Source organism: Streptomyces sp. NPDC024555, from assembly GCF_055559335.1.
This window is the reverse complement of sequence record NZ_JBVHKV010000002.1, coordinates 57,672-171,163: the sequence shown is the minus strand read 5'-3', so window position 1 is coordinate 171,163 and position 113,492 is coordinate 57,672. Positions and strand designations below refer to the sequence as shown.

General features: G+C 72.1%; 104 protein-coding genes, 5 tRNA genes and 1 pseudogene (2 of these 110 cut by a window edge). 80 read left to right on the top strand and 30 right to left on the bottom strand.

Annotation, left to right across the window (positions count from 1 at the left end):
- On the bottom strand, window positions 1-1,115 hold part of the coding region annotated (locus ACZ4FH_RS03435) for a nitrate- and nitrite sensing domain-containing protein (RefSeq protein ID WP_467301914.1) (this coding region is incomplete at its 3' end). The annotated region extends 1,856 nt beyond the left edge of the window; 1,115 of 2,971 annotated nt are visible.
- Window positions 1,116-1,696: 581 nt separating this feature from the next.
- Here ACZ4FH_RS03435 and ACZ4FH_RS03430 point away from each other — a divergent pair.
- The 9 genes from ACZ4FH_RS03430 to ACZ4FH_RS03390 all read left to right on the top strand — a co-directional run bounded on the left by ACZ4FH_RS03430 (window position 1,697) and on the right by ACZ4FH_RS03390 (window position 5,604).
- A complete protein-coding gene (locus ACZ4FH_RS03430) occupies window positions 1,697-1,885 on the top strand; it encodes a hypothetical protein (RefSeq protein ID WP_467301912.1) in 189 nt (62 codons plus the stop codon).
- A gap of 99 nt (window positions 1,886-1,984) precedes the next feature.
- Window positions 1,985-2,761: a fumarylacetoacetate hydrolase family protein gene (locus tag ACZ4FH_RS03425; RefSeq protein WP_467301911.1), complete on the top strand. Its 777-nt coding sequence runs from the start codon at window positions 1,985-1,987 to the stop codon at window positions 2,759-2,761.
- The gene (gene gltX / locus ACZ4FH_RS03420) at window positions 2,754-4,226 is read left to right on the top strand and encodes a glutamate--tRNA ligase (RefSeq protein ID WP_467301909.1); all 1,473 of its coding nucleotides are present in this window, start codon (window positions 2,754-2,756) and stop codon (window positions 4,224-4,226) included. Before ACZ4FH_RS03425 ends, gltX begins: the two co-directional genes overlap by 8 nt.
- A gap of 88 nt (window positions 4,227-4,314) precedes the next feature.
- The gene (locus ACZ4FH_RS03415) at window positions 4,315-5,037 is read left to right on the top strand and encodes an HAD family hydrolase (RefSeq protein WP_467301908.1); all 723 of its coding nucleotides are present in this window, start codon (window positions 4,315-4,317) and stop codon (window positions 5,035-5,037) included.
- Window positions 5,038-5,122: 85 nt separating this feature from the next.
- Window positions 5,123-5,194, top strand: a tRNA-Gln gene (locus tag ACZ4FH_RS03410).
- 27 nt (window positions 5,195-5,221) lie between these two features.
- Window positions 5,222-5,294: transfer RNA gene (locus ACZ4FH_RS03405), tRNA-Glu, on the top strand.
- A gap of 60 nt (window positions 5,295-5,354) precedes the next feature.
- Window positions 5,355-5,427 (top strand) — tRNA-Glu (locus tag ACZ4FH_RS03400).
- Window positions 5,428-5,439: 12 nt separating this feature from the next.
- Window positions 5,440-5,511, top strand: a tRNA-Gln gene (locus ACZ4FH_RS03395).
- A gap of 20 nt (window positions 5,512-5,531) precedes the next feature.
- Window positions 5,532-5,604, top strand: a tRNA-Glu gene (locus ACZ4FH_RS03390).
- Window positions 5,605-5,709: 105 nt separating this feature from the next.
- Here ACZ4FH_RS03390 and ACZ4FH_RS03385 read toward each other — a convergent pair.
- Window positions 5,710-6,351 (bottom strand): MerR family transcriptional regulator, encoded by a 642-nt coding sequence (locus tag ACZ4FH_RS03385; protein ID WP_467301907.1) that lies wholly within the window; start codon window positions 6,349-6,351, stop codon window positions 5,710-5,712.
- Window positions 6,352-6,438: 87 nt separating this feature from the next.
- On the opposite strand from ACZ4FH_RS03385, the gene ACZ4FH_RS03380 reads away from it, so the two are divergent.
- Window positions 6,439-6,936, top strand: coding sequence for a DUF4188 domain-containing protein (locus ACZ4FH_RS03380; protein ID WP_385115129.1), 498 nt, complete (start codon window positions 6,439-6,441; stop codon window positions 6,934-6,936).
- 81 nt (window positions 6,937-7,017) lie between these two features.
- On the opposite strand, the gene ndgR is transcribed toward ACZ4FH_RS03380, so the two are convergent.
- Complete coding sequence (gene ndgR / locus ACZ4FH_RS03375; RefSeq protein WP_026237628.1) at window positions 7,018-7,734, bottom strand: IclR family transcriptional regulator NdgR; 717 nt, start codon at window positions 7,732-7,734, stop codon at window positions 7,018-7,020.
- Window positions 7,735-7,908: 174 nt separating this feature from the next.
- On the opposite strand from ndgR, the gene leuC reads away from it, so the two are divergent.
- From leuC to ACZ4FH_RS03355, 4 genes are all read left to right on the top strand, one after another.
- Window positions 7,909-9,333 carry a 3-isopropylmalate dehydratase large subunit gene (gene leuC / locus ACZ4FH_RS03370; protein ID WP_467301905.1) on the top strand — a complete coding sequence of 475 codons (1,425 nt, stop codon included), beginning with the start codon at window positions 7,909-7,911 and terminating at the stop codon, window positions 9,331-9,333.
- A 5-nt stretch (window positions 9,334-9,338) separates the two neighbouring features.
- The gene (leuD, locus tag ACZ4FH_RS03365; protein ID WP_467301903.1) at window positions 9,339-9,932 is read left to right on the top strand and encodes a 3-isopropylmalate dehydratase small subunit; all 594 of its coding nucleotides are present in this window, start codon (window positions 9,339-9,341) and stop codon (window positions 9,930-9,932) included.
- A 104-nt stretch (window positions 9,933-10,036) separates the two neighbouring features.
- Complete coding sequence (locus tag ACZ4FH_RS03360; RefSeq protein ID WP_383644338.1) at window positions 10,037-10,264, top strand: SCO5555 family protein; 228 nt, start codon at window positions 10,037-10,039, stop codon at window positions 10,262-10,264.
- Between the two features lie 142 nt (window positions 10,265-10,406).
- Window positions 10,407-11,081 (top strand): HU family DNA-binding protein, encoded by a 675-nt coding sequence (locus ACZ4FH_RS03355; RefSeq protein WP_467301901.1) that lies wholly within the window; start codon window positions 10,407-10,409, stop codon window positions 11,079-11,081.
- A gap of 108 nt (window positions 11,082-11,189) precedes the next feature.
- Here the strand turns inward: ACZ4FH_RS03355 and ACZ4FH_RS03350 are convergent, their stop codons facing one another.
- Both ACZ4FH_RS03350 and cofC read right to left on the bottom strand, forming a co-directional pair.
- The gene (locus tag ACZ4FH_RS03350) at window positions 11,190-11,393 is read right to left on the bottom strand and encodes a hypothetical protein (RefSeq protein WP_383644332.1); all 204 of its coding nucleotides are present in this window, start codon (window positions 11,391-11,393) and stop codon (window positions 11,190-11,192) included.
- A 35-nt stretch (window positions 11,394-11,428) separates the two neighbouring features.
- Complete coding sequence (cofC, locus tag ACZ4FH_RS03345) at window positions 11,429-12,115, bottom strand: 2-phospho-L-lactate guanylyltransferase (protein WP_467301899.1); 687 nt, start codon at window positions 12,113-12,115, stop codon at window positions 11,429-11,431.
- Window positions 12,116-12,275: 160 nt separating this feature from the next.
- Between cofC and ACZ4FH_RS03340 the strand changes: the two genes are divergently transcribed.
- The 3 genes from ACZ4FH_RS03340 to ACZ4FH_RS03330 all read left to right on the top strand — a co-directional run bounded on the left by ACZ4FH_RS03340 (window position 12,276) and on the right by ACZ4FH_RS03330 (window position 15,262).
- Complete coding sequence (locus ACZ4FH_RS03340) at window positions 12,276-13,028, top strand: lysophospholipid acyltransferase family protein (protein WP_467301897.1); 753 nt, start codon at window positions 12,276-12,278, stop codon at window positions 13,026-13,028.
- On the top strand, window positions 13,025-14,035 hold the full coding sequence (locus tag ACZ4FH_RS03335; protein ID WP_385115136.1) for an NAD(P)H-dependent glycerol-3-phosphate dehydrogenase: 1,011 nt from the start codon (window positions 13,025-13,027) through the stop codon (window positions 14,033-14,035). Before ACZ4FH_RS03340 ends, ACZ4FH_RS03335 begins: the two co-directional genes overlap by 4 nt.
- Window positions 14,036-14,104: 69 nt before the next feature.
- A complete protein-coding gene (locus ACZ4FH_RS03330; RefSeq protein ID WP_467301895.1) occupies window positions 14,105-15,262 on the top strand; it encodes a D-alanine--D-alanine ligase family protein in 1,158 nt (385 codons plus the stop codon).
- A gap of 48 nt (window positions 15,263-15,310) precedes the next feature.
- Here the strand turns inward: ACZ4FH_RS03330 and ACZ4FH_RS03325 are convergent, their stop codons facing one another.
- Window positions 15,311-15,796 (bottom strand): DUF3515 domain-containing protein, encoded by a 486-nt coding sequence (locus tag ACZ4FH_RS03325; RefSeq protein WP_467301894.1) that lies wholly within the window; start codon window positions 15,794-15,796, stop codon window positions 15,311-15,313.
- A gap of 20 nt (window positions 15,797-15,816) precedes the next feature.
- Window positions 15,817-16,050 carry an Lrp/AsnC family transcriptional regulator gene (locus tag ACZ4FH_RS03320; RefSeq protein ID WP_383644314.1) on the bottom strand — a complete coding sequence of 78 codons (234 nt, stop codon included), beginning with the start codon at window positions 16,048-16,050 and terminating at the stop codon, window positions 15,817-15,819.
- A gap of 327 nt (window positions 16,051-16,377) precedes the next feature.
- On the opposite strand from ACZ4FH_RS03320, the gene ACZ4FH_RS03315 reads away from it, so the two are divergent.
- The gene (locus tag ACZ4FH_RS03315; RefSeq protein ID WP_467301893.1) at window positions 16,378-17,349 is read left to right on the top strand and encodes a thiamine-phosphate kinase; all 972 of its coding nucleotides are present in this window, start codon (window positions 16,378-16,380) and stop codon (window positions 17,347-17,349) included.
- Window positions 17,350-17,359: 10 nt separating this feature from the next.
- Complete coding sequence (gene thiD / locus ACZ4FH_RS03310) at window positions 17,360-18,169, top strand: bifunctional hydroxymethylpyrimidine kinase/phosphomethylpyrimidine kinase (RefSeq protein ID WP_467301892.1); 810 nt, start codon at window positions 17,360-17,362, stop codon at window positions 18,167-18,169.
- Between the two features lie 95 nt (window positions 18,170-18,264).
- Here thiD and rpmB read toward each other — a convergent pair whose 3' ends face one another.
- Window positions 18,265-18,450 (bottom strand): 50S ribosomal protein L28, encoded by a 186-nt coding sequence (gene rpmB / locus ACZ4FH_RS03305; protein WP_003965989.1) that lies wholly within the window; start codon window positions 18,448-18,450, stop codon window positions 18,265-18,267.
- Window positions 18,451-18,707: 257 nt separating this feature from the next.
- Between rpmB and ACZ4FH_RS03300 the strand changes: the two genes are divergently transcribed.
- Window positions 18,708-20,330, top strand: coding sequence for a DAK2 domain-containing protein (locus ACZ4FH_RS03300; RefSeq protein WP_467301891.1), 1,623 nt, complete (start codon window positions 18,708-18,710; stop codon window positions 20,328-20,330).
- A gap of 136 nt (window positions 20,331-20,466) precedes the next feature.
- Here ACZ4FH_RS03300 and ACZ4FH_RS03295 read toward each other — a convergent pair whose 3' ends face one another.
- Window positions 20,467-23,394 carry a tetratricopeptide repeat protein gene (locus ACZ4FH_RS03295; RefSeq protein WP_467301890.1) on the bottom strand — a complete coding sequence of 976 codons (2,928 nt, stop codon included), beginning with the start codon at window positions 23,392-23,394 and terminating at the stop codon, window positions 20,467-20,469.
- Window positions 23,391-25,265, bottom strand: a complete 1,875-nt coding sequence (locus ACZ4FH_RS03290) for an HSP90 family protein (protein WP_467301888.1) — start codon at window positions 25,263-25,265, stop codon at window positions 23,391-23,393. The genes ACZ4FH_RS03295 and ACZ4FH_RS03290 overlap by 4 nt, the downstream gene beginning before the upstream one ends.
- 174 nt (window positions 25,266-25,439) lie before the next feature.
- Here ACZ4FH_RS03290 and recG point away from each other — a divergent pair, with 174 nt between their 5' ends.
- From recG to mutM, 8 genes are all read left to right on the top strand, one after another.
- Complete coding sequence (recG, locus tag ACZ4FH_RS03285) at window positions 25,440-27,677, top strand: ATP-dependent DNA helicase RecG (RefSeq protein WP_467301887.1); 2,238 nt, start codon at window positions 25,440-25,442, stop codon at window positions 27,675-27,677.
- A 173-nt stretch (window positions 27,678-27,850) separates the two neighbouring features.
- Window positions 27,851-28,435 (top strand): 16S rRNA (guanine(966)-N(2))-methyltransferase RsmD, encoded by a 585-nt coding sequence (rsmD, locus tag ACZ4FH_RS03280; protein ID WP_383644293.1) that lies wholly within the window; start codon window positions 27,851-27,853, stop codon window positions 28,433-28,435.
- Between the two features lie 26 nt (window positions 28,436-28,461).
- Window positions 28,462-28,941, top strand: coding sequence for a pantetheine-phosphate adenylyltransferase (coaD, locus tag ACZ4FH_RS03275; protein WP_467302415.1), 480 nt, complete (start codon window positions 28,462-28,464; stop codon window positions 28,939-28,941).
- Window positions 28,942-29,039: 98 nt separating this feature from the next.
- Window positions 29,040-30,194, top strand: a complete 1,155-nt coding sequence (locus ACZ4FH_RS03270) for an ATP synthase subunit B family protein (RefSeq protein WP_467301885.1) — start codon at window positions 29,040-29,042, stop codon at window positions 30,192-30,194.
- A gap of 217 nt (window positions 30,195-30,411) precedes the next feature.
- Window positions 30,412-31,020, top strand: a complete 609-nt coding sequence (locus tag ACZ4FH_RS03265; RefSeq protein ID WP_383644594.1) for a YceD family protein — start codon at window positions 30,412-30,414, stop codon at window positions 31,018-31,020.
- Between the two features lie 2 nt (window positions 31,021-31,022).
- Window positions 31,023-31,196 (top strand): 50S ribosomal protein L32, encoded by a 174-nt coding sequence (rpmF, locus tag ACZ4FH_RS03260; protein ID WP_003965982.1) that lies wholly within the window; start codon window positions 31,023-31,025, stop codon window positions 31,194-31,196.
- Window positions 31,197-31,215: 19 nt separating this feature from the next.
- Window positions 31,216-32,037, top strand: a complete 822-nt coding sequence (gene rnc / locus ACZ4FH_RS03255) for a ribonuclease III (RefSeq protein ID WP_383644287.1) — start codon at window positions 31,216-31,218, stop codon at window positions 32,035-32,037.
- A gap of 86 nt (window positions 32,038-32,123) precedes the next feature.
- Window positions 32,124-32,990 carry a bifunctional DNA-formamidopyrimidine glycosylase/DNA-(apurinic or apyrimidinic site) lyase gene (gene mutM / locus ACZ4FH_RS03250; RefSeq protein ID WP_467301883.1) on the top strand — a complete coding sequence of 289 codons (867 nt, stop codon included), beginning with the start codon at window positions 32,124-32,126 and terminating at the stop codon, window positions 32,988-32,990.
- Here mutM and ACZ4FH_RS03245 read toward each other — a convergent pair.
- Both ACZ4FH_RS03245 and ACZ4FH_RS03240 read right to left on the bottom strand, forming a co-directional pair.
- Complete coding sequence (locus ACZ4FH_RS03245) at window positions 32,987-33,409, bottom strand: winged helix-turn-helix transcriptional regulator (protein ID WP_467301881.1); 423 nt, start codon at window positions 33,407-33,409, stop codon at window positions 32,987-32,989. The two genes, mutM and ACZ4FH_RS03245, sit on opposite strands and share 4 nt — an antisense overlap.
- 127 nt (window positions 33,410-33,536) lie before the next feature.
- Window positions 33,537-34,529: a CAP domain-containing protein gene (locus ACZ4FH_RS03240; RefSeq protein ID WP_467301879.1), complete on the bottom strand. Its 993-nt coding sequence runs from the start codon at window positions 34,527-34,529 to the stop codon at window positions 33,537-33,539.
- Between the two features lie 144 nt (window positions 34,530-34,673).
- Here ACZ4FH_RS03240 and ACZ4FH_RS03235 point away from each other — a divergent pair, with 144 nt between their 5' ends.
- From ACZ4FH_RS03235 to ACZ4FH_RS03220, 4 genes are all read left to right on the top strand, one after another.
- Window positions 34,674-34,955 carry an acylphosphatase gene (locus ACZ4FH_RS03235; RefSeq protein ID WP_026242487.1) on the top strand — a complete coding sequence of 94 codons (282 nt, stop codon included), beginning with the start codon at window positions 34,674-34,676 and terminating at the stop codon, window positions 34,953-34,955.
- Window positions 34,956-35,395: 440 nt separating this feature from the next.
- Window positions 35,396-35,608 carry a hypothetical protein gene (locus ACZ4FH_RS03230; RefSeq protein WP_383644275.1) on the top strand — a complete coding sequence of 71 codons (213 nt, stop codon included), beginning with the start codon at window positions 35,396-35,398 and terminating at the stop codon, window positions 35,606-35,608.
- A gap of 368 nt (window positions 35,609-35,976) precedes the next feature.
- On the top strand, window positions 35,977-39,828 hold the full coding sequence (locus ACZ4FH_RS03225; RefSeq protein WP_467301877.1) for an AAA family ATPase: 3,852 nt from the start codon (window positions 35,977-35,979) through the stop codon (window positions 39,826-39,828).
- 102 nt (window positions 39,829-39,930) lie between these two features.
- On the top strand, window positions 39,931-41,349 hold the full coding sequence (locus ACZ4FH_RS03220) for a sugar porter family MFS transporter (protein WP_467301875.1): 1,419 nt from the start codon (window positions 39,931-39,933) through the stop codon (window positions 41,347-41,349).
- Window positions 41,350-41,364: 15 nt separating this feature from the next.
- Here ACZ4FH_RS03220 and ACZ4FH_RS03215 read toward each other — a convergent pair whose 3' ends face one another.
- Window positions 41,365-42,330, bottom strand: coding sequence for an LLM class flavin-dependent oxidoreductase (locus ACZ4FH_RS03215; protein ID WP_467301873.1), 966 nt, complete (start codon window positions 42,328-42,330; stop codon window positions 41,365-41,367).
- Between the two features lie 50 nt (window positions 42,331-42,380).
- A complete protein-coding gene (locus ACZ4FH_RS03210) occupies window positions 42,381-43,772 on the bottom strand; it encodes a purine-cytosine permease family protein (protein WP_467301872.1) in 1,392 nt (463 codons plus the stop codon).
- Window positions 43,773-43,911: 139 nt separating this feature from the next.
- Here ACZ4FH_RS03210 and ftsY point away from each other — a divergent pair, with 139 nt between their 5' ends.
- On the top strand, window positions 43,912-45,114 hold the full coding sequence (gene ftsY, locus ACZ4FH_RS03205; RefSeq protein ID WP_467301870.1) for a signal recognition particle-docking protein FtsY: 1,203 nt from the start codon (window positions 43,912-43,914) through the stop codon (window positions 45,112-45,114).
- A gap of 100 nt (window positions 45,115-45,214) precedes the next feature.
- Here ftsY and ACZ4FH_RS03200 read toward each other — a convergent pair whose 3' ends face one another.
- Window positions 45,215-45,874: a bifunctional DNA primase/polymerase gene (locus tag ACZ4FH_RS03200; RefSeq protein WP_467301869.1), complete on the bottom strand. Its 660-nt coding sequence runs from the start codon at window positions 45,872-45,874 to the stop codon at window positions 45,215-45,217.
- 420 nt (window positions 45,875-46,294) lie between these two features.
- Between ACZ4FH_RS03200 and nsdA the strand changes: the two genes are divergently transcribed.
- The 6 genes from nsdA (at window position 46,295) to ftsH (ending at window position 56,073) form a co-directional block, all read left to right on the top strand.
- Window positions 46,295-47,770, top strand: a complete 1,476-nt coding sequence (gene nsdA, locus ACZ4FH_RS03195; protein ID WP_467301868.1) for a transcriptional repressor NsdA — start codon at window positions 46,295-46,297, stop codon at window positions 47,768-47,770.
- 369 nt (window positions 47,771-48,139) lie between these two features.
- On the top strand, window positions 48,140-49,489 hold the full coding sequence (locus ACZ4FH_RS03190) for an ammonium transporter (protein WP_467301866.1): 1,350 nt from the start codon (window positions 48,140-48,142) through the stop codon (window positions 49,487-49,489).
- Complete coding sequence (locus ACZ4FH_RS03185) at window positions 49,486-49,824, top strand: P-II family nitrogen regulator (RefSeq protein ID WP_383644249.1); 339 nt, start codon at window positions 49,486-49,488, stop codon at window positions 49,822-49,824. Before ACZ4FH_RS03190 ends, ACZ4FH_RS03185 begins: the two co-directional genes overlap by 4 nt.
- 31 nt (window positions 49,825-49,855) lie before the next feature.
- Entirely contained in the window at window positions 49,856-52,309 is a 2,454-nt protein-coding gene (locus tag ACZ4FH_RS03180) for a [protein-PII] uridylyltransferase (protein WP_467301865.1), read from the top strand.
- Window positions 52,310-52,431: 122 nt separating this feature from the next.
- Complete coding sequence (gene ffh, locus ACZ4FH_RS03175) at window positions 52,432-53,982, top strand: signal recognition particle protein (RefSeq protein WP_467301864.1); 1,551 nt, start codon at window positions 52,432-52,434, stop codon at window positions 53,980-53,982.
- Window positions 53,983-54,156: 174 nt separating this feature from the next.
- Window positions 54,157-56,073: an ATP-dependent zinc metalloprotease FtsH gene (gene ftsH / locus ACZ4FH_RS03170; RefSeq protein ID WP_467301862.1), complete on the top strand. Its 1,917-nt coding sequence runs from the start codon at window positions 54,157-54,159 to the stop codon at window positions 56,071-56,073.
- A gap of 13 nt (window positions 56,074-56,086) precedes the next feature.
- On the opposite strand, the gene ACZ4FH_RS03165 is transcribed toward ftsH, so the two are convergent.
- Window positions 56,087-56,926: a class I SAM-dependent methyltransferase gene (locus ACZ4FH_RS03165; RefSeq protein ID WP_467301860.1), complete on the bottom strand. Its 840-nt coding sequence runs from the start codon at window positions 56,924-56,926 to the stop codon at window positions 56,087-56,089.
- A gap of 633 nt (window positions 56,927-57,559) precedes the next feature.
- Between ACZ4FH_RS03165 and ACZ4FH_RS03160 the strand changes: the two genes are divergently transcribed.
- From ACZ4FH_RS03160 to ACZ4FH_RS03080, 17 genes are all read left to right on the top strand, one after another.
- The gene (locus ACZ4FH_RS03160) at window positions 57,560-58,153 is read left to right on the top strand and encodes a hypothetical protein (RefSeq protein WP_097867061.1); all 594 of its coding nucleotides are present in this window, start codon (window positions 57,560-57,562) and stop codon (window positions 58,151-58,153) included.
- A 157-nt stretch (window positions 58,154-58,310) separates the two neighbouring features.
- Window positions 58,311-58,745 carry a 30S ribosomal protein S16 gene (gene rpsP / locus ACZ4FH_RS03155; RefSeq protein ID WP_383644233.1) on the top strand — a complete coding sequence of 145 codons (435 nt, stop codon included), beginning with the start codon at window positions 58,311-58,313 and terminating at the stop codon, window positions 58,743-58,745.
- A 2-nt stretch (window positions 58,746-58,747) separates the two neighbouring features.
- Complete coding sequence (locus ACZ4FH_RS03150) at window positions 58,748-58,987, top strand: RNA-binding protein (RefSeq protein WP_005311361.1); 240 nt, start codon at window positions 58,748-58,750, stop codon at window positions 58,985-58,987.
- A 78-nt stretch (window positions 58,988-59,065) separates the two neighbouring features.
- Window positions 59,066-59,650 (top strand): ribosome maturation factor RimM, encoded by a 585-nt coding sequence (gene rimM, locus ACZ4FH_RS03145; protein ID WP_467301859.1) that lies wholly within the window; start codon window positions 59,066-59,068, stop codon window positions 59,648-59,650.
- On the top strand, window positions 59,650-60,471 hold the full coding sequence (gene trmD / locus ACZ4FH_RS03140) for a tRNA (guanosine(37)-N1)-methyltransferase TrmD (RefSeq protein WP_467301858.1): 822 nt from the start codon (window positions 59,650-59,652) through the stop codon (window positions 60,469-60,471). The genes rimM and trmD overlap by 1 nt, the downstream gene beginning before the upstream one ends.
- A 128-nt stretch (window positions 60,472-60,599) precedes the next feature.
- A complete protein-coding gene (rplS, locus tag ACZ4FH_RS03135; protein WP_383644224.1) occupies window positions 60,600-60,950 on the top strand; it encodes a 50S ribosomal protein L19 in 351 nt (116 codons plus the stop codon).
- Window positions 60,951-60,995: 45 nt separating this feature from the next.
- Window positions 60,996-61,766 carry a signal peptidase I gene (gene lepB / locus ACZ4FH_RS03130; RefSeq protein WP_467301857.1) on the top strand — a complete coding sequence of 257 codons (771 nt, stop codon included), beginning with the start codon at window positions 60,996-60,998 and terminating at the stop codon, window positions 61,764-61,766.
- Window positions 61,759-62,850, top strand: coding sequence for a signal peptidase I (gene lepB / locus ACZ4FH_RS03125; RefSeq protein ID WP_467301855.1), 1,092 nt, complete (start codon window positions 61,759-61,761; stop codon window positions 62,848-62,850). The genes lepB (ACZ4FH_RS03130) and lepB (ACZ4FH_RS03125) overlap by 8 nt, the downstream gene beginning before the upstream one ends.
- Complete coding sequence (lepB, locus tag ACZ4FH_RS03120) at window positions 62,738-63,646, top strand: signal peptidase I (protein WP_383644591.1); 909 nt, start codon at window positions 62,738-62,740, stop codon at window positions 63,644-63,646. Before lepB (ACZ4FH_RS03125) ends, lepB (ACZ4FH_RS03120) begins: the two co-directional genes overlap by 113 nt.
- 49 nt (window positions 63,647-63,695) lie before the next feature.
- A complete protein-coding gene (lepB, locus tag ACZ4FH_RS03115) occupies window positions 63,696-64,460 on the top strand; it encodes a signal peptidase I (protein ID WP_467301853.1) in 765 nt (254 codons plus the stop codon).
- On the top strand, window positions 64,450-64,938 hold the full coding sequence (locus ACZ4FH_RS03110; protein WP_467301852.1) for an NUDIX hydrolase: 489 nt from the start codon (window positions 64,450-64,452) through the stop codon (window positions 64,936-64,938). The genes lepB (ACZ4FH_RS03115) and ACZ4FH_RS03110 overlap by 11 nt, the downstream gene beginning before the upstream one ends.
- 66 nt (window positions 64,939-65,004) lie before the next feature.
- Window positions 65,005-65,313, top strand: a complete 309-nt coding sequence (locus ACZ4FH_RS03105) for a DUF2469 domain-containing protein (RefSeq protein ID WP_003965949.1) — start codon at window positions 65,005-65,007, stop codon at window positions 65,311-65,313.
- Between the two features lie 84 nt (window positions 65,314-65,397).
- Window positions 65,398-65,757: a YraN family protein gene (locus tag ACZ4FH_RS03100; RefSeq protein ID WP_467301851.1), complete on the top strand. Its 360-nt coding sequence runs from the start codon at window positions 65,398-65,400 to the stop codon at window positions 65,755-65,757.
- Window positions 65,757-67,379, top strand: coding sequence for a YifB family Mg chelatase-like AAA ATPase (locus ACZ4FH_RS03095; protein ID WP_467301849.1), 1,623 nt, complete (start codon window positions 65,757-65,759; stop codon window positions 67,377-67,379). The genes ACZ4FH_RS03100 and ACZ4FH_RS03095 overlap by 1 nt, the downstream gene beginning before the upstream one ends.
- The gene (gene dprA / locus ACZ4FH_RS03090; protein WP_467301848.1) at window positions 67,376-68,662 is read left to right on the top strand and encodes a DNA-processing protein DprA; all 1,287 of its coding nucleotides are present in this window, start codon (window positions 67,376-67,378) and stop codon (window positions 68,660-68,662) included. Before ACZ4FH_RS03095 ends, dprA begins: the two co-directional genes overlap by 4 nt.
- A gap of 290 nt (window positions 68,663-68,952) precedes the next feature.
- The gene (gene whiG, locus ACZ4FH_RS03085; protein WP_383644201.1) at window positions 68,953-69,789 is read left to right on the top strand and encodes an RNA polymerase sigma factor WhiG; all 837 of its coding nucleotides are present in this window, start codon (window positions 68,953-68,955) and stop codon (window positions 69,787-69,789) included.
- 119 nt (window positions 69,790-69,908) lie between these two features.
- Entirely contained in the window at window positions 69,909-70,484 is a 576-nt protein-coding gene (locus ACZ4FH_RS03080; RefSeq protein ID WP_467302413.1) for a TetR/AcrR family transcriptional regulator, read from the top strand.
- 158 nt (window positions 70,485-70,642) lie between these two features.
- Here the strand turns inward: ACZ4FH_RS03080 and ACZ4FH_RS03075 are convergent.
- Window positions 70,643-71,125, bottom strand: a pseudogene (locus ACZ4FH_RS03075) (peptidoglycan DD-metalloendopeptidase family protein); the annotation flags it as partial.
- Window positions 71,126-71,401: 276 nt separating this feature from the next.
- Here ACZ4FH_RS03075 and rpsB point away from each other — a divergent pair.
- The 9 genes from rpsB to ACZ4FH_RS03030 all read left to right on the top strand — a co-directional run bounded on the left by rpsB (window position 71,402) and on the right by ACZ4FH_RS03030 (window position 81,326).
- Window positions 71,402-72,295, top strand: coding sequence for a 30S ribosomal protein S2 (rpsB, locus tag ACZ4FH_RS03070; protein ID WP_467301846.1), 894 nt, complete (start codon window positions 71,402-71,404; stop codon window positions 72,293-72,295).
- A 99-nt stretch (window positions 72,296-72,394) separates the two neighbouring features.
- Window positions 72,395-73,231 (top strand): translation elongation factor Ts, encoded by an 837-nt coding sequence (tsf, locus tag ACZ4FH_RS03065; RefSeq protein WP_383644195.1) that lies wholly within the window; start codon window positions 72,395-72,397, stop codon window positions 73,229-73,231.
- Window positions 73,232-73,389: 158 nt separating this feature from the next.
- Entirely contained in the window at window positions 73,390-74,166 is a 777-nt protein-coding gene (pyrH, locus tag ACZ4FH_RS03060; RefSeq protein ID WP_467301844.1) for a UMP kinase, read from the top strand.
- A 172-nt stretch (window positions 74,167-74,338) separates the two neighbouring features.
- Window positions 74,339-74,896 (top strand): ribosome recycling factor, encoded by a 558-nt coding sequence (gene frr / locus ACZ4FH_RS03055; protein WP_383644188.1) that lies wholly within the window; start codon window positions 74,339-74,341, stop codon window positions 74,894-74,896.
- A complete protein-coding gene (locus tag ACZ4FH_RS03050) occupies window positions 74,896-75,981 on the top strand; it encodes a phosphatidate cytidylyltransferase (protein ID WP_467301842.1) in 1,086 nt (361 codons plus the stop codon). The genes frr and ACZ4FH_RS03050 overlap by 1 nt, the downstream gene beginning before the upstream one ends.
- Window positions 75,982-76,150: 169 nt before the next feature.
- Window positions 76,151-77,257, top strand: coding sequence for a dual-specificity RNA methyltransferase RlmN (gene rlmN, locus ACZ4FH_RS03045; protein ID WP_467301840.1), 1,107 nt, complete (start codon window positions 76,151-76,153; stop codon window positions 77,255-77,257).
- A gap of 240 nt (window positions 77,258-77,497) precedes the next feature.
- Complete coding sequence (locus ACZ4FH_RS03040) at window positions 77,498-78,598, top strand: thiamine ABC transporter substrate-binding protein (protein ID WP_467301839.1); 1,101 nt, start codon at window positions 77,498-77,500, stop codon at window positions 78,596-78,598.
- Window positions 78,599-78,684: 86 nt separating this feature from the next.
- Window positions 78,685-80,298 carry an ABC transporter permease gene (locus tag ACZ4FH_RS03035; protein WP_467301838.1) on the top strand — a complete coding sequence of 538 codons (1,614 nt, stop codon included), beginning with the start codon at window positions 78,685-78,687 and terminating at the stop codon, window positions 80,296-80,298.
- Window positions 80,299-80,300: 2 nt separating this feature from the next.
- Window positions 80,301-81,326 carry an ABC transporter ATP-binding protein gene (locus tag ACZ4FH_RS03030; protein WP_467301837.1) on the top strand — a complete coding sequence of 342 codons (1,026 nt, stop codon included), beginning with the start codon at window positions 80,301-80,303 and terminating at the stop codon, window positions 81,324-81,326.
- Between the two features lie 15 nt (window positions 81,327-81,341).
- Here the strand turns inward: ACZ4FH_RS03030 and ACZ4FH_RS03025 are convergent, their stop codons facing one another.
- The 4 genes from ACZ4FH_RS03025 to ACZ4FH_RS03010 form a co-directional block, all read right to left on the bottom strand.
- Window positions 81,342-82,523, bottom strand: coding sequence for a hypothetical protein (locus tag ACZ4FH_RS03025; protein ID WP_467301835.1), 1,182 nt, complete (start codon window positions 82,521-82,523; stop codon window positions 81,342-81,344).
- Window positions 82,505-83,242: an ABC transporter ATP-binding protein gene (locus tag ACZ4FH_RS03020; RefSeq protein WP_383644167.1), complete on the bottom strand. Its 738-nt coding sequence runs from the start codon at window positions 83,240-83,242 to the stop codon at window positions 82,505-82,507. The genes ACZ4FH_RS03025 and ACZ4FH_RS03020 overlap by 19 nt, the downstream gene beginning before the upstream one ends.
- Window positions 83,243-83,508: 266 nt before the next feature.
- Window positions 83,509-84,888, bottom strand: a complete 1,380-nt coding sequence (locus ACZ4FH_RS03015; protein WP_383644164.1) for an aspartate aminotransferase family protein — start codon at window positions 84,886-84,888, stop codon at window positions 83,509-83,511.
- Entirely contained in the window at window positions 84,873-85,364 is a 492-nt protein-coding gene (locus tag ACZ4FH_RS03010; protein WP_467301833.1) for an Lrp/AsnC family transcriptional regulator, read from the bottom strand. Before ACZ4FH_RS03010 ends, ACZ4FH_RS03015 begins: the two co-directional genes overlap by 16 nt.
- A gap of 178 nt (window positions 85,365-85,542) precedes the next feature.
- On the opposite strand from ACZ4FH_RS03010, the gene ACZ4FH_RS03005 reads away from it, so the two are divergent.
- The 3 genes from ACZ4FH_RS03005 to ACZ4FH_RS02995 all read left to right on the top strand — a co-directional run bounded on the left by ACZ4FH_RS03005 (window position 85,543) and on the right by ACZ4FH_RS02995 (window position 88,960).
- Window positions 85,543-86,982, top strand: a complete 1,440-nt coding sequence (locus ACZ4FH_RS03005; RefSeq protein WP_467301832.1) for a gamma-aminobutyraldehyde dehydrogenase — start codon at window positions 85,543-85,545, stop codon at window positions 86,980-86,982.
- Between the two features lie 215 nt (window positions 86,983-87,197).
- Window positions 87,198-88,361 carry an ABC transporter substrate-binding protein gene (locus ACZ4FH_RS03000; RefSeq protein WP_467302412.1) on the top strand — a complete coding sequence of 388 codons (1,164 nt, stop codon included), beginning with the start codon at window positions 87,198-87,200 and terminating at the stop codon, window positions 88,359-88,361.
- A gap of 53 nt (window positions 88,362-88,414) precedes the next feature.
- Window positions 88,415-88,960 (top strand): hypothetical protein, encoded by a 546-nt coding sequence (locus ACZ4FH_RS02995; protein ID WP_467301831.1) that lies wholly within the window; start codon window positions 88,415-88,417, stop codon window positions 88,958-88,960.
- Between the two features lies 1 nt (window position 88,961).
- Here ACZ4FH_RS02995 and ACZ4FH_RS02990 read toward each other — a convergent pair whose 3' ends face one another.
- From ACZ4FH_RS02990 to ACZ4FH_RS02965, 6 genes are all read right to left on the bottom strand, one after another.
- The gene (locus tag ACZ4FH_RS02990) at window positions 88,962-90,164 is read right to left on the bottom strand and encodes a serine hydrolase domain-containing protein (protein WP_467301830.1); all 1,203 of its coding nucleotides are present in this window, start codon (window positions 90,162-90,164) and stop codon (window positions 88,962-88,964) included.
- A gap of 90 nt (window positions 90,165-90,254) precedes the next feature.
- Complete coding sequence (locus tag ACZ4FH_RS02985; protein ID WP_467301828.1) at window positions 90,255-90,986, bottom strand: response regulator; 732 nt, start codon at window positions 90,984-90,986, stop codon at window positions 90,255-90,257.
- Window positions 90,983-92,185: a sensor histidine kinase gene (locus ACZ4FH_RS02980; RefSeq protein WP_467301827.1), complete on the bottom strand. Its 1,203-nt coding sequence runs from the start codon at window positions 92,183-92,185 to the stop codon at window positions 90,983-90,985. The genes ACZ4FH_RS02985 and ACZ4FH_RS02980 overlap by 4 nt, the downstream gene beginning before the upstream one ends.
- Complete coding sequence (locus ACZ4FH_RS02975) at window positions 92,185-93,078, bottom strand: SAM-dependent methyltransferase (RefSeq protein ID WP_467302411.1); 894 nt, start codon at window positions 93,076-93,078, stop codon at window positions 92,185-92,187. Before ACZ4FH_RS02975 ends, ACZ4FH_RS02980 begins: the two co-directional genes overlap by 1 nt.
- A 34-nt stretch (window positions 93,079-93,112) precedes the next feature.
- Window positions 93,113-93,817: a glycerophosphodiester phosphodiesterase gene (locus ACZ4FH_RS02970; protein WP_467301826.1), complete on the bottom strand. Its 705-nt coding sequence runs from the start codon at window positions 93,815-93,817 to the stop codon at window positions 93,113-93,115.
- 27 nt (window positions 93,818-93,844) lie between these two features.
- Window positions 93,845-94,879, bottom strand: coding sequence for an adenosine deaminase (locus ACZ4FH_RS02965; RefSeq protein WP_467301825.1), 1,035 nt, complete (start codon window positions 94,877-94,879; stop codon window positions 93,845-93,847).
- Between the two features lie 123 nt (window positions 94,880-95,002).
- Here ACZ4FH_RS02965 and ACZ4FH_RS02960 point away from each other — a divergent pair, with 123 nt between their 5' ends.
- Window positions 95,003-95,821: a DUF4190 domain-containing protein gene (locus tag ACZ4FH_RS02960; RefSeq protein ID WP_467301823.1), complete on the top strand. Its 819-nt coding sequence runs from the start codon at window positions 95,003-95,005 to the stop codon at window positions 95,819-95,821.
- A gap of 56 nt (window positions 95,822-95,877) precedes the next feature.
- On the opposite strand, the gene ACZ4FH_RS02955 is transcribed toward ACZ4FH_RS02960, so the two are convergent.
- Window positions 95,878-96,480 (bottom strand): NADAR family protein, encoded by a 603-nt coding sequence (locus ACZ4FH_RS02955; RefSeq protein ID WP_467301822.1) that lies wholly within the window; start codon window positions 96,478-96,480, stop codon window positions 95,878-95,880.
- A 189-nt stretch (window positions 96,481-96,669) separates the two neighbouring features.
- On the opposite strand from ACZ4FH_RS02955, the gene ACZ4FH_RS02950 reads away from it, so the two are divergent.
- The 8 genes from ACZ4FH_RS02950 to ACZ4FH_RS02915 all read left to right on the top strand — a co-directional run bounded on the left by ACZ4FH_RS02950 (window position 96,670) and on the right by ACZ4FH_RS02915 (window position 106,336).
- Window positions 96,670-98,184, top strand: a complete 1,515-nt coding sequence (locus tag ACZ4FH_RS02950; RefSeq protein WP_467301821.1) for a gamma-aminobutyraldehyde dehydrogenase — start codon at window positions 96,670-96,672, stop codon at window positions 98,182-98,184.
- Between the two features lie 41 nt (window positions 98,185-98,225).
- Entirely contained in the window at window positions 98,226-99,473 is a 1,248-nt protein-coding gene (locus ACZ4FH_RS02945; RefSeq protein WP_383644132.1) for an ABC transporter substrate-binding protein, read from the top strand.
- A gap of 49 nt (window positions 99,474-99,522) precedes the next feature.
- Entirely contained in the window at window positions 99,523-100,671 is a 1,149-nt protein-coding gene (locus tag ACZ4FH_RS02940; RefSeq protein ID WP_467301819.1) for an ABC transporter ATP-binding protein, read from the top strand.
- The gene (locus tag ACZ4FH_RS02935; protein ID WP_467301818.1) at window positions 100,668-101,594 is read left to right on the top strand and encodes an ABC transporter permease; all 927 of its coding nucleotides are present in this window, start codon (window positions 100,668-100,670) and stop codon (window positions 101,592-101,594) included. Before ACZ4FH_RS02940 ends, ACZ4FH_RS02935 begins: the two co-directional genes overlap by 4 nt.
- Complete coding sequence (locus ACZ4FH_RS02930) at window positions 101,594-102,394, top strand: ABC transporter permease (RefSeq protein WP_383644123.1); 801 nt, start codon at window positions 101,594-101,596, stop codon at window positions 102,392-102,394. Before ACZ4FH_RS02935 ends, ACZ4FH_RS02930 begins: the two co-directional genes overlap by 1 nt.
- 22 nt (window positions 102,395-102,416) lie before the next feature.
- Complete coding sequence (locus ACZ4FH_RS02925; RefSeq protein ID WP_467301815.1) at window positions 102,417-103,832, top strand: NAD(P)/FAD-dependent oxidoreductase; 1,416 nt, start codon at window positions 102,417-102,419, stop codon at window positions 103,830-103,832.
- Window positions 103,833-103,969: 137 nt separating this feature from the next.
- Entirely contained in the window at window positions 103,970-104,425 is a 456-nt protein-coding gene (locus ACZ4FH_RS02920) for a hypothetical protein (protein ID WP_467301813.1), read from the top strand.
- 78 nt (window positions 104,426-104,503) lie between these two features.
- Window positions 104,504-106,336: a chitinase gene (locus ACZ4FH_RS02915; RefSeq protein ID WP_467301812.1), complete on the top strand. Its 1,833-nt coding sequence runs from the start codon at window positions 104,504-104,506 to the stop codon at window positions 106,334-106,336.
- A 27-nt stretch (window positions 106,337-106,363) separates the two neighbouring features.
- On the opposite strand, the gene ACZ4FH_RS02910 is transcribed toward ACZ4FH_RS02915, so the two are convergent.
- Both ACZ4FH_RS02910 and gabT read right to left on the bottom strand, forming a co-directional pair.
- Window positions 106,364-106,918 (bottom strand): phosphatase PAP2 family protein, encoded by a 555-nt coding sequence (locus ACZ4FH_RS02910; RefSeq protein WP_467301811.1) that lies wholly within the window; start codon window positions 106,916-106,918, stop codon window positions 106,364-106,366.
- A gap of 384 nt (window positions 106,919-107,302) precedes the next feature.
- Complete coding sequence (gene gabT, locus ACZ4FH_RS02905) at window positions 107,303-108,643, bottom strand: 4-aminobutyrate--2-oxoglutarate transaminase (protein ID WP_467301809.1); 1,341 nt, start codon at window positions 108,641-108,643, stop codon at window positions 107,303-107,305.
- 245 nt (window positions 108,644-108,888) lie between these two features.
- On the opposite strand from gabT, the gene ACZ4FH_RS02900 reads away from it, so the two are divergent.
- The 3 genes from ACZ4FH_RS02900 to ACZ4FH_RS02890 all read left to right on the top strand — a co-directional run.
- Window positions 108,889-111,324 (top strand): type IV secretory system conjugative DNA transfer family protein, encoded by a 2,436-nt coding sequence (locus tag ACZ4FH_RS02900; protein ID WP_467301808.1) that lies wholly within the window; start codon window positions 108,889-108,891, stop codon window positions 111,322-111,324.
- A gap of 109 nt (window positions 111,325-111,433) precedes the next feature.
- Window positions 111,434-113,002, top strand: coding sequence for a PucR family transcriptional regulator (locus ACZ4FH_RS02895; RefSeq protein ID WP_467301806.1), 1,569 nt, complete (start codon window positions 111,434-111,436; stop codon window positions 113,000-113,002).
- A 142-nt stretch (window positions 113,003-113,144) separates the two neighbouring features.
- Window positions 113,145-113,492: the start of an aldehyde dehydrogenase family protein gene (locus ACZ4FH_RS02890; RefSeq protein ID WP_467301805.1), read on the top strand. Its footprint extends 1,098 nt past the window's final position; only the first 348 of its 1,446 coding nucleotides appear in the window; the start codon lies at window positions 113,145-113,147; the stop codon falls past the right edge of the window.

Below are 113,492 nucleotides of genomic sequence, written 5' to 3'. Positions count from 1 at the left end.
ATGGCCTGGATCTTGGTGGAGTCCTGGTCGTACCAGTCCATGTACGAACGGCGGGCGCCGGGGCTGCCCATGCCGTTCGCGTTGTCGAGCACCTTCTTGGCGTAGGTGTCGGCGGCCTTGATCTCGGGCTGGCCCTCGTCGAGCGTGGAGGTCAGCTCCTCGGCGCTCTTGCCCGTGGTGGTGTAGATCGCCTCGAAGGAGCGGCGGGCCGCGTCCTCCTTGCGCTGGGCGGCGAGACCGAACTGCTGGTCGTTCCGGTTGAGATGGGGTTCCTTGGCGTTGCTGTTCGGCAGCGCCGCGGCGATGATCGCGCGCTGGATCGACGCGTACTCCTTGGCGGAGGAGAAGGCCGCCAGGGCACGCGTGCGCTTGATCATCTCGGGGCTGCTGGTCGCCTGCGCCATGTCCTGCGAGAGGCTCAGCAGCGAGGTGATCAGCTGGCTGTAGGCGTCGACGGTCTGGAGACTCGGACTGCCCTCGGCGTACGCCTGCTTGCGGATGTCGCGGATGCCGCCGAGCTGCGAGGCGATCTGCTGGACGCTGGAGTGGATGCTCTCCAGGGCCTCGTCACCGGAGGTGTCACCGATGTCGTTGGTCGCGGTGAAGAAGGCCTTCTTCGCCCGGTCCGTCTTCTTGCGGGGCTCCGTGACCTTGAAGTCGTCCGCGGCGACGCCGTTGGACAGCGGGCCCGCCGACCGGTCGCGCTCCTCCTGGAGCGCCTGGGCCAGCGAGGTCGCCTGCTTCGTCATCTTCGTCAGCAGCTGCATGTGCTCCAGCTGCTGGATGTCGTTCATGGAGTCGTTGATGCGCAGACCACCCAGGGTGGTCGCGGCGACCACGGGGAGGGCCAGCAGGGAGACCAGGCGCGTGGAGATGCGCCAGTTGCGGAGCGCTACGCGCGACCCCGTGTTGACCGGGCCGCGCGGCTTGAGCGCGGAGGCGGGGTCGGACTCGCCGCCCGCCGTCGCGCCGGGCCGGCGGTCGCGGTCGCTGCTCTCACCGGCCGCGGCCGGTCCGGGGTTCTGGGCGTGCTGGGGCGAGGAACCGCGGTCGGTCCCGCCGCGCGGCTCCTGTTCCGCCGCAGCGCTGCCATCCCTCTTGAAACGTCCCTGCACTAGCGTCGCAACCTCTGGACCAGGCGTTCCTCCGTCGGGGGACGGAAAGAACGGTGTCGGCGTCGTGGGGCGTCTTACCGCCCCATGGTGGTCTTTGAGTGGCCGGCGCTCTTCCCCTTCCCGCCGCCACTCGGCGCTGCGTTGCGCCCCCTGCGCGCCGGCTTGAAACCCGCGGCGGTGCGTGGAATTCCAGCACAGTGCCGGATCTCCAACAAGGCCCCGGTATCGGGCCGTGACCTGCGTGACGGTTTGTGATGACAGGGTAACAAGCCGTGGAACGCGATCATCGGCATAACGGACTATTGCGGGTGAATCAGGTAGGGGTGGGGGGTGTCCCAGTCGAGATGATCAGGGGCGGAATGGTCGATTCAGGTGTGCAATGTCGGGTTTCTCCGACCGTAAAGGCCGCCCGAATTGACGCGAATGTCTGTCACTTCGTGAGCAAACTCACATGATGATCGCCGTCTCTTCCTGGCCTTTGGAGGGAATCGGATGTTTAGCCTGGCGCTTTACAGGGTTGGCAGAACCGACAACCGGCGCCCCCGCACGGGGTGCCCCTACCGACAGGGTCCGGACCGCAGATGAAGACGACGATGACGTTCCGCAACACCGCCAACCCCCGGCGCACGACGCTGGCGCACCTCAAGGACGCCGAGGCGCTGAGCACGGCGGAGCAGCGGGAGCACACCGTCGAACTGCCCTCGCAGACCGCCAACCCGCGCCGCACGATCCTGATGACCGCCCCCGCGGCCCCCGTCCCCGCCGAATAGCCCGGAGGCCCCCGCGGCATCGCACGGCGTCCCCCCTCACCGCGTTAGCCTGGAGCGTCAGTCTTCAGCCAGCCAGCAAGTGAGGGGCGACAGCAACCCGTGCGCATCGCCAGGTTCTCCATCGACGGCAATGTCGCCTTCGGCGCCGTCGAGGGCGACGGACCCGATGGTCTCGTCCTCGACATCATCAAGGGCATCCCGTACGCCGACTTCGAGCTCTCCGGGACCAAGGTCCCGCTGAACAAGGTCCGGCTGCTGCCGCCCGTGCTCCCCAACAAGGTCGTGGCCATCGGCCGCAACTACGCGGAGCACGCCGCCGAGCTCGGCCACGAGGTCCCCGACGTCCCCGTCGCCTTCCTCAAGCCCACCACCGCGGTGATCGGCTCCGGCGACGCCATCGAGTACCCCTCCTTCTCCCAGGACGTGCACTACGAGGGCGAGCTGGCCGTGGTCATCGGCCGGATGTGCCGCGAGGTGCCCCGGGAACGCGTGAAGGACGTCGTCCTCGGCTACACCTGCGCCAACGACGTCACCGCCCGCGACGCGCAGCAGCGCGAGAAGCAGTGGGCCCGCGCCAAGGGCTTCGACACCTCCTGCCCCCTGGGCCCCTGGGTGGAGACCGACCTCGACCCCGGCGACCTCGCGATCCAGACGACCGTCAACGGCGAGCAACGCCAGCTCGGCCGGACGAGCGACATGGTCCGGAGCATCGAGGACCTGGTCGTCCACATCACGGAGGCCATGACCCTGCTCCCGGGCGACGTGATCCTCACCGGCACACCCGCGGGGGTCGGACCCCTCCACGTCGGCGACGAGGTCGCCGTCACCATCGAAGGCATCGGCACTCTCACCAACAAGGTGATCAAGCGTGGCTAACGCACCTGTACGCGTCCGTTTCTGTCCCTCCCCGACGGGCAACCCCCACGTCGGCCTGGTCCGGACGGCCCTCTTCAACTGGGCCTTCGCCCGGCACCACCAGGGCACCCTGGTCTTCCGCATCGAGGACACCGACGCGGCACGCGACTCCGAGGAGTCGTACGAGCAGCTCCTGGAGGCCATGCGCTGGCTCGGTCTGGACTGGGACGAGGGCCCCGAGGTCGGCGGCCCGCACGCCCCGTACCGGCAGTCGCAGCGCATGGACATCTACCGGGACGTCGCCGAGAAGCTGCTCGCCGCCGGTCACGCGTACCCCTGCTACTGCACCACCGAGGAGCTGGACACCCGCCGCGACGCCGCCCGCGCCGCCGGGAAGCCGTCGGGCTACGACGGCCACTGCCGCGACCTCACCGCCGAGCAGAAGGCCGCGTACGAGGCCGAGGGCCGCACCTCGATCGTGCGCTTCCGGATGCCCGACGAGGCCATCACCTTCACCGACCTGGTCCGCGGCGACATCACCGTCCAGCCGGAGAACGTGCCGGACTACGGCATCGTCCGCGCCAACGGCGCCCCGCTGTACACGCTGGTCAACCCGGTCGACGACGCCCTGATGGAGATCACCCACGTCCTGCGCGGCGAGGACCTGCTCTCCTCCACCCCGCGCCAGATCGCCCTCTACCGGGCGCTCATCGAGCTGGGTGTCGCCAAGGACACCCCGGCCTTCGGCCACCTGCCGTACGTCATGGGCGAGGGCAACAAGAAGCTCTCCAAGCGCGACCCGCAGGCCTCGCTCAACCTCTACCGCGAGCGCGGCTTCCTGCCCGAGGGGCTGCTGAACTACCTCTCGCTGCTGGGCTGGTCGATCGCCGAGGACCGCGACATCTTCGACATCGACGAGATGGTCGCCGCCTTCGACATCACGGACGTCAACGCCAACCCGGCCCGCTTCGACCTCAAGAAGTGCGAGCACGTCAACGCCGAGCACATCCGCCGGCTCGACGTGAAGGCGTTCACCGAGGCCTGCGGCCCGTGGCTGCACGCCCCGTTCGCCCCCTGGGCCCCGGAGGCCTTCGACGCGGACGTGTTCGCCGCGATCGCCCCGCACGCCCAGACCCGCGTCACCGTGCTCTCCGAGATCACGGCCAATGTGGACTTCCTCTTCCTGGACGAGCCGGCCGTGGACGAGGCCTCCTGGGCCAAGGCGATGAAGGAGGGCTCCGACGCCCTGCTCACCACCGCCCGCGCCAAGCTGGCCGAGGCCGAGTGGAACGCGGACGCGCTGAAGAACGCCGTCCTCACCGCCGGCGAGGAGCACGGCCTGAAGCTCGGCAAGGCCCAGGCCCCGGTCCGGGTGGCCGTCACCGGCCGCACGGTCGGTCTGCCGCTCTTCGAGTCCCTGGAGATCCTGGGCCGCGAGCGGACCCTGGCCCGGGTGGACGCGGCCCTGGCCGAACTGGCCGCGTAAGGCACGGCACCGTACGACGCACGGGCCCGGCGACCGCACCACGCGGCCGCCGGGCCCGTCCGCGTGTCCACGGGCATAGAGTCGGACCATGCCGACGATCAGAGCCGTTCTCTGGGACGTGGACGACACCCTCTTCGACTACACGTCCGCCGCCACCACGGGGATGCGGAACCATCTCGCGGCGGAGGGGCTGCCCGTGCGGTACGGGACGGCCGAGGAGGCCGTCGAGGACTGGCACCGGCTCACCCGGCGCCACTGGGCGCGGTTCGCGGACGGGGAGGCCACCTTCGAGGGCCAGCGCCGCGACCGGGCCAGGGAGTTCCTGGACCGCCCGTTGGACGACGAGGCCGCCGACGCCTGGTTCGGGCGCCACGTGGCCCATTTCGAGGCCGCCTGGGCCCTGTTCCCCGACGTGGTGCCCGCGCTCGACGCCCTGGCCGCCGGCCACCGGCACGCCGTGCTGTCCAACTCCGCGCTCCACCACCAGCACCGCAAGCTGGAGGTGCTCGGGGTGCGCGACCGCTTCGAGACCGTCCTGTGCGCCGCGGAACTGGGCGTCTCCAAGCCCGACGCCGCCGCCTTCCACACCGCCTGCGAGGCCCTGGAACTCGATCCCGGCGAGGTGGTGTACGTCGGGGACGAGCCGGACATCGACGCCGCCGGCGCGGTCGCCGCGGGGCTCGCGGGCGTCTGGCTGGACCGGCGCGGGCGCGGCGGGCGGCCCGAGTTGGCACGGATCACCGGGCTCGCGCAGCTCCCCGGCCTGCTGGCGGGCGATACCCGTTTTGGAGCGCCGGACACCTTCGGGTAATGTTCTTTCTGCGCCGCCCGAGCGGGCCGAAAGATCCGGCCGGGAAGCGCAGACAGAAAAGAAACCCCCAGGGGTTGATTTTCAGTGGGCTATGGTGTAATTGGCAACACTACGGTTTCTGGTACCGTCATTCTAGGTTCGAGTCCTGGTAGCCCAGCGCAGTACAAGCAAGTTGCAGGAACAAGCCCCCGTTGTGTAGCGGCCTAGCACGCTGCCCTCTCACGGCAGTAGCGCCGGTTCGAATCCGGTCGGGGGTACAGATCCTTCCCGCGGGAACATCTGGGTCGCACCCACGTTCTCGATGCAGGATCGCTAGGGCCCCCGTTGTGTAGCGGCCTAGCACGCTGCCCTCTCACGGCAGTAGCGCCGGTTCGAATCCGGTCGGGGGTACTTGTAACACCATGGGCTATGGTGTAATTGGCAACACTACGGTTTCTGGTACCGTCATTCTAGGTTCGAGTCCTGGTAGCCCAGCGCAACACCGCAGTATCCAAGCCCCCGTTGTGTAGCGGCCTAGCACGCTGCCCTCTCACGGCAGTAGCGCCGGTTCAAATCCGGTCGGGGGTACAACAGAGAAGAACGCGAAGGCCCTTCACCTCGGTGAGGGGCCTTTCGCCTGTCCGGCCCGGCGAGGGGCGACCCGGAGACCGGGCGGCCGCCGGGAGGCGGGGATCACAGACCGTAGCGCCGGGCCGACTCCTCCTCCTGGGCCAGCCGGCGCAGCGCCGTGAGGACCGGTTCGTACAGCACGGCCGCGGCGACCGCCATCTCCACCTGTTCCGTCTCCGTGGGATGGCTCTCCATCAGGTCCAGATCGCGCACCGCCGCCGCGTGCATCAGCCGGGCGTACTCCGCGAGCTGGTCCTCGGGGCACGGATAGCCGAGCCGGAGCAGGGTGGCCAGCGAGGCCACCAGGGAGCGGTGCGAGGGGGAGAGGGCGCCGATCTCCCGCGCGGTCGACCAGCCCAGGGCCTCCAGGAGCCGGTCCACCTCCGCGGCGGCCGCCGCCGTCTCCGGGGCCTCCTCGTCCGCGTCGGGGCCGTGCGGCAGCGCCCAGAGGGCCGCGCCGAGCCGCATGGTGCGGCCCAGGGAGGCGTCGTCGGCGTGGTGCAGCACCTCCCGGGCCGTGGCCACCGGGAGCCGGCCCACCTGGAGGAGCGCCCGGATCAGCCGCAGCCGGCGCACATGGCTCTCGTCGTACTCGGCCTGGGTCGCGCTCACCCGCCGCCCCGCGGGCAACAGCCCCTCCCGCAGGTAGTACTTGATCGTCGCGGTGCTCACACCGCTGCGCCCGCTCAGTTCCGAGAGCCGCATTCCGTTCCCTCCCTTGCGCCGCCCCGGGGGCGGTGCCACGATCCAATCATTGGATAGCGCAACTCTCCAACGAGCCAAGGGGATCACATGTTCGCGAAACCGATACCGGGACGGACGACCGCGGCGGCCGAGGGGGACGTGGTCGTCCTCCTCATCGGGATGCGCATCAACCACTTCCGGGGCGTGCACCACTGGCTGCCGGTGCTGTTCGCCATGCCGCGCATGCTGCGGGAGTTGAGCCGGGACCGGAGCCGGGGGCTGCTCGGCTACCAGCTGCTGACCGGCTCCCCGAGGACGTACTACGTCGTCCAGTACTGGGAGTCCAAGGAGAAGCTGTACGCGTACGCGACGGCGCCGGACATGCTGCACCGCAAGGCGTGGGCGATGATCAACCGCAAGGAGAAGAAGTCCCGGCAGCACGTGGGACTGTGGCACGAGACCTACATCGTGCCCGAGGGCGGCTACGAGTCCATCTACGCGGATATGCCGGCGTATGGACTGGCCGCGGCGACCGGCTCGCTGCCGATCGAGGGGCGGGGCCGCCGGGCGGCGGACCGTCTCGCGCACCGCTCGCCGGCACGGTGAGGCACGGCGGGGTTCTGTGCGAGGAGGGGGCCGCCACGACGCTGGGGCGGCCTCTGGAGGAGAAGGGGCGGGCGCGCGGGCTCAGCCGGAGCGGCGCAGCGCCTCGCTGAGCCGGGCGGCCGAGTCGATGACGGCCTGGGCGTGCATCCGGCCCGGGTGGCGGGTGAGCCGCTCGATCGGCCCGGAGACCGACACCGCCGCGACCACCCGGTTCGACGGACCGCGCACGGGGGCGGAGACCGAGGCGACGCCCGGTTCGCGCTCACCGATCGACTGGGCCCAGCCCCGGCGGCGCACACCGGAGAGCGCCGTCGCCGTGAAGCGGGCGCCCTGGAGACCGCGGTGCAGGCGCTCCGGCTCCTCCCAGGCCATCAGGATCTGGGCCGAGGAGCCGGCCTTCATCGTGAGCGTGGAGCCGACCGGGACGGTGTCCCGCAGTCCGGACAGCCGTTCCGCCGCTGCCACGCAGATCCGCATGTCGCCCTGCCGGCGGTAGAGCTGGGCGCTCTCGCCGGTGATGTCGCGCAGGTGGGTGAGCACCGGTCCGGCCGTGGCCAGGAGCCGGTCCTCGCCCGCCGCCGCCGCGAGTTCCGACAGGCGGGGGCCGAGAATGAATCTCCCCTGCATGTCTCTCGCCACCATGCGGTGATGTTCGAGTGCCACGGCCAGCCGGTGGGCCGTGGGTCGTGCGAGCCCGGTCGCCGCGACCAGCCCGGCGAGGGTGGCCGGTCCGGACTCCAGGGCGCTCAATACCAGAGCCGCCTTGTCGAGAACGCCGACGCCGCTAGAGTTGTCCATACGACGATACTCGCGTCTCACTCTGTGAAACGCAAGTTCAATTTTCCCGGGAAGTTGCGAACCTGTACCGGCGGCCCCACAACGGCCCGTAGCCACCGCCCCGCACGGGGGTCCGGACGGGGGCGCACCGAATCTCTAGTTGGGCCGGCGAAGACGCCGGCCGGAGGGAAAGCGATGGGTAGGACACTCGCGGAGAAGGTTTGGGACGACCACGTCGTCCGGCGCGCCGAGGGCGAGCCCGACCTCCTCTTCATCGATCTGCACCTGCTGCACGAGGTGACCAGTCCGCAGGCCTTCGACGGTCTGCGGCAGGCCGGACGCCCGGTGCGGCGCCTCGACCTCACCATCGCCACCGAGGACCACAACACCCCGACCCTCGACATCGACAAGCCGATCGCCGACCCGGTCTCCCGCGCCCAGCTGGAGACGCTGCGCAAGAACTGCGCGGAGTTCGGCGTCCGGCTGCACCCGCTGGGCGACGTCGAGCAGGGTGTGGTCCACGTGGTCGGCCCGCAGCTGGGTCTGACCCAGCCCGGCACCACGGTGGTCTGCGGCGACTCCCACACGTCCACGCACGGCGCCTTCGGCGCCCTGGCGTTCGGCATCGGCACCAGCCAGGTCGAGCACGTGCTGGCGACCCAGACGCTGCCGCTGGCCCGCCCGAAGACGATGGCCATCACCGTCGACGGCGAACTGCCCGAGGGCGTCACCGCCAAGGACCTGATCCTCGCGATCATCGCCCGGATCGGCACCGGCGGCGGCCAGGGCTACATCCTGGAGTACCGCGGCTCCGCCATCGAGAAACTCTCGATGGAGGCCCGGATGACCATCTGCAACATGTCGATCGAGGCCGGTGCGCGGGCGGGCATGATCGCCCCCGACGCGACCACCTTCGACTACCTGCGCGGCCGTGACCACGCGCCGCAGGGCGCGGACTGGGACGAGGCCGTCGCGTACTGGAAGACGCTGCGCACGGACGAGGACGCGGTCTTCGACGCCGAGGTCGTCATCGACGCCGCCGCGCTCTCGCCGTTCGTCACCTGGGGCACCAACCCGGGCCAGGGCGCGCCGCTGTCGGCCGTCGTCCCCGACCCGGCTTCGTACGAGGACGCCTCGGAGCGCACCGCCGCCGAAAAGGCCCTGGAGTACATGGGGTTGACCGCCGGACAGCCGCTGCGCGAGATCGGTGTCGACACCGTCTTCGTAGGCTCCTGCACCAACGGCCGCATCGAGGACCTGCGCAACGCGGCCGCGGTGCTGGACGGCCGCAAGGTCGCCGACGGCGTGCGGATGCTGGTCGTCCCGGGCTCGGTCCGGGTCGCCCTCCAGGCCGTCGAGGAGGGCCTGGACAAGGTCTTCACCGCCGCCGGCGCCGAATGGCGGCACGCGGGCTGCTCGATGTGTCTCGGCATGAACCCCGACCAGCTGGCCCCCGGCGAGCGCTCCGCCTCCACCTCGAACCGCAACTTCGAGGGCCGGCAGGGCAAGGGCGGCCGGACGCACCTGGTCTCCCCGCAGGTCGCCGCCGCCACCGCCGTGCTGGGCCATCTGGCCTCGCCGGCCGACCTGTCCGACGCCCGTACGCCCGCCGGAGTCTGAGAATCATGGAAGCTTTCACCACGCACACCGGCCGGGCCGTCCCGCTGCGCCGCAGCAACGTGGACACCGACCAGATCATCCCCGCCCACTGGCTGAAGAAGGTCACCCGGGACGGCTTCGAGGACGGGCTCTTCGAGGCCTGGCGCAAGGACGAGACCTTCGTCCTCAACCGCCCGGAGCGCCAGGGCGCCACGGTCCTGGTGGCCGGCCCCGACTTCGGCACCGGCTCGTCCCGCGAGCACGCCGTCTGGGCGCTCCAGAACTACGGCTTCAAGGCCGTCATCTCCTCCCGGTTCGCCGACATCTTCCGCGGGAACTCGCTGAAGAACGGCCTGTTGACCGTGGTCCTGGAGCAGTCGGTCGTCGACGCGATCTGGGAGCTCACCGAGGCCGACCCGACCGCCGAGGTCACCGTCGACCTGGAGCAGCGCCAGGTCGTCGCCGGTGACATCACCGCCGCCTTCGAGCTGGACGAGAACTCCCGCTGGCGGCTGCTGAACGGTCTCGACGACATCAGCCTCACCCTGCAGAACGAAGCGGACATCGCGGCCTACGAGGCGGCCAGGCCGGCCCACAAGCCCCGTACAATTTCCGCCTGAGCAGCGCGTTTCCAGGACTGCGCCCCCTGCCTTCTGGTAGGGGGCGCAGTCGCTTGTTGAGACCCCGTCGGGCGACAACTCGCCCCAGATGGCACAATCGGTGCATGGAACGCGACAGCCAACTCAAGCTTTACGGCCACGTCGCCGACCAATTGAAGGAAGCGCACTCCCGAGTGCGTGCACTGCAAGTCCCGGAGGGCGTACGGATGGCGCTGAACCGGAAGCTGCTGGTCGTCACGGCCGCGGCGAAGCACGATCTCCCGGATGCGGCAAGGCGTCTGGACCGTTTGATGAAGGACCTCGACGAGGGCCGATTCCCCGAAGGTGGCTGACTCTGCGGAACTGCGCAGCGGTCGACTTCGTTGCGGCACTAGGGTGATTAGCCCGTTTCGTGTTTGATTTGCGGTATATATCTGCCTAACGTGCGAAAAAGCCGGAAAGTTTCGTTCCGGCAATGTCTCCGAAGGGGAAGACGTGAACAAGGCCCAGCTCGTAGAAGCGATTGCCGACAAGCTCGGCGGCCGTCAGCAGGCCGCGGACGCCGTGGACGCGGTGCTCGACGCCATCGTCCGTGCCGTCGTCGCAGGTGACCGCGTTTCGGTCACCGGCTTCGGCTCGTTCGAGAAGGTCGACCGCCCCGCCCGCTACGCCCGCAACCCGCAGACGGGTGAGCGCGTGCGGGTCAAGAAGACCTCGGTGCCCCGCTTCCGCGCGGGACAGGGCTTCAAGGACCTGGTGAGCGGCTCCAAGAAGCTCCCCAAGAACGATGTCGCCGTGAAGAAGGCCCCCAAGGGCAGCCTCTCGGGCGGTTCTTCCACCCGGACGACGGCCAAGGCCGCCGCCAAGAAGGCCACGGCGAAGAAGGCCACCGCCAAGAAGGCCACGGCGAAGAAGGCCGTGACCGCGGTGAAGAAGACCACCGCGGCAGCCAAGAAGACCACCGCGAAGAAGACCTCCGCGGCGGCGAAGAAGACCACCGCGGCCGCGAAGAAGGCGGCCCCCGCGGCGGCGAAGAAGGCCACGGCGACCAAGAAGGCCACCGCCGCCAAGACCGCGCCCGCCAAGAAGGCCACGGCCAAGAAGGCTCCCGCGAAGAAGACCACGGCGCGCAAGACCACGGCCAAGAAGGCCACCGCACGCAAGAAGTGAGACCGGGCCGCACCGGGCCCTCACACGCGCCGGGCCGGGCTCCCCTCGGGGGAGCCCGGCCCGCGGGCTGTCCGGGGACCCGTCGCGGGCCCGTGACACCGCCAGGGGTCAGAAGGTCTGGAGCGTCACCAGGGTGATCCGCAGGGCCGCCCCCGCGCCCTCGCCCTCGATCCGCACCCGCTGCCCCGGACGCAGCAGCCGCAGCCCGCCCGCGTCGAAGGCCGCGGCGTCGAAGTCCACCGGGGTGCCGTCGTCGAGCAGCACACTGCCGGTACGGGTCTCGGGATCGTACGTGTACGAGGTCGCCTGCATGGACGGAAGCCTAGAGCCTTTCGTACGGGACGGTCCTAAGGACGGTCCGCCGCCGGCACCCCGGCGGCCCAGCGCCCCGCCGTGTACGGGCCGACCCCCAGGGCCAGCGCCGCCCGGAGGTCCGCGCCGGTGTCCACGTCCCGGCGCACCGAATCGATGCCCGCCAGCGTGATCTCCACAGCCCCCGACGCCAGATGCCGGGCCCGCGACGGACCGCCGAAAGCGGGCCGCAATTCCACTCCCGGGCCCGCCGACAGAAATGTCGTCCCGATTCCCTCCGCATCGGTCACAAAAGCGCGCGGAAAAGCGGCGGCGAATTCGATGACACGGGACAATTCCGCCGGACGCAGCGCGGGCAGGTCCGCGTTCAGCGCGGCGACCGCGGCCCGGGGCCTGCCGGTCCGCACCACGCGCTCACCGTGCGCGAGAGCGGCGTTGAGCCCCGCCGCCGGGACATCGGGCACGATCCGCGCCCCGAGGGCCGCCAGCGCGGCGGCGGCCGCCGCGTCGTCCGTGACGACCACCACATCGGCCACCGCCGGGCAGGACAGCGCGGCGGACACCGTGTCGCGGGCGAACGCCAGGGCCAGCCGGGGCCGCAGCAGCGGGCCCGAGGCGGGCGTCAGCCTGCTCTTGGCCCGCGCCAAGGGCTTCAGCGGGACGACCAGTGACCAGGGGCCGGTCGGGTCGGTGTTCGTGGCGGTCTCCCCGTCGGTGCGCATGGCCGCCTATTCTCGCCTGCCGGTGCGACAACCCGGAGGGTCGGTCCCGAAGGCGAGGCGTACGGTGTTCTCGACAGAGCAGGGGCCTGGGGCGAGACTTGACCCTCGGTAGTCAGGCAGCAGTCCGCTCCACAGTCAGGCCATAGAGGAAGGTGTCCGAGTGTCCCGCCGCAGAATCGGCTTCTGGTACCGCCTGGCGGCGGTCATCGCGAAACCGCCGCTGGTGATTCTGTTCAAGCGCGACTGGCGGGGAATGGAACACATTCCGGCCGACGGCGGATTCATCACCGCGGTCAATCACAACTCCTACCTGGACCCGCTGTCGTACGGGCATTTCCAGTACAACACCGGCCGGGTGCCCCGGCTCCTCGCCAAGGCGGGCCTGTTCAAGGCCCCCTTCGTCGGCATGATGCTGCGCGGCACCGGCCAGATCCCGGTGTACCGCGAGACGACGAACGCGATGGACGCCTTCCGGGCCGCCGTCGACGCCATCGAACGCGGGGAGTGCGTCGCCTTCTACCCCGAGGGCACCCTCACCCGCGACCCCGACATGTGGCCGATGGCCGGCAAGACCGGCGCCGCCCGCGTCGCGTTGACGACCCGCGCACCGGTGATCCCGGTCGCGCAGTGGGGCGCCAACCTCGCGATGCCGCCGTACGCCAAGGAGAAGAAGGTCCGGCTCTTCCCCCGCAAGACCCTCCGGGTCCAGGCGGGCCCGCCCGTCGACCTCTCCCGGTTCTACGATCGGGAGGCCACGCCGGAGGTGCTCCGCGAGGTGACCGAGGTCATCATGCGGGCGATCACCGCGCAACTGGAGCAGGTGCGCGGCGAGAAGGCCCCCGCCGAGCCGTACGACCACCGCAGGGCCCGCGCCGAGCAGCGGCGCAGGGCCGAAGGAGAGGGAACCACGTGACGCACCCCGTCAAGGCCGCCGTCTTCGGAACCGGCTCCTGGGGTACGGCCTTCGGCATGGTCCTCGCGGACGCGGGCTGCGAGGTCACCCTCTGGGGACGCCGGGCCGAGATCGCCGACGCCGTCAACACCACCCGCACCAACCCCGACTACCTCCCCGGCATCCAGCTGCCCGAGTCGGTCCGGGCCACCACGGACGCCGCCGAGGCGCTGCGCGGCGCCGACTTCGCGGTCCTCGTCGTGCCCTCCCAGACGCTGCGCGCCAACCTCGCGGCCTGGACGCCGTACCTGGAGCCGCAGACGGTCCTGGTCTCCCTGATGAAGGGCGTCGAACTCGGCACCGCCGAGCGGATGAGCGAGGTCGTCCAGGAGGTCACGGGGGTCGGCCCGGAGCGGGTCGCCGTCGTCACCGGCCCCAACCTCGCCAAGGAGATCGCCGAACGCCGCCCCGCGGCCGCCGTCGTCGCCAGCACGGACGAGGCCGTGGCCCGCCGCCTCCAGGCCGCCTGCCACACCTCGTACTTCCGCCCCTACACCAGCACCGACGTGGTCGGCTGCGAACTCGGCGGCGCCGTCAAGAACGTCATCGGGCTGGCCGTCGGCATCGCCAACGGCATGGGGCTCGGCGACAACGCCAAGGGCTCGCTCATCACCCGCGGCCTCGCCGAGACCATCCGGCTGGGCGTCGCCATGGGCGCCGACCCGCTGACCTTCTCCGGCCTCGCCGGCCTCGGCGACCTGGTGGCGACCTGCTCCTCGCCGCTCTCGCGCAACAACACCTTCGGCACCAACCTCGGCCGGGGCATGACGCTCCAGGAGGCCATCGCGGCCACCAAGCAGACCGCCGAGGGCGTCAAGTCCTGCGAGTCGGTCCTCGACCTGGCCCGGCGCCACAACGTCGACATGCCCATCACCGAGACGGTCGTCGGCATCGTCCACGAGGGCAAGTCGCCGCTGGTCGCGGTCAAGGAGCTGATGTCGCGCACCGCCAAGGCCGAACGGCACTGACCCCGTTCGGCCCCGGGCGGCCCCGGCCACGCTGACGCCACCGGTACCAGCAGGTACGCTCAACGCGATATGAGCAGCGAGAACCTCCCCCAGAGCACGGAGCACCAGCTCCGCAAGCCGCGTGTGGCCGTCGTGTTCGGCGGCCGCAGCTCCGAGCACGGCATTTCGGTGGTCACGGCCGGCGCGGTCCTGAACGCGATCGACCGGACGAAGTACGACGTCCTGCCGATCGGCATCACGACGGACGGCCGCTGGGCGCTCACCGCCGACGCACCCGAACGCATGGCCATCACCGAGCGGCGGATGCCGGACGTGACCGAACTGGCCGAGTCCGAGGACGGCGGCGTCGTGCTCTCCGTCGACCCCGGCAGCCGCGAAGTGGTCTACACGGAGCCCGGATCGGTCCCCAAGGCGCTCGGCGAGGTCGACGTCGTCTTCCCCGTCCTGCACGGCCCGTACGGGGAGGACGGCACGCTCCAGGGCCTGCTGGAGCTCTCCGGGGTGCCGTACGTCGGCGCCGGGGTGCTCGCCTCGGCGGTCGGCCAGGACAAGGAGTACATGAAGCGGGTCTTCACCTCCTTCGGACTCCCCGTCGGCCCCTACGTCGTCGTACGCCCCCGGGAGTGGGACAACGACCGGCAGGCCGCCCGCAAGCGCATCGTGGACTTCGCCGGCGAGCACGGCTGGCCGCTCTTCGTGAAGCCCGCCCGCGCCGGCTCCTCCATCGGCATCACCAAGGTCGACGACCTCGCCGGGCTCGACGAGGCGATCGAGGAGGCCCGCCGCCACGACCCCAAGTTCCTCGTCGAGTCGCTGCTGCGCGGCCGCGAGATCGAGTGCGGGGTGCTGGAGTTCGAGGACGGCCCGCGCGCCAGCGTGCCCGCCGAGATCCCCCCGGTCACCGCGCACGACTTCTACGACTTCGAGGCGAAGTACATCGACGCCGCCTCCGGGATCGTGCCCGCCCCGCTCACCCCCGAACAGACCGCCGAGGTCCAGCGGCTCGCCGTCGAGGCCTTCGAGGCGGCCTCCTGCGAGGGCCTGGTCCGCGCCGACTTCTTCCTCACCGAGGACGGCGGCTTCGTCATCAACGAGATCAACACCCTGCCGGGCTTCACCCCGATCTCCATGTACCCGCGCATGTGGCAGGAGAGCGGCGTCAGCTACCAGCAGCTGGTGGACCGCCTCATCCAGGCGGCGCTGGACCGGCCGACCGGCCTGCGCTGACCCGCGGGACACCCCTGTACGGCGTGCGCCCCGCGAACGGGCGCACGCCTACAGGCTGGGCGGGACGGTCTTCCTGACCGCGGAGGCGAACGCCGCCAGGGGCGTCGCGTCGTGCGCGTACGCCTCGGAGAGCGTGACCTCCACGTACGCCTTGCGCAGCGTCGTGGTGAACCGGGGGCCGGCGTCCTCACGCTGCTCCAGCATCCAGTTGACGCCGTCCGCCTCCGCGGCCTTCGCCTGGGGGTCGTCCATCTTCTCGGGGCGCGGGACACCGCAGCGCAGTACGATCGCCCCGTCCCCCCACCCGGCCGTCAGATCGGAACGGGGCGAGGGGTCCTCGCGCTCCAGCCCCGCGACGGAACGCGGCAGCTCCTTGTGCAGGGCACGGCAGTAGGCTGCGGCTTCCGAGGACGGAGTGGGCACCGTGACCGACGCCGACGGGTCCGAGGAACAGCCCGCCGCGGCCAGCAGGACCAGGGCGGCGGACGGACCGAGGAGCACGGGGTGGGGGAGCCGGCGGCGGGTAGACGTCACCGGCCCAGCGTAGACGGGGGCTACAGGTGAACGACCGGGCAGGTCAGGGTTCGGGTGATGCCGTCCACTTGCTGGACCTTGGCGACCACCATGCGTCCGAGTTCATCGACCGTGTCGGCCTGGGCACGCACGATCACGTCGTAGGGGCCGGTGACGTCCTCTGCCTGGATCACTCCCGGAATCCTGGAGATGGTCTCGGCGACGGTCGACGCCTTGCCCACCTCGGTCTGAATAAGGATGTACGCCTGTACCACGGAACCTCCAGGGCGGCCACGAGGATCATGTGGGGGAAAGGGACGCCACGTTATCGCGTCGTCGCGCGCCGCGGGGAGACCTGGGGGCCGGAAGACGTCCACAGCGTGGCGTACGGAACGCACAGGTTGACGTATTCCTTGACGGTACCGACCGCGGCCGGGGCCCGCGACCGCGCGTCCGGCGACGCGGACGGGGGCCGGACCATGCCCGTGACCAGCAAGACCGGCCGTACGCGCCGGCGACCGCGCTCCACGACCGGGCGGGCACCCGGACCGCTGGAGCAGGCCGGACGCCCGTCCGGCCCCATCGATGAGAGGTGAGACTCGGTGAAGGGAACCGTGGGCGAGTTGGGGGAGTTCGGCCTCATCAGGGAGCTGACGTCCCGGCTGACCACCACTCCGGCGGTACGGCTGGGGCCCGGCGACGACGCCGCGGTCGTGACCGCCCCCGACCGCAGGGTCGTGGCCAGCACGGACATCCTGCTGGAGGGACGGCACTTCCGGCGCGACTGGTCGACGGCGTACGACGTCGGCCGCAAGGCCGCCGCGCAGAACCTCGCCGACATCGCCGCCATGGGGGCCGTGCCCACCGCGCTGCTCCTCGGCCTGGTCACCCCGGCCGAACTCCCGGTCACCTGGGCCGGCGAGCTGATGGACGGCATCCGTGACGAGTGCCAGGTCGCCGGGGCCGCCGTGGTCGGCGGCGACGTGGTGCGCGGCGACACCATCACCGTGGCGATCACCGCGCTCGGCGATCTGCGCAACCACGAACCGGTCACCCGGGCCGGCGCCCAGCCCGGCGACGTCGTCGCCGTCACCGGCTGGCTCGGCTGGTCCGCCGCCGGATACGCCGTGCTCTCCCGAGGCTTCCGCTCGCCCCGCGCCTTCGTCGAGGCCCACCGCCGCCCCGAACCGCCCTACCACGCGGGCCCCGCGGCGGCCGGCCTCGGCGCCACCGCGATGACCGACGTCAGCGACGGGCTCGTCGCCGACCTGGGACACATCGCCGAGGCCAGCAAGGTCCGCATCGACCTGCGCTCCGGCTCCATCGACATCCCCTCGCAGATGTCCGACATCGGCCAGGCCGTCGGCGTCGACCCGCTCCAGTGGGTGCTCACCGGGGGAGAGGACCACGCGATCGTCGCCACGTTCCCGCCGGACGTGAAGCTGCCGGCCCGCTGGAAGGTGATCGGCGAGGTCGTCAACCCCTCGGCGCTGCCGCAGGTGACGGTCGACGGGGCGCCCTGGACCAGCACCAGCGGCTGGGACCACTTCGGCGGCATCGAGGACGCCCAGTAGATTGCGGCCCATGCCGATACCTTCCACAGCGCCTCCCCGTGTGCTCACCGTCGCCGGATCCGATTCCGGCGGCGGTGCGGGCATCCAGGCCGATCTGAAGACCATGCTGGCCTTCGGCGTCCACGGGACGAGCGTGCTGACCGCCGTCACCGCGCAGAACTCACGGGGCGTCCAGGGCGCCTGGGAGCTGCCCGCGGACGCCGTGCGCGCCCAGTACCGCAGCGTCATGGACGACATCGGGGCCGACGCCGTCAAGACCGGCATGCTCGCCTCGGCGGAGCTGGTCGAGACCGTCGCCGCGCTGCTCGCCGGGACCGGCGCCCCGGCCGTCGTCGACCCCGTCGGCGTCTCCAAGCACGGGGATCCGCTGCTCGCCGCCGAGGCGCTGGACTCGGTGCGTACGAAACTGCTGCCGGTCGCCACCGTCGCCACCCCGAACCTCGACGAAGTGGCCCAGCTCACCGGGATCACCGTCACCGACGAGGCCGGAATGCGCCGGGCCGCGGCCGCCCTGCTGGAGCACGGGCCGCGCTGGGTGGTGATCAAGGGCGGGCATCTGCCGGGCGACCCCGTCGACCTGCTCACCGACGGCACCGAGGAGCACTGGCTGCGCGCCCCCCGCCACGACAACCGCCACACCCACGGAACGGGCTGCACGCTCGCCTCCGCCATCGCCTGCGGACTGGCCACCGGCCAGGACGTGCCCACGGCCGTACGGGCCGCCAAGGCCTATGTCACCGGGGCGATCGCCGCGGGCTTCCCGCTCGGCTCCGGGATCGGCCCCGTCGACCACGCCTGGCGGCTGCGCGACCCCCGCTGAGCGGCCGGGCCCGGATCCGCGCACAGCAAAAAGCCGGTCCACCGAGATGGACCGGCTTTTTGGGCAACCGGTAGGGCTGCGCTACGACGGGAACGTCAGCGCGCGACCTTGCCGGCCTTGATGCACGAGGTGCAGACGTTGAGCCGCTTCGGCGTCCGCCCGACCACGGCACGCACGCGCTGGATGTTGGGATTCCAGCGACGGGACGTACGGCGGTGCGAGTGCGAAATGCTGTTGCCGAAGCTCGGCCCCTTGCCGCAAACGTCGCAGTTGGCAGCCACGGGTCACTCCAAAACTTCAGATGCACTTACAGTGAATTCCGGCACGCCGGATTCATTGGATGAAGTGGCGGTACCGGGGGAATGTCCCGACTTACGTCGGGCAACCGAAGCAGCATACAACGGCTGCGTCGGAGATACGAAACTACCATGGGTTCGGCGGCCGCCCGCCCCGCCCCTGGAGCCGGGCCGGACGCCGGCCGGGACTACTCTGCGGTGCAGCCCGCCGCCCCGGTACGCGTTTCGAGGAGGACCATCAGGTGTCGCAGACCGCGGACGACCTGGACGCCGACGCGGTGCGCACCTGGTGCTCACGGGCGCTGGACGCGCTGGGCCGGGAACGCGAGGCCATCGACGCGATCAACGTCTATCCCGTCGCCGACGGCGACACCGGCACCAACCTCTATCTGACCGTGGAATCCGCGGCGGCCGCCGTCGAGGCCGTCTTCGCCGCCCACGAGACCGGACCGCTGGCCCCCTCCACCGCCGACGTGGTGCGCGCCATGGCCCACGGGGCGCTGATCGGCGCCCGGGGCAACTCCGGCACGATCCTGGCGCAGCTGCTGCGCGGCATGGCCGGGGTGCTCGCCGACGGGACCGGACCCGGCCCGCTGCGCCTGGCCCTGGCCCGCGCCGCCGTCTCGGCCCGCGAGGCCGTCGCCCACCCCGTCGAGGGCACCGTCCTCACCGTGGCCACCGCGGCCGCGGAGGCCGCCGCGCGGACCCCGGACGACGCCACGGCCGCCGCGGTGGCCACCGCCGCCCACGCGGGCGCCCGCACGGCCCTGGACGCCACCCCCGGCCAGCTCGCGGTCCTCGGCAGGGCCGGGGTCGTGGACGCGGGCGGACGCGGACTCGTCGCGGTGCTCGGAGCCCTGGTCGAGGCGGTCACCGGACAGCCCCCGGAGCCGGTGGCCCCGACGGCGCCCGTCCCCGTCCCGGTCCTGGACTGCCCCTCGGCCGACGGACCGCAGGACGGCCCGGCCTTCGAGGTCATCTACCTGCTGGAGGCCGAGGACGCCGCCGTGGAGCGGCTGCGCACCCGGCTCGACGCCCTCGGGGACTCCCTCGTCGTCGTCGGCGGCGACGGACTGTGGAACGTCCATGTCCACGTCGACGACGCGGGCGCGGCGGTGGAGGCCGGTGTGGAAGCCGGCCGGCCGCACCGCATCCGGATCACCCACTTCGCCGCCGACCGCGGCCACGCCCGCCCCGAACCCGCCCAGCGCGCCGTCGTCGTGGTCGTCCCCGGCGACGGGCTCGCCGGCCTCTGCGCGGAGGCCGGGGCCACCACCGTGCTCGCCCGGCCCGGCGAACCCCTCGCCAGCGGCGAACTCGCCGACGCCATCCGCCGCGCGCACGCCCGCGAGGTGGTGCTGCTGCCCAACGACGGGGAACTGCGCCACACCGCGGCCGCCGCCGCCGAACAGGCCAGGGCCGCCGGCATCCGGGTCGCCCTCGTCCCGACCCGGGCCGCCGTCCAGGGCATCGCCGCCCTCGCCGTCCACGAACCGGACCGCAGCTTCGACGAGGACGTGGTCGCCATGACCGCCGCCGCCGGAGCCACCCGCTACGCCGAACTCGCCGTCGCCGAACGGCAGTCCTGGACCATGGCCGGCATCTGCCAGGCCGGCGACATCCTGGGCCTCATCGACGGCGACGTCGCCGTCATCGGCGAGGACATCCCCGCCACCGCCCGCGCGGTCCTGGACCGCATGCTCGCCGCCGGCGGCGAACTGGTCACCCTCGTCCTCGGCGAGGACGTCCCCGACAGCCTCGCGCACCTGCTGGAGGAGCACGTCCGCGAGGGCTATCTCGCCGTCGACACCGTGGTGTACCGGGGCGGCCACCAGTGCGCGCCCCTCCTGATCGGGGTGGAGTAGGGCCGGAGCGCGATGCCCGGTGCGGCGGCTCGCGGCGCCGGCGGGACGCCCGGCCGGCTCCGCACCGGGCACCCCGCCCCTCCGGACGGGCCCCACGACCCGTCCGGTGCGGGCCCAGGAGCTGTCCGGGCCGGGCTCAGGACCGTCCCGCCCCCGTCACGTACGCCCGCAGCGACTCCGCCTCCGCGCGCCGGGCGTCCGCCGTCTCGTCGGTGTCCGGCGGGACGCCCTCGTACGCGGCGACGACGGCGGCGGCCCGGCGCAGCGCGCCCTCCGGGCGGCCGAGGTCGGCCTCCAGCCAGGCGGCCATCAGCTCCGCGGCGGTCCGCTGCGCCGTCGCCTCCGGGCCTGCCGGGGCGAGGACGGCCACGGCGCGGTCGACCAGGCCGAGGGCTTCCTCGTAGGCCAGCCTGGCCGGGTCGTCCGGGGCCTCGCCCGGATCCTCCTCGCAGGCGTGGGCGATCAGTTCGGCCGTCTGACGGCAGGTGTCCGCCAGCTCCTCACGGAGTCCGGCCTCCTCGCAGACGCGCTCGGCCTCGGCCATGAACGCGCGGGCGGGGGCGAGCCCCGGCCGGCCCTCACGGATCGCGATCCAGGCCCGGACCCGCAGGGTGCGGACCAGCGGGGCCGTCTCGCCCAGCTCCCGCCACAGCTCACCGGCGCGGGTGTAGGCCAGGTCCGCCTCGGGATTCAGCTCGGCCCGGTAGAGCGCCTGCCCGGCCAGCTGGGCGAGCATCGCGTGGTCGTGCTGCTCCGGCCAGCCACGGGCGACATCGGCCGCCCGCAGCCAGTGCTCGGCCGCCGCCCGGGGCTCGTCGAGCGCCATCAGCCCGTCGCCCAGCCACCACAGCGTCTGGACGAGCATGCCCTCCCCGTGGTCCTCGGCGTCGATGTCCGGCAGCACGGACTCCAGGACGGCGGCCGCCTCCGCGGCCCGCCCCAGCCGCAGCAGCCAGCCGCCCAGCTGGTGCCGGGCGTAGACGCCCAACGCCTCGTCCCCGCCCTCGTCCGCCCAGTGCGCCGCGTCCAGCGCGGCCTCCGTCGCCTCCCCGAACCGGCCCGCGTCCGCCACCGTCTCGGCCAGCTGGAGCAGCAGCCGGGCCCGCCCGGCCGCCGGCAGCCGGCTCCCGCCGTGCTCCAGCGCCGCCCGCACCGAACGCTCCGCCGCCTCGTGGTCGCCGAGCTGCGCCTGGATCCGGCCGGCCCGCGCCTCGTACTCGACGGCGAACCAGGGCAGCCCCGCGGCCACCGTCTCGTCGGACGCGCGCGTGTACAGCCCGGCCGCTGCGGGGCCGTCGCCGCCGAACCCGGCGACGTCCGCGAGGAAGCCCAGCACCTCGGCGAGGCGGGAGGGCACCCCGTCCTCGTCCCGCAGCGGCTCGGCGAACTCCAGGGTCTCCCGCGCCGCCCGGTCGAGCGCGGCGACCGCCGCCTCCCCGGCCTTCTCGTCCTCCGCGCGCATCAGCGCCTGCCGGGCGATCCGGGCCCGGCACACCAGCACCCCGCTCGCCTGCCGGGCCGTGGCCGCGCCCCGCGCGTGCAGCGCGAGCGCCCGGACGACCAGCGGCCCGATCTCCCGCGCCGCCTCGTCACCGGCGCCGTCCATCGACAGCAGGAAGGCCCGCCGGGCCAGCGCCGCCACGGCCTCCCCGGCGTCGCCCGCCTCCTCGTACAGCCGGGACGCCGTCGCGAACAGCTCCGCGCCCTCGGCGGCCGGCCGCTCGCCGTCCATCGCCAGATGGTCCGCCAGGCTCGCCCGGTCGTGGACGCCCAGCAGATCCGGCTCCCCGTCCTCCCCGGCCCGGTCCGCGACCGCCTGCCAGGCGGGACCGGCCTGCGGGTCATGGGCGTCCGAGAGCCGCTTCGCCTCGGCCAGCAGCCCGGCCAGATCCGGCGCCGGCGCCTCGGAACGCTCCGCCTCCGGCCGGGGCGCCGGAACGGCCGCGGCCGGAGGCCGCGCCGCCCGGACACCCAGCGGCAGCCGGTCCAGCAGCGGCCGGCGCGCCAGCCGCTCCCGGGTCTGCCCGCCCACGTACCCGTTGCCGTTGCGCTCGTCGAAGCGGGCGGCGAGGGCCAGCGCCCGCGCGCGGGCCTCGACGGCCAGCGTCGCGGCGGTCCACTCGGTACCGGCCGGACCGGGCACCGGCTGCGCCCCGTGCCCCAGCGCGACCAGCCGGTCCATCAGCACGGCCGTCACGGCCAGATAGTCCAGCAGGCTGCCCGGATTGCCGTCGTCGGTGAAGTACGCCGGACGCTCGGCCAGGATCTCCAGCCCCCGCGCCTCGTTGCCGGTCAGCGCGCAGAACTCGATGTGCAGCGCGACCGCGTACCGCATGCTCTCCATCGGCCGCACCAGCCGGTAGCCGCGCAGATGGTGCGCCCTGGCCCGGTCCGCCCGCCCGGTCCGCAGCAGCGGCAGCAGCGAGGCGGCCAGCACCGCGTGGGGCTCGTGCGCACAGGTGTGCTCGCCCTCCAGCACCGGTTCCCAGGCGGCCAGCCCCTCCTCGTCCCGGTCCCGCAGCACGTGCCAGCCGCCCTGCTCGTGCAGTTCGCACGCGTGGCAGTTGGCCATCCGGTCGCGTTCGGCGGCCTGCCACGCGTCGTACGCCCGCCCGGCCCGCTCCATGTCGCCCAGATGCCGGGCGATCTCCAGCTCGCCCTGGTGCACCGCCCGCGCCGAATGGCCCGCGAGGCGGTAGCGGTGCGCCATCTCCGCCTGCCACTTCTCGATGGCGGCGAGCGGGATGTGCGGCTGGTCGACCATGGAACTGGACACCCACTTGAACATCCAGAACAGATGGTGGGTCATGAACGCGTCGAAGTCGTCCGGCCGTTCGTCCCACATCCGCAGCAGCCGCGCGAACGGGACGAACATCTTGTCCTTCTCGGAGCTGTAGTTGTAGACCTGCAGCTGATGGACCAGCGCCTCCACCAGCAGCGGGGCGTCCCCGCTCTGCTCGGCCTCGGCCACCAGCCGCTCCGCGCGGGCGTTGCGGGCGGGCCCCTCGGGCTCGTCCAGCAACTCCCGCAGGGACTGGCGGATCGTCGCGGTGCCGGCGCTCATCGGCCGTCCTCCTGGGGGTGTGCGGGGGAGTTCCCCGGTACGGCGGGTGCGGCCCACTCCAGCAGTCCGGCGAAGGCCCGGTTCAGCAGCGCCGAGTCGGCGGGCCGCAGCGGCCGCTGGGCCATCAGCAGCGCCTGCCCGTACAGCGCCTCCGTGGCGGTCGCCGCCAGCTCCGGGGAGTCCAGCGCGCCGATCCGGCGGATCAGCGGATTGAGATGGTTCAGGACCAGCCGGGCCCGCGGCGCCGAACCCCGCAACGAGCCGAGAATGCCCGCCCACAGCTCGTCCGCCTGCTCCTCGGCCTCCGCCCGCGCCTGCTCGTGACGGGCCGAACGGTCGTCCAGATGCAGCGCCGGCACCGTCAGCGGATGGAAGGCGCGCAGCGCCACGTCGCAGCCCAGCGGATCCAGCCGGGCCCGCGCCGCCGCCAGGAACGGCGCCAGCGCCAGCTCCTCCTGCGGATCGACCGCGTCCAGATGCGCGGTGACGGTGTCCGCGTCCAGCTCCGCCACCACCGTCCCCGGCCGGGCCGAGGGCAGCGCCTCCACCAGTTCGGTGTCGTACGTGTAGCCGCCGTTGACCACCCCGATGCCCTGCGCGGACGCGATCGGCGCGACCTGGCGGAACTCCTCCACGGACCGGGTGAAGTGCACCACCGGATGGCGCCGGGCGAACTCCTCCAGCGACAGCCGGCCGTCCGTCGTCTCGAACGGCAGCCACGGCAGCATCGTGCGCAGCATCGCCCCGTCGTGCCGGGCCAGCGACTTCACGCCCAGATGGTGCACGGACAGGAACTCCGCGAGCCGTTCCGGATCGCCCGCCGCCAGACCCGTCAGCCAGTCCCTGATCCGCTCGCCCAGCGCCTCGCGGACCGCGGCCAGCGTCTCGTCCGCGTACAGCGCCTCCCGCGAGGCCGTCGGCCGCAGGGTGTCCGTGTCGACGACGCACCGGACGAAGAACGCCCACTCCGGCAGCAGCTCGTCCGCCCGGTCCGTGAGCAGCATGCCCTTGAGATGGACCCGGTGGCCCGCGCGCTGCGCCGGACTCACCGCCGACGGCAGCACGTACGCCACCCCGCGGATCCCGGCGAGCGGCAGATCCAGGTCGACGGTGTCGAGCGGCGAGAAGCCGAACAGCTCGTGGCAGTGGCGGGCGAGCGCCACCCGCCGCGCCGCCGGGCTCGGATGCGCGCGGTCCCACGGGGCCGGCAGATCGGTGACGGCCACGTCGCCGACCCGTACGTCGTACGGCAGCAGCGAACCGAAGTCCCGGGCCAGCGCGCGCACCCGCTCCTCGGACAGCCAGTCGCCGGAGCCCGGCCGGGCCGTCAGATGCACCGTCGTGCCCGGCTCCGGACGCGCCTCGTCGGGCAGCGTACGCACGGTGTACGAACCGTCGTCGCGGGCGCACCACTCCACCGGCGGCGCACCGGGCGTCCGCGCCGAGCGGCTCACCACCCGGATCTCCGCGGCGACCACGAAACAGGCGAGCAGCCCGATCCCGAACTGGCCCAGGAACTCCGCCCGAGCCGAGGCCAGCCCCTCGGCGCCGTCCCGTTTGGAACTGCGCCCGATCGTGGCGAGCAGGCTGTGCACATCGGACTCGGTCAGCCCGATGCCGCTGTCCTCGACGCGCAGCCGGCCGTCCCCGGCGTACAGGCGCACCAGCGCGGGGGCGTCCGGCTGTTCGGAGCGCCGGGCCGTGAGGGCGTCCACGGCGTTCTGCAGCAGCTCGCGCAGATAGACGCGGGGCGAGGAGTAGAGATGGTGGGAGAGGAGATCGACCAGACCGCGCAGATCCACCTGGAAGGTGTGCGGCTGCCGGGCGGCGGGGTCGAAGGACGCGGAATTCGCTGAGTTCTCAGATGTCATTCGTCGCAGCGCCGGTGGGGGGACTTGCGACAGCGCGGGTCGGGCGATCCCCCGCGGGGCGATCGCGAACGAGAGCGTGGGAGCCGATCCTAGGGGGCGGGCGACAAATCTGACCAGCGGTTTCGCAGGGCTCCGGTGGCGTCCCCGGCACGTCTGTCAGTGGAGTGGTGTGCAATGGATCGCGTGTCTGCGTTCGACGAACCCCTCAAGAAGCTCCTCGGCGGTGCCACCGCGAAGGTGATGGCCGAGCACCTCGACCTGCACACGGTCGGTGATCTGCTGCACCACTACCCGCGGCGGTACGAGGAGCGGGGGCGGCTCACGGCGCTGACCGATCTCCCGCTCGACGAGCACGTGACGGTCGTCGCCCAGGTCGCCGACGCCCGGGTGCTGACGTTCAACGGCGGCCGGGGCAGCGGCAAGCGCCTCGAAGTCACGCTCACCGACGGCCACGGCCGGCTCCAGCTCGTCTTCTTCGGCCACGGCGTCCACAAACCGCACAAGGAGCTGCTGCCGGGCCGGCGCGCCATGTTCGCCGGCAAGGTCTCCGTCTTCAACCGCAAGACGCAGCTCGCCCACCCCACCTACCAGCTGCTCGACGCCGACCCGGCCGACGAGAGCGGCGCCGCCGAGGCCGTGGACGCCTTCGCGGGCCGGCTGCTGCCGATCTACCCCGCCTGCAAGCAGCTCGACTCCTGGCGGATCGCCAAGGCGGTCGACGCCGTGCTGCCCAGCGCCCGGGAGGCCGTCGACCCGCTGCCCCCGGCGCTGCGCGAGGGCCGCGGCTTCGCCGCGCTGCCCGAGGCCCTGCTGAAGATCCACCGGCCGCAGACCAAGGCCGACATCGCCGAGGCCAGGGAGCGGCTGAAGTGGGACGAGGCCTTCGTCCTCCAGGTCGCCCTGGCCCGCCGGAGGCACACGGAGACCCAGCTGCCCGCCACCGCCCGCCGGCCCGTCCCCGACGGACTCCTCGACGCCTTCGACGCCAAGCTCCCCTTCACCCTCACCGACGGCCAGCGGAAGGTCTCGAAGGAGATCTTCGACGACCTCGCCACCGAGCACCCCATGCACCGCCTCCTCCAGGGGGAGGTCGGTTCCGGGAAGACCATGGTGGCCCTGCGCGCCATGCTCGCGGTCGTGGACGCCGGCGGCCAGGCCGCGATGCTCGCCCCCACCGAGGTCCTCGCCCAGCAGCACCACCGCTCGGTCACCGAGATGATGGGGGAGCTGGCCGAAGGCGGCATGCTGGGCGGCGCCGAGCTGGGCACGAAGGTCGTGCTGCTCACCGGATCGATGGGGACCGCCGCCCGCCGGCAGGCGCTGCTCGACCTGGTCACCGGCGAGGCCGGCATCGTCATCGGGACGCACGCGCTGATCGAGGACAAGGTCAAGTTCCACGACCTGGGCCTGGTCGTCGTGGACGAGCAGCACCGCTTCGGGGTCGAACAGCGCGACGCCCTTCGGTCCAAGGCGCACTCCCAGGGGGAGAAGAGGTCCCCCCATCTGCTCGTCATGACCGCGACCCCCATCCCCCGGACGGTCGCCATGACCGTCTTCGGGGACCTGGAGACCTCCGTCCTCGACCAGCTCCCGGCCGGCCGCTCACCCATCGCCAGCCATGTCGTCCCCGCCAAGGACAAGCCCCACTTCCTCAGCCGCGCCTGGGAACGGGTCCGCGAGGAGGTGGAGAACGGCCACCAGGCCTATGTCGTCTGCCCCCGCATCGGCGACGACGAGGACGACTCGGCCAAGAAGAAGGGGAAGAAGTCCGCCGAGGAGGAGGCCACGGCGGACAAGCGCCCCCCGCTCGCCGTCCTGGACATCGCCGAGCAGCTCGCCAAGGGCCCCCTGCACGGTCTGCGCATCGAGGTGCTGCACGGCAGGATGCAGCCGGACGACAAGGACGACGTGATGCGCCGCTTCGCCGCCGGCGACGTCGACGTCCTCGTCGCCACCACCGTCATCGAGGTCGGCGTCAACGTCCCCAACGCCACCGCCATGGTGATCATGGACGCCGACCGCTTCGGCGTCTCCCAGCTCCACCAGCTCCGCGGCCGGGTCGGCCGCGGCTCCGCCCCCGGGCTCTGCCTGCTGGTCAGCGAGGCCCACGAGGCGAGCCCCGCCCGCGCCCGGCTCTCCGCCGTCGCCGCCACCCTCGACGGCTTCGAGCTCTCCCGCATCGACCTCGAACAGCGCCGCGAGGGCGACGTCCTCGGCCAGGCCCAGTCCGGCGTGCGGTCCTCACTGCGGGTCCTCAGCGTCATCGACGACGAGGAGGTCATCGCCGCCGCCCGCCAGGAGGCCGCCGCCGTCGTCGCCGCCGACCCGGAGCTGGAGCACCTGCCGGAGCTGCGCACCGCGCTCGACGCCCTGGTCGACAAGGAGCGCGAGGAGTACCTGGACAAGGGCTGAGCGCGTGCCGGCGGACCCGCGACCGGGCCCGGGGGGGTCCGGACGGGGGCCAGCCCCCACGCTCCGGGCCGGGGACACGCCCCGGGGCGCCCGGCCTCCGCCGACGCCATATCGTGGGGTGCACGGCGGCCGCAGCACCCTGCCCGCCGCCCCGAACCGAGGACCAGACACCCATGACCCGCGTGATCGCAGGCGTGGCCGGCGGACGCCGCCTGGCCGTCCCGCCCGGCACCGGCACCCGCCCCACCTCCGACCGCGCGCGCGAAGGCCTGTTCTCCACCTGGCAGGCGCTCCTCGGCACCCTCGACGGCATGCGGATCGCCGACCTCTACGCCGGTTCGGGGGCCGTCGGCCTCGAAGCGCTCTCCCGCGGCGCCGCCCACGCCCTGCTCGTGGAGGCCGACGCCGGTGCCGTCCGCACGGTCCGCGACAACGTCCGCACGCTGGGCCTGCCCGGCGCCGAGGTCCGGGCGGGCAAAGCCGAACAGATCGTGACAGGCCCGCCCCCGGCCGACCCGTACGACATCGTCTTCCTCGACCCGCCCTACGCCGTCACGGACGACGATCTTGGCGAGATCCTGCTCACACTCCGTGCCCAGGGGTGGCTCGCGGACGATGCGCTCGTCACCGTGGAACGCAGCACCAGAGGCGGAGAATTCGGCTGGCCGGACGGCTTCGAACCACTGCGGGCCCGCCGCTACGGCGAGGGAACGCTTTGGTACGGTCGCGCCGCCGCTCCGTGCGAAGACGCACGATGACCGGACCGGAGAGCGAGGGAACCAAGTTGCGCCGCGCCGTCTGCCCGGGGTCGTTCGACCCCATCACCAACGGACATCTCGACATCATCGGCCGCGCCTCGAAGCTGTACGACGTCGTACATGTCGCGGTGATGATCAACCAGTCCAAAAAGGGTCTGTTCACGGTCGACGAGCGGATCGACCTGATCCGCCAGGTCACCGCGGACTTCGGCAACGTCCAGGTCGAGTCCTTCCACGGACTGCTGGTCGACTTCTGCAAGCAGCGCGACATCCCGGCGATCGTGAAGGGCCTGCGGGCCGTCAGCGACTTCGACTACGAACTCCAGATGGCCCAGATGAACAACGGGCTCTCGGGCGTCGAAACGCTCTTCGTGCCGACCAATCCGACCTACAGCTTCCTGTCGTCCTCGCTGGTCAAGGAGGTGGCGACCTGGGGCGGCGACGTCTCGCACCTGCTGCCGCCCCCGGTCCACGCCGCCCTGACGGAGCGCCTCGCCGGCCGGTGAGGCCCTGACGGCACGTCACCCGGTGTCGGGCGGGCACCGACTGGCCGTACAGTCGTCCCGTCCGTCTCCAATCCGCAGTAGAGAGTGGCGAGCACACGGTGGACGTGCAGAAGAAGCTCGACGAGATCGTCGAAGCGGTCGGGAACGCCCGGTCGATGCCCATGTCGGCGTCCTGCGTGGTCAACCGCGCCGACCTGCTCGCGATGCTCGAAGAGGTGCGCGAGGCCCTGCCCGGCTCGCTCGCCCAGGCCGCCGAGGTCATCGGCGGGCACGAGCAGCTCGTCGAGCAGGCCCGCCAGGAGGCCGGACGGATCATCGAGTCGGCCCACGCCGAGCGCGGCTCCCTCGTCTCCGACACCGAGGTCGCCCGCCGCGCGCGGGCCGAGGCCGACCGGATCCTCGGCGAGGCCCGCCAGGAGGCCGACGAGGTTCGCTCCGAGGCGGACGAGTACGTCGACAGCAAGCTCGCCAACTTCGAGGTCGTCCTCACCAAGACCATCGGTTCCGTCGACCGCGGCCGCGAGAAGCTGCTCGGCCGGGGCCGGGGCATCGACGAGCACGGCTACGAGGACCCCGATTTCACCGAGGCGCCCGAGCGCAGCGCCGACCCGGAGACGCTCCGGCGCCGCGCCGACGAGTACGTGGACACCAAGCTCGGGGCCTTCGAGGCGGTGCTCGCCAAGACCCTGGAGGCCGTCGGCCGGGGCCGGCAGAAGCTGCACGGCCGGGTCGCCACGGACGAGCTGGGCGCCCACATCGCCGCCCAGGACGCGGCGGGCGACCAGGGCCGCACCAGCGACGAGGACCACTGGGCCGGGCTGGCCGAGATCGCCGCCCCACAGCCGCTCCCGCAGCCCCGGCAGGGCGAGCCCGCGTACGGGGCGCAGCCGGAGCCGCAGTACGCGCAGACGTACGGCTACCAGGACCAGCAGCAGGACGCCTACGGGGACCAGCAGCCCCAGGACGTCTACGGGGACCAGCGGCAGGACGCCTACCAGGAGCCCGTGCGGCAGGACGTCTACGGCTACCCGCAGCAGCCCGATCCCTACGCGGCCTACCAGCAGCAGGGCTACGACCCGAACCAGGGCCAGGCCGTGCCCGTGGCCCAGGGCGGCTACGACGCCTGGCAGCAGCCGGTCCAGGGCGGGCAGCAGCTCCCGCCCCAGGGCGAGGGGGCGCTGGACGAGACCAGCCTCTTCGACACCAGCATGATCGACCTGGACCAGCTCCGCCGCTACGAACAGGGGCGCTGACCGCTCCCCGGCGCCCGGGAGCGGGACGGGGGCGGGGAACGGGGCCGGATTGGGAGCTGGGCGGTGTGTCCAGTATCCTGGCTCTTCGGTCGCGCGTATGTCCGCGATCCCGGCTGCCCGCTTCGACTCCGGACCGGTCGGCCCCCACCCCCCTGACGCGCACGATCCGAAAGCAGGAAGACCCCTGAACGGCAACCTCGACCACCGCAACCCCCTCGTGTTCGATACGCACGAGCTGGGCCGGCGTCCTGGTGCCATGAAGCGGCTGACCCGCACGGTGGACGCCCCGAAGGACTTCGGGATCGACGGGGTCATCGGTGTGCCGGAGGGCGCGCCGGTGGAGCTGGAGCTCCGCCTCGAATCCGTCATGGAGGGTGTGCTCGTCACCGGCACCGCCCGTGCGGCCGCCGAGGGGGAGTGCGTAAGGTGTCTGGAGCCGCTGAGCCTTGAGGTCGAGGCGGACTTCCAGGAAATGTTCTCGTACCCTGACGCCGATGACCGGAACGGTGGCAAGTCCGCCGCCCCGGTCGACGACGCCGAGGACGACGAGGACAGGTTCTTCCTCGAGGACGGCTTGCTCGACCTCGAGTCGGTGCTGCGTGATGCGGTGGTGCTCGCACTGCCGATGCAGCCGGTGTGCAGGGAGACCTGTGCCGGTCTGTGCTCCGAGTGCGGAGTCAGGCTGGACGAGAATCCCGGCCACCACCACGATGCCGTCGACGCTCGTTGGGCGGCACTGCAAGGACTCGCCGAGACCATTCAGGACGGCGAGAAGGACAACATGGGCGGCGCCGGCACCGGCGTCGACGAGAAGCAGGAGAAGTAGCCGTGGCTGTTCCGAAGCGGAAGATGTCGCGCAGCAACACGCGCCACCGCCGGTCGCAGTGGAAGGCTGCGGTCCCCACCCTGGTTTCGTGCGAGCGTTGCCAGGAGCCGAAGCTGCAGCACATCGCGTGCCCCAGCTGCGGCACGTACAACAAGCGCCAGGTCCTCGAGGTCTGAGCGGCTGGTGAGAGGCCCGATGTCTGAGTTGTCCCACGCCAAGAAGCAGGCAGACAACGTCAACACAGCCTCGTCCCACACGCTTCTGGAAGGGCGGCTCGGGTATCACCTCGAGTCCGCCCTTCTGGTGCGTGCGCTGACCCACCGTTCGTACGCATACGAGAACGGCGGTCTGCCCACCAACGAGCGGCTCGAGTTCCTCGGGGACTCGGTGCTCGGTCTGGTGGTCACCGACACGCTGTACCGCACCCACCCCGACCTGCCCGAAGGCCAGCTGGCCAAGTTGCGGGCCGCGGTGGTCAATTCTCGTGCGCTGGCGGAAGTGGGCCGCGGCCTCGAACTCGGCTCCTTCATCCGGCTCGGCCGGGGCGAAGAGGGCACGGGCGGCCGGGACAAGGCCTCCATCCTCGCCGACACCCTCGAAGCGGTGATCGGCGCGGTCTATCTCGATCAGGGCCTCGACGCGGCATCGGAGCTGGTCCACCGGCTCTTCGATCCGCTGATCGACCGGTCCTCGAACCTCGGTGCCGGCCTGGACTGGAAGACCAGTCTCCAGGAGCTGACCGCGAGCGAGAGCCTCGGAGTCCCCGAGTACCTCGTCACGGAGACCGGCCCCGACCACGAGAAGACCTTTACTGCTGCCGCCCGCGTCGGTGGTGTCTCGTACGGCACCGGCACCGGCCGTAGCAAGAAGGAAGCGGAGCAGCAGGCGGCCGAGTCCGCCTGGCGCGAGATCAGCGCCGCCGCGGAAGCACGGGAGGCGGAGGCCAAGGCCGCCGCCGACGGAGGGGCCGCCGACACCCCTGCCGCCCCGTCGTCCACGGACGCCGCTCCGGCCTGACCCACGAGACCCCCCGGTGCGCCCGCGCACCGGGGGGTCTCCGTGCCCGAACCCCACCGCCCCATCTGATCCAGGAGAACCGGACCGTGCCCGAGCTGCCCGAGGTCGAAGTCGTCCGGCGCGGTCTCGCACGCTGGGTCACCGGCCGCACGGTCGGCGCGGTGGAGGTCCTGCACCCGCGCGCCGTCCGCCGTCATCTCGCCGGGGGCGCCGATTTCGCGGCCCGGCTCGCCGGAGCGCGCCTGGGCACGGCGATGCGGCGCGGCAAATACCTCTGGGTGCCCCTCGACGACGCCGACACCTCGCTCCTCGGCCACCTCGGCATGAGCGGCCAGCTCCTCGTCCAGCCCGAGGACGCACCCGACGAGAAGCACCTGAGGGTCAGGGTCCGCTTCGCCGACACCACCGGCACCGAACTCCGCTTCGTCGACCAGCGCACCTTCGGCGGGCTCTCGCTCCACGAGAACACCCCCGACGGACTGCCCGACACCATCGCGCACATCGCCCGCGACCCCCTGGACCCGGCCTTCGACGACGCCGCGTTCCACACCGCGCTCCGCCTGCGCCGCACCACCGTCAAACGCGCCCTGCTCGACCAGTCGCTGATCAGCGGGGTCGGCAACATCTACGCGGACGAGGCGCTCTGGCGCTCCCGGCTGCACTACGACCGGGCGACCGCCACGCTGACCCGGCCGAGGACGGCCGAGCTGCTGGGCCATGTCCGGGACGTGATGAACGCTGCGCTCGCCCAGGGCGGCACCAGTTTCGACAGCCTCTATGTGAACGTGAACGGGGAGTCGGGCTACTTCGACCGCTCGCTCGACGCCTACGGCCGCGAGGACGAGCCCTGCCACCGCTGCGGTACGGCGATGCGACGGCGCCCCTGGATGAACCGGTCGAGCTACTTCTGCCCCCGCTGCCAGCGCCCGCCGCGTCCCGGAGCGCCGGCCTAGGAGGCGTCGGCCGGGGTGCCGTGCGCCGTGTCGTAGCGTGCGCGGGCGTCGAGCACCTCGGACATCCGGCCCTCGACCAGCTCGATGAGGGCCAGCAGCCGGGCGGCGACCTCACGCCCGAGCGGGGTCAGCTCGTAGTCGACCCGGGGCGGATTGGTGGGCTGCGCCTCGCGGTGGACCAGCCCGTCGCGCTCCAGGGCGTGCAGGGTCTGGGAGAGCATCTTCTCGCTCACCCCGTCGACCCGGCGGCGCAGCGCGTTGAACCGGAGGCTTCCCTCGTACAGCGCGCCGAGCGTCAGACTTCCCCAGCGGCCCGTGGCGTGCTCCAGCGTGGAGCGGGAGGGGCACCGCCGGGAGAACACGTCGAAGAGGAGCGCGTCGACCGCTCCGTCGTTCTCGTCGCCGGGGTTCTCGTGCATGGAGACAGCGTACGCCCCACAGCGCTTTCCACGGGTTTGCGCAAACCGTGGGAAAGGCTGTGGGGCGTACGGGGAATCCGTGCCCGGTGGTGCGGGCGGCGGGGCCGGCGGGGGGTCCCGGCCGTCCTCAGAAACCGAAGTCCTGGGTCCACCACGGGCCGCCGGCACCGAAGTGGACGCCGACGCCGAGGGTCGTGTAATCGCAGTTGAGAATGTTTGCCCGGTGGCCCTCGCTGGCCATCCAGGCGTCCATCACGGCCTGGGCGTCGGCCTGGCCGCGGGCGATGTTCTCACCGCCGAGTCCCGTGACACCGGCCGCGGAGGCGCGGTCCCAGGGGGTCTTGCCGTCGGGGTCCGTGTGGTCGAAGAACCCGCGCGCGGCCATGTCGTCGCTGAAGCTCTGGGCCAGCGAGGCGAGCGAGTTGCTCGCCTTGACCGGGGTGCAGCCGACCTTGGCGCGCTCCTGGTTGACGAGGGCGAGCACGGCGGCCTCGGCCGAGGCGGCGGTGCTCGGGGAGGCCGGAGCGGTGGCGGCCTTGACGGCCGTGGACGGGCTGGGCGCGGCGGCGGGCGCCGCGCTCCTCGTCGCCGGGGCGGACGCCGTCGTCTTCTTCGCGGCCGGGGCGGACGAGGTCTTCGCCGCGGCGGCGGACCGCTCGGCCTGCCTGGTCGCGGCGGGTGTCCTGGTCGGGGACGCGGTCTTCGACGGGCTCGCGGAGGCGCTCGCGGACGGGGCCGCGGAGCTGGTCGCGGCCTTGGGCGAGACCGTCCGGGCGGGTGCCTCGGCGCGCTCCGTACCCCGGCTGGCCGGGGCGGAGGAGGTCGCGCGGTCGGCCGGCGCGGTCCGGCCCCCGTCCTGCGACAGCAGATTCGGGGCGGCCTCCGAGCGGACCCGGTCGGTGACCGGGCCGCCGCTCACGGTGGAGCTGTCGCCGCCGGGTATCAGACCGGTGGCCACGGCGACGGCGCCGACGGCCACGGCGGCGGAGACCCCGAGCAGCCCGGTGCGCATCGGCAGGCCGCCGAGCTTCCCCCGGCGCGCGGTCCGGTCGCGGCCCGCGGCCCCGTCGGTGGACTGTTCAGCGGCGGGAGCTGCCGCGGAGCGTCGATGGCGTCCCATCTGCTGTGCCCTTCTGACGATCTGGACGCCGTTGTCGGCGCACCTTTGCTCACCCGAACGAGTGAAGCTATTGCGAGGGGACTGTACGCCATGAGGAATCGGAGGGAAGTGCTCCGAAAGCAATTGGCCGGTTAGCGTTCGGGCATGAACGAAGATGTGCGCCTCACCGCATGGGTACGCGGCCGAGTACAGCAAGTAGGCTTCCGCTGGTTCACCAGGGCAAACGCTTTGGAGATCGGTGGTCTCACCGGATTCGCCCTCAATCTCGACGACGGCCGGGTGCAGGTCGTGGCGGAGGGCCGGCGTGAGAATTGCCACCGCCTGCTCGACTGGCTCCGCTCGGACGACACTCCCGGCCGGGTCGACGGAGTCACTGAGATCTGGGACACGCCGCGCGGCGGATACGAGGGCTTCGCGATCCGCTGATCATGCTCCCCGGGAGGGCGCGGACGGGGCTCGTGTCCGTACCGTGTCCGGCGCGCGCCGCGGGGTGACGGCGGGGCCGCCGGCCTCGCGTACACATGAAATGACCTGCGGAATGTCCTGATGGTTGCCAAGATTCGGTTGCCGTGCCAGGCTGCGGCGACAAGGATGATCCCAGGACCCCCGAGGGCCCCGCAGGAGAGTCGCGCCGCATGATCGTCACCGCCGCGCGCCCCCGGGCCGCCCGCCTCTACGGGGTGTGATCGTGTTGACCGTCAAACTTTTTGGTGAGACGCTGAAATCCCCGCGCACCTCAGCTGTTCGGCAGGGCTGTTTCGCAGCAGAACAGCAGTGCACACAGAGCACTGCCGAGCACCGCGGGTGCGAATCCCTCACGACCCACACCGCATCGGTCGGTCACTCAGTGTGGAGGACCATCCATCATGGCAAAGGCGCTTCTCGGTTACGTCGGCGGTTCCGACCCGCGACTTCTCGCCGAGATGCGACGGCTCCAGCAGCGCGTCCAGGATCTTGAGTCCGAGCTCGTACGGATTCAGGACGAGAACGACGCGCTCAACGCCGCCGCCCAGCACCAGCAGTCGCTGCTCGAAAGCATCGACATCGACGTACCCCAGGCGGAGCCGGCGCTGACCTGACCGCAGGGGCCCTTCTTTCCGGGGCCGGTCGGGTTGTACGCGTCAACCGCACGGGAATCATCGCCGGAACGTCACCGGATCATTGAAGATCAATTGCCGGAATCACCTGCATCACGTGTGCTCCACGGCCGCTGATCTGCTTCTTCATCCGCCGCGTCATTGATCCGGTACGCACGCCTTCAACGGGGCGATGGATCGGTCGGCGCGGCACCGCACACGAAATCATTGGGGACGCTTCGGCGTCCCTTCTTTCTTTTCCCCTCCGGCCCGTGCAGGTCCCGCCCCGGGCGTACACCCCTTCCCTTACCGTCTGATGTGCCCTGCACCTTCATCAGCGAAACCGAGCGTGAAAGGTAGAGTCCGGCGGCGTGCACCTCAAGGCCCTGACCCTGCGTGGTTTCAAATCGTTCGCGTCCGCCACCACCCTGCGGTTCGAACCCGGTATCACCTGTGTCGTCGGCCCCAACGGGTCGGGCAAGTCCAATGTGGTGGACGCGCTCTCCTGGGTCATGGGGGAACAGGGCGCCAAATCCCTGCGCGGCGGCAAGATGGAGGACGTCATCTTCGCCGGCACCACCGGGCGTCCGCCGCTCGGCCGGGCCGAGGTCTCGCTGACGATCGACAACTCCGACGGGGCGCTGCCGATCGAGTACGCCGAGGTGACGATCACCCGGATCATGTTCCGCAACGGCGGCAGCGAGTACCAGATCAACGGGGACACCTGCCGGCTGCTCGACATCCAGGAACTCCTCTCCGACTCCGGTATCGGCCGGGAGATGCACGTCATCGTCGGCCAGGGCCAGCTGGACTCCGTCCTGCACGCCGACCCGACGGGCCGTCGGGCGTTCATCGAGGAGGCCGCGGGCGTCCTCAAGCACCGCAAGCGCAAGGAGAAGGCGCTGCGGAAGCTCGACGCGATGGGCGCCAATCTGGCCAGGGTCCAGGACCTCACCGACGAACTGAGGCGGCAGCTCAAGCCGCTCGGCCGGCAGGCGGCGGTGGCCCGCCGGGCCGCCGTCATCCAGGCCGACCTCCGCGACGCCCGGCTCCGCCTCCTCGCCGACGACCTGGTCACGCTGCGCACCGCGCTCCAGGGCGAGATCGCGGACGAGGCCGCGCTGAAGCAGCGCCGCGAGGCCGCCGAGGCCGAGCTCGGCGCCGCCCTGGCGCGCGAGGCCGAACTGGAGGACGAGGTACGGCGGCTGACGCCGAGGCTCCAGCGGGCCCAGCAGACCTGGTACGAGCTGTCGCAGCTCGCCGAGCGGGTACGCGGCACGATCTCGCTGGCCGACGCCCGGGTGAAGAGCGCCACCGCGCCCCAGGAGGAGGAGCGGCGCGGGCGCGATCCCGAGGACATGGAGCGCGAGGCGGCCCGCATCCGCGAGCAGGAGGCGGAGCTCACCGCCGCGCTGGAGGCGGCCGAGCACGCCCTGGAGGACACCGCCGCCCACCGCGCGGAGCTGGAGCGGGAACTGGCCGCCGAGGAGCGCCGCCTCAAGGACGCCGCCCGCGCCCTGGCCGACCGCCGCGAAGGGCTCGCCCGGCTGAACGGCCAGGTCAACGCCGCGCGCGGCCGGGCCGCTTCCGCGCAGGCGGAGATCGACCGGCTGGCCGAGGCCCGCGATCAGGCCCAGGAACGGGCGGTCGCGGCCCAGGAGGAGTACGAGCAGCTGAAGGCCGAGGTCGACGGCCTGGACGCCGACGACACGGAGCTGGGCGAGCGTCACGAGGCCGCGCGCGGCGAGCTGAAGGAGGCCGAACGGGCCCTGTCCGCCGCCCGCGAGGAGGCCACCGCCGCCGAACGCAGGCGCGCGGCGGTCGCGGCCCGGCACGACGCCCTGGCCCTCGGGCTGCGCCGCAAGGACGGGACGGGGGCGCTGCTCGGCGCCCGGGACCGGCTGACCGGACTGCTCGGCCCCGCCGCCGAACTGCTCACGGTCGCCCCCGGCCACGAGATCGCGGTGGCGGCCGCCCTGGGGGCGGCGGCGGACGCCGTCGCCGTGACGGACCCGGCCGCCGCGGCCGAGGCGATCCGGCTGCTCCGCAAACAGGACGCGGGCCGCGCCGCACTGCTCCTCGGCGGTCCGAGGGGGAACGGCGGCGTCGGCGGCGCCGGGCACGGGTCCGCCGGACTCCACGGCGGCGGAGCCCCGGACGGCCCCGGCCCCACGCCGCACGTACCGGAACAGGGCGTGTCCGGCCCCGCCGCGGAACCGCACGTCCCCGGGCAGGGCGCGCCCCGGCCCGGACCCGCCGGGACGTTTCCCGGACAGGCCGCCGAACCCGAGCGGGAGCCGGACGCGGACACGGACGGGCCCGCGCGGCCCGTCGCCGCCCTCGCGGCCCAGGGACACCCCGCCGGTGCGCCCGCCGCCGCACCGGCGGACGTGACCGGACCCTCGGGGGCCGCCGCGCCTGCCGTCGCCGATCTCGTCACCGGGCCCGTCGAACTGGTGGCCGCCGTCCGCAGGCTGGTCCGGGACATGGTCGTGGTCGGGACGCTGGAGGACGCCGAGGACCTGGTCGCCGCCCGTCCGGAGCTGACCGCCGTCACCGCCGAGGGCGATGTGCTCTCCGCCCACTTCGCGCACGGTGGTTCGGCCGGCGCGCCCAGCCTGCTGGAGGTCCAGGCCTCCGTGGACGAGGCGGCGGCCGAACTGGCCGAACTCGCCGTGCGGTGCGAGGAGCTGGCCGAGGCGCAGCGGCGGGCGGCCGAGCGGCGCACCGAGCGGGCCGCGCTCGTCGAGGAGCTGGGGGAGCGCCGCCGGGCCGCCGAACGGGAGAAGTCCGGGGTGGCCCAGCAACTCGGCCGGCTGGCCGGGCAGGCCCGGGGCGCGGCGGGCGAGGCCGAGCGGATGACCGCCTCCGCCGCCCGCGCCCAGGAGGCACTGGAGCGGGCCACCGAGGAGGCCGGGGAACTCGCCGAACGGCTGCTGGTCGCCGAGGAGGCGGCCGGGGACGGGGCGGACGAGGAGCCGGACGCCTCGGTACGCGACCGGCTCGCCGCCGACGGCGCCAACGCCCGCCAGACCGAGATGGAGGCCCGCCTCCAGCTCCGTACCCACGAGGAACGCGTCAAGGCGCTCGCCGGGCGGGCCGACTCCCTGGACCGCGGCGCCCGCGCCGAACGCGAGGCGCGCGCCCGCGTCGAGCGCCGCCGCGCCCGGCTGCGCCACGAGGCCGCGGTGGCCACCGCCGTCGCCTCCGGGGCCCGTCAGCTCCTCGCGCACGTCGAGGTCTCCGTCGTACGGGCCGAGGAGGAGCGGCAGGCCGCGGACGCCTCGAAGGCGGGACGGGAACGGGAGCTGGCCGCCGAGCGCGCCCGGGGCCGGGATCTGAAGGGCGAGCTGGACAAGCTCACCGACTCGGTCCACCGGGGCGAGGTGCTGGGCGCCGAGAAGCGACTGCGGATCGAGCAGCTGGAGACGAAGGCGCTGGAGGAGCTGGGCGTCGAACCGGCCGGTCTGACGGCGGAGTACGGCCCCGACCAGCTCGTCCCGCCGTCGCCCGCCGCGCAGGGGGAGGAGCTGCCGGAGGATCCGGAGCACCCGCGCAACCAGCCGAGGCCGTTCGTGCGGGCCGAGCAGGAGAAGCGGCTCCGGTCGGCCGAACGGGCGTACCAGCAACTCGGGAAGGTGAATCCGCTCGCCCTGGAGGAGTTCTCGGCGCTGGAGGAGCGGCACAAGTTCCTCTCCGAGCAGCTGGAGGACCTGAAGAAGACCCGGGCCGATCTGCTCCAGGTCGTCAAGGAGGTCGACGAGCGGGTCGAGCAGGTCTTCACCGAGGCCTACCGGGACACCGCCCGGGAGTTCGAGGGCGTCTTCTCCCGGCTCTTCCCGGGCGGCGAGGGGCGGCTGATCCTGACCGACCCCGACAACATGCTCGCCACCGGGGTGGACGTGGAGGCCCGGCCGCCGGGCAAGAAGGTCAAGCGGCTCTCCCTGCTGTCCGGCGGGGAGCGGTCCCTGACCGCCGTGGCGCTGCTGGTCTCGATCTTCAAGGCCCGGCCGAGCCCGTTCTACGTGATGGACGAGGTCGAGGCGGCGCTCGACGACACCAATCTCCAGCGGCTGATCCGGATCATGGAGGAGCTCCAGGAGAGCTCCCAGCTCATCGTGATCACCCACCAGAAGCGGACGATGGAGGTCGCCGACGCGCTGTACGGCGTCTCGATGCAGGGCGACGGGGTCTCCAAGGTGATCAGCCAGCGGCTGCGCTGAGCACGGCCGTTCCCGAGTGGTGGCGGGGCCGAAGGTGTGCGCCACTGGAGAGCAGCTCACCCCACGCCCGACGTCGCGGCCCGGCCCCAGGGAGTCCTCAACGTGTCCAGCACCCCGCAGGGACCGGCGTCAGGAGCGCGTTCGGCCCATCCGGACCACATCGGCCACGTCATCTTCATCACGGCCGCCGCCGCGATGGGCGGCTTCCTGTTCGGCTACGACAGCTCCGTCATCAACGGCGCCGTCGAGGCGATCCGGGACCGGTACGACATCGGCTCCGGCACGCTGGCCCAGGTCATCGCCATCGCCCTGATCGGCTGCGCGATCGGCGCCGCCACCGCCGGACGGATCGCCGACCGCATCGGCCGCATCCGCTGCATGCAGATCTCCTCCGTGCTGTTCACCATCAGCGCCGTGGGCTCGGCCCTCCCGTTCGCGCTCTGGGACCTGGCGATGTGGCGCATCATCGGCGGCTTCGCCATCGGCATGGCCTCCGTGATCGGCCCGGCGTACATCGCCGAGGTCTCGCCGCCCGCCTACCGCGGCCGGCTCGGCTCCTTCCAGCAGGCCGCCATCGTCATCGGCATCGCCATCTCCCAGCTCGTCAACTACGGCATCCTCCAGATCGCCGACGGCGACCAGCGCGGAAAGATCGGCGGTCTGGAGGCCTGGCAGTGGATGCTCGGCGTGATGGTCCTGCCCGCCATCCTGTACGGGGTGCTGTCCTTCGCCATCCCCGAGTCGCCGCGCTTCCTGCTCTCCGTCGGCAAGCGGGAGAGGGCCCGTCAGATCCTGGAGGAGGTCGAGGGCAAGAACGTCGACCTGGACGCCCGGGTCGACGAGATCGAGACCGCGATGCGCCGCGAGCACAAGTCGACCTTCCGCGACCTGCTCGGCAGCCGCTTCGGCTTCCTGCCCATCGTCTGGGTCGGCATCGGCCTCTCGGTCTTCCAGCAGCTCGTCGGCATCAACGTGGCCTTCTACTACTCGGCGACGCTCTGGCAGTCCGTCGGCATCGACCCGACCGACTCGTTCTTCTACTCGTTCACGACGTCGATCATCAACATCATCGGTACGGTCATCGCGATGGTCCTCGTCGACCGGGTCGGCCGCCGTCCGCTGGCCCTCGTCGGCTCCTGCGGCATGGCGGTCGCGCTCGCCTTCGAGGCGTGGGCCTTCTCCGCGGACCTGGTCGACGGCAAGCTCCCCACCGCCGAGGGCGCGGTCGCGCTCGTCGCGGCCCATGTGTTCGTGCTGTTCTTCGCCCTCTCGTGGGGTGTCGTCGTCTGGGTGTTCCTGGGCGAGATGTTCCCCAACCGGATCCGCGCCGCGGCGCTCGGCGTCGCCGCCTCCGCCCAGTGGATCGCCAACTGGGCGATCACCGCGAGCTTCCCGAGCCTCTCCGACTGGAACCTCTCGGGCACGTACATCATCTACGCCTGCTTCGCGACGCTCTCGATCCCCTTCGTCCTCCTCTTCGTCAAGGAGACCAAGGGCAAGGCGCTGGAGGAGATGGGCTGAGCCCGGTCCGGACGGTCAGCCCTTCACCGCCTCGCAGAACAGCCGCAGACTGCGCCGGCCCTCCTCCGGCGGCATCCCGCCGCACAGCGGGTGCAGCACCAGACTGTCGAGCCGGCCGGCCAGCTCCGCGCACTCGTCCGGGGTGACGATCCGGTAGACGCCCTCCTCGCGGAGCCCGTCCACCGTCGTCGCCGCCGAGCGGACGGCCGAGCGGATGTCCTGCGACTGCCACGAGGCGTACCGGCGCGCCTCGTGCAGGAAGTGCTTCCCGTACGTCTCCCACGCCCGGTCCGGGTCCTCGGAGACGTGCAGCAGCGGGGTCTCGGCCGCGGGCATCATGCAGAAGCCCTCCGTGCCGTGCACCGCCCGCCGCTCGTCGTAGTACGCCTCCAGCTCCGGCAGATGCGCGCTCGGGAACAGCGGCAGCCCGAGCCGGGCCGCCCGCCGCGCCGCCGCCCGCGAACTGCCGCCCACCAGCAGCAGGGGATGCGGCCGGGTGTACGGCCTGGGCGTGACCGTGACCGTACGGCCCCGGTAGCCGAACGGCTCCCCGGTCCACGCCTTCAGCAGCGTCTCCAGCAACTCGTCCTGGAGCCGGCCGCGCCTGCGCCATTCGACGCCCGCCCGCTCGTACTCCTCCTGGCGGTAGCCGATCCCCGCGACCGTCACCAGCCGGCCGCCGCTCAGCAGATCGAGGACCGCGATGTCCTCGGCCAGCCGCAGCGGATCGTGCAGCGGGCCGATGATCGCGGAGACCGTGACCGCGATCCGCCGGGTGGCCCCGAACACGCTCCCGGCGAAGACGAAGGGGGAGGGCAGCCAGGAATCGGCGACGCCGTGGTGCTCCTCGGTCTGGATGGTGTCGATGCCGTGCTCGTCCGCGTACGCGGCCATGTCCAGGGCCGCGCGGTAACGGGCGGAGAGCGACGCCGGTGAGGCGTCGGGCTCGACGAGATTGAACCGGACGACGGTGAAGGCCATGACGCTGTCCCCTTACGCCGGGCTGGGCGGGGACCATAACTGACGCAGCGTCAGAAGTGTAGGGGTGTGGCCCGATCCGCCGGGCGGGCCCGGGGGAGCAGGGCGTACACCCCGCCGGAGACCAGGATCGTGACCGCCCAGCCCAGCCCGTTGCGGCCCGGCCAGGTGGTGGCGAACGGGCCGGTGAACCACTCCACCCCCGTGAACAGCAGCCCCGCCACCAGCCCCGCGGCCCACGCCGCCACCGCCGTCCCCGCGAAGCCGCCCGTGTACCAGTAGGCGCCGGACGGCGTGGTGTCCATCAGCGCCACCGGATCGTAGACGCGCCCCCGCAGCCGGTCCACGCCGAAGACCCCGATCCAGGCGGCGAACGTCACCGCCAGCACCTGCAGGAAGGAGATGAACGAGCCCAGGAAACTGCTCGCCACGAGCATCAGCAGCGCCCCCAGGAACAGGCTGATCGCGGCGTTCACCCCGACCGCCCAGGCGCGCGGGACCGTGAATCCGAGCGTCTGCGCGGTGAAGCCCGCGGAGTACATCGACATCGCGTTGATCATCACCATGCCCAGCACGGCGATGACCAGGTAGGGGACCGCGAGCCAGCGGGGCAGCAGCTCCCCGATGAACGCGACCGGATCCCGGGTCAGGGCGAGCCCCGGCGTCCCCACCGCCATCACCGCCCCCATCAGCACCATCGGCACGATCACCAGCCCGGCCCCGCCCACCGTCGCCGCCCCCATCGCCCGCCCGGACGCGGTCCTGGGCAGATAGCGGGTGAAGTCCGGCCCGGTGGGCGCCCAGCTCATCCCGCCGGCCGCCAGGGTGCCGACCCCCGCGACCATCAGCGAGACGGGCCCCGCCGGGCGGTCCAGCACCCTCGTCCACGCCGTCGTCTCCGCCAGATGCGCCAGGACCAGCACGCTGAACGCGCCGAAGAGATACGCCGACCAGGTGCAGCACAGCCGCAGCGCCCGCGCTCCCAGCCCCGACAGCAGAAAGCTGCCCGCCACGAAGGCGAGCAGGGTCGCCACGGTCAGCGTCGACGTGCCGTGCACCCCGAAGAGCACGGCGGCCACCGCCAGCAGCGCGTACGCCCCCGTGACCGCGTTCACCGTCTCCCAGCCCCAGCGCGCCACCCAGATCAGCGCCCCCGGCGCCAGATTGCCCCGCTGCCCGAACACCGCCCGCGACAGCGCCATCCCCGGCGCCCCGCCGTCGCGCCCGGCGGCCGAGATCCAGGCGACCAGCCCGAACGAGACCAGCGGCGCCACCGCGGAGACCACCAGGACCTGCCAGAGGGCCAGTCCGTCCAGCACGACGAACCCGGCGCCGATGGTGAGGAGCAGCACGGTCATATTGGCCGCCACCCAGGTGGGGAAGAGCGCCCGCACCCGGCCGGTGCGCTCGCTGTCGGGCACGGGCTCCAGCCCACGGGTCTCCACGGCCGGAAGCGTACCTTCAGGGCATAGCGCTCATATCGCCCGGACGGTCCGAGGGCTCCACCCGTCCCCCGGGCGGCACAGCGCGACCGGACCACACGGTCCCCGCCCGCCGCCGCCCGTGACCGATACTGGGTGGGTTATGGAATTCGTCATCCTTGCTGTAGTCATCGCCCTGGTCGCGGTCGGCGTGATCAGCGGGCTCGTGGTCAGCAGCCGCAAGAAGAAGCAGCTGCCCCCGGCACCGTCGAGCACGCCGACCCTCACTCCTCCCGCCGAGCCCCGTGTCGGCGAGGAGGCCGAAGAGCCGCGCGAGGAACCGCGCCGCACCATCGAGGACGTCGCGGCCCCGCCGGCCGAGGCCGCCCCCGGGACCGTCGAGCCGGAGGAGGTGCCCGCCGCCCCGGCGCTCGACGTCCCCGAGCCCACCGCCGGCCGGCTCGTCCGGCTGCGGGCCCGGCTCGCCCGCTCGCAGAACTCCCTGGGCAAGGGGCTCCTCACGCTCCTGTCCCGGGACAACCTCGACGAGGACACCTGGGAGGAGATCGAGGACACCCTCCTCACCGCCGACGTCGGCGTCGCCCCCACCCAGGAGCTGGTCGAACGGCTCCGCGAGCGCGTCCGCGTCCTCGGCACCCGTACCCCCGAGGACCTGCGCGCCCTGCTGCGCGAGGAACTCATCACCCTCCTCGGCACCGACTTCGACCGTGCCGTGAAGACCGAGAGCGGCCTGGACACCCCCGGTGTCGTGATGGTCGTCGGGGTCAACGGCACCGGCAAGACCACCACCACGGGCAAGCTCGCCCGGGTGCTCGTGGCCGACGGCCGCAGCGTGGTCCTCGGCGCGGCCGACACCTTCCGCGCCGCCGCCGCCGACCAGCTCCAGACCTGGGGCGAGCGCGTGGGCGCCCGCACCGTGCGCGGACCCGAGGGCGGGGACCCGGCCTCCATCGCCTTCGACGCCGTCAAGGAGGGCATCGCCGAGGGCGCCGACGTCGTCCTCATCGACACGGCCGGCCGGCTGCACACCAAGACCGGCCTCATGGACGAGCTGGGCAAGGTCAAGCGGGTCGTCGAGAAGCACGGACCGCTCGACGAGGTCCTGCTGGTCCTCGACGCCACCACCGGACAGAACGGCCTCGTGCAGGCGCGGGTCTTCGCGGAGGTCGTCGACATCACGGGCATCGTCCTGACCAAGCTCGACGGCACCGCCAAGGGCGGCATCGTGATCGCCGTCCAGCGCGAGCTGGGCGTGCCGGTCAAGCTCATCGGCCTCGGCGAGGGGCCGGACGACCTGGCCCCCTTCGAGCCGGCGGCATTCGTGGACGCCCTGATCGGGGACTGACCCCCGCGGCCACCACGAGGAGCCCGGCAGCACCGGTGGTGCGGCCGGGCTCCTCGCCGTCCCGGACCGTCCCGCCGGACAGGACCCGGGCGGGGCGCGGTCAGGCGCAGGGCGCCAGACGGTGGCAGATGTACGCCAGGGTGCCCAGCAGCAGCCGGGCCTCGGGCGGCGCCGACGCCGTGTCCAGCGACGGCGGACGCAGCCAGCGGACCGGGCCGAGGCCGCCCTGGTCGGACGGCGGTGCCGTGATGTGCGCGCCGGCGCCGAGGGCCCTCAGGTCCAGGTCCGCGTCGTCCCACCCCATCCGGTACAGCAGCCGGGGCAGCTCGGCGGCCGCGCCCGGGGCCACCAGGAACTGCGCCCGGCCCGCCGGCGTCACCGCGACCGGCCCCGGCGGCAGCCCCATCCGCTCCATCCGGACCAGCGCCCGCCGGCCGGCCGCCTCGGCCACGTCCAGCACGTCGAAGCTCCGCCCCACCGGCAGCAGCATCGAGGCCCCGGGCACCTCGGCCCAGGCCCGTGCCGCCGCGTCCAGCGTGGCCCCGGCCGGGACCTCCCGGGCGAACTCCAGGGGATGCGCCCCGGGGGAGGGACAGCCGGGCTCCCCGCACGAGCAGACGCCGCCGGCCGCGCGGGCGCCGGGGACGACCGCCCAGCCCCACAGGCCGGTGTACTCGGCCACCGCGGTGCCCTCGGCCGCACGGCCGCGGCGCCGTGAGCCTGATCGCATCTCACGGATGCCGCCGATCGTGAAGCCCATGCCCCCTCCAACGGGTCCGGCGCGCCGGTGGTTACGAGGCGGAGCGCGGTCCGACGCTCCTCCGTCGTGGCGGTCCGGGTGGGCCGGGGCGGACCGGGGCGTGCGCGACGACTCGCGCGCCCCCGGGCGCACCCCTGCGCCCACCGTCAATCGCTCTGCGTCAAGTGAATCGCGCTGCGCCCGGGTGGCGTTCATCCGAAGGGGTGGCGAATGGTGGCGTTTCCGTAGACGCCCTCGCCGAGGGGGTGATCGTAGGATTACCGTCGGTACACGAACCATGGAAGTATGTGCGCCCACGGGTATGCCGGAGGCAACCCGGATTTCTGTTCGATGACGGTCAACCTGCATACGGGCAGCGCCGGTTCACGGCATTCTGATAGACGTTCGCGCGAAGGTATTCGGCGGGATGGGGGCGTTCCAGTGAGTGGCAGCGGCGCAGGCAATGCGAATGCCGGCAAGCGCCCGAACGAGCTGTTGGGGTCGTGGTTCGTGCGCAGCGGCTGGTCCAAGGGCGAGCTGGCCCGCCAGGTCAACCGCAGAGCACGGCAGATGGGCGCCCACCACATCAGCACCGACACCTCCCGGGTGAGGCGCTGGCTCGACGGCGAGCAGCCGCGCGAGCCGATCCCGCGCATCCTGTCGGAGCTGTTCTCCGAGCGCTTCGGCTCCGTCGTCGCCGTCGAGGACCTGGGGCTGCGCACCGCCCACCAGGCCCCGTCCGTCGCAGGGGTCGACCTGCCCTGGGCCGGACCGCAGACCGTCGCGCTGCTCAGCGAGTTCTCCCGCAGCGATCTGATGCTGGCCCGCCGGGGCTTCCTCGGCAGCTCCCTCACCCTCGCCGCCGGCCCCGCCCTCATCGAGCCCATGCAGCGCTGGCTGGTCCCCGTCGCCACCGCCGGCGCCGTCGAGGCCGAATCGCCCGCCGCCGCCCGCCGCCCCTCCCGGCTCTCCGCGCCCGAGCTGGACCTGCTGGAATCCACCACCGCCATGTTCCGCCAGTGGGACGCCCAGTGCGGCGGCGGACTGCGCCGCAAGGCGGTCGTCGGCCAGCTCCACGAGGTCACCGACCTGCTCCAGGAACCGCAGCCGGCCGCCACGGCCACCCGCCTCTTCCGCTGCGCCGCCGAACTGGCGGAGCTGGCGGGCTGGATGAGCTACGACGTCGGCCTCCAGCCCACCGCCCAGAAGTACTTCGTGCTCGCCCTGCACGCCTCCAAGGAGGCCGGCGACAAGCCGCTCGGCTCGTACGTGCTCTCCAGCATGAGCCGCCAGATGATCCACCTCGGCCGCCCCGACGACGCGCTCGAACTGATCCACCTCGCGCAGTACGGCAGCCGCGACTGCGCCACCCCGCGCACCCAGGCCATGCTCTACGCGATGGAGGCCCGCGCCTACGCCAACATGGGCCAGCCCAGCAAGTGCAAGCGGGCCGTCCGGATGGCCGAGGACACCTTCCTCGACGCCGGTCTCGACGGCGAGCCCGAGCCCGACTGGATCCGCTTCTTCTCGGAGGCCGAGCTCAACGGGGAGAACTCCCACTCCTTCCGCGACCTGGCCTATGTCGCCGGCCGCAGCCCCAGCTACGCCTCCCTCGCCGAACCGGCGATGCGCCGGGCCGTCGAGCTCTTCGAGGAGGACGACGAGCACCAGCGCTCCTACGCGCTCAACCTGATCGGCCTCGCCACCGTCCACCTGCTCAAGCGCGAGCCCGAGGAGTCCACCCTCCTCGCCGAGCAGGCGCTGCGCGTCGCCAAGAAGGTCCGCTCCGAGCGCGTCAACACCCGGCTGCGCAAGACCGTCGACACCGCCGCCAGGGACTTCGGGGACATCCCCGAGGTCGCCCGGCTCACCGATCTCCTCACCGAACAGCTGCCCGAGACCGCCGAGGCGGTCTGAGCGGCACCACAGCCCCGGCCACGACGGCCACCCCGCACGGACCGACTTCGGCTCCCCCGATTGCCAGGTCAGCGGGTGGTCGCCGTGGCCGGTTCGTGTGGTCGTTCCCTCGCGGGTGCGTCGTAACCGCACCGTATGCGGCTCGGGCCGCAGAGTAGGCCCGAGCGCGGACCCGGCACGGGCGGTTCATGGGGACGTAACACACCGGTCCTCTTGGTCACTGCCGCGAAACACCGTGCGGCATCGGTGGAAACGGCGCTGGGCGAACCTCATGGCTCATAACGGCCCGCACCTTTTCCCCCGTGGTTCCGCACGTGGATGTGCCCCCCATCGCCCGCACGCGGCCGCACCGACGACGAGGAGACGCCGATGCCCCCAGGCATCACGACGCTTGCAGCAGACGCCCCGACGCTGTCCGCCGCCAACACCGGGTTCATGCTCATCTGCTCGGCCCTGGTGATGCTCATGACCCCGGCCCTGGCCTTCTTCTACGGAGGCATGGTCCGCGTCAAGAGCACGCTCAACATGCTGATGATGAGCTTCATCAGCCTCGGGATCGTCACGATCCTGTGGGTGCTCTACGGATTCAGCCTCGCCTTCGGCACCGACGCCGGTTCGCTCATCGGCTGGAGCCAGGACTTCGTCGGCCTCAGCGGCATCGGCGTGACGGAACTCTGGGACGGCTACACCATCCCGGTCTACGTCTTCGCCGTCTTCCAGCTGATGTTCGCCGTGCTCACCCCGGCCCTGATAAGCGGTGCCCTCGCCGACCGGGTCAAGTTCACCTCCTGGGCCCTGTTCATCACGCTCTGGGTCACCGTCGTCTACTTCCCGGTCGCCCACTGGGTCTGGGGCGCGGGCGGCTGGCTCTTCGAGCTGGGCGTCATCGACTTCGCCGGCGGCACCGCCGTCCACATCAACGCCGGAGCCGCGGCCCTCGGCGTGATCCTCGTCATCGGCAAGCGCGTCGGCTTCAAGAAGGACCCGATGCGGCCGCACAGCCTGCCGCTGGTCATGCTCGGCGCCGGACTGCTGTGGTTCGGCTGGTTCGGCTTCAACGCCGGATCCTGGCTCGGCAACGACGACGGCGTCGGCGCGGTCATGTTCGTCAACACCCAGGTCGCCACCGCCGCCGCGATGCTCGCCTGGCTCGGCTACGAGAAGCTCCGCCACGGCTCGTTCACCACGCTCGGCGCCGCCTCCGGCGCCGTCGCCGGACTCGTCGCCATCACCCCGGCCGGCGGCGCGGTCAGCCCGCTCGGCGCGATCGCGGTCGGTGCCGTCGCCGGTGTGCTCTGCGCCATGGCCGTCGGCCTGAAGTACAAGTTCGGCTACGACGACTCCCTCGACGTGGTCGGCGTCCACCTCGTCGGCGGTATCGCCGGCTCCCTGCTCATCGGCTTCTTCGCCACCGGCGGGGTCCAGTCCGACGCCAAGGGCCTCTTCTACGGCGGCGGCCTCGACCAGCTCGGCAAGCAGGCCGTCGGTGTCGTCGCGGTCCTCGTCTACTCCCTCGTCGTCTCCGCCGTCCTCGCCTTCCTGCTCGACCGGACGATCGGGATGCGCGTCGACGAGGACGACGAGATCTCCGGCATCGACCAGGTCGAGCACGCCGAGACGGCGTACGACTTCAGCGGCGCCGGCGGCGGCGCGGCCGCCCGCACCGCGTCCCCCGCCCCCGGCACCACCGCCCCGACCAACAAGAAGGTGGACGCATGAAGCTCATCACCGCCGTCGTGAAGCCGCACCGGCTCGACGAGATCAAGGAGGCCCTCCAGGCCTTCGGCGTCCAGGGCCTCACGGTCACGGAAGCCAGCGGTTACGGGCGCCAGCGCGGCCACACCGAGGTCTACCGGGGCGCCGAGTACACCGTCGACCTCGTCCCCAAGATCCGCATCGAGGTCCTCGTCGAGGACGAGGACGCCGACCAGCTCATCGATGTCGTCGTCAAGGCCGCCCGGACCGGCAAGATCGGCGACGGCAAGGTCTGGAGCGTCCCGGTGGAGACCGCGATCAGGGTCCGCACCGGCGAACGCGGCCCCGACGCACTCTGACCGACTGAACCGCACACGGAAGGGCAGCTGGGTGACGAGCACCGAAACGACCACCGGATCCGGGGAATCGGGACCCAGCGGCTACGCGGCGGCCCGGCTGCTCCTCCTCCAGCAGGAGGAGCAGTCCGGGCCGCCGCGCCGTGCGGCCCTCGCCTCCCTCACCGACACCTGGCTGACCGGCCTGTTCACCGCCGCGGCCGAACACGCCGGCGTCCGGGGCGCCGCCCTGGTCGCCGTCGGCGGCTACGGACGCGGCGAACTCTCCCCGCGCAGCGACCTCGACCTCCTGCTCCTCCACGACGGCCACGCCGACCCCGCGGCCGTCGCCGCCCTCGCCGACCGCATCTGGTACCCCGTCTGGGACCTCGGACTCGCCCTCGACCACTCCGTCCGCACCCCGGCCGAGGCCCGCCGCGCCGCGGCCGACGACCTCAAGGTCCAGCTCGGACTGCTCGACGCCCGGCCCGTCGCCGGCGACCTCGGCCTCGTCGCCTCGCTGCGCACCGCGATCCTCGCCGACTGGCGCAACCAGGCCCCCAAACGCCTCCCCGCCCTCGACGAACTCTGCCGCGAACGGGCCGAACGCCAGGGCGAGCTGCGCTTCCTCCTGGAACCCGACCTCAAGGAGGCCCGGGGCGGACTGCGCGACGCCACCGCCCTGCGCGCCGTCGCCGCCTCCTGGGTCGCCGACGCCCCCCGCGAAGGACTCGCCGAGGCCCGCCGGGTCCTCCTCGACACCCGCGACGCCCTCCACCTCAGCACCGGCCGCGCCACCGACCGCCTCGCCCTCCAGGAACAGGACCAGGTCGCGGACGCCCTCGGCCTCCTCGACGCCGACGCCCTGCTGCGCCAGGTCTACGAGGCCGCCCGCACCGTCTCGTACGCCACCGACGTCACGTGGCGCGAGGTCAACCGGGTGCTGCGCGCCCGCTCCGTCCGGCCCCGGCTGCGCGCCATGCTCGGCGGACGGGCGGCCCCGGCCACCGACCGCACCCCGCTCGCCGACGGGGTCGTCGAGTCCGACGGCGAGGCCGTCCTCGCCCGCACCGCCCGCCCCGAACGCGATCCGGTCCTCGTCCTGCGCGCCGCCGCCGCGGCCGCCCAGTCCGAACTGCCGCTCTCCCGCCACGTCGTCCGCCGTCTCGCCGCCGTCGCGGCCCCGCTCCCGGTGCCCTGGCCGGCCGAGGCCCGCGAGGAACTCGTCACCCTCCTCGGCGCGGGCGAGGCCACCGTCCCCGTCTGGGAGGCCCTGGAGGCCGAGGGGCTGATCACCCGGCTGCTCCCCGACTGGGAACGCGTGCACTGCCGCCCCCAGCGCAACCCCGTCCACACCTGGACCGTCGACCGCCACCTCGTCGAGACCGCCGTCCGCGCCTGCGCCCTCACCCGCCGCGTCGGCCGCCCCGACCTCCTGCTGATCGCCGCCCTGCTCCACGACATCGGCAAGGGCTGGCCCGGCGACCACTCCGTCGCCGGCGAGGTCATCGCCCGCGACATGGCCGCCCGCATCGGCTTCGACCAGCACGACGTGGGCGTCGTCGCCACCCTCGTACGCCACCATCTGCTGCTCGCCGAGACCGCCACCCGCCGCGATCTGGACGACCCGGCCACCGTCCGCTCCGTGGCGGACGCCGTCGGCAGCACCACCACCCTGGAGCTGCTGCACGCCCTCACCGAGGCCGACGCCCTGGCCACCGGACCCGCCGCCTGGTCCGCCTGGCGCGCCTCGCTCGTCGCGGACCTGGTCGCACGGGTCGCGGCCGTCCTGGCGGGGGAGGCGCCCGAGGAACCCGGCCCCACCGCACCCGGTGCCGAGCACGAGCGCCTGGCCGTGGAGTCCCTGCGCACCGGCGAACCCGTCCTCGCCCTGCACACCCGGCCGGAGGCCGCCACCGAGGACGGCGCCCCCGAACCCGTCGGCGTCGAACTCCTCATCGCCCTCCCGGACCGCCCCGGCGTCCTGCCCGCCGCCGCGGGCGTCCTCGCCCTGCACCGGCTCACCGTCCGCGCCGCCGATCTGCGGGCCATGGAACTCCCCGCCGAACTCGGCGGACCGGGCGAGGTGCTGCTGCTCAGCTGGCGGGTCGCGGCCGAGTACGGCTCGCTGCCCCAGGCCGCCCGGCTGCGCGCCGACCTCGTCCGCGCCCTCGACGGCTCCCTGGACATCCGCGCGCGCCTGGCCGAACGCGAGGCCGCCTACCCGCGCCGCCGCGGGATGAAGGCCCCGCCGCCCCGGGTGACCGTCGCGGCCGCCGGTTCCCGCCTGGCCACCGTGATCGAGGTCCGCGCCCAGGACGCCCCCGGGCTGCTGCACCGGATCGGCCGCGCGCTGGAGGGCAGCGGCGTACGGGTCCGCAGCGCCCACGTCTCGACGCTCGGGGCGAACGCGGTGGACGCCTTCTACGTCACGGACGCCGAGGGGGCGCCGCTGTCGCCGGAGCGGGCGGCGGAGCTGGCCCAGGAGGTCGAGAAGGCGCTCGGCTGACCCCGGCCGCCCCCGAGCGCGTCCGTCACGAGAACCGGGCGAGGGCTATGCCTTCCCCGGCGTCCGGATACCCTGGGGAGGACTGTCCCACCCGCCCCCGACCCTGAGGACCGACGAGCGCCGTGTTCGATACTCTCTCCGACCGCCTTGCCGCGACTTTCAAGAACCTCCGGGGCAAGGGCCGCTTGTCCGAGGCCGACATCGACGCCACGGCGCGCGAGATCCGTATCGCCCTGCTCGAAGCGGACGTCGCCCTGCCCGTCGTCCGGTCCTTCATCGCCAAGGTCAAGGAGCGGGCGCGCGGCGCCGAGGTCTCCCAGGCGCTGAACCCGGCGCAGCAGGTCGTCAAGATCGTCAACGAGGAACTGATCGCCATCCTCGGCGGCGAGACCCGGCGGCTGCGGTTCGCCAAGACCGCCCCCACCGTGATCATGCTGGCCGGTCTCCAGGGTGCGGGCAAGACGACCCTCGCCGGAAAGCTCGGCCTCTGGCTGAAGGGCCAGGGCCACTCCCCGCTGCTCGTCGCCTGCGACCTCCAGCGCCCCAACGCGGTGAACCAGCTGAGCGTCGTCGCCGACCGCGCCGGTGTCGCGGTCTACGCGCCGCAGCCGGGCAACGGGGTGGGCGACCCGGTCCAGGTCGCCAAGGACTCGGTCGAGTACGCCCGGTCCAAGCAGTACGACGTCGTCGTCGTCGACACCGCCGGCCGTCTCGGCATCGACCAGGAGCTGATGCAGCAGGCCGCGGACATCCGCGACGCCGTCGGCCCGGACGAGATCCTCTTCGTCGTCGACGCCATGATCGGTCAGGACGCGGTCAACACCGCCGAGGCCTTCCGCGACGGCGTCGGCTTCGACGGCGTGGTGCTCTCCAAGCTCGACGGTGACGCCCGCGGTGGTGCGGCCCTGTCGATCGCCCATGTCACGGGCAAGCAGATCATGTTCGCGTCGAACGGCGAGAAGCTCGACGAGTTCGACGCCTTCCACCCGGACCGCATGGCGTCCCGGATCCTCGACATGGGTGACCTGCTCACCCTGATCGAGCAGGCGGAGAAGACCTTCAGCCAGGAAGAGGCCGCCAAAATGGCCTCCAAGCTGGCGTCCAGCAAGGGCAAGGACTTCACGCTCGACGACTTCCTGGCCCAGATGGAGCAGGTCCGGAAGATGGGCTCCATCTCCAAGCTGCTCGGGATGCTGCCCGGCATGGGGCAGATCAAGGACCAGATCAACAACATCGACGAGCGCGACGTCGACCGCACCGCCGCGATCATCAAGTCGATGACCCCCAAGGAGCGCGCCGAGCCGACGATCATCAACGGCTCGCGGCGGGCCCGTATCGCCAAGGGTTCCGGCGTCGAGGTCAGCGCCGTGAAGAACCTGGTCGAGCGGTTCTTCGAGGCCCGCAAGATGATGTCGAAGATGGCCCAGGGCGGCGGCATGCCGGGGATGCCCGGGATGCCGGGCATGGGCGGTGGCCCCGGCCGGCAGAAGAAGCAGGTCAAGCAGGCCAAGGGCAAGCGCAAGAGCGGCAACCCGATGAAGCGCAAGGCCGAGGAAGCGGCCGAGGCGGCCCGCCGCGAGCAGGCGGCCCAGGGCGGCGTTCCCGGCCTCCCGGCGGGCGGCAACGGCCAGAACTTCGAGCTGCCCGACGAGTTCAAGAAGTTCATGGGCTGACCGCGGCCCGTCCGTCCGGCCCCGAGGGGGCGTCCGTCGTACGGCGGGCGCCCCCTCGGGCGTGCCGGGCCGCCGGACGTCCCTCCATGGGCCCAGCGGACCGCCCCTGAGCAGGGCTTCGCCCGTATTTCTCCCCTAATGTCGGCTGAAAGGCCGTCGGCAGAGGAGTCGCGAGTGACCAATCCCGTACCTCCCCGCGACCGTACGGACCAGCCCTGGCGCTCCGAGGGAGCCCCGCCGCCCCCGAGCCCCGGCCGCAAGATGCCCGGCGGCTGGGGCGGACTCCTGCTGACCGCGCTGGCCGTCTATGTGATCGCCAACCTGGTGCTCTCGTTCTTCAACGGGGACGAGGAACGGACGATCGCGTACACCGAGTTCAGCAAGCAGGTGACCTCGGGCAATGTCTCCAAGATCTACTCCAAGGGCGATGCCATCCAGGGGGAGCTGAAGAAGAAGGCGAAGGCGCCCGGCACCGACGACACGTACACCAAGTTCGTCACCCAGCGACCGGCCTTCGCCGACGACAACCTCTGGGCGGAGCTGGTCAAGGACGATGTCACCGTCACCGCCGAGCCCGTCGTCAAGGAACGCAGCTTCCTGGCCAATCTGCTGATCTCGCTGGCACCGATGCTGCTGCTGGTCCTGCTGTGGGTGTTCATCGCCCGGCGGATGGCGCGCGGCGGCATGGGCGGCGGGATGGGCGGGTTCGGACGGAAGGCGCCGCCGAAACCGGTGGAACTGGAGGGTGCCAAACGCACCACGTTCAAGGACGTGGCGGGCATCGACGAGGTCGAGGGCGAGCTCAACGACGTGGTCGACTTCCTGAAGAACCCCGACGCCTACCGGAAGATGGGCGCCCGCATGCCGGGCGGGGTGCTGCTCGCCGGTCCTCCCGGCACCGGGAAGACGCTGCTGGCGCGGGCGGTGGCGGGGGAGGCGGGGGTGCCGTTCTTCTCGGCCTCGGCCTCGGAGTTCATCGAGATGATCGTCGGGGTCGGCGCGGGCCGGGTCCGGGAGCTGTTCGCCGAGGCGCGCAAGGTGGCCCCCGCGATCGTGTTCATCGACGAGATCGACACCATCGGGCGGGCGCGCGGAGGCGGCTCCGGCATGGGCGGACACGACGAGCGCGAGCAGACGCTCAACCAGATCCTGACCGAGATGGACGGCTTCTCCGGCTCGGAGGGGGTGGTGGTCCTCGCGGCGACCAACCGGGCCGACGTGCTGGACCCGGCCCTCACCCGGCCCGGCCGTTTCGACCGGATCGTCCAGGTCAGCCCGCCGGACCGGAGCGGCCGCGAGGCGATCCTGGAGATCCACACCCGCCGGATCCCGATGGCCGGCGACGTGGACCTGGCCCAGGTGGCGCGGACGACCCCGGGGATGACCGGCGCCGATCTGTCCAACCTCGCCAACGAGGCCGCGCTGCTCGCGGTGAAGCGCGGGCAGTCGCAGGTGGACGCGGCCGATTTCTCGGACGCCCTGGAGAAGGTGCAGCTGGGCGCGGAGCGCGCGCTGGTCATGTCGGACGAGGAGCGCCGCAGGACGGCGTACCACGAGAGCGGTCACGCCCTGCTGGGCATGGTCCAGCCCGGCGCGGACCCGGTCCGCAAGGTGACCATCGTCCCGCGCGGCCGGGCGCTGGGCGTCACCCTCTCGACGCCGGACGCCGACAAGTACGCCTACACCGAGGAGTACCTGCGCGGGCGGATCATCGGGGCGCTCGGCGGGATGGCGGCCGAGCAGGTGGTCTTCGGGGTGATCACCACGGGCGCGGAGAGCGATCTGGAACAGGTGACCCAGATGGCCCGGGGCATGGTCGGCCGCTGGGGCATGAGCGAGCGGGTGGGCCGGCTGACGGCGATCCCGGGCGACGCCCAGCAGGCCTACGGCCTGTCGGCGGCGCCCGCGACGCTGGACGCCGTGGACGGCGAGATGCGCCGGATCGTGGACGAGTGCTACGAGGAGGCGTGCCGGCTGCTGCGGGAGAACCGGGACCGCCTGGACGCCCTGGCCTCGGCGCTCCTCGCGAACGAGACGCTCGACGAGGCGGAGGCCTACCGCGCGGCCGGGATCACCCGTCTGTCGAAATGAGGCGCGGCCGGGGCTACGTCGTGCAGACGAGGTAGCGGAACACGTTGGGCATCCACACCGTGCCGTCGTCGCGCAGATGCGGATGCAGGGCCTCCGCGACCTCCTTCTCGACCTGGGTGCGGTCCGTGGCGTGCACGGCCGCGTCGAAGAGGCGGGTCGAGAGCAGCCCCCGGACCGCGCTGTCCAGGTCCGCGTAGCCGAAGGGACAGGCCACCCGCCCCGAACCGTCCGGTTTCAGCCCGGCCCGGGAGGCCACGTTCTCCAGATCGTCCCGCCGCGCGCCCCGGGGGCTTCCCGGCCGCCCGGCGAGCCGGCCGGCGACGCGCAGGACCGCCTCGGTGGCACAGCGTTCGGGCGGTCCCCAGCCGGTCAGGACGACGGCGGAGCGCCGGCCCGCCGAGGGCACGGCCGCGTCGAGCGCGCGCACCAGCGCGTCGTCGTCGCCCTCGGCGCAGCCGATCGGGGTGAAGGCGGTGATCAGGCCGTACGGCTCCGGGACGGTGTCCGGAGCGGGCACGGACTCCCGCAGCAGAGGGGCGCCGGACACGGGGGAACGCGGTGCGTCCGTGGCGGGCAGCAGCCGCGTCCGGGCGAGGGCGAGGCGTTCGCGGTCGGTGTCGACGCCGGTGACCCGGGCCCCGCGGCCGGCCGCGATGAGCAGCGCGAGCCCGGAGCCGCAGCCCAGGGAGAGCATCCGGGTGCCGGGTCCCACATCGAGGCGCGCGTACACCGCCTCGTAGAGCGGGGCCAGCATCCGTTCCTGGATCTCGGCCCAGTCGCGGGCCCGGGAGCCGCTGTCCGCGGTCGCGGAGGGCTCCGTCCGAGGGTGGTGCCGGACGAGCGTTCGTGTCATGGAATGCGCCCCAATCCGCCGAGATGCCGGTCGTGCCGGTCGGTCCTGCGGGCCGGTCCGCCGGGTCGTGCCGGCCGGTCCGCCTGTCCGGAAGTCGTCCCCGTCGTCCTGCTCTGCACCGTTCCCCCCTGCCTGCCCTGCGCTGTTCCCTCCCTCCCTGCCCTGCGTTCCCCCGTATGCCAGGGAACTGCGCATCCGGCGCCGCGTCCAGGGGTCTGCGGGAGGTGCTTGCCCGCGGGGGCGCCGGTGGGTGCGCGCCGTGCGGGAGCTCCGCCGGGACAGGGGTGCGCGGAGTCGGGCCGCCCCGCTCCGCGGTCCCAGTCTCACCCGGTCCGGCCGGGCGGGCATGTCGGGCGTTCCGTACCGGGGGTAGGGTCGTGGCCCTTCCCGGCGACGGGCCGGGGAGGCCCCGGGCGCCGGCGGCGCGGGGGTTCGCGGGGGGCGTACGCCTCTTCCGCGCGCTCGGGCGTACGCGACGCTACGTACCGGCTTGGTGCGAGCTGTGCGGCTTCTCCGCAGATCAGCGCACCCGCCCTCGTCGCGACGCATCAACGGCGACTGACTGGTACGTGCAAAATATTTGGGATGGCCCGGAATCGGAACACCGAGGGCCCCGCGCTCGTTGGTCACGACGTGAGCACGACACCACCTGTACTTGCCGCAGAGCTGGCGCAGGCGTGGGCCGACATTCAGCGGTACCACCCCGAGCTGCCCGATCTGGCCGCACCCGAGTCCCTGATCGGAGAGTCCTCGTCCGCCTGCGGCGCCGAACTCTCCTTCGAGCGACTGCTCCACGAGGCAGTCCACGGCATCGCCGCCGCCAGAGGTGTCCGGGACACCTCGCGCGCCGGCCGTTACCACAACCGCCGGTTCCTCGCGATCGCGGAGGAGCTGGGCCTCGACCACGCCGAGGAGCCGCATCCCAGCAGCGGCTTCTCGCTGGTCACGCTGAACCCGGAGGCCAAGCGCCGGTACCGGCCGACGATGGAACGGCTGCAGCGCGCCCTCAAGGCGCACACGGTCGCCACCGCCGCCGACACCAAGCGCTCCTTCCGCGGGCCCGCGGCCCGGCACGGCTCCTCCGGAGGGGGCGTGCGGGTCAAGGCGGTCTGCGACTGCGGCCGCAATGTGCGCGTGGTCCCCTCGGTCCTCGCCCAGGCGCCGATCGTCTGCGGCGGTTGCGGAAAGCCGTTCCGGATCCCGGAAGCGGCGGTCGCGGTGGGGTGAGCCGATGGGGTGTGGCACAATGGCTAGCTGTACTCGACAGTCGCACAGGACCCCTCTCTCCTCCGGCTGACGCGTCCATCGGGCACCCGAGTACCGCAACCCCACGTGGCATCTTCGTTGTGCCCAACCACGTCATAGACCAGGAGACACCACTCCCGTGGCAGTCAAGATCAAGCTGAAGCGTCTGGGCAAGATCCGTTCGCCTCACTACCGCATCGTCGTCGCCGACTCCCGTACCCGCCGTGACGGCCGGGCCATCGAGGAGATCGGTCTGTACCACCCGGTGCAGAACCCCTCGCGCATCGAGGTCAACTCGGAGCGTGCGCAGTACTGGCTGTCCGTCGGCGCCCAGCCGACCGAGCCGGTTCTCGCGATCCTGAAGCTCACCGGTGACTGGCAGGCGCACAAGGGCCTCCCGGCCCCCGCGCCGCTGCTGCAGCCGGAGCCGAAGGCCGACAAGCGTGCCCTCTTCGAGGCCCTCACCAAGGACGGCGGCGAGGAGTCCAAGGGCGAGGCCATCACGCAGAAGGCCAAGAAGTCCGACAAGAAGGCCGACGAGGCTGCTGACGCGGCCGCGGCGACCGAGGCCTGAGCATGCTCGAGGAGGCTCTCGAGCACCTCGTCAAAGGCATCGTCGACAACCCCGATGACGTGCAGGTGGCCTCGCGCAACCTGCGTCGCGGACGCGTGCTGGAGGTCCGGGTCCACCCCGACGACCTCGGCAAGGTGATCGGCCGCAACGGCCGCACCGCACGCGCGCTGCGTACCGTCGTGGGCGCCATCGGCGGCCGCGGTATCCGCGTCGACCTCGTCGATGTGGACCAGGTCCGCTGACACGTTGAACACCGGCGACGGGCCGGGGAGGGCATGTGCCCACCCCGGCCCGTTGTCGTACGACAGGAGAGACACAAGGTGCAGTTGGTAGTCGCGCGGATCGGCCGCGCCCACGGCATCAAGGGCGAGGTCACCGTCGAGGTGCGCACGGACGAGCCCGAACTGCGGCTCGGCCCCGGCGCCGTCCTCCGCACCGACCCGGCCCCGGCCGGGCCGCTGACGATCGAGACCGGCCGGGTGCACAGTGGACGGCTGCTGCTGCGCTTCGAGGGCGTACGGGACCGCACCGCCGCCGAGGCGCTGCGCAACACCCTGCTGATCGCCGACGTCGACCCGGACGAGCTCCCGGAGGACCCCGAGGAGTTCTACGACCATCAGCTCATCGACCTCGACGTGGTGCTCGACGACGGCACCGTGATCGGCCGGATCAGCGAGATCAGCCATCTGCCCTCGCAGGACCTGTTCATCGTGGAGCGCCCGGACGGCAGCGAGGTGATGATCCCCTTCGTCGAGGAGATCGTCACCGGCATCGATCTGGAGGAACAGCGCGCGGTGATCACCCCGCCGCCGGGCCTCATCGACGACAGCCAGGCCGTGGTCGCCTCCTCGCGCGACGGGGAACCGGCCGACGACGCCGCTCCGGAGACCGGGGACGGCCGCTGATGCGCCTCGACGTCGTCACGATCTTCCCGGAGTACCTGGAACCGCTGAACGTCTCGCTGGTCGGCAAGGCCCGCGCGGCCGGACGCCTGGACGTGCGGGTGCACAACCTGCGGGACTGGACGCACGACCGCCACCACACGGTCGACGACACCCCCTACGGCGGCGGCCCCGGCATGGTCATGAAGACCGAGCCCTGGGGCGAGGCCCTGGACGAGGCCCTGGCGGACGGCTACGAGTCCGGGGCGCACTCCCCGGTGCTCGTGGTGCCCACGCCGAGCGGCCGGCCCTTCACCCAGGAACTGGCCGTCGAACTGTCCGAGCGGCCCTGGCTGGTCTTCACCCCGGCCCGCTACGAGGGCATCGACCGCCGGGTCATGGACGAGTACGCCACCCGTATGCCGGTCGTCGAGGTGTCCATCGGCGACTATGTGCTGGCCGGCGGCGAGGCCGCGGTGCTGGTGATCACGGAGGCGGTGGCGCGGCTGCTGCCGGGCGTCCTCGGCAACGCCGAATCGCACCGGGACGACTCCTTCGCCCCGGGTGCGATGGCCCATCTGCTGGAGGGGCCCGTCTACACCAAGCCGCCCGAGTGGCGCGGCCGGGAGATCCCGGACGTGCTGCTCAGCGGCCACCACGGGAAGATCGCCCGCTGGCGCCGGGACGAGGCCTTCCGCCGTACGGCCCTGCACCGGCCCGATCTGATCGAACGCTGCGAGGCCTCGGCCTTCGACAAGAAGGACCGGGAGATGCTCTCGATCCTGGGCTGGTCGCCGGAGCCCGGTGGCCGATTTTGGCGCAGGCCGCAGGCCGTGGAAGAATAGGCCGCTGCTGTACGTCCGCGTGCGCCCCTGCCACAGGGGGAACGACGCCCGTCCGACGTGAACGGCATTCCTGAACTCATCACCCGTCCCGTCGATGACCTGTGGCATCGGCGAAGAAAGCAGACACCATGGCTTCCCTGCTCGACGACGTCAACGCCGCATCGCTGCGCACCGACGTCCCGGCGTTCCGCCCCGGCGACACCGTCAACGTCCACGTGCGCGTGATCGAGGGCAACCGCTCCCGTATCCAGCAGTTCAAGGGCATCGTCATCCGCCGCCAGGGCGCGGGCGTCAGCGAGACCTTCACGGTCCGCAAGGTCTCCTTCAGCGTCGGCGTCGAGCGCACCTTCCCGGTGCACAGCCCGATCTTCGAGAAGATCGAGCTGATCACCCGCGGTGACGTCCGCCGCGCCAAGCTGTACTTCCTCCGTGAGCTGCGCGGCAAGGCCGCGAAGATCAAGGAGAAGCGCGACCGCTGAGCTGACTCCCTGGTCCACAGGACGGCCGGTTAAGCTCTGGCCCCGATGGACACGGAAGCTGAGCCCCAGGAGCGCGACCGCTCCTCCGAACCCGCGACGGGACCGGAGGAGGGGTCGCGCTTCTCGCGTATCCGGACCCGGATCCCCGTCTCGTTGTCATGGCGCCGCCCCCTCGCCCTCGGCGCCTTCTGCGCGGTGGCGGTGTTGCTCTTCAGCACCTTCGTGGTGCAGCCCTTCCTGATCCCGAGCCACTCGATGGAACCCACGCTGAAGGTGGGGGACCGGGTGCTCGTCAACAAACTGGCGTACCGTTTCGGCTCCGTACCCCAGCGCGGTGACGTGGTGGTCTTCGACGGAACCGGATCCTTCGTCCAGGAGCCGCCCGAGGAGAATCCCGTCGTCGGGCTGCTGCACGGAGCGGCGGCCTCCCTGGGACTCGCGGAGCCCGCCGAGACCGACTTCGTGAAGCGGGTGGTGGGCGTGGGGGGTGACCGGGTGGTCTGCTGCGACAGGCGCGGACGGGTCGAGGTGAACGGCCGGCCGGTGGACGAGGACTATCTGTACGCGGGCGACGCACCGTCCCGGGCGCCCTTCGACATCGTCGTGCCCGACGGCACGCTGTGGATGATGGGCGACCACCGCGGCAAGTCCCGCGACTCCCGCGACCATCTGGGCGAGCCCGGTGGCGGCATGGTGCCGGTGGACCGGGTGATCGGCCGGGCGGACTGGCTGGGCTGGCCGCTGGGCCGTGTGGGGTCGGTGCCCGGGACCCGGGCCTTCGACGGTACGGCCGCGGCCGGGGCGAGCCGTGGGTAACCGGGGACGGCGGCCCGGCACGGTCGAACCGGGGGCACCGGCGGGCTCCGGCCCCGGTCCGGCGGCGCCGCGCTCGCTGCCCACCCGGGCCGAGCGCCGCAGGCTGGCCCGCAAGGTGAAGCGGAAGCGGCGCCGGTCGGCGGTGCGGGAGATTCCGCTCCTGATCACCGTGGCGCTGCTGATCGCCCTCGTCCTGAAGACGTTCCTGGTGCAGGCCTTCGTGATCCCCTCGGGATCGATGGAGCAGACCATCCGGATCGGCGACCGGGTGCTCGTGGACAAGCTGACGCCCTGGTTCGGGTCCAAGCCGCAGCGCGGTGACGTCGTCGTGTTCAAGAATCCGTCCGACTGGCCGCCGCCGAATCCGGTGGAGAGCGGCGGTTCGGACTCGCCCGTCGTGATCAAACAGGTCAAGCAGGCGCTGACCTTCGTCGGCCTGCTGCCCTCCGACGACGAGCAGGACCTGATCAAGCGGGTGGTCGCCGTCGGCGGAGACACCGTGCGGTGCTGCGAGCGGGACGGCCGGCTCGTCGTCAACGGAGTGGCGATCGATGAACCCTACGTATTTCCCGGCGATTCTCCGTCCACGATCAAATTCGAGGTAAAGGTTCCGGCCGGGCGAATCTTCGTCATGGGGGACCATCGGTCCAATTCGGCCGATTCACGTTTCCATCTGGACAAGACGGCCGATGGCACCGTGTCGGAGGATGCCGTGGTGGGACGGGCCGTGGTGATCGCCTGGCCGTTCGGGCACTGGCGCCACCTGGAGGAACGCTCGGCGTTCTCCGCGGTGCCGGACCCGCGCGCCGGGACGGCGGCGGGCGCCGCGCGGTCGAATAGTGTGTCCGAGGATCCCAACGGAATGATCCGGCTCCCGACCCCTGCGGAACTCCCGCTCGTTATGGGAGTGGTGGGCCTGCACCGGCTGGGGCGCAGGCGGTGGCACGGAATAAGGAGTGGATGTGGGGGATTTGGCGGTCGGCGCACGATCCGGACACGACGAACCCGAGGACCGGCCGGACGGCGTGGGGAATGTCGAGCCCGCCGGGACGACGGCGGACGCGGCGGACTCGGCGGAGCATGACGGCGACTCCCCGGGCAGCGGCAGCACGGCGCAGAAGAAGCCCCGCTCCTTCTGGAAGGAGCTGCCCCTGCTCATCGGCATCGCGCTGATCCTCGCGCTGCTGATCAAGACCTTCCTGGTGCAGGCGTTCTCGATTCCCTCGGACTCGATGCAGAACACGCTCCAGCGGGGCGACCGGGTGCTCGTGGACAAGCTGACCCCGTGGTTCGGCTCGGAGCCCGAGCGCGGCGAGGTCGTCGTCTTCCACGATCCCGGCGGCTGGCTGGAGGACAGCCAGACCCCCGAGCCGAACGTGGTGCAGAAGTTCCTCAGCTTCATCGGCCTGATGCCGTCGGCCGAGGAGAAGGACCTGATCAAGCGCGTCATCGCGGTGGGCGGTGACACGGTGGAGTGCAAGAAGAACGGTCCGGTCACGGTCAACGGCAAGGCGCTGGACGACAAGTCCTACATCTTCGAGGGCAACACTCCCTGCAACGACGAGCCGTTCGGGCCGATCAAGGTGCCCAAGGGCCGGATCTGGGTGATGGGCGACCACCGCCAGAACTCGCTGGACTCGCGCTACCACCAGGAACTCCCGGGCGGCGGCACTGTCTCCAACGACGAGGTGGTCGGCCGGGCGTTCGTGATCGCATGGCCGGTCAACCGCTGGGCGACGCTGCCGATCCCGAAGACCTTCGACCAGCCGGGGATCAACGCGGCGATGGGACTGGCCCCGGGAGCACTCGGTGTAGCCGGCGCGCTGCCCCTCGTGTTGTGGCGCCGACGGAGGCTGACCGGCGGGCGTACCGCCGGGTAGGGTGCCGACTCGGATCAGCGATTGTCGATCTCCGATGGGGGACGCTGCGATGAGTGGAACAGGACGTACGGGTGACGGCCGCGGCCGTCTCGGCAGCAGGCTGTCGGGACTGGCCGTGGCCGTCGGCTGTGTGCTCTTCCTCGGCGGCTTCGCCTGGGGAGCCGTGGTGTACCGCCCGTACACGGTCCCGACGGCGTCCATGACGCCCACCGTCGAGGCGGGCGACCGGGTGCTCGCTCAGCGGGTGGACGGTGACGACGTCCGCCGCGGCGACGTGGTGGTCTTCACCGACCCCACCTGGGGCGCCACGCCGATGGTGAAACGTGTCGTCGGGGTCGGCGGCGACAAGATCGCCTGCTGCGGCAAGGACGGCCGGCTCACGGTGAACGGGATACCCGTGGAAGAACCGTATCTTCGCTCCGGGGACCCCGCCTCGGGCAACGACTTCACGGCCGAGGTGCCCCGGGGCAGCCTGTTCCTCCTGGGCGACGACCGCAGGTCCTCGCTGGACTCCCGGGTCCACCTGGAGGACGCCGCCCACGGCTCGGTGCCGCGCAGCGCCGTGACCGCCCGCGTGGACGCCGTCGCCTGGCCGCTGGGCAGCATGATCGGGCGGCCCGCCTCCTTCGCGGCGCTCCCCGGCGGCATCTCCACCGAGGGCCCGCTCAAGCTCCAGCTCGGCGCGATGGTGGCCGGGGTGGTGCTCATCCTCGGCGGCGCGGTGTACGGGCCGCTCGCGGCGCGCTCCGCCCGCTCCCGCGGCAACGGCCCGAAGCGGAACCAGCGGCGGACGGCGGCCGCCGATGCCCGCTGAGATCCGCAAGGTCGCCCGTCTGGTGCTCCTCGACCCCGACGACCGCATACTGCTGATGCACGGCTTCGAACCGGAGGATCCGGCCAGCACCTGGTGGTTCACCCCGGGAGGCGGCCTGGAGGGCGTCGAGACCCGCGAGCAGGCCGCCCTGCGCGAACTGGCCGAGGAGACCGGGATCACGGACGTCGAACTCGGCCCGGTGCTCTGGCGGCGGATGTGCTCCTTCCCGTTCGACGGGCGGCGCTGGGAGCAGGACGAGTGGTACTTCCTGGCCCGCACGGAACAGACCACGACGGACACCAGCGGGCAGACCGGACTGGAACGCCGCAGTGTCACGGGTCTGAGGTGGTGGACTTCCGCCGAACTGTCGGCGGCGCGTGAGACGGTGTACCCGACCAGACTCGCCGAGCTGCTGCGCACGCTGCTCGACGAGGGTCCTCCGCGTACGCCGTTGGTCCTGGCCCCCGAAATCGCCTGAGCGACCCGGGAAGCCCGGCGGTCTGGCGCACAATGGGGGAACGCACGGCTGAAGGGGAACATGCCAATGAGCGCCGAGGACCTCGAAAAGTACGAGACCGAGATGGAGCTGAAGCTCTACCGGGAGTACCGCGATGTCGTCGGTCTGTTCAAATACGTGATCGAGACCGAACGGCGCTTCTACCTCACCAATGACTACGAGATGCAGGTGCACTCGGTCCAGGGCGAGGTGTTCTTCGAGGTGTCCATGGCGGACGCCTGGGTCTGGGACATGTACCGGCCCGCACGCTTCGTCAAGCAGGTACGCGTCCTGACGTTCAAGGACGTCAACATCGAGGAGCTGAACAAGAGCGATCTCGAACTTCCGGGTGGCTGAGTTGTCCACAACGGCCGGGTTGTCCACCAAGATCCACTAAGGGCGGTCCGAGGCGTCACAGTCGGTGCCGGAGGTGGTGCCGGTATGAACGCACGGGGTGCACTCGGGCGGTACGGCGAGGATCTGGCGGCGCGGCTGCTGACCGAGTCGGGCATGTCCGTACTGGAACGGAACTGGCGCTGTCGCGCCGGCGAGATCGACATCGTCGCGAAGGACGGTGACGCTCTCGTCATCTGCGAGGTGAAGACCCGCAGGACGGGCGCGTTCGAGCATCCGATGGCCGCGGTCACCCCGGTCAAGGCGGACCGTCTGCGGCGGCTGGCCGGACTCTGGCTGGCCCGCTGGGGCGGCCCGCCGCCGGGCGGGGTGCGGATCGACCTGGTCGGCGTGGTGCTGCCCCGGCGCGGTGCGCCGCGGGCCGAGCACGTGCGGGGGGTGGCCTGATGGCGTTCGCCCGTGCCTGCTCGGTGGCGCTCGTCGGCGTCGAGGGCGTGGTGGTGGAGGTCCAGGCGGACCTGGAGGCCGGGGTGGCGACGTTCACCCTGGTGGGGCTGCCGGACAAGAGCCTGGTGGAGAGCCGGGACCGGGTCAGGGCGGCCGTGGTCAACTCCGGCGCCCAGTGGCCGCAGAAGAAACTCACGGTCGGCCTGTCACCGGCCTCGGTGCCCAAGAGCGGTTCGGGCTTCGATCTCGCCGTCGCCTGCGCCGTGCTCGGTGCCGCCGAACGCATTTCCCCCGCGTCGATCGCCGATGTGGTGATGATCGGGGAACTGGGACTGGACGGCCGGGTGAGGCCGGTGCGGGGCGTCCTGCCCGCGGTGCTCGCCGCCGCCGAGGCCGGATACCGGCAGGTGGTCGTCCCCGAGCAGACGGCGGGCGAGGCGGCGCTGGTGCCCGGGGTCTCCGTCCTCGGCGTCCGCAGCCTGCGCCAGCTGATCGCGATCCTGTGCGACGAACCGGTGCCCGACGAGACGCGCTCCCACGAGCAGGGGCGCCCCGACCCCATGCTCGCCGGACTGATGCTCCCGGGAGCCGGCACGGGGACGGGACTCCAGCGGGGTCCGGAGCCCGGCCAGGCAGGCCGTCCCGATCTGGCGGACGTCGCGGGACAGGAGTGCCCGCGCACGGCCCTGGAGGTAGCGGCGGCGGGCGGACACCATCTGCTGCTGTCGGGGCCGCCCGGCGCGGGCAAGACGATGCTGGCCGAGCGGCTGCCCGGCATTCTGCCGCCCCTGAACCGGCAGGAGTCCCTGGAGGTCACCGCGGTCCACTCCGTGGCGGGCATCCTCCCACCGGACGAACCCCTGATCTCCCGCGCGCCCTACTGCGCCCCGCACCACTCGGCGACCATGCAGTCCCTGGTCGGCGGAGGCAACGGGCTGCCGCGCCCCGGCGCGGTCTCCCTGGCCCATCGCGGCATCCTCTTCCTGGACGAGGCGCCCGAGTTCTCGGTACGGGCCCTGGACGCGCTGCGCCAGCCGCTGGAGTCGGGGCACGTGGTGGTGGCCCGCAGCGCCGGGGTGGTCCGGCTGCCCGCGCGGTTCCTCATGGTGCTCGCCGCCAATCCGTGCCCCTGCGGGCGCCACACCGTCAACGGCGCCGGGTGCGAATGCCCGCCCTCGGCGATCCGCCGCTACCGGGCCCGGCTCTCGGGGCCGCTCCTGGACCGGGTGGACCTGCGGGTCGTCGTCGATCCGGTCCGACGCGAGGACCTGATGGGCCGGGGCGGCCGGGGCGAGTCGTCGGAGACGGTCGCCGCCAGGGTGCGGCGGGCCCGGGAGCGGGCGGCACAACGGCTGGCGGGCACCCCGTGGACCACCAACAGCGAGGTGCCGGGGCACGAGCTGCGGACCCGGCTGACGGCGGCGCCGGGCGCGATGCTGGCCGCCGAACGCGACATGGAGCGCGGCATCCTCACGGCACGCGGACTGGACCGCGTCCTCAGGGTGGCCTGGACGGTCGCCGACCTGCGCGAGGCGGACCGCCCGGACGCCTCGGACGTCGCCGTGGCCCTGGAGCTGCGCACCGGGATCCCGCGCGGAGTCCCGATGGAGAGGGCGTCATGACGGGGCGTCGCGCGGAGGGCCTCGCGAGCGACGGCGGGGGAGGGGCCTTCGACGCACCGGGCGCACGGGGCGTGTGGGGCGAGGGCGAGGGGACCGCCGGTACGGCGGGACGCGAGCCGTCCGATGCGGCCCGGGACGGCTGCCCCGGCCGGGAGCGCTGGGCGCGGGCGGCGCTGAGCCGGATCGTGGAGCCCGGAGACGTGCGGGCCGGAGGGTGGCTGCGGGAGCACGGTCCGGTGGAGCTGATACGGCGGATCACGGACCGGGACGGACCGGCCGGGATGAGCGCGCGGCGGCTCGCCGGATACCGGCTGCGGGCCGAGACCGCCCGGCCGGGCCGGGACCTCGCCGCACTGGCCTCGGCCGGCGGGCGCTTCGTCTGCCCGGGGGACCGGGAGTGGCCGACTCAGCTCGACGACCTCGGGGACGCCGCGCCCATCGGACTGTGGGTGCGCGGCACGCCCGATCTGCGGCTGTGGGCGCTGCGCTCGGTCGCCGTCGTCGGCGCCCGCGCCTGCACCCCGTACGGGGCGCACATGGCGACCACGCTCGGCGCGGGGCTCGCCGAGCGCGGGTGGGTGGTGGTCTCCGGCGCGGCCTTCGGCGTCGACGGCGCCGCGCACCGGGGAGCCCTGGCCGCCGGGGGAGCGACCATGGCGGTGCTGGCCTGCGGTGTGGACGTCCCCTACCCGCGCGGCCACGCCGAGCTGATCGGACGCGTCGCCGGCCAGGGCCTCGTCGTCAGCGAACTGCCGCCGGGCGACCACCCGACGCGCGCCAGATTCGTCCTCCGCAACCGGGTCATCGCCGCGCTGACCCGGGGAACCGTCGTCGTCGAGGCCGAGCACCGCAGCGGCTCCCTGGTCACCGCCCGCCGCGCACGGCAGCTCGGCCGCTTCACCATGGGCGTGCCCGGCCCCGCCACCAGCGGACTCTCGGCCGGGGTCCACGAACTCCTCAGGGGCGAGGGCGTGCTGGTGACCGATGCCGACGAAGTCGTCGAACTGGTCGGGGACATCGGCGAGCTGGCTCCCGCGCGGCGGGGCCCCCTGCTCCCCCGCGACCAGCTGGATCCCGTAGGCAGGCGGGTACTTGACGCACTGCCGGGGCGCGGCCGCGCCGACGCGCGCGAGGTGGCGCGCGGCGCGGGAACGAGCGCGGACGAGGCGCTCGGCAAGCTGTACGAACTGCACTCACTGGGGTTCGTCGAACGCGAAGGCGAGGGATGGCGGTTGACGCGACCGTCCACGCGCAATGGCGACGCGCGGCGAGGCGGTACTTGACCTGGAGCATTCGGGTGAAAAGGTGATGCCGATGACCTCGGTGGATCCTTCGGCGACGCCCCCGGGGCCGGCGCACCGGTCGGCGGCCCCGGCCACCCGTCATGTCGCCGCTCGGGTGCGCCGCCGCGCCCGGCGGCGTACGCCGGTCCACGTCCGTTCACCGGGAGGCGCACGGACCCGATCCCTTATCCTGCGCGCACCGCGACAATCCAGTCACGCTACGCTCACGAGGATTCCGGCACAGGCACAAGTCCCCCAGCACGTCACGGCAGAACGGCTCAAGGCACCACATGCCCCAGCACACCTCCGGGTCTGACCGCGCGGCAGTACCACCGGCTGCGCGTGGCACTGTGCGCCCTCCCGCCCCGTCCTCCCTCGACGAACTGTGGCGCTCGTACAAGACCACGGGCGACGAGCGGCTGCGGGAGCAGTTGATCCTGCACTACTCACCCCTGGTGAAGTACGTCGCCGGCCGGGTGAGCGTGGGGCTGCCGTCCAACGTGGAGCAGGCCGACTTCGTCTCCTCCGGGGTCTTCGGACTGATTGACGCGATCGAGAAGTTCGACATCGAGCGCGCGATCAAGTTCGAGACGTACGCGATCACCCGCATCCGTGGCGCGATGATCGACGAACTCCGGGCGCTGGACTGGATTCCGCGCTCGGTGCGCCAGAAGGCCCGCGCCGTGGAGCGCGCCTACGCCACGCTGGAGGCCAAGCTGCGGCGTACCCCCTCGGAGTCCGAGGTCGCCGCCGAGATGGACATCGCCCTGGAGGAACTGCACGCTGTTTTCAGCCAGTTGTCCCTGGCCAATGTCGTGGCGCTGGAGGAACTGCTCCATGTCGGTGGTGAGGGCGGCGACCGGCTCAGCCTCATGGACACGCTGGAGGACACCGCCGCCGACAACCCGGTGGAGGTGGCCGAGGACCGCGAGCTGAGAAGGCTCCTGGCCCGCGCGATCAACACCCTGCCCGACCGCGAGAAGACGGTCGTCACGCTCTACTACTACGAGGGCCTCACCCTCGCCGAGATCGGCAACGTCCTCGGGGTCACCGAGAGCCGGGTCAGCCAGATCCACACCAAGTCGGTGCTGCAACTGCGCGCCAAGCTGGCCGACGCAGGGCGCTGAGACCGCCCGGCCCGCCGCCGGGCCCGCGGACCGCTTCGGCCAATGGCCGGTACCGCCCGCCCCCTCACCGGTACCGTTCGCCGTAGAGTGGACGGGTGCCCAGGATTCGAGCGGCCTCCGTGGCCGAGCACCGGACCATGCAGCGCGGCGCCCTCCTGGACGCAGCGCGCTCCCTGCTGTCCGAAGGGGGCACGGAAGCGCTGACCTTCCCCGCCCTCGCCGAACGTACGGGCCTCGCCCGCTCGTCCGTGTACGAGTACTTCCGGTCACGCGCCGCCGTCGTCGAGGAACTCTGCGCCGTCGACTTCCCCGTCTGGGCGGCCGAGGTCGAGAGCTCGATGGACCGGGCCGCGACGCCCGAGGCCAAGATCGAGGCGTACGTCCGGCGTCAGCTGGACCTCGTCGGGGACCGGCGTCACCGGGCCGTCGTCGCCATCTCCGCCAGTGAGCTGGACGCGGGCGCGCGCGAGAAGATCCGGGCCGCGCACGGCGGTCTGATCGCCATGATCGTGGAGGCCCTGGCCGATCTCGGACACGACCAGCCCCGGCTGGCCGCCATGCTGCTCCAGGGCTCCGTCGACGCGGCCGTCCGCCGTATCGAACTGACCGTGGCGGAGGAGCCCGCCGTGATCGCGGACACCGCCGTCGCGATGATCCTCGACGGCGTCCGGGGCGCCCGCGCCGCCGAGGGCTGAGGCCCCGGCTCCGCCGAGGGCTCGGGCAGCGGCACCCCGAAGACCGGAAGCAGCCGGGACGGCCCCCGCCGCAGCAGCTCCGGCGGCAGCAGCGACAGCGGGTCCAGATAGGCGTCGGCGCGGCGCAGCCCCCAGTGCAGACAGCCGCCCGCACAGTGGAACGGCCCGGCCGCCAGCGCTCCGACGACCTGGCCCGCCGTGACCTCGTCGCCCTTCGCCACCAGCGGGCGCACCGGCTCGTAGGTGGTCCGCAGCGGCGGATCGCCCGTTCCGGCCAGCTCGATCACCAGCACCCCGCGCCCCGCCACGCTCCCGGCGAAGGACACCCGGCCCGAAGCGGCCGCGAGCACGTCGGCGCCCGGAGCCGCGCCGAGGTCCACCCCTCGGTGGCCGCGCGCGTACGGGGTGGCGGGCGGTTCCCAGCCGTGCAGGACGGCGGGCCGCCCGGCCAGCGGCCACCCGGTCCCGCCCGCGGGGCGGGCGGCACCGGAGGGGGCGGCCCGGGGGACCGGCGCGGCGGGGGAGCCGCCGTACGCCGCGGCCGGCAGGCAGACGAGAAGGGACAGGAGCGGGCCGACGAGCAGGAAGTGCGTCGGCGGGCGCCTGCGGCGGGGGTGGTCACGGTCGGTGGTGGATCGCATACCCCCACGGTCCACGGCCGGTCCGATTCATGGGGATCATGGATGAAATCTGTGGACTACCGGCCGGTTGTGGACAGCGCCGTCACCCGGCACCCGACGGGTCCCGTACACTTCTTCTGGCGATCCGGGTCACCGGGTCGACTTCGCACGCCCCGCCACCTCCCTCTTCGCGGAGGTGGCCGCGCTCCTCGGTCCCTCGTGGCACGGCGCGTCGGGGCGTCAGGCGCGACTGCAAACCCGCGGTCGCGACAACCGAGCACCTCAAGGAGAACGGCCATGGCCGTCGTCACGATGCGGGAGCTGCTGGAGAGCGGCGTCCACTTCGGTCACCAGACCCGTCGCTGGAACCCGAAGATGAAGCGCTTCATCTTCACCGAGCGCAACGGCATCTACATCATCGACCTGCTCCAGTCGCTGTCGTACATCGACCGCGCCTACGAGTTCGTCAAGGAGACCGTCGCGCACGGCGGCTCCATCATGTTCGTGGGTACGAAGAAGCAGGCCCAGGAGGCCATCGCCGAGCAGGCGACGCGCGTCGGCATGCCGTACGTCAACCAGCGTTGGCTCGGTGGCATGCTCACCAACTTCTCCACCGTCTACAAGCGCCTTCAGCGTCTGAAGGAGCTCGAGCTCATCGACTTCGAGGACGTGGCCGCTTCCGGCCTCACCAAGAAGGAGCTCCTGGTCCTCTCCCGCGAGAAGGCCAAGCTGGAGAAGACCCTCGGTGGTATCCGCGAGATGCAGAAGGTGCCGAGCGCCGTCTGGATCGTCGACACCAAGAAGGAGCACATCGCCGTCGGCGAGGCGCGCAAGCTCCACATCCCGGTCGTCGCGATCCTGGACACCAACTGCGACCCCGACGAGGTCGACTACAAGATTCCGGGCAACGACGACGCGATCCGCTCCGTCACCCTGCTCACCCGCGTGATCGCCGACGCCGTCGCCGAGGGCCTCATCGCCCGCTCCGGCGCCGCGACCGGCGACTCGAAGCCGGGCGAGAAGGCCGCCGGCGAGCCCCTCGCCGAGTGGGAGCGTGACCTGCTCGAGGGCGACAAGAAGGCCGACGCCGAGGTCCAGTCCTCCGCCGAGACCGAGAAGGTCGCCGACGCCGAGGCCCCCGCCGCCGAGGCCGCCACCGAGGCCCCGGCCGCGGACGCCGAGCAGGCCTGACACCCGTCACGGCTGAAGACGGCGGGGGCCGGTGCCACAGGCACCGCCCCCGCCGTCCACCCGTAGATCTTTCAGACTCCGAGAGAGAAACACAGACTCATGGCGAACTACACCGCCGCTGACGTCAAGAAGCTCCGTGAGCTCACCGGCGCCGGCATGATGGACTGCAAGAAGGCGCTCGACGAGGCCGACGGCAACGTCGAAGGTGCCGTCGAGGCGCTGCGTATCAAGGGCCAGAAGGGCGTCGCCAAGCGCGAGGGCCGTTCCGCCGAGAACGGTGCCGTCGTCTCCCTCGTCTCCGAGGACGCGACCTCCGGCGTGCTCGTCGAGCTGAAGTGCGAGACGGACTTCGTCGCCAAGGGTGACAAGTTCCAGGCCGTCGCCAACGCGCTCGCCGCCCACGTCGCCGCGACCTCCCCGGCCGACCTCGACGCGCTGCTCGCGTCCGAGATCGAGCCCGGCAAGACCGTCCAGGCGTACGTGGACGAGGCCAACGCCAACCTCGGTGAGAAGATCGTCCTGGACCGCTTCGCGCAGTTCCAGGGTGCCTTCGTCTCCGTGTACATGCACCGCACCATGCCCGACCTGCCGCCGCAGATCGGTGTGATGGTCGAGCTGGACAAGGCCGACGCCGAGCTGGCCAAGGGCATCGCCCAGCACATCGCCGCCTTCGCGCCGAAGTACCTGTCCCGCGAGGACGTCCCGGCCGAGGTCGTCGAGGCCGAGCGCCGCGTCGCCGAGGAGACCACCCGCGCCGAGGGCAAGCCGGAGGCCGCGCTCCCGAAGATCGTCGAGGGTCGCGTCAACGGCTTCTTCAAGGAGGCGACCCTCCTCGGACAGCCGTACGCGCTGGACAACAAGAAGTCTGTCGAGAAGGTCCTGGCCGAGGCCGGTGTCAGCCTGAAGCGCTTCACGCGCATCAAGGTCGGCATCTGAGTCCGTCCGCGAAAAACGGTGGACCCCGATAGGGTCTGGTGCAGTCGACGGCCGCACACCGCCGTACGACCGCAGATCTGACGAGGAGGCCATTGCCGCTGAGGGACACCAGACCCACCGGCAATGGCCTTCTTCGTATGTGCACGAGGAGAATCTCCATGAACAAGGGCGCGGACGCCGTACAGGGTGACCACAAGCGCGACGACGGCAAGGTGGCCGGACGCTTCATGCTGAAGCTGTCCGGAGAGGCGTTCGCCGGGGGCGGCGGCCTCGGTGTCGACCCCGACGTCGTGCACACCATCGCCCGCGAGATCGCGGCGGTCGTCCGTGACGGCGCGGAAATCGCGGTCGTCATCGGCGGCGGCAACTTCTTCCGCGGTGCCGAGCTCCAGCAGCGCGGCATGGACCGGGCCCGGTCCGACTACATGGGCATGCTCGGCACGGTCATGAACTGTCTGGCGCTCCAGGACTTCCTGGAGAAGGAAGGCATCGACTCCCGTGTCCAGACGGCCATCACCATGGGCCAGGTCGCGGAGCCGTACATCCCGCTGCGTGCCGTGCGGCACCTGGAGAAGGGGCGCGTCGTGATCTTCGGCGCGGGCATGGGCATGCCGTACTTCTCCACCGACACCACCGCGGCACAGCGCGCCCTGGAGATCGACGCCGAGGCGCTGCTGATGGGGAAGAACGGCGTGGACGGGGTCTACGACTCCGACCCGAAGACCAACCCCGGGGCCGTGAAGTTCGACGCGCTGGAGTACAGCGAGGTGCTCGCCCGCGATCTCAAGGTCGCCGACGCCACCGCCATCACGCTCTGCCGTGACAACGAGCTGCCGATCCTCGTCTTCGAGCTGACCACCGAGGGCAATATCGCCCGCGCGGTCAAGGGTGAGAAGATCGGCACGCTCGTGAGCGACCGGGGCACCCGGGCCTGAACCGCCGGCGGGGCGGCCGGCGGGGGAACCCGCCGCCGTCCCGGGGGCGCTCGGGACGGCCCCGAAAGATGGACAACGGCCTGCCGGTCGGACACCGTGCAGGTGAGGACGCGACGCAGGACCCGCAGGGCCCGAGCATGCCGGGCCCGCTCAAGACACGCAGGAGCACGTGGTGATCGAAGAAATCCTCCTCGAGGCCGAGGAGAAGATGGAGAAGGCCGTCGTGGTCGCGAAAGAGGACTTCGCCGCCATCCGCACCGGCCGTGCGCACCCGGCGATGTTCAACAAGATCGTCGCCGACTACTACGGCGCGCTGACCCCGATCAACCAGCTGGCGTCGTTCTCGGTGCCGGAGCCCCGGATGGCCGTCGTGACGCCGTTCGACAAGAGCGCGCTGCGCAACATCGAGCAGGCGATCCGCGACTCGGACCTCGGCGTCAACCCGAGCAACGACGGCAATATCATCCGGGTGACCTTCCCGGACCTCACCGAGGAGCGTCGTCGCGACTACATCAAGGTCGCGAAGACCAAGGCCGAGGACTCCAAGATCTCGATCCGGGCCGTGCGCCGCAAGGCCAAGGAGTCGCTCGACAAGCTGGTGAAGGACAAGGAGTCGGGCGAGGACGAGGTGCGCCGCGCCGAGAAGGAGCTCGACGACACCACCGCGAAGTACGTGGCGCAGGTGGACGAGCTGCTGAAGCACAAGGAAGCCGAGCTGCTCGAAGTCTGATGAACGACTCCTCCTGGGGCGCCCCGCCGGGCGCCGGCCACGGGGCCGCCCCCGAGATGCGGGCCGCTCCGGCGGGTCCTGCCCACGATGCGCACGACGGCCAGCAGACTCGGCCCATGCCCATCGTGCCGGACAGTCCCGACGCAGGTAGAGACGCTGATGACCGTGATGACCGGGACCGGGGGGCCGGACGCCTGAGCGGCGGCCCCCTGTTCCGTGACGAGATGCCGCAGGAGCCCATGTCCACCGCGCCGCCACCCCCGCAGAAGAAGCGTGCGGGCCGTGATCTGGGATCCGCCATAGGAGTCGGCGTGGGCCTCGGGGCCGTCGTCGTCGCCTCGCTGTTCATCGTCAAGGCCGTCTTCGTCGGTGTGATCGCCGTCGCCGTGGTCGTCGGCCTCTGGGAGCTGACCTCCCGGCTGCAGGAGCGCAAGGACATCAAGGCGCCCCTCGTCCCGCTCGCCGTCGGCGGCGCGGCCATGGTCGTGGCCGGTTACGCGCGCGGTGCGGAGGGCGCCTGGGTCGCCATGGCCCTCACCACCCTGGCGGTGCTGGTCTGGCGGATGGCCGAGCCGCCGGAGGGCTACCTCAAGGACGTCACGGCGGGTGTCTTCGCCGCGTTCTACGTGCCCTTCCTGGCCACCTTCGTCGCCATGCTCCTGAAGGCCGACGACGGACCGCAGCGGGTCCTCACCTTCCTGCTGCTGACCGTGGTCAGCGACACGGGCGCGTACGCCGTCGGCTGGCGCTTCGGCAAGCACAAGCTCGCCCCGCGCATCAGCCCCGGGAAGACCCGCGAGGGCCTTTTCGGAGCGGTCGCCTTCGCGATGGTCGCCGGCGCGCTCTGCATGCAGTTCCTGGTCGACGACGGCACCTGGTGGCAGGGCCTGATCCTCGGCCTCGCCGTCGCCGCCAGCGCCACCCTCGGCGACCTGGGCGAGTCCATGATCAAGCGCGACCTCGGGATCAAGGACATGGGCACCCTGCTGCCCGGCCACGGCGGGATCATGGACCGTCTGGACTCCCTGCTCCCGACCGCCCCGGTCGTCTGGCTGCTCCTGGCGGTCTTCGTCGGCTCCGGCTGACCGGGTCCGCCCCCGCGCCCGCACACGAGGGCCCACGCCTGCGGGCGCGGGCCCTCGTGGCATGTGCGGCACCCGCTGCACCCCGTCCGACCTGCGATGTCATGGCTGAGAGCCCGTTGTCCACAGGGCGGCGGGCGTTCGCCGTTCCGTCTGCGACACTGGAAGAACCATGCCTAAGCCCGGAGAACTCACTTTCGTCGCGCCCCGCGGAGCCAAGAAGCCGCCGCGGCACCTCGCCGACCTCACGCCCGCCGAGCGCAAGGAGGCCGTCGCCGCGATCGGCGAGAAGCCGTTCCGCGCGCAGCAGCTGTCGCAGCACTACTTCGCGCGGTACGCGCACGACCCGGCGGAGTGGACGAACATTCCGGCGGGGTCGCGGGACAAGCTGCGGGAGGCGATGTTCCCGGACCTGATGTCGGTGGTGCGGCACATCAGCTGCGACGACGACACGACGCGCAAGACGCTGTGGAAGCTGCACGACGGGACGCTGGTCGAGTCGGTGCTGATGCGGTATCCGGAGCGGGTGACGATGTGCATCTCGTCGCAGGCGGGGTGCGGGATGAACTGCCCGTTCTGTGCCACGGGGCAGGCCGGTCTCGACCGGAATCTGTCGACGGCGGAGATCGTGCACCAGATCGTGGACGGGATGCGCGCGCTGCGGGACGGGGAGGTCCCGGGCGGGCCGGCCCGGCTGTCCAACATCGTGTTCATGGGGATGGGCGAGCCGCTCGCCAACTACAACCGGGTCGTGGGGGCCATCCGCCGGCTGACCGATCCCGAGCCGGACGGTCTCGGGCTGTCGCAGCGGGGGATCACCGTCTCGACGGTCGGGCTGGTGCCCGCGATGCTGCGCTTCGCCGACGAGGGCTTCAAGTGCCGGCTGGCCGTCTCGCTGCACGCCCCGGACGACGAGCTGCGCGACACGCTCGTCCCGGTGAACACGCGCTGGAAGGTGCGCGAGGTGCTCGACGCCGCGTGGGAGTACGCGGAGAAGTCCGGCCGCCGGATCTCCATCGAGTACGCGCTGATCCGCGACATCAACGACCAGGCGTGGCGCGGGGACCGGCTCGGCCGGCTCCTCAAGGGCAAGCGCGTCCACGTCAACCTGATCCCGCTGAACCCGACGCCGGGCTCCAAGTGGACCGCCTCGCGGCCCGAGGACGAGAAGGCGTTCGTCGAGGCGATCGCCGCCCACGGGGTGCCGGTCACCGTCCGGGACACCCGCGGTCAGGAGATCGACGGGGCCTGCGGGCAGCTGGCGGCGGCCGAGCGCTGAGGCCGGAAACCGCCGTGTAGCCTGGGCTCGAAGTCAATTTCATATTTCCGACAGGGGAGCGCCACAGCGCTGAGAGTGCGGCACCGAGGACAGGTCGGCCGCAGACCCTCTGAACCTCGCCCGGGTCATTCCGGGTAGGAAGTTCGGACCATACTCAAGCTGTTGCGCCCTGCCCGCTTCCGGTTTCCACCGATGCGGGCAGGGCCGCGTCTCTTCCTGGTCACCCCCAGGAGGAATCACATGAGCACCACCAAGAAGTTCGCGGTGACGGCCGTCGCCGCCGCGCTCGGCGCGACCGCGCTCGCCGGCTGCGGTTCCGACGACGAGGCGTCCGGCACCAAGGGGACCCAGGGCAGCGGTTCCAAGACCGTCACCCTCGTCAGCCACGACTCCTTCAACGCCTCCAAGGAGGTGCTGAAGGAGTTCACCCGGCAGACCGGCTACACCGTCAAGGTCCTCAAGAGCGGTGACGCGGGCGCCGCCCTCAACCAGGAGATCCTGACCAAGGGCTCGCCCCGGGGCGACGTCTTCTTCGGCGTCGACAACACCCTGCTCTCCCGGGCCCTCGACAACGGCCTGTTCACGCCGTACGAGGCCAAGGGGCTCGACAGGGTCGCCGTCGCCGCGCAGCTCGACGCCGACAAGCACCGCGTCACGCCCGTCGACACCGGCGACATCTGCGTCAACTACGACAAGAAGTACTTCGCCGACAAGAAGCTCGCGCCGCCGCAGACCTTCGAGGACCTGGCGAAGCCCGCGTACAAGAACCTCCTCGTCACCGAGAACGCCGCGACCTCCTCGCCGGGCCTCGGCTTCCTCCTCGGCACCGTCGCCGCCTACGGCGAGGACGGCTACCAGGACTACTGGAAGAAGCTGAAGGCCAACGGCGTCAAGGTCGTCGACGGCTGGGAGCAGGCGTACAACGAGGAGTTCTCCGGCTCCGCCGGCGGCAAGAAGGCCAAGGCCGACCGCCCGCTGGTCGTCAGCTACGCCTCCAGCCCGCCGGTCGAGGTGCTGTACGCCGACCCGCAGCCCAAGACCGCCCCGACCGGTGTCGCCACCGGCACCTGCTTCCGCCAGATCGAATTCGCCGGACTGCTCGACGGGGCGAAGAACGAGGCGGGCGGCAAGGCCCTGCTGGACTTCCTGATCAGCAAGCCGTTCCAGGAGGACATGCCGCTCAACATGTTCGTCAGCCCGGTGAACGAGGACGCGAAGGTGCCCGCGCTCTTCACCGACTTCGGCGCCGTTGTCGACAAGCCGACGACCGTGGCGCCGGACGAGATCGCCAAGAACCGTGAGCAGTGGGTCCAGTCGTGGTCCTCGCTCGTAGTGAAGTAGCGAAGACTCCCGTACGCGGACCGGGCGCGCGCGGGAGGTCCGCGCGCGCCCGGTCCCTGCGCGCCGGCGCGGTCCGGCTCGGTCTGATGGCCGTGCCCGTCGCGTTCTTCGCGCTGTTCTTCGCCTATCCCGTCGTCGCGATCGTGGGGCGCGGGCTCAAGGCGGACGGCGTCTGGCGGTTCGGGCGGTTCGGCGAGGTGCTGAGCCGGCCCGACATCGTGGACGTCCTCTGGTTCACGCTGTGGCAGGCGCTCGCCTCGACCGCGCTGACGCTGCTGATCGCCCTGCCCGGCGCGTATGTTTTCGCCCGGTTCGACTTCCCCGGCAAGCAGGTCCTCAGGGCCGTCGTCACCGTGCCCTTCGTCCTGCCCACCGTGGTCGTCGGGACCGCCTTCCTGGCCCTGCTCGGGCGCGGCGGCTTCCTGGACGAACTCTGGGGCGTCCGGCTCGACACCACCGTGTGGGCGATCCTGCTGGCGCACGTCTTCTTCAACTACGCGGTCGTCGTGCGCACCGTCGGAGGGCTCTGGGCGCAGCTCGACCCCCGGCAGGAGGAGGCCGCGCGGGTCCTCGGCGCCGGACGGTTCGCCGCCTGGCGCCGGATCACCCTGCCCGCGCTCGCACCCGCCGTGGCGGCCGCCGCGCTGATGGTCTTCCTCTTCACCTTCACCTCCTTCGGCGTCGTCCAGATCCTCGGCGGCCCCGGCTTCTCCACCCTGGAGGTGGAGATCTACCGGCAGACCGCGCAACTGCTCGACCTGCCCACGGCGGCCGTGCTGACGCTGGTGCAGTTCGCCGCGGTCGGCGGCATCCTCGCCGTGCACGCCCGGACCGTGCGGCGCCGGGAGACCGCGCTGAAGCTCGTCGACCCGGCGCACACGGCGCACCGGCCGCGCGGGGCTGGACAGTGGGCGCTGCTCGGCGGGGTCCTGGCGACGGTGCTGGTGCTGATCCTGCTGCCGCTCGGGGTGCTCGTGGAGCGCTCGTTCGACGTCTCGGGCGGCCACGGCCTCGCCTACTACCGGGCCCTCGGATCGGCCGAGGCCAACAGCGGTACGTTCCTCGTCGCGCCGCTGGAGGCGATCGGGAACTCCCTGCGCTACGCGGTGGTCGCCACCCTCATCGCGGTGGTCGTCGGCGGACTGGCGGCGGCCGCCCTGACCCGGAGGGCCGGACGGCTCGTGCGCGGCTTCGACGCGCTGCTGATGCTGCCGCTCGGCGTCTCCGCCGTCACCGTCGGCTTCGGCTTCCTGATCACCCTCGACGAGCCGCCCCTGGACCTGCGGACCTCATGGATCCTGGTGCCGCTCGCCCAGGCGCTGGTCGGGGTGCCCTTCGTCGTACGCACCATGCTGCCGGTCCTCCGCGCGGTGGACGGGCGGCTGCGCGAGGCCGCCGCGGTGCTCGGCGCCTCGCCGTGGCGGGCCTGGCGGGAGGTGGATCTGCCGCTGGTGCGCCGGGCGCTGCTGGTGGCGGCCGGGTTCGCGTTCGCCGTGTCGCTCGGCGAGTTCGGGGCCACCGTCTTCATCGCGCGGCCCGACACCCCGACGCTGCCGGTGGCGGTGGCCCGGCTGCTGGGCCGGTCCGGAGAGTTGAACTACGGCCAGGCGATGGCCCTCAGCACCCTTCTCATGCTCGTGTGCGCGGTCTCGCTGCTGCTGCTCGAACGTATCCGCGTCGACCGTTCCGGGGAGTTCTAGGAATGCTGACACTCGAATCGGCCACCGTCCGCTTCGGCGGCCGGGCGGCGCTGGACGCGGTCGACCTGGAGGTCGCCGAGCACGAGATCGTCTGTGTGCTCGGGCCGAGCGGAAGCGGCAAGTCGACCCTGCTCAGGGTCGTCGCGGGACTCCAGCCGGCCGACGGCGGTCGGGTCCTGCTGGACGGTGCGGACCAGGACGGGGTGCCGGTGCACCGGCGCGGACTCGGTCTGATGTTCCAGGACCACCAGCTCTTCCCGCACCGCGACGCCGGAGCCAACGTCGCCTTCGGGCTGCGGATGCACGGTGTGCCCCGGGACGAGCGGACCCGCAGGGTCGCCGAACTCCTCGATCTGGTGGGCCTGCCCGGCGCCGGGCGCCGGGCCGTCGCGGAGCTGTCCGGCGGCGAGCAGCAGCGGGTCGCGCTGGCCCGCGCCCTCGCCCCCCGCCCCAAACTGCTGATGCTCGACGAACCGCTGGGCCAGCTGGACCGGGGCCTGCGCGAACGGCTCGTCGTCGAACTGCGCACGCTCTTCGCCCGGCTGGGGACGACGGTCCTCGCCGTCACCCACGACCAGGGCGAGGCCTTCGCGCTCGCCGACCGGGTCGTCGTGATGCGGGACGGACGCATCGCCCAGGCGGGCACCCCGCTGGAGGTGTGGCAGCGTCCCGCGTCCGCCTTCGTCGCCCGCTTCCTGGGCTTCGACAACGTGGTGGAGGCGACCGTCACCGGCGAGGCGGCGGAGACGGCGTGGGGCAGGGTGCCGGTGCCGGCCGGTTCCCCGCAGGGCGCCTGCGACCTGCTGGTCCGGCCGGCCGGGGTGCGCCTCGGGGCGCCCTCCGACGGGCTGCGGTGCACCGTGGAGGCCCGCACCTTCCGGGGCCACCACGTCGCCGTGACCCTGCGCCCCGAGCGCGGCCCGGCGCTGGACGCCGAGTGCCCGCTGAACGCCACCCCGGACGAGGGCGCCGACGTCGGCGTCACCTTCGACCCGGCGGAGAGCGTCGTCCTGCCCTCCGAGGGCTGACCGGCCGTCGGCCCCTCACGGGGTCAGCGGCAGGGCGGCCAGCTCGGCGATCGCCCAGGTCAGCGGGGCGAACACGAGGAGCAGCACACCCGCGCGCAGCGCCGTCGCCGCGCGCAGTGCCGAGGCCGGCGCGCCGAGCCGCAGCAGCGCCCGCGCGGTCCGGGCACGGGCCTGCCGCGCCTCCAGGGCCGTGGTCAGCAGCGTCGCCGTGGTGCAGCCGATGACGAGCACGGCGCCCAGGGCCGTGAGCGGCCCGAAGGGCCTCGGCCCCGTCCCGTACAGCGCGAAGGCGGCGACGACGGCGGAGACGACCGCGCAGACCACGCCCAGGGGGCGGCCGATCCGCTGCGCCTCGTCCATCAGGACCCGGCCCGCCAGCAGGCGTACGGCGCCGGGGCGCGCCGCCTGGAGCAGCCGCCCGCACAGATGGGTCAGCCCCGGGCCGGCCATGGCCAGACCGATCGCCGTCAGGGTCCAGCCCACCAGCACCCAGACGGGGGTGGAGTCGAGCCGGCCGGGCATCGGGAACGGGCTGCCGGACGTGGTGCGGTTCGCGTACGCCTCCACGGCCAGTCCCGCGGCGGTCAGCGCCACCCCCCAGGGCAGCCCGGCCGGCGCGGCGGCCGGGACCGGGATCTGCTCCCCGGGCACCAGGTCCTCGGTGTCGTCCTGGGTGCCCGGCCCCACCGGCCGGGTCCGCAGGGCCAGCGCGCTCGCCGAGGCGGCGGCCACGGGCACCACGGCCAGCAGCAGGAGGACGGCCGCGAGGGGCAGGGGCGTGTCGGCGGCCAGCAGCCCGGCAGCCGCACCGTCGAACGGGAGCCCCGACAGATCGCCGCGCAGATGCAGGAAGAACAGCAGCGCGACCATCGAGCCCAGCGTGCAGGAGACGGCCGTGGAGACCGCCGCGATCACGCTCAGGCGCACCGGGCCCAGGCCCACGGCGGAGAGGCCGGGGCGCGGCCGGGTGCTGGGGTCCGTCCGGGCCACCGCGACCGCGAACTGCACGGTGGCGGCCAGCGGGACCAGGCACCACAGCAGCCGGAGCACGGAACCCGCCGAGTGCGCGGGGTGCCCCGAGGCGTAGCCGAGGGTGCAGAGCAGAAGGAAGCCGACCCCGGCGGACGCGGCGGCCACCAGCAGCCGTCCGGCCAGCACCAGGGGATGGGAACCGCGGGCTAGACGGAGAGCGAGCACGCCGCGCGGCCCTCCGCATCGGGCTCGGCGGTCCGGCCGGCCGAGGCGACGCGCCGGCCGTCCAGCAGCGGCACCTCGCGGTCGGCCAGTGCGGCGATCTCCGCGTCGTGCGTGGCGACCACGACGGTGATGCCGTGCGAACGGGCCGCGCTCGTCAGGGTGCGCAGCACATGGGAGCGGTCGGTGCGGTGGAGCGATGCCGTGGGCTCGTCGGCGAAGATCACCGAGGGGGCTCCGGCCAGGGCGCGGGCCACCGAGATCCGCTGGCGCTGGCTCTGCTGGAGGGTGTGCGGCCGCTTCCGCGCGCAGGGTCCGATGTCCAGGCGCTCCAGCCACTCCATGGCGGCCTTCTTGGCCTCGCGGTGCGGGACGCCGCGGAGCAGGAGCGGCAGCGCGGTGTTCTCCCAGGTGCTCAGTTCCGGGACGAGCTGCGGCTCGGGGGAGATCCAGCCGAATCGGTCGCGGCGCAGCCGCTCGCGCAGCCGCGGGCCCATGGTGTGGACCGGGACGCTGTTGAACCACACCTCGCCCTGCTGGGGCACGAGCTGGCCCGACAGACAGTGCAGCAGCGTCGTCTTGCCGCTGCCGCGCGGTCCGGTCACCGCGAGGATCTCGCCGTCGCGGACGCCGAGGGAGACCCCGCCGAGCGCCGGCGAGCCGTTGTGGGAGTGCTGCAGGGAACGTGCCCAGATCACGTCGTTGTCCGGCGGGGCCACCATGGCGTACACCTCGGTTCAGATCAGAAATCCCGTTCCCCCGTACGGGGGAACGAAGGAGGGGCCGATCGGTCACTCGGCACCGTAGGGATTCGGATCGCGGTGTGCGCACAGCACGCGGCCCGGGTGCGCCCCTTCCCACTCGAATGGGCGCACCCGGGCCGTGCGGACCGTATGAAATGACCGCCGGAGCCCCCCGGGGCGAGGGTCAAGCGGTGGTCAAACCGGGGCCGGGCCCTGGGCCGTCCGGCCCAAGGTCCGGGCCGGGGTCAGAGCTTCGTCCAGGCCTCGGTCAGGACGGACCGGAGGATGCCCTCGATCTCGTCGAACGTGGACTGGTCGGAGACCAGCGGCGGGGCGAGCTGGACGACCGGGTCGCCGCGGTCGTCGGCCCGGCAGTACAGGCCGTTGTCGTAGAGCGCCTTGGAGAGGAAGCCGTACAGGACGCGCTCGGTCTCCTCGTCGGTGAAGGTCTCCTTGGTGGCCTTGTCCTTCACCAGCTCGATGCCGTAGAAGAAGCCGTTGCCGCGGACGTCGCCGACGATCGGCAGGTCGAGCAGCTTCTGGAGCGTGGTGAAGAAGGCGTTCTCGTGGTCGAGGACGTGCTGGTTGAGGCCCTCGCGCTCGAAGATGTCGAGATTGGCGAGGCCGACCGCGGCGGAGACCGGGTGGCCGCCGAAGGTGTAGCCGTGCAGGAAGGTGTTGTCGGCCTCGTAGAACGGCGCGGCGAGCCGGTCCGAGACGATGCAGGCACCGATCGGGGAGTAGCCCGAGGTCATGCCCTTGGCACAGGTGATCATGTCCGGCACGTAGCCGAACTTGTCGCAGGCGAACATCGTGCCGAGGCGGCCGAAGGCGCAGATGACCTCGTCGGAGACGAGCAGCACGTCGTACTGGTCGCAGATCTCGCGGACCCGCTGGAAGTAGCCGGGCGGCGGCGGGAAGCAGCCGCCGGCGTTCTGCACCGGCTCCAGGAAGACCGCGGCGACGGTGTCGGGGCCCTCGAAGAGGATCTGCTGCTCGATCTGGTCGGCGGCCCAGCGGCCGAAGGCCTCGGGGTCGTCGCCGTGGATCGGGGCGCGGTAGATGTTGGTGTTCGGCACCTTGTGCGCGCCGGGGACCAGCGGCTCGAAGGGGGCCTTGAGGGCCGGCAGACCGGTGATGGACAGGGCGCCCTGCGGGGTGCCGTGGTAGGCGACCGCACGGGAGATGACCTTGTACTTGGTCGGCTTGCCCTTGAGCTTGAAGTACTGCTTGGCCAGCTTCCAGGCGGTCTCGACCGCCTCGCCGCCGCCGGTGGTGAAGAAGACCTTGTTGAGGTCGCCCGGGGCGTAGTCCGCGAGGCGCTCGGCCAGCTCGACGGCCTTCGGGTGGGCGTAGGACCACACCGGGAAGAAGGCCAGCTCCTGGGCCTGCTTGTAGGCGGCCTCGGCGAGCTCGTGGCGGCCGTGGCCGGCGTTGACCACGAACAGGCCGGACAGGCCGTCGAGGTAGCGCTTGCCCTGGTCGTCGTAGATGTAGGTGCCCTCGCCACGCACGATGGTGGGAACGGGCGCGTTCTCGTAGTCCGACATGCGGGTGAAGTGCATCCACAGGTGGTCGTACGCGGTCCGGCTGAGGTCCTTGCTCACGGCTATCGGGTTCCCCACATATAGGTCTGCTTCTTGAGCTTGAGGTAGACGAAGCTCTCGGTGGAGCGCACGCCGGGGAGGGCCCGGATGCGTTTGTTGATCGTCTCCAGCAGGTGGTCGTCGTCCTCGCAGACGATCTCCACCATCAGGTCGAAGGAGCCCGCGGTCATCACCACGTACTCGCATTCGTCCATGGCCGCCAGGGCCTCCGCCACCGGGTCGAGGTCGCCCTCGACGTTGATCCCGACCATCGCCTGCCGCCGGAACCCCACGGTGAGCGGGTCGGTGACGGCGACGATCTGCATCACGCCCTGGTCCAGCAGTTTCTGGACCCGCTGGCGTACGGCGGCCTCGGAGAGGCCGACGGCCTTGCCGATCGCGGCGTACGGACGACGCCCGTCCTCCTGGAGCTGTTCGATGATCGCCAGGGAGACGGCATCGACCGCTGGGGACGATCCGTTCCCGTTCCTGGAGTCTGCGCTGCGACTGGCCACGGAGTCACTCTGCACCGGGACTCGTCTGTATCGCAACCCTGGATCGATGAAATTCGTTGTCATGCGGCCTGGATCTCACTGAATCCGAAGATGACGGCGGTTGGCTATGTCGAAACCGTTACCCATGCGTCTAGGCTGGACGTCTCACCCATTGGACGTGTCGACAGGAGGGGTGGTTGTGACCACCGAGGTGCGCCGTCTGCGCAACTACATCAATGGAGAGTTCCGCGATGCCGCCGACGGGCGGACCATCGATGTGGTCAACCCGGTGACGGAGGAGGTCTACGCGACCTCCCCGCTGTCCGGTGCGGCCGACGTCGATGCCGCCATGGACGCCGCCGCGGCCGCCTTCCCCGCCTGGCGCGACGCCACGCCCGCCGAGCGCCAGCGCGCCCTGCTGAAGATCGCGGACGCCTTCGAGGAGCGCGCCGAGGACCTGATCGCGGCCGAGTCCGAGAACACCGGGAAGCCGATCGGCCTGACCCGCACCGAAGAGATCCCCCCGATGGTGGACCAGATCCGGTTCTTCGCGGGCGCGGCGCGGATGCTGGAAGGGCGTTCGGCCGGTGAGTACATGGAGGGGATGACCTCCATCGTCCGCCGTGAGCCGGTCGGCGTCTGCGCGCAGGTCGCGCCGTGGAACTACCCGATGATGATGGCCGTGTGGAAGTTCGCCCCCGCGCTCGCCGCGGGCAACACCGTGGTCATCAAGCCGTCCGACACCACCCCGGCGTCCACGGTCCTGATCGCCGAGATCATCGGGCGGATCCTCCCCAAGGGCGTCTTCAACGTCATCTGCGGCGACCGCGACACCGGCCGCGCGATGGTCGAGCACAAGATCCCCGCCATGGCCTCCATCACCGGTTCGGTCCGGGCCGGCATGCAGGTCGCCGAGTCCGCCGCCAAGGACGTCAAGCGGGTCCACCTGGAGCTCGGCGGCAAGGCCCCCGTCGTGGTCTTCGAGGACACCGACATCGCCAAGGCCGTCGAGGACATCTCCGTCGCCGGATACTTCAACGCCGGCCAGGACTGCACGGCCGCCACGCGCGTGCTCGTCCACGAGTCGATCCACGACGAGTTCGTCACCGCGCTGGCCAAGGCCGCCGCCGACACGAAGACCGGCCTGCCGGACGACGAGGACGTGCTCTACGGCCCGCTCAACAACGCCAACCAGCTGGCGCAGGTCAGCGGCTTCATCGAGCGGCTGCCCGCGCACGCCCGGGTCGAGGCCGGCGGCCACCGCGTCGGCGACAAGGGCTACTTCTACGCCCCCACCGTCGTCTCCGGCCTCAAGCAGGACGACGAGATCATCCAGAACGAGGTCTTCGGCCCCGTCATCACCGTCCAGTCCTTCACCGACGAGGCCCAGGCACTGGAATGGGCCAACGGCGTCGAGTACGCCCTGGCGTCCTCGGTGTGGACCAAGGACCACGCCCGCGCCATGCGCATGTCCAAGAACCTCGATTTCGGCTGCGTGTGGATCAACACCCACATCCCGCTCGTCGCCGAGATGCCCCACGGCGGCTTCAAGAAGTCCGGTTACGGCAAGGACCTCTCCGCCTACGGCTTCGACGACTACACCCGCATCAAGCACGTGATGACCTCCCTCGACGGCTGACCGCCGCTCCGTCCCCCGGACACGGCCCCGGGCGCACCCCGTGCGCGCCCGGGGCCGTTCCCGTACCCGGATCTCCCCCGCCGGCCGGGCCGTCTTCCGCTCCCGCCCTCGACAGGGTGTGCGTACCGGGCGGGCACCGCTGGACGGATGGTCCATTGCCCGCCGTACCGTCCGGACGGCATCCTGCGCGGGTGAGAGCGATCCCGAACCACCTCATGTCCCGCCGGTCCCTGCTCACCGCCCTCGGGGCGGGAGCGGCCGGTGTCACGCTGGCCGGCTGCGGAGTCCCCGCCGCCTATGTGAAGCCGGGCGACCGCGCCGGCCGCGACTACTCCGCCGGCGATCACACCCTGACCTTCGCCAACTGGCCCCTCTACATCGACACGGACGACGACGACGCGTCGAAGCGGCCCACCCTCGACGCGTTCAGTGAACGGACCGGGATCTCCGTCACGTACACCGAGGAGATCAACGACAACGACGAGTTCTTCGGCAAGATCAGCCCCGCCCTGATGAACCACCAGCAGACCGGCCGGGACCTCGTCGTCATCAGCGACTGGATGGCCGCGCGCTTCGTCCGCCTCGGCTGGGTCCAGGAGATGGACCGGGCCAAGCAACCGAACGTCGCCAAGTACCTCGACCCGCAACTGCGCTCGCCCGCCTTCGACGAAGGCCGCCGGCACAGCGTGCCCTGGCAGTCCGGGATCACCGGCATCGCCTACAACCGCAAGCGGCTCGGCCGCGAGATCAAGCACCTGAGCGACCTCTGGGCCCCCGAACTGCGCGGCAAGGTCACCCTCCTCTCCGGGCTCGACGAGTCCTTCGCCCTGCTGATGCAGGGCAACGGCGTGGACATCACCCGCTGGACGCGGGACGACTTCTACGAGATCTGCGACCAGGTCGAGAAGCTGGTGAGGACCAAGCACATCCGCCGCTTCACCGGCAACGACTACATCAAGGACCTCTCCACCGGCGACGTCCTCGCCTGCCAGGCCTACTCCGGCGACGTCATCCAGCTCCAGGCGGACAACCCCGAGATCGAGTTCGTGGTGCCCGAGGAGGGCGCCGAACTCTGGGCCGAGTCCCTCATGATCCCCAACCTCGCCCGCCACAAGCGCAACGCGGAGAAGCTGGTCGACTACTACTACGAGCCCGAGGTCGCCGCCGAACTCGCCACCTGGGTCAACTACGTCTGCCCGGTCCCCGCCGCACGCGACGTCCTCGCCTCCTCCAAGGACGAGGAGACCGCCGCCCTCGCCGAGGATCCGCTGATCTTCCCGGACGACGCCATGCGCGAGCGGCTGGCGATCGCCCGGGACATCACCTCCGAGGAGCGCACCGAGTTCGCCAAGAAGTGGAACTCGATCGTCGGGTTGTGAAGGCGCCACCGGGCGGCGTAAAGCGCTCGTAAACCCGGGCGTACGCTGCGGACATGAGCGAGCGACGCGCCCTTCGCCGGCGCATACGCGTGTGGCTGGTCGTCTTCATCGTCTGTCTCGTGCTGAGCGGGCTCACCGCCTTCCCGCTCGTCCACGAGGTGCGCTGGGCCGAGGAACTGCTGAGCTCCTCGGCCTCCCCGGTCCCCGAGCATGTCCCCGCGCTCATGGAGTGGATCACCCGGGTCCGCACCGGGCTCGACCGGGCCGACACGGAACACCCCTTCGTCCTCTACGGCACCGACTGGCTGGCCTTCGCGCATCTGGTGATCGCCGTCGCCTTCTACGGCCCCTACCGCGATCCGGTCCGCAACATCTGGGTCGTCGAGTTCGGCATGATCGCCTGCGCCGGCATCATCCCGCTCGCCCTGATCTGCGGACCGATCCGGGACATCCCCTTCTGGTGGTCGGTCATCGACATGTCGTTCGGCGTCTTCGGCGTCATCCCCCTGCTGATCGTGCGCCGGCGGATCAAGGAACTGGAGGCCCTGCCCGCCGACCCGGCACCGGCGCCCGGCGGGACGCCCGCGCCCGTCGCCTGAGTCACCCGCGCGACGGGGCACCGAGAGCGGCCACCACCACGTTCATCGCCGTGGCGTTCATGTCCTGGCCCTTCGCGTCCGTCGCGTTGACGCTGTAGACCAGGGTCCGGGACAGATCGCGGGTGGCCGCTATCGCGGTGTTGTACCCCCACCGGCCCCCCGTTTTGCCCCACACCTCGTGACCGCCCAGCCTCATCATCGAGAGCCCCGCGCTGTGGGCGGCCGGCGCGCCCGTCCCGTACTCGCGCACCTCCTCGCCCGGCAGCGTGAACATCGCCCCCAGCAGCGGGCCGCGCACCACCCGGCCCGCGAACAGCGCCCGGGTGAAGCGCTCCAGATCGGCCGTGGTGGAGATCAGGGCGCCCGCCGCCCAGGTGTCGCTGGTGCCCCACACCGTCACATCGCGCAGCTCGCCGTTCCCGTAGAGCTGGTACCCGCGGTTGTGCGGACCCCGGATCGTGGGGTCGTCGCCCGGGAGGTAACTGTCCTTCAGGCCCAGCGGCTCCAGGATCCGGCGGGTGACCTGCGAGGCGTACGAGTCGTGGGTGATCCGCTCGATCAGCAGCCCCGCCACCGTGTAGCCGATGTTGCCGTACTCCTGCTGCGTGCCCGGCGCGAAGGTCCGCTCCCGCGCGGTGGCGGAGCGGACCACCTCCGCCGGGTCGTACCGGTCGAAGCGGTGCGCGTAGACCTCCTCCGGGGTGGTGTACCCCGGGCCGATGTTCGGGATGCCGCTCGTGTGGTTCAGCAACTGGCGCACGGTGACCGTGCCGTACGCGGCAGGGATCAGATCCGGCAGGTACCGGCGCACGGGCCGGTCCAGACCCAGCCGGCCCTCCGACGCCAGTTGCAGCACGACCGCGGCCGTGAAGACCTTGGTCACCGAGCCGGCGCGGAAGCGGCCGGCCGGGTCGGCGGGCCGCCCCGACACCAGATCGTGGACCCCGGCGCTGCCCCGCCAGGCGCCCGAGGTGCCGCCGACCCGCACCAGGGCCGCCGTGGCGTCCCCGGACGGCAGTCCCCGCAGCGCGGAGCGCAGCGCCTCCGCGTCCGGCGCGCCGTAGGCCGGGGGGACCGAGGGGGCGGAACGACCGGCGGCGGCCGCCGGGGAGGGGGCCGAGGCCAGGGCCGGCGAGGCGGAGCCAGCCGCGATGCCGAGGACCAGGGCCGCCGCGACGACGGTGCGGGACGTACGAGTGTTCATGACCGGTGCCTCCTGGGCGGGTTGGGCGGAGGGGAAGGGTTCCCGACCGCTCCCTGAATCCATCCTGTTGGACCACCCGCCCCCGGCGGATCACCCGCCCGGGGGTTTCACCGGGGGAGACGGTCTCCCCTGCGCGGGGGAGGCGGCGGCCGCTCCTCCCTCGGACGAGGGAGACACCAGACCGCACTCGTACGCGCAGATGACCGCCTGGATCCGGTCCCGGAGCCCCAGTTTGGAGAGCACATGGCCGACATGCGTCTTCACCGTGTGCTCGCTGACCACCAGGGCCGCCGCGATCTCCGCGTTCGACAGCCCCCGCGCCAGATGCAGCAGCGTCTCGCGCTCCCGCACCGTCAGCACCTCCAGCCGCGCCGAGGGCTCCGCCGCCGGAGCGGCGGCCGGACGCGCGGTGTACTCGGCGATCAGCCGACGGGCCACCGACGGCGCCAGCAGCGAGTCGCCCGCCGCCACCACCCGGACCGCGTGCACCAGATCGTCCCGGCGCACGTCCTTCAGCAGGAAACCGCTCGCCCCCGCGTGCAGCGCCTCGTAGACGTACTCGTCCGAGTCGAACGTGGTCAGCATGACCGTCCGGCACCCGCCCGCCGCCGTGATCGCACGGCAGGCCTCGATGCCGTCCGTGCCGGGCATCCGGATGTCGAGCAGCGCCACCTCGGGCGCGAGCCGCCGCACCGCGTCCACCGCCGCCGCCCCGTCGCCGGCCTCGGCCACCACCTCGATGTCCGGCTGCGCGTCCAGGATCATCGCGAAGCCGCTGCGCACCAGCTCCTGATCGTCCGCCACCACCACGCGGATCGTCACCGCACCACCCCTGTCTCCTCGTCCCGCGCCCGGCCGGGCCGGGCGTGCGGGATGACCACCTCGACCCGGAATCCCCTGCCGTCCGGACCCGGACCCGTGCGGGCCGTCCCGCCGTGTGCCGCCGCGCGCTCCCGGATGCCGGTGAGGCCGTGCCCCGCCCCGCCCCCGGGGCCCCGCCCGTCGTCCGTGACCGTGACGGTCAGCGCCTCGGCACCGTGGTCCAGCACCACCCGGGCCGTCCTCGCGCCGGCATGGCGCACCACATTGGTCAGCGCCTCCTGCACGATCCGGTAGACGGTCGTCCCGACCGCGTCCCCCGGCGGCCGGACCTCGCCCGTCACCTCGTAGTCCACGGCCGGGCCGCCGCCCGCGCCCACCCGCTCCACCAGCGCCCCGATCCCGTCCAGGGAGGGCTGCGGGGAGCGCGGGGAATCCGGTGCGGAGGCGTCGTCGCGCAGCACACCGAGCATCTGCCGCAGCTGGACCATCGCGTCCCTGCCGGTCTCCGAGATCGCGTCGAACGCCGCCTCCGCGCGCTCCGGCGCCGTACGGACCGCCACCGGACCCGCCTCCGCCTGCACGATCATCAGGCTCACCGCATGGGAGAGGATGTCGTGCATCTCCCGGGCGATACGGGCCCGTTCGCGCGCGGCCGCCCGCTCCGCCTCGATGCGCCGCGTCAGTTCCAGCTGCCGCGCCCGGTCCTCCACCGCCCGCAGATACGCCTTCCGCGTCACCGTGAAGCGCCCGAAGGCGTACGCCGCGGCGAACACGAAGAGCGAGAAGAGCAGCTCGCGCAGTTCGTTGCCGCCGAGGCCGACCGAGACCACCACACCGGCCGCCGTGAGCACGCCGATCGCGACCCGCTTCGGCGCGGAGGACCGTTCCGCCACCGTGTACAGCGCCACCAGCCCGGTGTACGGCAGCGGCTGGCCCGGCCCGTCGACGGCCAGCCGGTAGAGCGCGCCGGTGGCGAGCACCGCCACGAGGACCGTGACCGGCGCCCTGCGCCGGGCGATCAGCGGCACCACCGTCAGGGTCGTCAGCCCGTACGCCGACCAGGTGGCCTCCGGTAGTTCCGGGGCGCGCGGCACGACGAACGGCATCGTCATGGCGGCCTGGACCAGCAGCGCGACGAGCAGGTCGACGGTGCGCGGCCCGGCCGCGAGGGCCCGTGCCCGCAGGGTGCGTACGCGCATCAGGGCTTCCGCGCCACCGCGCCGAACTGAGCGACCTCGGCGTCGGCCGTGCCGGGCGCGGACCGCCAGCGGGAGCACGACACGATCCCCGGGTCCAGCAGGTCGAGACCGTCGAAGAACGAGGCGAACGCGAAGCGGCCGCGGGCGGTGATCGGGGGAGTGGCGTGCTCGTTCCAGAACCTCATCGCCGCCTCGTTGCCCTCGCCGCCCAGTTCCAGGGTGGGGTGGGTCAGGACCAGATGGCTGCCGGAGGGCACCGCGTCCATCAGCCGCCGGACGATGGACAGCGCCTCGTCGGTGTCGGGGACGAAGTTCAGTATGCCCAGCATCATCACCGCGACCGGACGGTCCAGGTCCAGGGTCGGCCGGGCGGCCCGCAGGATCCGCTCGGGGTCCCGGGCATCCGCCTCGACGTACTCGGTGGCGCCCTCGGGGGTGCTGGTCAGCAGGGCGCGGGCGTGCGCCAGGACGATCGGGTCGTGGTCGACGTAGACCACGCGGGCGTCCGGCGCGGTGTGCTGGGCGACCTCATGGGTGTTGTCCGCGGTCGGCAGCCCGGTGCCGATGTCCAGGAACTGGCCGATGCCCGCGTCCCCGGCGAGATACCGCACCACCCGGCCCAGGAACCGCCGGTCGGCGCGGGCCACTTCGCCGATGGCCGGGTACATGCCGGTCACCGAGTCCCCGACCGCGCGGTCCACGGGGAAATGGTCCGTGCCGCCGAGCCAGTAGTTCCAGACCCGGGCGTTGTGCGCCACATCGGTGCGGACGCGGGCGGGAAGGCGGTTGCTGTGGGGGACGGTCACGTCGGGCTCCTTGGCGCCGGCCCGGGACCCGCCGGACGGATCGCGCCGGGCCCGCGGGCCCGGTCCGGACGGAGGCCCCGGCATCATGGACGGTGAGGCGCCGTCCATGATGCCGGACCGATCAAGACCCCTGCGCCGCGGCGGACTTGACCAGCGTCCTGCGCAGTACGTCGATCCGGTTGGTGGTGACGGAGTCGACGCCGTCGCGGACCAGCCGGCGCATCGTGCGGCCGGTGTCCGCCGTCCACGCCGAGACCAGCAGCCCGTCGCGGTGGACGCGCTCCGTCAGCTCCCTGCTCACCAGCCCGAAGCGGTAGTTGAGCCAGCGCGGCCGGACCGCCTCCAGCAGCGCGGGCCGGGGCGGCGCCAGCGTCGTCCAGGTCAGCGCGATCTCGGCGGAGGGATCGGCGGCCCGCACCCGGAGCATCGCCTCCGCCCCCGCGCAGTACAGCGTGCGCTCGCCCGCCCCGCACTCCCGGACCACCCCGACGACACCGCGCACCGAGGCGTCCGTGGTACCGGGCAGATCGATCATCAGGCGGTGCGCGCCGGCCGCGAGCAGCGCCTCGCGCAGCGTCGGCACCCCGCCGCCGGTCAGCCCGGTCAGCTCCTCGTGGGTCAGCCGGTCCAGCCGCACGTCATGCCCCCACAGCCGCTCCAGCGTGGCGTCGTGCAGCAGAACGGGCACGCCGTCGCGGGTGACGCGGACGTCGATCTCGACGACGTCCGCCCCCCGTTCCAGCGCGGACCGGATCGAGGGCAGGGTGTTCTCACGGACGCGGTACGGATCGCCGCGGTGGGCGACGGCGGTGACAGCAGTGGCCATGGGGCCCATTGTCACCGCCCGGGGGCCTCACCGCCCGGTGCTCTCCAGCCACCGCGTCGTGTACGTGTCGATCTCGGTGGTCAGCGCGCGCTTCCCGGCCGCGTCGAGGAACGAGGCCTCCACGGCGTTCCTCGCGAGCGCGGCGAGCCCCCGCTCGTCCAGGTCCAGCAGGCGGGCCGCCACCGCGTACTCGTTGTTGAGGTCGGTGCCGAACATCGGCGGGTCGTCGCTGTTGACGGTGACCAGCACCCCGGCGTCCACCATCTCCTTCAGCGGGTGCTCCTCCATGACGGACACCGCCCGCGTGGCCACGTTCGACGTGGGGCAGACCTCCAGGGCGATGCGGTGCTCGGCCAGGTGCTCCAGCAGCCGCGGATCGCGGACCGAGCTGGTGCCGTGGCCGATGCGCTCGGCCCGCAGCGCCGTCAGCGCGTCCCAGACCGTCTGCGGCCCGGTGGTCTCCCCGGCGTGCGGTACGGAGTGCAGGCCCGCGGCGATCGCCCGGTCGAAGTACGGCTTGAACTGGGGCCGGTCCACCCCGATCTCCGGTCCGCCCAGACCGAAGGAGACGAGCCCCTCCGGCCGCAGGTCCACGGCCAGCCGCGCGGTCTCCTCGGCCGATTCCAGACCGGCCTCGCCCGGAATGTCGAAGCACCAGCGCAGGACGACGCCCAGCTCGGACTCGGCGGCCTTCCGGGCGTCCTCGATGGCCTCCATGAAGGCCTGCTCGGGGATGCCCCGGCGGGTCGAGGAGAAGGGGGTCACGGTCAGCTCGGCGTAACGGATGTTCTGCCGCGCCATGTCACGGGCGACCTCGAAGGTCAGCAGTCTGACGTCCTCGGGGGTGCGGATCAGGTCCACGACCGAGAGGTACACCTCGATGAAGTGGCGGAAGTCGGTGAACGTGAAGTAGTCGGCCAGGGCCTCGGGGGCGGTCGGCACCTTGGAGTCGGGATGGTGCGCGGCCAGTTCGGCGACGATACGGGGCGAGGCGGAGCCGACGTGGTGCACATGCAGTTCGGCCTTGGGCAGCCCCGCGATGAAGGGGTGCAGATCGGTCATCGGATCCTCCGGGTGCGGGAGTTGACAGGAGGCCCGGGGAGTCAGGGGCACCGGGCAGGGGACGGGAGTCATCGTAGGCCGGGGCGGGCCGTAGCATGTCGGGCATCACGATGGGGGAGGCCCATGTCAGACAACACAGAACCGCCCGCGGACGCGGCCGCGCCGCGCGATCCGTGGGCTCCGCCGGACAGCAGGGTCCCGCTGGAGAAGAACGCGGCGAACACCCCGGCCGCGTCCCCGACGCCGGAGGGCGCCGCGGGCGCCCCCGCACCGTCGCCCGTGCACGATCAGCAGACCGTCGCGGCGATGCCCGGCCAGGACCCCTCGGTGCCGTCCGGCCCGGGGACCCCGGACCAGGCACCGCCCGCCGCTCCCGCCGCCCAGGGCCCCGCCGGTGCGCCCGGCCCCGCCGCCGGCCCCTGGCAGGGCCCCGGCGCGGTGCCGCCCCCGCCGGTCGGCCCGAACGGTCCGGGACAGCCGGCCGCCGGACCGTACGGCTACCCGGCCCCGGCCGGTCAGGGCCAGGGCCAGTACGGCTACCCCGCGGGGGCGCCGCAGTACGGCGACTACGCGGGCTACCCCGGATACACCGGCTACCCCGCGAACGGCTGGGGACCCGCCCCCGCGAACGGGCTGGGCATCGCCTCGCTGGTGCTCGGCATCATCTCCGTGGTGCTGTTCTGCCTGTGGGGTCTCGGCATCGTCCTGGGCGTCCTCGCGCTGATCTTCGGTCTCATAGGCCGGGGCCGGGCCAAGAGGGGAGAGGCCGACAACGCCGGTGTGGCACTGGCGGGCGTCATCCTCGGCTCGGTCGGCATGGTCGTCAGCGCGGCCTTCCTGGGGCTGATGATCTGGGGCATCGCCTCGGGCAACTTCGACGACGAGGAGAGCGGCACGGTCTACGAGCCGACCTCGCTGGTCGTCGACGTGAACCACGCCTAGGGAACCCCGGCCCGTGCGGGGCGGCAGGGTCTTCCCGCCGCCCCGCACGGGCCGTCTCATATCGCCCCGGTGTCCGCCCGCTCGCGCAGCACCGCACGGGCCTCCATCAGCGCGAAGCCCAGCAGATTCCGCCCGCGCCACCGCGCCGGGTCCTGCGCGCGGGGATCGTCGGCCGCCAGCCCGATCCCCCAGACCCGGTCCATCGGGCTGGCCTCGACCAGCACCCGGTCCCCGGTGGTGAGCAGGAAGGCGCCCAGCTCCGGGTGGCCGCCGAACTTGTGGACGCTGCCCTCGGTCACCAGCCGGTACCGCTCGCGCTCCCAGACGGACTCGTCGAAACCGCGGACCAGCCGGCCCACCTTCTTCGCCTCGGCCGGGCTCCTGGCCGCCACCGCCCGCTCCGCCGCCTCCGCGTCCCCGAAGAGCCGCGCCTTCCCGGCCATCATCCAGTGCTCCGCCGACGCGTACACCACACCGTCGACGGTGAACGGGGCGGGCCACCACTGGCTCAGACAGCTCGCGCCGATCCGGCCGTCCGGCCGCGGCCGGTGCCCCCAGAACAGCAGATACTTCGCCCGCTCACCGCGCGCGGTCCGCGCCACGAGCGCCTCGACGTCCCGGACGTCCCCGATGTGCTCCATGACACGCGAGTCTGTCATCCGCCACTGACACTCCGTACGGTGAATTCCGTGCCGACACGACACATGGTCGACAGATTCCGTCGCGTAACCAAAAGGCAACAACGGAATCACTTGTTGGGTCCGGCCCCCTCTGTCAGGATCGGCACTCAAATCGAGCAGAAGCTACGCCGCCCCCGGTCTGCGGGGACAGCGGCGGAGGAGAGCGTGATGGGCAAGGGCTTCCAGGTGCAGGACCGCTTCGCGGACGGCGCGCAGTACATCGGGGGAAAGCTGCGGTCCGGCACGTCGGGACGGACGCACGCCGTGGTGAACCCGGCGAACGGCGAGACCGTCTACACCTACGAACTGGCCTCGGCCGCGGATGTGGACGCGGCCGTGGCCGCCGCCCGCGCGGCCTTCCCCGGCTGGTCCTCGGCCACCCCCGCCGAGCGGTCCGAGGCCATGCACCGCTTCGCCGGGGTCCTGGCCGCCCGCGCCGAGGAGTTCGCGTACGCGGAATCCCTCCAGTGCGGCAAGCCGGTCAGGCTCTCCACCGAGTTCGACGTCCCCGGCACGGTCGACAACACCGCCTTCTTCGCCGGGGCGGCCCGCCATCTGGAGGGGAAGTCCGCCGCGGAGTACGACGGCGACCACACCTCGTACGTACGGCGCGAGGCGATCGGCGTCGTCGGCTCCGTCGCGCCCTGGAACTACCCGCTCCAGATGGCCGCCTGGAAGGTGCTGCCGGCCATCGCCGCCGGGAACACCATCGTGCTGAAGCCCGCCGAGATCACCCCGCTGACCTCGCTGATGTTCGCCCAGGCCGCCACCGAGGCCGGGATCCCGGACGGCGTCGTCAACATCGTCACCGGCACCGGCAAGGAGGCCGGGGAGCACCTCGTCGGCCACCCCGACGTCGTGATGACCTCCTTCACCGGCTCCACCGCCGTCGGCAGGCGCGTCGCGGAGATCGCCACCGCCACCGTCAAGCGGCTCCACCTGGAACTCGGCGGCAAGGCCCCCTTCGTCGTCTTCGACGACGCCGATCTGGAGGCCGCCGCCAACGGCGCGGTCGCCGGCGCCCTCATCAACACCGGCCAGGACTGCACCGCGGCCACCCGCGCCTACGTCCAGCGCCCCCTGTACGACGCCTTCGTCCGCGAGGTCGCCGCCCTCATGGAGACCGTCCGGGTCGGTGACCCCTTCGCCCCGGAGACCGACCTCGGCCCGCTGATCAGCCACGTCCAGCGCGACCGGGTGGCCGGCTTCGTCGAGCGCGCCCGCGGCTACGCCACCGTCGTCACCGGCGGCGAGGCCCCCGGCGGCGCCCTGGCCGACGGCGCCTACTACCGGCCGACCCTGGTCACCGGGGCCGCGCAGGACAGCGAGATCGTCCAGTCCGAGATCTTCGGTCCGGTCCTGGTCGTGCTGCCCTTCGACACCGACGACGAGGGCATCGCCCTGGCCAACGACACCCCCTACGGACTCGCCGCCTCCGCCTGGACCCGCGACGTCTACCGGGCGGGCCGCGCCACCCGCGAGATCAAGGCGGGCTGCGTCTGGGTCAACGACCACATTCCGATCATCAGCGAGATGCCGCACGGCGGATACAAGGCCAGCGGCTTCGGCAAGGACATGTCGGCGTACTCCTTCGAGGAGTACACGCAGGTCAAGCACGTCATGTACGACAACACCGCGGTGGCCCGAAAGGACTGGCACCGCACGATCTTCGGGGACCGATAGACCGGCCCCAGGGCCGACACCCACCCGGAAGGGCAACGCGCATGGAGCAGTACGAGCCCGAGCGTCTCTCCGCGGCCCAGCTGGCCGCGATGCGTCGCACACTGACCAACGGCAGGGGAGCCCTCACCCGCCGCTCGCTGCTGCGCGCCTCAGGCATGGGCGCGCTGGCGATCGGCGGACTGGGCACCCTGAGCGCGTGCGGCATCCCCGCCGCCCAGCGCCAGGGCGACGCCGAGGCCTCGGACGACCACTCGGCCAAGGAGAAACAGGTCAACTTCTCCAACTGGACCGAGTACATGGACGTCACCGAGGACGGCAAGCACCGGCCCACCCTGGAGGCGTTCACCAAGCGCACCGGGATCAAGGTCAAGTACACCGAGGACATCAACGACAACGTCGAGTTCTTCGGGAAGATCAAACCGCAGCTCGCCGCGGGCCAGGACACCGGACGCGACATCATCTGCGTCACCGACTGGCTGGCCGCCCGCATCGTCCGCCTGGGCTGGGCGCAGAAGCTCGACCCCTCGCACCTGCCGCACGCGTTCGCCAACCTCTCCGACCAGTTCCGCGCCCCCGACTGGGACCCGGGCCGCGCCCACTCCTACCCCTGGGCCGGGATCCCCGCCGTCATCGCGTACAACTCCAAGGCGACCGGCGGGCGCCGGATCGACTCGGTCAGCCAGTTGCTGGACGACCCGAAGCTCAAGGGCCGGGTCAGCTTCCTGTCGGAGATGCGCGACTCCATCGGCATGACCCTGCTCGACATGGGCAAGGACCCCGCCCACTTCACCGACGCCGACTACGACGCCGCCATCGGGCGGCTCCAGAAGGGCGTCGACCGCAACCAGATCCGCCGCTTCACCGGCAACGACTACACCGCCGACCTGGACAAGGGCGATATCGCCGCCTGTGTCGCCTGGGCCGGTGACATCATCCAGCTCCAGGCCGGCAACCCGGACATCAAGTACGCGATCCCCGCCGCCGGCTACGTCATCTCCAGCGACAACATGCTCGTCCCCGCGGGCGCCCGGCACCGCACCAACGCCGAACGGCTCATGGACTACTACTACGAGCCCCCGGTCGCCGCCCAGCTCGCCGCGTACATCAACTTCGTCTGCCCGGTCGACGGGGTCCGCGAGGAACTGGCCAAGATCGACCGCTCGATGGCGGACAACCCCCTGATTCTCCCGGACAAGGAGATGGCGGCCAAGTCGCACGCCTTCCGTTCCCTCACCTCCGAGGAGGAGACGGCGTACGAGGAGAAGTTCGCCAAGCTCATCGGCGCCTGACGCCGGGCCCTCCCCCTGATCTCCCTCTGACACACTGGGACCGCGATCCATGACACAGCAGCAGACAGGCGGCGATGTCCGCCTCACCGGGATCAGCAAGACGTACGGCTCCTTCGCCGCCGTCCACCCGCTCGATCTGACCGTCCCGCAGGGCTCCTTCTTCGCGCTGCTCGGCGCGTCGGGCTGCGGCAAGACCACCACCCTGCGGATGATCGCCGGGCTGGAGGAGGCCACCACCGGCACCGTCACCCTCGGCGGCACGGACATCACCGCCCTGCCCCCGTACAAGCGGCCGGTCAACACCGTCTTCCAGAGCTACGCGCTCTTCCCGCACCTGGACATCGCCGAGAACGTCGCCTTCGGACTGCGCCGGCGCGGCATCAAGTCGGTGAAGAAGCAGGTCGACGAGATGCTGGACCTCGTCCAGCTCGGGGACTTCGCCAAGCGCAAGCCGCACCAGCTCTCCGGCGGCCAGCAGCAGCGCGTCGCCGTCGCCCGCGCCCTGATCAACCACCCCCGGGTGCTGCTCCTCGACGAGCCGCTCGGCGCCCTCGACCTCAAGCTCCGCCGGCAGATGCAGCTCGAACTCAAGCGCATCCAGACCGAGGTCGGCATCACGTTCATCCACGTCACCCACGACCAGGAGGAGGCCATGACGATGGCCGACACCGTCGCCGTGATGAACGCCGGACGGGTCGAACAGCTCGGTGCCCCCGCCGAGCTGTACGAGAACCCGCGGACCACCTTCGTCGCCAACTTCCTCGGCACCTCCAACCTCATCGAGGGCGAGGTCGTCTCCGCCGGGGACGAGATCACCGTCTCGGCCGGCGGCGGGAAGCTCCGGCTCCCGGCCGGACGCTGTTCGGGCCCCACCGACAAGGGCGGCAAGCTGCTCCTCGGCATCCGCCCGGAGAAGATCTCGCTCAGCCGCGCCGACGAGGCCGACGCGATAGCCGACGGACGCAACCGGGTCACCGGCCGGATCGTCGACTCCAGCTTCATCGGGGTCTCCACGCAGTACGTCGTGGAGAGCCCGGCGGGCAAGGCCCTGCACGTGTACGAGCAGAACGTCGAGTCCCGCTCCGGTCTCACCCCCGGGGCCGAGGTCGTGCTGCACTGGAACCCGGACCACACCTTCGGTCTGGACGCCGCCCAGGACATCGCGGCGGGTGTGGAGACGGTGGAGGACGCGGCGTGAGCCCCACCCAGGAGGCACCGCCGGCCCCCGCCGCCGAGCCGGTCGTGCGCAAGCCCTCCACGCGCAAGCGCCTCGTGCCCTACTGGCTGCTGCTCCCCGGCATCCTGTGGCTCGTCGTCTTCTTCGCCCTGCCGCTGGTCTACCAGGCCTCCACCTCCGTACAGACCGGCTCCCTGGAGCAGGGCTTCGAGGTCACCTGGCACTTCCGGACCTACTGGGACGCGCTGGCCGACTACTACCCGCAGTTCATCCGCTCGCTGCTGTACGCCGGCACGGCGACGCTCCTGTGCCTGCTGCTCGGCTATCCGCTCGCCTATCTCATCGCCTTCAAGGCGGGGCGCTGGCGCAATGTGGTGCTGGTGCTGGTCATCGCCCCGTTCTTCACCAGCTTCCTGATCCGCACGCTGGCCTGGAAGACGATCCTCGCGGACGGCGGCGCGGTCGTCGACGTACTGAACACGCTGCACGTCCTGGACGTCACCAGCTGGCTCGGCTGGACCGAGAACAACCGGGTGCTGGCCACGCCGATGGCGGTGGTCTGCGGTCTGACGTACAACTTCCTGCCGTTCATGATCCTTCCGCTCTACACCTCGCTGGAACGGATCGACGGGCGGCTCCACGAGGCCGCCGGGGACCTGTACGCCACCCCCGCCACCACCTTCCGCAAGGTGACGTTCCCGCTCTCCATGCCGGGTGTCGTCTCCGGGACCCTGCTGACCTTCATCCCGGCCAGCGGCGACTACGTCAACGCGGAACTGCTGGGCTCCACCGACACCAAGATGGTCGGCAGCGTGATCCAGACCCAGTTCCTGCGCGTGCTCGACTACCCGACGGCGGCCGCGCTCTCCTTCATCCTCATGGCGGTCGTCCTGATCGTGGTCACCGTCTACATCCGCCGCTCCGGGACGGAGGACCTGGTCTGATGCCCGTACTGCGCTGGCTCCGACGCCACCTGGTCGTCATCGCGGGTCTGCTGACCCTCGCCTACATGATCCTGCCGAACATCGTGGTGATGGTGTTCTCCTTCAACAAACCGAAGGGGCGCTTCAACTACGCCTGGCAGCACTTCTCCCTGGACGCCTGGAAGGACCCCTGCGGCGTCGCCGACATGTGCGGCTCGCTCTCGCTCTCCCTCCAGATCGCGGTCTGGGCCACGGTCGGCGCGACCGTGCTCGGCACGATGATCGCCTTCGCCCTGGTCCGCTACCGCTTCCGGGCGCGCGGCGCGATCAACTCGCTGATCTTCCTGCCGATGGCGATGCCCGAGGTCGTCATGGCGGCCTCGCTGCTCACCCTGTTCCTCAACATGGGCGCGCAGCTCGGCTTCTGGACGATCCTCATCGCGCACATCATGTTCTGCCTCAGCTTCGTCGTGACGGCCGTCAAGGCGCGCGTCATGTCGATGGACCCGAGGCTGGAGGAGGCGGCCCGCGATCTGTACGCGGGACCGGTGCAGACGTTCCTGCGCGTGACCCTGCCCATCGCCGCCCCCGGAATCGCCGCGGGAGCGCTGCTCGCGTTCGCGCTCTCCTTCGACGATTTCATCATCACCAATTTCAACGCGGGCTCCACCGTGACCTTCCCCATGTTCGTCTGGGGTTCGGCGCAGCGCGGCACGCCCGTCCAGATCAACGTCATCGGGACGGCGATGTTCATCATTGCCGTCATGGTGGTTCTCGTCGGCCAGCTCGTCGCGAACCGGCGGAAAAACGCACGACCCTGAAAGTCCGAAGGAGTTGGAAACCATGGCCCCCGTTGCCATGCGTACTGCTGCACACTCACTCTCCGACGCGAAGCCGGTGTCGTTCTGGCTCGACGACCCCGGCCGGCCCGAGGCCCTTCCCGCACTCACCGGGGCCGAACACTGCGATCTGCTCGTCATCGGCGGCGGCTACAGCGGTCTGTGGACCGCACTGCTCGCCAAGGAACGCGAACCGGAACGCGATGTCGTGCTGATCGAGGGCCACGAGACGGGCTGGGCCGCCTCGGGCCGCAACGGAGGGTTCTGTGCCGCCTCCCTCACCCACGGACTGCCCAACGGACTGGAGCGCTGGCCCGGCGAGATCGCCCGGCTGGAGGAGATGGGGGCCCGCAACCTCGACGCCATCGAGGAGGCGGTGGCCCGCTACGGCATCGACTGCGAGTTCGAGCGGACCGGCGAGATCGATATCGCCACCGAGCCCCATCAACTCGATGAGCTGCGGGAATGGCAGCGCGACGCCGAACGCCTGGGCTTCGGCGGAGTCGAGTTCCTGGACCGCGACGCCCTGCGCGAGGAGGTCGACTCGCCGACCTTCCTGGGCGGTCTGTGGGACCGCCGCGGGGTGGCGATGCTGCACCCCGCCAAGCTGGTCTGGGGACTGAGGCGCGCCTGCCTCGATCTGGGGGTGCGGATCTACGAGCACACCCGCGGACTGGAGCTCGCCAGAACCACAAGCGGAATGGCGGTGCGGACCCCGTACGGCAAGGTGTTCGCCCGCCGGGTCGCGCTCGGCACCAATATCTTCCCCTCGCTCGTGAAGCGGGTCCGCCCCTATACGGTCCCGGTCTACGACTACGCCCTGATGACCGAACCGCTCACCGAGGAGCAGCTCGCCGCCATCGGCTGGAAGAACCGCCAGGGACTCGGTGACAGCGCCAATCAGTTCCACTACTTCCGCCTTTCCGCGGACAACCGGATCCTGTGGGGCGGATACGACGCGATCTATCCGTACGGGGGCCGGCTCAGCGCCGACCTCGACCAGCGGCCGGAGACCTTCCTGAAACTCGCCGGGCAGTTCTTCACCTGCTTCCCGCAATTGGAGGGGGTGCGCTTCAGCCACGCCTGGGGAGGCGCGATCGACACCTGTTCGCGTTTCTCCGCCTTCTTCGGTACGGCGCACCAGGGCCGGGTCGCCTATGCCGCCGGATTCACCGGGCTCGGCGTCGGAGCCACCCGTTTCGGCGCCGATGTGATGCTCGACCTGCTCGCGGGCGAGCGGACCGAGCGCACCGCGCTGGAGATGGTGCGCAGCAAGCCGATGCCGTTCCCGCCGGAGCCGCTGGCCTGGGCCGGGATCGAGCTGACCAAGCGGTCCCTGGCCAGGGCGGACGCCAACGGCGGACACCGCAACCTCTGGCTGCGGACGATGGACCGCCTGGGCCTCGGCTTCGACAGCTGAACCCGCACGGCCCCGGGCCGTGACACAGCTCACTTCGGCCGCCGGGCCGAACCCGCGTAAGGGTTCGGCCCGGCGGCGCTCTTCTCCGTGGACGCACCGGCGATCGGAGCCGGAGCCGCACGGAGGGAGTACCGGTCATGGCGGGCACGGGGGTCAGGGCAGCGGTGGAGTGGCTGGCGTCGGCGGCGCCGGACCCCGGCGCCTGCCGGTGGGCGTGGGAGCGCGATCCGCTGCGGGTGGCGCTGCTTCCGGCCGGCCGGCGCTGGGACGTGCTGACGGTCGCGGGGGAGCCGGGCCGCGTCACGCTGGAGGTGCTCTTCCGTCTCACCGGCCGCCCGGGGCCGGTCCTCGCCGACTCCGGCAGCGGCCGGACCGGCTTCTTCGTGCCGCCGGGCACGGTCTCCCACTGGATGGGCACGGGGGTGCGCGGCGCGGGGGAGGGGAGCTGGATCGCGGTGCCCCGTCCGGGCCGGGCCGCGGGCGGTCTGCGCTGGCTGGTGCCGCCGGACGGCTCGGGCACGCTCACCGCTCCCGCCACCCTGGAGACCGCGATGCACGAGGCCGCGGCGGTGCTCCGGGGGTGGAGCGGCTGATGCCAGAGGTCTTGACAACCCGATTGGTCTGGACCATGTTGTGCGCCACCACCAATTCCCCCCTGCACGGAGGCCGTTGTGGAACGCACGGGACCCCCCGCCCGCATGACCGGACTTCTGGCCGCCTTCTCGGCCACCCTGCTGGCCGCCGGCGGACTGGCGGCAGCCGCGCCGTCCGCCGCCGCGGCCGACGGCGACCTGGCGCGCAACGGCACCTTCGAGGCCGGTCTGACCGGCTGGAACTGTTCGGGCGGCAGCGGAGCCGTCGTCAGCACCCCGGTGCACGGCGGCACCTCGGCGCTCAAGGCCACCCCGGCCGGCGCCGACAACGCCAAGTGCTCCCAGACCGTAGCGGTCAAGCCGGACTCCACGTACACGCTCAGCGCCTGGGTGCAGGGCAGCTACGTCTACCTGGGCGCCGAGGGCACCGGCACCACCGACGTCTCCACCTGGACCCAGTCGGCCGGTGCCTGGAAGCAGCTCACCACCACGTTCAAGACGGGCGCGTCGACCAAGTCCGTCACCGTCTACACCCACGGCTGGTACGGCACCCCCGCCTACTACGCCGACGACCTCACCCTCGTCGGCCCCGGCGGCGACCCGGTCGCGATCCCCGCCGCGCCCACCGGCCTCAAGACCTCGTCCGTGACGTCGTCCTCGGTCGGTCTGTCCTGGACCGGCTCCACCGGGGCCACCGGCTACAACGTCTACCAGGGCGGCACCAAGGTCGCCTCCACCACCGGCACCTCGGCGACCGTGTCCGGGCTGACCGCGTCGACGGCGTACAGCTTCCAGGTCTCCGCCACCAACGAGGCGGGCGAATCGGCGAAGTCCGGCACGGTCTCGGCGACCACCACCACGGGCGGCGGCGGGGGCGACGGAGGCAACTCCGGCCTGCCCGCCCACGCCCTCGTCGGCTACCTCCACGCCAGCTTCGCCAACGGCTCCGGCTACACCCGGATGGCGGACGTGCCCGACTCCTGGGACGTCATCGACCTCGCCTTCGGCGAGCCGACCTCCGTCACCTCCGGCGACATCCGCTTCAAGCTCTGCCCGGTCACCGAGTGCCCGAACGTCGAGTCGGAGGCCGAGTTCAAGGCCGCCATCAAGGCCAAGCAGGCCGCGGGCAAGAAGGTCCTGATCTCCATCGGCGGCCAGAACGGCCAGGTGCAGCTCTCCACCACCGCGGCGCGCGACACCTTCGTCTCCTCCGTCAGCAAGATCATCGACGAGTACGGGCTGGACGGCCTGGACATCGACTTCGAGGGCCACTCCCTCTCGCTGAACACCGGGGACACCGACTTCCGGAACCCGACCACACCGGTGGTCGTCAACCTGATCTCCGCGGTGAAGTCCCTCAAGGCCAAGTACGGCGAGAAGTTCGTCCTCACCATGGCTCCCGAGACCTTCTTCGTGCAGCTCGGCTACCAGTACTACGGCTCCGGTCCCTGGGGCGGCCAGGACCCGCGCGCCGGCGCCTACCTGCCGGTGATCCACGCGCTCCGCGACGACCTCACGCTGCTGCACGTCCAGGACTACAACTCGGGCTCCATCATGGGCCTGGACAACCAGTACCACTCGATGGGCGGCGCGGACTTCCACATCGCCATGACCGACATGCTGCTCACCGGCTTCCCGGTCGCCGGCGACCAGACCAAGGTCTTCCCCGGACTCCGTCCCGACCAGGTCGCGATCGGCCTGCCGGCCTCCACCCAGGCGGGCAACGGGCACACCTCGCCCGCCGAGGTCACCAAGGCCCTCAACTGCCTCACCAAGAAGACCGACTGCGGCTCCTACCAGACCCACGGAACCTGGCCGGCCCTGCGCGGGCTGATGACCTGGTCCATCAACTGGGACCGCTTCAACAACGGGGAGTTCTCGAAGAACTTCGACGCGTACTTCGGCAACTGACCCCGTACATCGGCGCGTGGCGGCCGGTCACGTACGCCGGAGGCGGCGGCTGACCACCCCGAGCGCCACCAGCACCACCGCGCACAGGCACCAGCTGCCCGCCACGTCCAGGGGCCAGTGGTAGCCGCGCAGCACCAGCCCGATGCCCGTCGCCACCGTCAGCAGGACGGAGGCGACGGGCATCGTCCATCGCCGCGCGGTGTACCGGGCCAGCAGCATCGCCGCCGCCCCGTATGCCACGGCGGCGGTCGCCGCGTGGCCCGACGGGTAGTAGCCGGTGTCCGGGGTCAGCGGGCCCGGCCGGGCCACCCACTCCTTCACCGGAACGACCAGCAGCGGCACCAGCCCCATGGCCAGGGCCGCGGCGAGCGGCGCCAGGCGCTCCCCGCGCCACAGGCACCACAGCAGCGCACAGCCCAGCACGGGCAGCGCGACCTGGGTGTTGCCGAGATCGGCCAGGAACTCGGTGAGCGGGCGCGGGCCGTGCCCGACGACGGCCCGCCCGACGCGCTCGTCGAGGCGGCGCAGCGGCCCGCCCGCGGCGACCTGCCAGGTGATCAGGGCGAACAGGGCCACCGCCACCGACACCAGGGAAACGAGAAGAGCCGTCCGTCCCGGAACAGGGGGGGGTGTTCCGGGACGGACGGCCGGACCGGTGCGCCGCGCGCCCCGGGGGGTGTGGGGCGGGCGGCCGTCCGATCGGTGAGGAGTTCCGGAGCCGGAGGCTCCAGTGGTGTGCGCGAAGGCACCACCGGGACGGTGCCGGGGAAGCCCCGACCCGGTGTCGCCCGCAGATTCCTGCGGGCCGGGTGTTTCTCTCATCTGCGGAAACCGTAGCGTCAGGCGGTGGGGACGGACAGCGGGAACGGTATCCCGCCATGGCCCCCGCACACCTTCTTCACAGGCCCCCACACGGGCACCGGGCATCCCCGGAGAAAACGCCGCGCGCCGCCCCCGGTCCCCGGATCAGATACGGGCGAACGCCTGCTCGATCACGTCCATGCCCTCGTTCAGCAGGTCCTCGCCGATCACCAGCGGCGGCAGGAACCGCAGCACATTGCCATAGGTGCCGCAGGTCAGCACGAGAACGCCCTCGGCGTGGCAGGCCTTCGCCAGCGCACCGGCCGCCTCGGGGTGCGGGTCCTTCGTGCCCGGCTTCACCAGCTCGATCGCGATCATGGCGCCGCGGCCGCGGATGTCGCCGATGATCTCCCCGTTCGGGAGCTTGTCCCGCATCTCGGCGAGCCGGCCCTTCATGACCTCCTCGATGCGCTTCGCCTTCCCGTTCAGGTCCAGCTCGCGCATCGTCTCGATGGCCCCGAGCGCCGCCGCGCAGGCCACCGGGTTGCCGCCGTACGTGCCGCCGAGGCCGCCGGAGTGCGCGGCGTCCATGATCTCGGCGCGCCCGGTCACGGCGGAGAGCGGAAGACCGCCGGCGATGCCCTTGGCCGTGGTGATCAGGTCCGGGACGATGCCCTCGTCCTCACAGGCGAACCACTGGCCGGTCCGGCAGAAGCCCGACTGGATCTCGTCGGCGACGAAGACGATGCCGTTCTCCGCGGCGAACGCGGCGATCGCCGGCAGGAAGCCCTTGGCCGGCTCGATGAAGCCGCCCTCGCCGAGCACCGGCTCGATGATGATCGCCGCGACGTTCTCCGCGCCGATCTGCTTGGTGATCTGGTCGATGGCCTGCGCGGACGCCTCGGCGCCGGCGTTCTCGGCCCCGGTCGGCCAGCGGTAGCCGTACGCCACCGGCACCCGGTACACCTCGGGCGCGAACGGGCCGAAGCCCTGCTTGTACGGCATGTTCTTCGCGGTCAGCGCCATCGTCAGGTTGGTGCGGCCGTGGTAGCCGTGGTCGAAGACCACCACAGCGGTGCGCTTGGTGTAGGCGCGGGCGATCTTCACCGCGTTCTCCACCGCCTCGGCGCCGGAGTTGAACAGCGCCGACTTCTTGGCGTGGTCGCCCGGGGTGAGCGCGGCGAGCTGCTCGCACACCTCGACGTACCCCTCGTACGGCGTGACCATGAAACAGGTGTGGGTGAAGTCCGCGAGCTGCGCGGAGGCCCGCCGCACGACGGCCTCGGCGGACGCCCCGACCGAGGTCACGGCGATCCCGGAACCGAAGTCGATCAGCCGGTTCCCGTCCACGTCCTCGATGATCCCGCCCCCGGCACGGGCGGTGAACACCGGCAGCGTGGACCCCACCCCGGCGGCGACCGCCGACAGCCGGCGGGCCTGCAGCTCCGCGGACTTCGGGCCGGGAATGGCGGTGACGACGCGGCGCTCCTGCGGGATAGCGGTCATGCGGGGCTCCTGGGGGGTGTCTCGGACGCTCTTGTTTCTGCAGGCTAGGCGGGGCGAGGGGGAGCGGGCATGCTCCGAACGGGAGTGGTGCGGGGCGTGTCCTTGTCCGCGACGGACAGAACGCACCGCGCGCACCGCGTCCACCCGGCCGGTCACCATCCGGGCGCGTTGCTGAACTCACCGTGAGAGCGCACTAGATTGACGGGTGCAGCGGTCGGACCCGGCTGGTCAGGGGGCAACGGTTCATGGAGAACGACGGTACGCACGGCGGCCGGGGCACGCGGGGGGCGCAGCCGCCCGACGGCCGGGCCGGAGGACCGGGCGGCTCCGTGCCGCGCCCGGCCGGACCGCCGCCCGCGTTCCCGCCCGCCGTCCCGCCGCCCGCCGCTCCCCGCACCGCCCCGCCGTCGAAGGCCGCGCCCGCGCCGCAGGCCGCCCGGCCCGCCTCGGCCACGGCCGCCTGGCTGGACACCCCCCGTCCCGCGACCGCGCCGGGGGTGTGGCGCTTCGCCCATGTGCCCCGGCCCGCCGAGCGGCCGCCGCGCCCCTCACTGGTCGGCCCGGTGGCCACGCTGGTGCTCTGGCTCCTGCTCTGGCTGCTCCTCACCGAGCGCGCCGTCCCCTATGTGTACAAACCGATCGAGATCATCACCGGACCCGAGTGGTGGTCCTTCGGCGGCCTCCGGGAGGACGCCCCGGCCCTGGTCGTCAACTCCACCACCCTCTACTACCAGGTGCTGGTGCTCGCCCTCGGCTTCTGGGCCGCCCGCCTCGGCGGCTGGGCCGACGTCTTCCGGTACTTCGCGGGGGACCGGGTCGCCCGCGCCCGGCTGTGGCTGACCGCGGGCGGCGCGGCCCTGACCGTCTGGCTCGTCTGGACCCGGCGGGTGCCGCTCGCCGACATCGTCCTGCCCGCCGTCCCCACCAGCTGGATGCGCGGCGGCGGCAACCCGTACGCGGCGCTCCTCGTCGCGCTCGTGCTCTACGCCCTGATCGGCACCGCGATCGTCTGGCCCTTCGCCCGCACCGGCCAGTGGGCCGCCGAGCTTCGCCGCCGCACCGGACGCCCCGCAGCCGCCCCGGACCGCCCCGCCGCACCCGTACAGCCCGGCGAGGACCGCGCCCACTGGCCCGAACTGCGGGCCGCGGGACACCCGGACGCCGCCGACGCGCTCACCGCCGCCGTGCGCAACGACCGGCTCAACGACGTGGACTGCGTACGGCTGCGCCACGCCTGGACCACCGCCCGCAACCGCCCCGACCTGCGCGAGACGTTCACCGCGGCCGTCCTGCGCAAGGGCGCCGACGCCTGTCTGCACCCCTCCGGCCTGCGTGATCTGCCCCGGCGCACCGCCCTCCACGACGCGCTCACCGGCCAGGTGCGGATCGGCTCCTGCGCCGACGACCCGCGCAACCCCTACGCGCGCCGGGGCGTCGGCATGGCGCTGGACCCCGCCTCGCTCGGCACCTCGCTGCTGGTCGTCGGACCGCCCGGATCCGGAAAGACCGAGCGGGTGGTCCGGCCGGTCGTCGAATCCCTCGCCCTGAGGGCGCTCACCGGCCAGGCGGCCGTCCTCGCCGTCGGCGGCGCGGGCGACCGGCTCGGCCCGGACGGCGCCTACGACGTCGTCGTCCGCATCGGCGACCCCGCGTCCGTGCACGACTTCGACCTCTACGGCGGCACGACCGACCCCGACGAGGCGGCCGCCGCCCTCGCCGAGGGACTGGCCGGAGACCTGCCCACCCTGGACACCCGGCGCGCAGCCACCGCACTCGGCCAGCTGCTGGGCCCCTACCGCGCGGTCCACGGCACCTTCCCCTCAGTCCCCGAACTGCGCGAACTCCTCGAAGGACCCGGCCCCGTCCTCGACGGACTGCGACGGGCCCTGGAGGCGGCCGGCCACCACCCGATGCTGCGCGAGCTGGACGCCCGCAGGCGCCAGGCCGGCGCCCCCGGGGACCCCGGCGCGGTGCTCGCCGACCGGATCGCGGTCCTCGACCGGCCCGCCTTCGCCGGGTTCTTCGCCACCGGCCCCGACGCCCGCCCCTTCTCGCTGCGCTCCCTGGAGCAGCACCCGCTGCGGGTCCGCGTCGACCTGCCGGAGCGCGCCCACGCGGAGGCCTCCCGGGTGCTGGCCCGGCTGATCCTCGCCCAGTTCAACGCCATCGCCGCGGCCCGCGCCGACCGCGGGCTCTTCGTCTGCCTGGTCCTGGACGACGCGACCCACACGGTCACCGCCGACACCGTCCGGGGCATCCGGAGGCTGCGTTCGGTCAACGCCGGGGCGGTCCTCGCCCTGCGCACCCTGGACGACGTGCCCGAGGAACTGCACACCGCGCTGCTCGGCGCGGTGGGCTGCGCCATGGCCTTCCCCGGCGTCACCACCTGGGACGGCAAACGCTTCGCCGAGGCCTGGGGCAAGGAGTGGGTGGAGGTCCGCGAGGTCGCCCAGCACGGCGTCTTCGCCGACCAGCCGCTCACCCGCGCCCTGCACTCCCTGCGGAAACTGGCCACCGGCAAGGCCGTCACCACGGACGCCGTCACCGTCCGCCAGGTCGAGCGCGAACGGTGGTCCGCCTCCGCCCTCGCCTACGAGCTGCCCCCGGGGCACGCGGTGCTCTCGCTCACCACGGTCGGCGGCGACCACGCGCCGCCGCTCCTGGTGCGGCTCGGCGACTGACTCCTCCGTACGGCGACGGTGACGGGGACTGCGCCACCCTGGCAGAATCGAGCCGAGCCGTTCATACGCCGCGGCGAAGTCGCCCCCGTCCGAAGGTCCCCCGATTCCCATGCCGCCCACGCTCGCCTCGCTCGTCCAGCACTCGGCCCTCAAACTCACGGTGCGGGCCGGGGCGGACCGTCTGGGTGTTCCGGTGCGCTGGGCGCACGCCAGCGAGCTGGCCGACCCCGTCCCCTACATGGAGGGCGGGGAACTGCTGCTGGTCACCGCCACCAACCTCGCCGCCGAGGACCCCGAGTCCATGCGGCGCTATGTGCGGCGGCTGGCCGGGGCCGGGGTCGTCGGGGTGGGCTTCGCGGTCGGCGTCACCTACGACGAGGTGCCGCAGCCGCTGGTCGACGCCGCCGAGGAGGCCGGGCTGCCGCTGCTGGAGGTGCCGCGGCGCACCCCGTTCCTCGCGATCGCCAAGGCCGTCTCCTCGGAGATCGCCGCCGACCAGTACCGGGCCGTCACGGCCGGCTTCGAGGCCCAGCGCGAGCTGACCCGGGCGGCCCTCACCGGCGACGGACCCGCCGAACTCCTCACCCGGCTCGCCGCCCACGTCGACGGCTGGGCCGCGCTCTACGACGCCTCGGGCGCCGTCGTCGCCGCCGCGCCCGACTGGGCGGCCCGCCGCGCCGCCCGGCTCACCCCGGACGTGGTGCGGCTGAGGGAGCGCCCGGCACCGGCCAGCGTCGTCGTCGGCGGCACCGAGGACCGCGTCGAACTGCAGTCCCTGGGCACCGGCCGGCACGTCCGCGGGGCCCTGGCCGTCGGCACCGGAGCGGCGCTCGGCACCGCCGAACGGTACGCGGTCCACTCCGCCGTCGCCCTGCTCACGCTCACCACCGCCCGCAACCGCTCGCTCCAGGGCGCCGAACAGCGGCTCGGCGCCGCCGTGCTGCGGATGCTGCTGGCCGGGCAGTCGGACCACGCCCGCGCCGTCGCCGGCGACCTGTACGGGGGACTGCTCGACGCCCCCTTCCGGCTGGTCATCGCCGAGGCCGCCGACGCCCAGGACACCGCGCCGCTGGCCGAGGTCATGGAGACCGCCGCCGCCCGCTGCGGGGAGACCCTGCTGATGGTGCCGGAGGGCGAGCGCCTGGTCGTGCTGGCCGCGGACGGCGGCGCCGCGGTCGCCGCCTGCACCGGCTACGCCGAGGCGCGGGAGGCCGCGTCCCCCGGCGAACCGGCGGCGGAGGAGCCCGCGGTGACCGTCGGCCTCTCCGCACCGTCCGGCCCGATCGCCGTCTCCGCCGCGTACAAACAGGCCGAACAGGCCCTCTCCGTCGCCCGCAGGCGCGGCAGGGCCCTGGTCGAGCACGAGGAACTGGCCACGGGCTCCGTGCTGCCGCTGCTCGCCGACGACGCGGTCAGGGCCTTCGCCGACGGCATGCTCCGTGCGCTGTACGAGCACGACGCCAAGGGGCGCGGCGACCTCGTCGCCTCGCTGCGGGCCTGGCTCGCCCACCACGGCCAGTGGGACGCCGCCGCGGCGGACCTCGGCGTCCACCGGCACACCCTGCGCTACCGGATGCGCCGGGTCGAGGAGATCCTCGGCCGCTCGCTCGACGACCCGGACGTCCGCATGGAGCTGTGGCTGGCCCTCAAGGTCACCGGCTCCCCGGCCACCGCCTGACCGGCCCGTGGCCACCGCACCGCCTCGGACAATCCGGCGCACCCGTGGACGCCTCTGCTCCACGCCGGACAAACGCCGGAAGGCCGTCACGGCCCTACGGTGGGGACGGCACACCCCACGACTCCGAAGGGCCACCACCTCCATGACCTCCACCCACGCCTTCTGGCTGGCCGGCCGCGAGGCCACCGGCGAGGACAGCTTCGACGTCACCAACTCCTGGGACGGACGCCTGGTCGGCACGGTCAGCGTGCCCACCGAGGCCCAGGTGGAGGAGGCCGTGGCCGCCGCGCACGCGGTGCGCGAGGAGTTCGCCGCCACCCCGGCGCACGTCCGCGCCGCCGCCCTCGACCACGTCGCCCGACGGCTGGCCGAGCGCACCGAGGAGATCGCCCAGGTGATCTCCGCCGAGAACGGCAAGCCCATCAAGTGGGCCCGCGGCGAGGTCGGCCGGGCCGTCTCCGTGTTCCGCTTCGCCTCCGAGGAGGCCCGC

Excerpts from the sequence above, each read along its gene's own strand:
- lepB (WP_467301853.1), top strand. The coding sequence starts at position 63,696 with ATGAGTGGAACAGGACGTACGGGTGACGGCCGCGGCCGTCTCGGCAGC.
- ACZ4FH_RS03165 (WP_467301860.1), bottom strand. The coding sequence starts at position 56,926 with ATGACACGAACGCTCGTCCGGCACCACCCTCGGACGGAGCCCTCCGCG.
- ACZ4FH_RS03150 (WP_005311361.1), top strand. The coding sequence starts at position 58,748 with ATGCTCGAGGAGGCTCTCGAGCACCTCGTCAAAGGCATCGTCGACAAC.
- rlmN (WP_467301840.1), top strand. The coding sequence starts at position 76,151 with ATGCCTAAGCCCGGAGAACTCACTTTCGTCGCGCCCCGCGGAGCCAAG.
- ACZ4FH_RS02955 (WP_467301822.1), bottom strand. The coding sequence starts at position 96,480 with ATGACAGACTCGCGTGTCATGGAGCACATCGGGGACGTCCGGGACGTC.
- ACZ4FH_RS03185 (WP_383644249.1), top strand. The coding sequence starts at position 49,486 with ATGAAGCTCATCACCGCCGTCGTGAAGCCGCACCGGCTCGACGAGATC.
- dprA (WP_467301848.1), top strand. The coding sequence starts at position 67,376 with ATGACGGGGCGTCGCGCGGAGGGCCTCGCGAGCGACGGCGGGGGAGGG.
- ACZ4FH_RS03200 (WP_467301869.1), bottom strand. The coding sequence starts at position 45,874 with ATGGGCTTCACGATCGGCGGCATCCGTGAGATGCGATCAGGCTCACGG.
- ACZ4FH_RS02895 (WP_467301806.1), top strand. The coding sequence starts at position 111,434 with ATGCCGCCCACGCTCGCCTCGCTCGTCCAGCACTCGGCCCTCAAACTC.
- whiG (WP_383644201.1), top strand. The coding sequence starts at position 68,953 with ATGCCCCAGCACACCTCCGGGTCTGACCGCGCGGCAGTACCACCGGCT.
- ACZ4FH_RS03350 (WP_383644332.1), bottom strand. The coding sequence starts at position 11,393 with ATGCAGGCGACCTCGTACACGTACGATCCCGAGACCCGTACCGGCAGT.
- thiD (WP_467301892.1), top strand. The coding sequence starts at position 17,360 with ATGCCGATACCTTCCACAGCGCCTCCCCGTGTGCTCACCGTCGCCGGA.
- ACZ4FH_RS02940 (WP_467301819.1), top strand. The coding sequence starts at position 99,523 with ATGACACAGCAGCAGACAGGCGGCGATGTCCGCCTCACCGGGATCAGC.
- pyrH (WP_467301844.1), top strand. The coding sequence starts at position 73,390 with ATGAACAAGGGCGCGGACGCCGTACAGGGTGACCACAAGCGCGACGAC.
- cofC (WP_467301899.1), bottom strand. The coding sequence starts at position 12,115 with ATGCGCACCGACGGGGAGACCGCCACGAACACCGACCCGACCGGCCCC.
- ACZ4FH_RS03105 (WP_003965949.1), top strand. The coding sequence starts at position 65,005 with ATGAGCGCCGAGGACCTCGAAAAGTACGAGACCGAGATGGAGCTGAAG.
- ACZ4FH_RS03430 (WP_467301912.1), top strand. The coding sequence starts at position 1,697 with ATGAAGACGACGATGACGTTCCGCAACACCGCCAACCCCCGGCGCACG.
- ACZ4FH_RS03040 (WP_467301839.1), top strand. The coding sequence starts at position 77,498 with ATGAGCACCACCAAGAAGTTCGCGGTGACGGCCGTCGCCGCCGCGCTC.
- ftsY (WP_467301870.1), top strand. The coding sequence starts at position 43,912 with ATGGAATTCGTCATCCTTGCTGTAGTCATCGCCCTGGTCGCGGTCGGC.
- recG (WP_467301887.1), top strand. The coding sequence starts at position 25,440 with ATGGATCGCGTGTCTGCGTTCGACGAACCCCTCAAGAAGCTCCTCGGC.
- ACZ4FH_RS03230 (WP_383644275.1), top strand. The coding sequence starts at position 35,396 with ATGGCAAAGGCGCTTCTCGGTTACGTCGGCGGTTCCGACCCGCGACTT.
- ACZ4FH_RS03095 (WP_467301849.1), top strand. The coding sequence starts at position 65,757 with ATGGCGTTCGCCCGTGCCTGCTCGGTGGCGCTCGTCGGCGTCGAGGGC.
- ACZ4FH_RS02900 (WP_467301808.1), top strand. The coding sequence starts at position 108,889 with ATGGAGAACGACGGTACGCACGGCGGCCGGGGCACGCGGGGGGCGCAG.
- ACZ4FH_RS02925 (WP_467301815.1), top strand. The coding sequence starts at position 102,417 with ATGGCCCCCGTTGCCATGCGTACTGCTGCACACTCACTCTCCGACGCG.
- ACZ4FH_RS03290 (WP_467301888.1), bottom strand. The coding sequence starts at position 25,265 with ATGACATCTGAGAACTCAGCGAATTCCGCGTCCTTCGACCCCGCCGCC.
- ACZ4FH_RS02975 (WP_467302411.1), bottom strand. The coding sequence starts at position 93,078 with ATGATGCCGGGGCCTCCGTCCGGACCGGGCCCGCGGGCCCGGCGCGAT.
- ACZ4FH_RS03215 (WP_467301873.1), bottom strand. The coding sequence starts at position 42,330 with ATGGCCTTCACCGTCGTCCGGTTCAATCTCGTCGAGCCCGACGCCTCA.
- ACZ4FH_RS02980 (WP_467301827.1), bottom strand. The coding sequence starts at position 92,185 with ATGCGCGTACGCACCCTGCGGGCACGGGCCCTCGCGGCCGGGCCGCGC.
- gabT (WP_467301809.1), bottom strand. The coding sequence starts at position 108,643 with ATGACCGCTATCCCGCAGGAGCGCCGCGTCGTCACCGCCATTCCCGGC.
- ACZ4FH_RS03050 (WP_467301842.1), top strand. The coding sequence starts at position 74,896 with ATGAACGACTCCTCCTGGGGCGCCCCGCCGGGCGCCGGCCACGGGGCC.
- trmD (WP_467301858.1), top strand. The coding sequence starts at position 59,650 with ATGCGCCTCGACGTCGTCACGATCTTCCCGGAGTACCTGGAACCGCTG.
- ACZ4FH_RS03330 (WP_467301895.1), top strand. The coding sequence starts at position 14,105 with ATGAGCAGCGAGAACCTCCCCCAGAGCACGGAGCACCAGCTCCGCAAG.
- ACZ4FH_RS03190 (WP_467301866.1), top strand. The coding sequence starts at position 48,140 with ATGCCCCCAGGCATCACGACGCTTGCAGCAGACGCCCCGACGCTGTCC.
- ACZ4FH_RS03240 (WP_467301879.1), bottom strand. The coding sequence starts at position 34,529 with ATGGGACGCCATCGACGCTCCGCGGCAGCTCCCGCCGCTGAACAGTCC.
- lepB (WP_467301857.1), top strand. The coding sequence starts at position 60,996 with ATGGACACGGAAGCTGAGCCCCAGGAGCGCGACCGCTCCTCCGAACCC.
- ACZ4FH_RS03385 (WP_467301907.1), bottom strand. The coding sequence starts at position 6,351 with ATGCGGCTCTCGGAACTGAGCGGGCGCAGCGGTGTGAGCACCGCGACG.
- leuC (WP_467301905.1), top strand. The coding sequence starts at position 7,909 with ATGGGTAGGACACTCGCGGAGAAGGTTTGGGACGACCACGTCGTCCGG.
- ACZ4FH_RS03035 (WP_467301838.1), top strand. The coding sequence starts at position 78,685 with ATGGCCGTGCCCGTCGCGTTCTTCGCGCTGTTCTTCGCCTATCCCGTC.
- rsmD (WP_383644293.1), top strand. The coding sequence starts at position 27,851 with ATGACCCGCGTGATCGCAGGCGTGGCCGGCGGACGCCGCCTGGCCGTC.
- ACZ4FH_RS03415 (WP_467301908.1), top strand. The coding sequence starts at position 4,315 with ATGCCGACGATCAGAGCCGTTCTCTGGGACGTGGACGACACCCTCTTC.
- ACZ4FH_RS02930 (WP_383644123.1), top strand. The coding sequence starts at position 101,594 with ATGCCCGTACTGCGCTGGCTCCGACGCCACCTGGTCGTCATCGCGGGT.
- rpsB (WP_467301846.1), top strand. The coding sequence starts at position 71,402 with ATGGCCGTCGTCACGATGCGGGAGCTGCTGGAGAGCGGCGTCCACTTC.
- ACZ4FH_RS02960 (WP_467301823.1), top strand. The coding sequence starts at position 95,003 with ATGTCAGACAACACAGAACCGCCCGCGGACGCGGCCGCGCCGCGCGAT.
- ACZ4FH_RS02990 (WP_467301830.1), bottom strand. The coding sequence starts at position 90,164 with ATGAACACTCGTACGTCCCGCACCGTCGTCGCGGCGGCCCTGGTCCTC.
- tsf (WP_383644195.1), top strand. The coding sequence starts at position 72,395 with ATGGCGAACTACACCGCCGCTGACGTCAAGAAGCTCCGTGAGCTCACC.
- ACZ4FH_RS02995 (WP_467301831.1), top strand. The coding sequence starts at position 88,415 with ATGAGCGAGCGACGCGCCCTTCGCCGGCGCATACGCGTGTGGCTGGTC.
- ndgR (WP_026237628.1), bottom strand. The coding sequence starts at position 7,734 with ATGGACAACTCTAGCGGCGTCGGCGTTCTCGACAAGGCGGCTCTGGTA.
- ACZ4FH_RS03245 (WP_467301881.1), bottom strand. The coding sequence starts at position 33,409 with ATGCACGAGAACCCCGGCGACGAGAACGACGGAGCGGTCGACGCGCTC.
- ACZ4FH_RS02965 (WP_467301825.1), bottom strand. The coding sequence starts at position 94,879 with ATGACCGATCTGCACCCCTTCATCGCGGGGCTGCCCAAGGCCGAACTG.
- ACZ4FH_RS02945 (WP_383644132.1), top strand. The coding sequence starts at position 98,226 with ATGGAGCAGTACGAGCCCGAGCGTCTCTCCGCGGCCCAGCTGGCCGCG.
- ACZ4FH_RS03100 (WP_467301851.1), top strand. The coding sequence starts at position 65,398 with ATGAACGCACGGGGTGCACTCGGGCGGTACGGCGAGGATCTGGCGGCG.
- ACZ4FH_RS03295 (WP_467301890.1), bottom strand. The coding sequence starts at position 23,394 with ATGAGCGCCGGCACCGCGACGATCCGCCAGTCCCTGCGGGAGTTGCTG.
- ACZ4FH_RS03020 (WP_383644167.1), bottom strand. The coding sequence starts at position 83,242 with ATGGTGGCCCCGCCGGACAACGACGTGATCTGGGCACGTTCCCTGCAG.
- leuD (WP_467301903.1), top strand. The coding sequence starts at position 9,339 with ATGGAAGCTTTCACCACGCACACCGGCCGGGCCGTCCCGCTGCGCCGC.
- ACZ4FH_RS02920 (WP_467301813.1), top strand. The coding sequence starts at position 103,970 with ATGGCGGGCACGGGGGTCAGGGCAGCGGTGGAGTGGCTGGCGTCGGCG.
- ACZ4FH_RS02970 (WP_467301826.1), bottom strand. The coding sequence starts at position 93,817 with ATGGCCACTGCTGTCACCGCCGTCGCCCACCGCGGCGATCCGTACCGC.
- rplS (WP_383644224.1), top strand. The coding sequence starts at position 60,600 with ATGGCTTCCCTGCTCGACGACGTCAACGCCGCATCGCTGCGCACCGAC.
- ACZ4FH_RS03030 (WP_467301837.1), top strand. The coding sequence starts at position 80,301 with ATGCTGACACTCGAATCGGCCACCGTCCGCTTCGGCGGCCGGGCGGCG.
- ACZ4FH_RS02950 (WP_467301821.1), top strand. The coding sequence starts at position 96,670 with ATGGGCAAGGGCTTCCAGGTGCAGGACCGCTTCGCGGACGGCGCGCAG.
- ACZ4FH_RS03110 (WP_467301852.1), top strand. The coding sequence starts at position 64,450 with ATGCCCGCTGAGATCCGCAAGGTCGCCCGTCTGGTGCTCCTCGACCCC.
- rnc (WP_383644287.1), top strand. The coding sequence starts at position 31,216 with ATGTCTGAGTTGTCCCACGCCAAGAAGCAGGCAGACAACGTCAACACA.
- ACZ4FH_RS03360 (WP_383644338.1), top strand. The coding sequence starts at position 10,037 with ATGGAACGCGACAGCCAACTCAAGCTTTACGGCCACGTCGCCGACCAA.
- ACZ4FH_RS03380 (WP_385115129.1), top strand. The coding sequence starts at position 6,439 with ATGTTCGCGAAACCGATACCGGGACGGACGACCGCGGCGGCCGAGGGG.
- ACZ4FH_RS03000 (WP_467302412.1), top strand. The coding sequence starts at position 87,198 with ATGTCCCGCCGGTCCCTGCTCACCGCCCTCGGGGCGGGAGCGGCCGGT.
- ACZ4FH_RS03235 (WP_026242487.1), top strand. The coding sequence starts at position 34,674 with ATGAACGAAGATGTGCGCCTCACCGCATGGGTACGCGGCCGAGTACAG.